The sequence below is a fragment of the Parasphingorhabdus sp. genome (genome assembly GCF_039939955.1).
Lineage (GTDB): Bacteria > Pseudomonadota > Alphaproteobacteria > Sphingomonadales > Sphingomonadaceae > Parasphingorhabdus.
Window position 1 is genome coordinate 518,409 of sequence record NZ_JBDVHS010000006.1, and the last position, 103,246, is coordinate 621,654.

General features: G+C 54.3%; 108 protein-coding genes, 2 tRNA genes and 3 pseudogenes (1 of these 113 running past the window's edge). 48 read left to right on the top strand and 65 right to left on the bottom strand.

Annotated features, from left to right (window positions below):
* On the top strand, nt 1-204 hold the end of the coding sequence (mgtE, locus tag ABJG22_RS13565; protein ID WP_348020799.1) for a magnesium transporter. It extends 1,206 nt beyond the left edge of the window; only the last 204 of its 1,410 coding nucleotides appear in the window; its start codon lies beyond the left edge, outside the window; the stop codon is at nt 202-204.
* Here mgtE and ABJG22_RS13570 read toward each other — a convergent pair.
* A complete protein-coding gene (locus tag ABJG22_RS13570) occupies nt 201-614 on the bottom strand; it encodes a hypothetical protein (RefSeq protein ID WP_348020800.1) in 414 nt (137 codons plus the stop codon). The two genes, mgtE and ABJG22_RS13570, sit on opposite strands and share 4 nt — an antisense overlap.
* 151 nt (nt 615-765) lie before the next feature.
* Between ABJG22_RS13570 and ABJG22_RS13575 the strand changes: the two genes are divergently transcribed.
* Nucleotides 766-1,179, top strand: a complete 414-nt coding sequence (locus ABJG22_RS13575) for a DUF1489 domain-containing protein (protein ID WP_348020801.1) — start codon at nt 766-768, stop codon at nt 1,177-1,179.
* Here ABJG22_RS13575 and ABJG22_RS13580 read toward each other — a convergent pair.
* From ABJG22_RS13580 to ABJG22_RS13595, 4 genes are all read right to left on the bottom strand, one after another.
* Complete coding sequence (locus tag ABJG22_RS13580; RefSeq protein ID WP_348020802.1) at nt 1,176-2,108, bottom strand: glutathione S-transferase C-terminal domain-containing protein; 933 nt, start codon at nt 2,106-2,108, stop codon at nt 1,176-1,178. The two genes, ABJG22_RS13575 and ABJG22_RS13580, sit on opposite strands and share 4 nt — an antisense overlap.
* 1 nt (nt 2,109) lies before the next feature.
* Complete coding sequence (nudC, locus tag ABJG22_RS13585) at nt 2,110-3,015, bottom strand: NAD(+) diphosphatase (protein ID WP_348020803.1); 906 nt, start codon at nt 3,013-3,015, stop codon at nt 2,110-2,112.
* Nucleotides 3,016-3,076: 61 nt separating this feature from the next.
* Nucleotides 3,077-4,420 carry a serine hydrolase domain-containing protein gene (locus tag ABJG22_RS13590; protein ID WP_348020804.1) on the bottom strand — a complete coding sequence of 448 codons (1,344 nt, stop codon included), beginning with the start codon at nt 4,418-4,420 and terminating at the stop codon, nt 3,077-3,079.
* The gene (locus ABJG22_RS13595) at nt 4,417-5,484 is read right to left on the bottom strand and encodes an A/G-specific adenine glycosylase (protein ID WP_348020805.1); all 1,068 of its coding nucleotides are present in this window, start codon (nt 5,482-5,484) and stop codon (nt 4,417-4,419) included. Before ABJG22_RS13595 ends, ABJG22_RS13590 begins: the two co-directional genes overlap by 4 nt.
* A 27-nt stretch (nt 5,485-5,511) precedes the next feature.
* Between ABJG22_RS13595 and ABJG22_RS13600 the strand changes: the two genes are divergently transcribed.
* From ABJG22_RS13600 to ABJG22_RS13620, 5 genes are all read left to right on the top strand, one after another.
* Nucleotides 5,512-6,195: a DUF721 domain-containing protein gene (locus tag ABJG22_RS13600; RefSeq protein WP_348020806.1), complete on the top strand. Its 684-nt coding sequence runs from the start codon at nt 5,512-5,514 to the stop codon at nt 6,193-6,195.
* Entirely contained in the window at nt 6,192-6,884 is a 693-nt protein-coding gene (locus ABJG22_RS13605; protein ID WP_348020807.1) for a thioredoxin domain-containing protein, read from the top strand. Before ABJG22_RS13600 ends, ABJG22_RS13605 begins: the two co-directional genes overlap by 4 nt.
* Nucleotides 6,885-6,916: 32 nt before the next feature.
* On the top strand, nt 6,917-7,660 hold the full coding sequence (locus tag ABJG22_RS13610; protein ID WP_348020808.1) for a thioredoxin domain-containing protein: 744 nt from the start codon (nt 6,917-6,919) through the stop codon (nt 7,658-7,660).
* Nucleotides 7,661-7,732: 72 nt separating this feature from the next.
* Complete coding sequence (locus ABJG22_RS13615; RefSeq protein ID WP_348020809.1) at nt 7,733-11,170, top strand: AAA family ATPase; 3,438 nt, start codon at nt 7,733-7,735, stop codon at nt 11,168-11,170.
* On the top strand, nt 11,167-11,679 hold the full coding sequence (locus ABJG22_RS13620; protein ID WP_348020810.1) for a hypothetical protein: 513 nt from the start codon (nt 11,167-11,169) through the stop codon (nt 11,677-11,679). Before ABJG22_RS13615 ends, ABJG22_RS13620 begins: the two co-directional genes overlap by 4 nt.
* Before the next feature lie 21 nt (nt 11,680-11,700).
* Here ABJG22_RS13620 and ABJG22_RS13625 read toward each other — a convergent pair whose 3' ends face one another.
* Nucleotides 11,701-12,240 (bottom strand): MarR family transcriptional regulator, encoded by a 540-nt coding sequence (locus ABJG22_RS13625; RefSeq protein WP_348020811.1) that lies wholly within the window; start codon nt 12,238-12,240, stop codon nt 11,701-11,703.
* Nucleotides 12,241-12,375: 135 nt separating this feature from the next.
* Here ABJG22_RS13625 and ABJG22_RS13630 point away from each other — a divergent pair, with 135 nt between their 5' ends.
* Nucleotides 12,376-13,890: a DUF2306 domain-containing protein gene (locus tag ABJG22_RS13630; protein ID WP_348020812.1), complete on the top strand. Its 1,515-nt coding sequence runs from the start codon at nt 12,376-12,378 to the stop codon at nt 13,888-13,890.
* 3 nt (nt 13,891-13,893) lie between these two features.
* Here ABJG22_RS13630 and soxR read toward each other — a convergent pair whose 3' ends face one another.
* Nucleotides 13,894-14,337, bottom strand: coding sequence for a redox-sensitive transcriptional activator SoxR (gene soxR, locus ABJG22_RS13635; protein WP_348020813.1), 444 nt, complete (start codon nt 14,335-14,337; stop codon nt 13,894-13,896).
* A gap of 195 nt (nt 14,338-14,532) precedes the next feature.
* Here soxR and ABJG22_RS13640 point away from each other — a divergent pair, with 195 nt between their 5' ends.
* The 3 genes from ABJG22_RS13640 to ABJG22_RS13650 are packed head-to-tail and all read left to right on the top strand — an operon-like array spanning nt 14,533 to nt 15,842.
* Entirely contained in the window at nt 14,533-14,934 is a 402-nt protein-coding gene (locus tag ABJG22_RS13640) for a VOC family protein (protein WP_348020814.1), read from the top strand.
* Entirely contained in the window at nt 14,931-15,311 is a 381-nt protein-coding gene (locus tag ABJG22_RS13645) for a VOC family protein (protein WP_348020815.1), read from the top strand. The genes ABJG22_RS13640 and ABJG22_RS13645 overlap by 4 nt, the downstream gene beginning before the upstream one ends.
* A gap of 30 nt (nt 15,312-15,341) precedes the next feature.
* Entirely contained in the window at nt 15,342-15,842 is a 501-nt protein-coding gene (locus ABJG22_RS13650) for a hypothetical protein (protein ID WP_348020816.1), read from the top strand.
* A 381-nt stretch (nt 15,843-16,223) separates the two neighbouring features.
* Here the strand turns inward: ABJG22_RS13650 and ABJG22_RS13655 are convergent, their stop codons facing one another.
* The 4 genes from ABJG22_RS13655 to ubiA form a co-directional block, all read right to left on the bottom strand.
* Nucleotides 16,224-17,357 (bottom strand): NADH oxidase, encoded by a 1,134-nt coding sequence (locus ABJG22_RS13655; protein ID WP_348020817.1) that lies wholly within the window; start codon nt 17,355-17,357, stop codon nt 16,224-16,226.
* A gap of 27 nt (nt 17,358-17,384) precedes the next feature.
* A complete protein-coding gene (locus tag ABJG22_RS13660; RefSeq protein ID WP_348020818.1) occupies nt 17,385-18,320 on the bottom strand; it encodes a nitronate monooxygenase family protein in 936 nt (311 codons plus the stop codon).
* Nucleotides 18,321-18,337: 17 nt separating this feature from the next.
* Entirely contained in the window at nt 18,338-19,354 is a 1,017-nt protein-coding gene (locus ABJG22_RS13665; RefSeq protein WP_348020819.1) for an aldo/keto reductase, read from the bottom strand.
* A gap of 112 nt (nt 19,355-19,466) precedes the next feature.
* Nucleotides 19,467-20,375, bottom strand: a complete 909-nt coding sequence (gene ubiA / locus ABJG22_RS13670; RefSeq protein ID WP_348020820.1) for a 4-hydroxybenzoate octaprenyltransferase — start codon at nt 20,373-20,375, stop codon at nt 19,467-19,469.
* Nucleotides 20,376-20,478: 103 nt separating this feature from the next.
* Here ubiA and ABJG22_RS13675 point away from each other — a divergent pair, with 103 nt between their 5' ends.
* Together ABJG22_RS13675 and ABJG22_RS13680 are read left to right on the top strand one after the other, a co-directional pair.
* Nucleotides 20,479-21,243, top strand: a complete 765-nt coding sequence (locus ABJG22_RS13675; protein WP_348020821.1) for a 16S rRNA (uracil(1498)-N(3))-methyltransferase — start codon at nt 20,479-20,481, stop codon at nt 21,241-21,243.
* A 124-nt stretch (nt 21,244-21,367) separates the two neighbouring features.
* Nucleotides 21,368-23,323, top strand: a complete 1,956-nt coding sequence (locus ABJG22_RS13680; protein WP_348020822.1) for a proprotein convertase P-domain-containing protein — start codon at nt 21,368-21,370, stop codon at nt 23,321-23,323.
* Here the strand turns inward: ABJG22_RS13680 and ABJG22_RS13685 are convergent.
* From ABJG22_RS13685 to ABJG22_RS13710, 6 genes are all read right to left on the bottom strand, one after another.
* On the bottom strand, nt 23,320-23,775 hold the full coding sequence (locus ABJG22_RS13685) for a YaiI/YqxD family protein (protein ID WP_348020930.1): 456 nt from the start codon (nt 23,773-23,775) through the stop codon (nt 23,320-23,322). The genes ABJG22_RS13680 and ABJG22_RS13685 overlap by 4 nt on opposite strands.
* A gap of 20 nt (nt 23,776-23,795) precedes the next feature.
* Nucleotides 23,796-25,769 carry a DEAD/DEAH box helicase gene (locus ABJG22_RS13690; RefSeq protein WP_348020823.1) on the bottom strand — a complete coding sequence of 658 codons (1,974 nt, stop codon included), beginning with the start codon at nt 25,767-25,769 and terminating at the stop codon, nt 23,796-23,798.
* A 99-nt stretch (nt 25,770-25,868) separates the two neighbouring features.
* Nucleotides 25,869-27,053 carry an NAD(P)/FAD-dependent oxidoreductase gene (locus ABJG22_RS13695; protein ID WP_348020824.1) on the bottom strand — a complete coding sequence of 395 codons (1,185 nt, stop codon included), beginning with the start codon at nt 27,051-27,053 and terminating at the stop codon, nt 25,869-25,871.
* Nucleotides 27,054-27,056: 3 nt separating this feature from the next.
* Nucleotides 27,057-27,299 carry a GIY-YIG nuclease family protein gene (locus tag ABJG22_RS13700; protein ID WP_348020825.1) on the bottom strand — a complete coding sequence of 81 codons (243 nt, stop codon included), beginning with the start codon at nt 27,297-27,299 and terminating at the stop codon, nt 27,057-27,059.
* Between the two features lie 89 nt (nt 27,300-27,388).
* A tRNA-Ala gene (locus ABJG22_RS13705) sits at nt 27,389-27,464 on the bottom strand.
* A 50-nt stretch (nt 27,465-27,514) separates the two neighbouring features.
* Nucleotides 27,515-27,841, bottom strand: a complete 327-nt coding sequence (locus tag ABJG22_RS13710; protein WP_348020826.1) for a TIGR02300 family protein — start codon at nt 27,839-27,841, stop codon at nt 27,515-27,517.
* Nucleotides 27,842-28,026: 185 nt separating this feature from the next.
* Between ABJG22_RS13710 and aroA the strand changes: the two genes are divergently transcribed.
* From aroA to ABJG22_RS13750, 8 genes are all read left to right on the top strand, one after another.
* On the top strand, nt 28,027-29,373 hold the full coding sequence (gene aroA / locus ABJG22_RS13715; RefSeq protein ID WP_348020827.1) for a 3-phosphoshikimate 1-carboxyvinyltransferase: 1,347 nt from the start codon (nt 28,027-28,029) through the stop codon (nt 29,371-29,373).
* Nucleotides 29,373-29,633, top strand: coding sequence for a hypothetical protein (locus ABJG22_RS13720; RefSeq protein ID WP_348020828.1), 261 nt, complete (start codon nt 29,373-29,375; stop codon nt 29,631-29,633). The genes aroA and ABJG22_RS13720 overlap by 1 nt, the downstream gene beginning before the upstream one ends.
* The gene (gene cmk / locus ABJG22_RS13725) at nt 29,630-30,265 is read left to right on the top strand and encodes a (d)CMP kinase (protein WP_348020829.1); all 636 of its coding nucleotides are present in this window, start codon (nt 29,630-29,632) and stop codon (nt 30,263-30,265) included. The genes ABJG22_RS13720 and cmk overlap by 4 nt, the downstream gene beginning before the upstream one ends.
* A gap of 220 nt (nt 30,266-30,485) precedes the next feature.
* Nucleotides 30,486-32,189 (top strand): 30S ribosomal protein S1, encoded by a 1,704-nt coding sequence (gene rpsA, locus ABJG22_RS13730; RefSeq protein WP_348020830.1) that lies wholly within the window; start codon nt 30,486-30,488, stop codon nt 32,187-32,189.
* A 231-nt stretch (nt 32,190-32,420) separates the two neighbouring features.
* On the top strand, nt 32,421-32,702 hold the full coding sequence (locus tag ABJG22_RS13735) for an integration host factor subunit beta (RefSeq protein WP_348020831.1): 282 nt from the start codon (nt 32,421-32,423) through the stop codon (nt 32,700-32,702).
* A gap of 96 nt (nt 32,703-32,798) precedes the next feature.
* Nucleotides 32,799-32,884: transfer RNA gene (locus ABJG22_RS13740), tRNA-Leu, on the top strand.
* Nucleotides 32,885-32,977: 93 nt separating this feature from the next.
* Nucleotides 32,978-34,639 carry an alpha/beta hydrolase gene (locus ABJG22_RS13745; protein WP_348020832.1) on the top strand — a complete coding sequence of 554 codons (1,662 nt, stop codon included), beginning with the start codon at nt 32,978-32,980 and terminating at the stop codon, nt 34,637-34,639.
* A gap of 115 nt (nt 34,640-34,754) precedes the next feature.
* Nucleotides 34,755-35,576: a hypothetical protein gene (locus tag ABJG22_RS13750; protein ID WP_348020833.1), complete on the top strand. Its 822-nt coding sequence runs from the start codon at nt 34,755-34,757 to the stop codon at nt 35,574-35,576.
* 51 nt (nt 35,577-35,627) lie between these two features.
* Here the strand turns inward: ABJG22_RS13750 and ABJG22_RS13755 are convergent, their stop codons facing one another.
* Nucleotides 35,628-35,792 (bottom strand): hypothetical protein, encoded by a 165-nt coding sequence (locus tag ABJG22_RS13755; protein ID WP_348020834.1) that lies wholly within the window; start codon nt 35,790-35,792, stop codon nt 35,628-35,630.
* 178 nt (nt 35,793-35,970) lie between these two features.
* Nucleotides 35,971-37,152 carry an acyl-CoA dehydrogenase family protein gene (locus tag ABJG22_RS13760; RefSeq protein ID WP_348020835.1) on the bottom strand — a complete coding sequence of 394 codons (1,182 nt, stop codon included), beginning with the start codon at nt 37,150-37,152 and terminating at the stop codon, nt 35,971-35,973.
* Between the two features lie 78 nt (nt 37,153-37,230).
* Here ABJG22_RS13760 and ABJG22_RS13765 point away from each other — a divergent pair, with 78 nt between their 5' ends.
* The 3 genes from ABJG22_RS13765 to ABJG22_RS13775 are packed head-to-tail and all read left to right on the top strand — an operon-like array spanning nt 37,231 to nt 40,712.
* Entirely contained in the window at nt 37,231-38,772 is a 1,542-nt protein-coding gene (locus ABJG22_RS13765) for a peptide ABC transporter substrate-binding protein (RefSeq protein ID WP_348020836.1), read from the top strand.
* On the top strand, nt 38,772-40,256 hold the full coding sequence (locus ABJG22_RS13770; protein ID WP_348020837.1) for an ABC transporter substrate-binding protein: 1,485 nt from the start codon (nt 38,772-38,774) through the stop codon (nt 40,254-40,256). Before ABJG22_RS13765 ends, ABJG22_RS13770 begins: the two co-directional genes overlap by 1 nt.
* 33 nt (nt 40,257-40,289) lie before the next feature.
* Nucleotides 40,290-40,712 carry a DUF4112 domain-containing protein gene (locus tag ABJG22_RS13775; RefSeq protein ID WP_348020838.1) on the top strand — a complete coding sequence of 141 codons (423 nt, stop codon included), beginning with the start codon at nt 40,290-40,292 and terminating at the stop codon, nt 40,710-40,712.
* On the opposite strand, the gene ABJG22_RS13780 is transcribed toward ABJG22_RS13775, so the two are convergent.
* Nucleotides 40,709-41,257 (bottom strand): carboxymuconolactone decarboxylase family protein, encoded by a 549-nt coding sequence (locus ABJG22_RS13780; protein ID WP_348020839.1) that lies wholly within the window; start codon nt 41,255-41,257, stop codon nt 40,709-40,711. The two genes, ABJG22_RS13775 and ABJG22_RS13780, sit on opposite strands and share 4 nt — an antisense overlap.
* Before the next feature lie 73 nt (nt 41,258-41,330).
* Between ABJG22_RS13780 and ABJG22_RS13785 the strand changes: the two genes are divergently transcribed.
* Nucleotides 41,331-41,636 (top strand): helix-turn-helix domain-containing protein, encoded by a 306-nt coding sequence (locus tag ABJG22_RS13785; RefSeq protein WP_348020840.1) that lies wholly within the window; start codon nt 41,331-41,333, stop codon nt 41,634-41,636.
* On the opposite strand, the gene ABJG22_RS13790 is transcribed toward ABJG22_RS13785, so the two are convergent.
* The 3 genes from ABJG22_RS13790 to ABJG22_RS13800 form a co-directional block, all read right to left on the bottom strand.
* Nucleotides 41,614-42,372 (bottom strand): ribonuclease T2, encoded by a 759-nt coding sequence (locus tag ABJG22_RS13790; RefSeq protein ID WP_348020841.1) that lies wholly within the window; start codon nt 42,370-42,372, stop codon nt 41,614-41,616. The genes ABJG22_RS13785 and ABJG22_RS13790 overlap by 23 nt on opposite strands.
* A gap of 11 nt (nt 42,373-42,383) precedes the next feature.
* On the bottom strand, nt 42,384-43,244 hold the full coding sequence (nadC, locus tag ABJG22_RS13795; protein ID WP_348020842.1) for a carboxylating nicotinate-nucleotide diphosphorylase: 861 nt from the start codon (nt 43,242-43,244) through the stop codon (nt 42,384-42,386).
* 86 nt (nt 43,245-43,330) lie between these two features.
* Nucleotides 43,331-44,344: a hypothetical protein gene (locus ABJG22_RS13800; protein ID WP_348020843.1), complete on the bottom strand. Its 1,014-nt coding sequence runs from the start codon at nt 44,342-44,344 to the stop codon at nt 43,331-43,333.
* A gap of 108 nt (nt 44,345-44,452) precedes the next feature.
* Here ABJG22_RS13800 and ABJG22_RS13805 point away from each other — a divergent pair.
* Nucleotides 44,453-45,136: pseudogene (locus ABJG22_RS13805) on the top strand (IS1595 family transposase).
* 34 nt (nt 45,137-45,170) lie between these two features.
* Here ABJG22_RS13805 and nadA read toward each other — a convergent pair.
* Nucleotides 45,171-46,166 carry a quinolinate synthase NadA gene (gene nadA / locus ABJG22_RS13810; RefSeq protein WP_348020844.1) on the bottom strand — a complete coding sequence of 332 codons (996 nt, stop codon included), beginning with the start codon at nt 46,164-46,166 and terminating at the stop codon, nt 45,171-45,173.
* Nucleotides 46,167-46,299: 133 nt separating this feature from the next.
* Between nadA and ABJG22_RS13815 the strand changes: the two genes are divergently transcribed.
* On the top strand, nt 46,300-47,916 hold the full coding sequence (locus ABJG22_RS13815; RefSeq protein ID WP_348020845.1) for an AMP-binding protein: 1,617 nt from the start codon (nt 46,300-46,302) through the stop codon (nt 47,914-47,916).
* Nucleotides 47,917-47,918: 2 nt separating this feature from the next.
* Here ABJG22_RS13815 and ABJG22_RS13820 read toward each other — a convergent pair whose 3' ends face one another.
* From ABJG22_RS13820 to leuC, 12 genes are all read right to left on the bottom strand, one after another.
* On the bottom strand, nt 47,919-49,001 hold the full coding sequence (locus ABJG22_RS13820; RefSeq protein WP_348020846.1) for a hypothetical protein: 1,083 nt from the start codon (nt 48,999-49,001) through the stop codon (nt 47,919-47,921).
* Nucleotides 48,998-49,711 (bottom strand): DUF4230 domain-containing protein, encoded by a 714-nt coding sequence (locus ABJG22_RS13825; protein WP_348020847.1) that lies wholly within the window; start codon nt 49,709-49,711, stop codon nt 48,998-49,000. Before ABJG22_RS13825 ends, ABJG22_RS13820 begins: the two co-directional genes overlap by 4 nt.
* Nucleotides 49,708-50,580 (bottom strand): MBL fold metallo-hydrolase, encoded by an 873-nt coding sequence (locus tag ABJG22_RS13830; protein WP_348020848.1) that lies wholly within the window; start codon nt 50,578-50,580, stop codon nt 49,708-49,710. Before ABJG22_RS13830 ends, ABJG22_RS13825 begins: the two co-directional genes overlap by 4 nt.
* Nucleotides 50,581-50,679: 99 nt before the next feature.
* On the bottom strand, nt 50,680-52,533 hold the full coding sequence (locus ABJG22_RS13835; RefSeq protein WP_348020849.1) for a M56 family metallopeptidase: 1,854 nt from the start codon (nt 52,531-52,533) through the stop codon (nt 50,680-50,682).
* Nucleotides 52,530-52,898 (bottom strand): BlaI/MecI/CopY family transcriptional regulator, encoded by a 369-nt coding sequence (locus tag ABJG22_RS13840; RefSeq protein WP_348020850.1) that lies wholly within the window; start codon nt 52,896-52,898, stop codon nt 52,530-52,532. Before ABJG22_RS13840 ends, ABJG22_RS13835 begins: the two co-directional genes overlap by 4 nt.
* A gap of 424 nt (nt 52,899-53,322) precedes the next feature.
* Nucleotides 53,323-53,655 (bottom strand): Grx4 family monothiol glutaredoxin, encoded by a 333-nt coding sequence (gene grxD / locus ABJG22_RS13845; protein ID WP_348020851.1) that lies wholly within the window; start codon nt 53,653-53,655, stop codon nt 53,323-53,325.
* 10 nt (nt 53,656-53,665) lie between these two features.
* Nucleotides 53,666-53,899, bottom strand: a complete 234-nt coding sequence (locus ABJG22_RS13850; RefSeq protein ID WP_348020852.1) for a BolA family transcriptional regulator — start codon at nt 53,897-53,899, stop codon at nt 53,666-53,668.
* Nucleotides 53,900-53,904: 5 nt separating this feature from the next.
* Nucleotides 53,905-54,231 (bottom strand): DUF1476 domain-containing protein, encoded by a 327-nt coding sequence (locus tag ABJG22_RS13855; protein ID WP_348020853.1) that lies wholly within the window; start codon nt 54,229-54,231, stop codon nt 53,905-53,907.
* A gap of 70 nt (nt 54,232-54,301) precedes the next feature.
* The gene (locus tag ABJG22_RS13860) at nt 54,302-55,303 is read right to left on the bottom strand and encodes an NADPH:quinone oxidoreductase family protein (protein ID WP_348020854.1); all 1,002 of its coding nucleotides are present in this window, start codon (nt 55,301-55,303) and stop codon (nt 54,302-54,304) included.
* A gap of 32 nt (nt 55,304-55,335) precedes the next feature.
* Nucleotides 55,336-55,929, bottom strand: coding sequence for a 3-isopropylmalate dehydratase small subunit (gene leuD, locus ABJG22_RS13865; RefSeq protein ID WP_348020855.1), 594 nt, complete (start codon nt 55,927-55,929; stop codon nt 55,336-55,338).
* Nucleotides 55,926-56,183, bottom strand: coding sequence for a hypothetical protein (locus ABJG22_RS13870; RefSeq protein WP_348020856.1), 258 nt, complete (start codon nt 56,181-56,183; stop codon nt 55,926-55,928). Before ABJG22_RS13870 ends, leuD begins: the two co-directional genes overlap by 4 nt.
* Before the next feature lie 9 nt (nt 56,184-56,192).
* The gene (gene leuC / locus ABJG22_RS13875; protein ID WP_348020857.1) at nt 56,193-57,623 is read right to left on the bottom strand and encodes a 3-isopropylmalate dehydratase large subunit; all 1,431 of its coding nucleotides are present in this window, start codon (nt 57,621-57,623) and stop codon (nt 56,193-56,195) included.
* Between the two features lie 102 nt (nt 57,624-57,725).
* Here leuC and ABJG22_RS13880 point away from each other — a divergent pair, with 102 nt between their 5' ends.
* Nucleotides 57,726-58,241, top strand: a complete 516-nt coding sequence (locus tag ABJG22_RS13880) for a sterol desaturase family protein (protein WP_348020858.1) — start codon at nt 57,726-57,728, stop codon at nt 58,239-58,241.
* An 8-nt stretch (nt 58,242-58,249) separates the two neighbouring features.
* Here the strand turns inward: ABJG22_RS13880 and ABJG22_RS13885 are convergent, their stop codons facing one another.
* The 3 genes from ABJG22_RS13885 to ABJG22_RS13895 form a co-directional block, all read right to left on the bottom strand.
* Nucleotides 58,250-58,882: a glutathione S-transferase family protein gene (locus ABJG22_RS13885; RefSeq protein ID WP_348020859.1), complete on the bottom strand. Its 633-nt coding sequence runs from the start codon at nt 58,880-58,882 to the stop codon at nt 58,250-58,252.
* A 143-nt stretch (nt 58,883-59,025) separates the two neighbouring features.
* A complete protein-coding gene (locus tag ABJG22_RS13890; protein ID WP_348020860.1) occupies nt 59,026-60,534 on the bottom strand; it encodes a SulP family inorganic anion transporter in 1,509 nt (502 codons plus the stop codon).
* A gap of 94 nt (nt 60,535-60,628) precedes the next feature.
* Nucleotides 60,629-61,315, bottom strand: a complete 687-nt coding sequence (locus ABJG22_RS13895; RefSeq protein ID WP_348020861.1) for a glutathione S-transferase family protein — start codon at nt 61,313-61,315, stop codon at nt 60,629-60,631.
* Between the two features lie 81 nt (nt 61,316-61,396).
* Between ABJG22_RS13895 and ABJG22_RS13900 the strand changes: the two genes are divergently transcribed.
* Nucleotides 61,397-62,806: an alkaline phosphatase PhoX gene (locus tag ABJG22_RS13900; RefSeq protein WP_348020862.1), complete on the top strand. Its 1,410-nt coding sequence runs from the start codon at nt 61,397-61,399 to the stop codon at nt 62,804-62,806.
* 29 nt (nt 62,807-62,835) lie between these two features.
* On the opposite strand, the gene ABJG22_RS13905 is transcribed toward ABJG22_RS13900, so the two are convergent.
* The gene (locus ABJG22_RS13905) at nt 62,836-63,678 is read right to left on the bottom strand and encodes a hypothetical protein (RefSeq protein ID WP_348020863.1); all 843 of its coding nucleotides are present in this window, start codon (nt 63,676-63,678) and stop codon (nt 62,836-62,838) included.
* Nucleotides 63,678-64,841, bottom strand: a complete 1,164-nt coding sequence (locus tag ABJG22_RS13910) for an isovaleryl-CoA dehydrogenase (RefSeq protein ID WP_348020864.1) — start codon at nt 64,839-64,841, stop codon at nt 63,678-63,680. Before ABJG22_RS13910 ends, ABJG22_RS13905 begins: the two co-directional genes overlap by 1 nt.
* Nucleotides 64,842-64,953: 112 nt before the next feature.
* On the opposite strand from ABJG22_RS13910, the gene ABJG22_RS13915 reads away from it, so the two are divergent.
* The 3 genes from ABJG22_RS13915 (at nt 64,954) to ABJG22_RS13925 (ending at nt 69,672) form a co-directional block, all read left to right on the top strand.
* Entirely contained in the window at nt 64,954-66,000 is a 1,047-nt protein-coding gene (locus ABJG22_RS13915) for a quinone-dependent dihydroorotate dehydrogenase (protein WP_348020865.1), read from the top strand.
* A gap of 37 nt (nt 66,001-66,037) precedes the next feature.
* Nucleotides 66,038-67,759: a gamma-glutamyltransferase gene (gene ggt / locus ABJG22_RS13920; protein ID WP_348020866.1), complete on the top strand. Its 1,722-nt coding sequence runs from the start codon at nt 66,038-66,040 to the stop codon at nt 67,757-67,759.
* 155 nt (nt 67,760-67,914) lie between these two features.
* The gene (locus tag ABJG22_RS13925) at nt 67,915-69,672 is read left to right on the top strand and encodes an AMP-dependent synthetase/ligase (RefSeq protein ID WP_348020931.1); all 1,758 of its coding nucleotides are present in this window, start codon (nt 67,915-67,917) and stop codon (nt 69,670-69,672) included.
* A gap of 35 nt (nt 69,673-69,707) precedes the next feature.
* Here ABJG22_RS13925 and ABJG22_RS13930 read toward each other — a convergent pair whose 3' ends face one another.
* Both ABJG22_RS13930 and gloB read right to left on the bottom strand, forming a co-directional pair.
* The gene (locus tag ABJG22_RS13930; protein ID WP_348020867.1) at nt 69,708-70,112 is read right to left on the bottom strand and encodes a hypothetical protein; all 405 of its coding nucleotides are present in this window, start codon (nt 70,110-70,112) and stop codon (nt 69,708-69,710) included.
* 80 nt (nt 70,113-70,192) lie between these two features.
* Nucleotides 70,193-70,915, bottom strand: a complete 723-nt coding sequence (gene gloB, locus ABJG22_RS13935) for a hydroxyacylglutathione hydrolase (RefSeq protein WP_348020868.1) — start codon at nt 70,913-70,915, stop codon at nt 70,193-70,195.
* 177 nt (nt 70,916-71,092) lie between these two features.
* Here gloB and ABJG22_RS13940 point away from each other — a divergent pair, with 177 nt between their 5' ends.
* Nucleotides 71,093-72,751 (top strand): diguanylate cyclase, encoded by a 1,659-nt coding sequence (locus tag ABJG22_RS13940; RefSeq protein WP_348020869.1) that lies wholly within the window; start codon nt 71,093-71,095, stop codon nt 72,749-72,751.
* 1 nt (nt 72,752) lies between these two features.
* Here ABJG22_RS13940 and ABJG22_RS13945 read toward each other — a convergent pair whose 3' ends face one another.
* Nucleotides 72,753-73,172, bottom strand: a complete 420-nt coding sequence (locus ABJG22_RS13945; protein WP_348020932.1) for a VOC family protein — start codon at nt 73,170-73,172, stop codon at nt 72,753-72,755.
* 442 nt (nt 73,173-73,614) lie between these two features.
* Here ABJG22_RS13945 and ABJG22_RS13950 point away from each other — a divergent pair, with 442 nt between their 5' ends.
* The 4 genes and pseudogenes from ABJG22_RS13950 to ABJG22_RS13965 all read left to right on the top strand — a co-directional run.
* On the top strand, nt 73,615-73,947 hold the full coding sequence (locus ABJG22_RS13950; RefSeq protein ID WP_348020870.1) for a hypothetical protein: 333 nt from the start codon (nt 73,615-73,617) through the stop codon (nt 73,945-73,947).
* 48 nt (nt 73,948-73,995) lie between these two features.
* On the top strand, nt 73,996-75,219 hold the full coding sequence (locus tag ABJG22_RS13955) for a FecR domain-containing protein (protein WP_348020871.1): 1,224 nt from the start codon (nt 73,996-73,998) through the stop codon (nt 75,217-75,219).
* A gap of 92 nt (nt 75,220-75,311) precedes the next feature.
* Nucleotides 75,312-75,863: a hypothetical protein gene (locus ABJG22_RS13960; protein WP_348020872.1), complete on the top strand. Its 552-nt coding sequence runs from the start codon at nt 75,312-75,314 to the stop codon at nt 75,861-75,863.
* A gap of 38 nt (nt 75,864-75,901) precedes the next feature.
* Nucleotides 75,902-76,027 (top strand): annotated as a pseudogene (locus ABJG22_RS13965) (SIMPL domain-containing protein); the annotation flags it as partial.
* On the opposite strand, the gene ABJG22_RS13970 reads toward ABJG22_RS13965, so the two are convergent.
* Entirely contained in the window at nt 75,999-76,895 is an 897-nt protein-coding gene (locus ABJG22_RS13970; RefSeq protein ID WP_348020873.1) for a LysR family transcriptional regulator, read from the bottom strand. The pseudogene ABJG22_RS13965 and the gene ABJG22_RS13970 sit on opposite strands and share 29 nt — an antisense overlap.
* A 150-nt stretch (nt 76,896-77,045) precedes the next feature.
* Here ABJG22_RS13970 and ABJG22_RS13975 point away from each other — a divergent pair, with 150 nt between their 5' ends.
* Entirely contained in the window at nt 77,046-77,783 is a 738-nt protein-coding gene (locus ABJG22_RS13975) for a DUF1330 domain-containing protein (RefSeq protein ID WP_348020874.1), read from the top strand.
* Between the two features lie 25 nt (nt 77,784-77,808).
* Here ABJG22_RS13975 and ABJG22_RS13980 read toward each other — a convergent pair whose 3' ends face one another.
* From ABJG22_RS13980 to ABJG22_RS14005, 6 genes are all read right to left on the bottom strand, one after another.
* Nucleotides 77,809-78,609, bottom strand: coding sequence for a hypothetical protein (locus ABJG22_RS13980; protein WP_348020875.1), 801 nt, complete (start codon nt 78,607-78,609; stop codon nt 77,809-77,811).
* Nucleotides 78,610-78,634: 25 nt separating this feature from the next.
* Nucleotides 78,635-79,381 (bottom strand): alpha/beta hydrolase, encoded by a 747-nt coding sequence (locus ABJG22_RS13985; RefSeq protein WP_348020876.1) that lies wholly within the window; start codon nt 79,379-79,381, stop codon nt 78,635-78,637.
* Nucleotides 79,382-79,390: 9 nt separating this feature from the next.
* A complete protein-coding gene (locus tag ABJG22_RS13990) occupies nt 79,391-79,741 on the bottom strand; it encodes a hypothetical protein (RefSeq protein WP_348020877.1) in 351 nt (116 codons plus the stop codon).
* A gap of 53 nt (nt 79,742-79,794) precedes the next feature.
* A complete protein-coding gene (locus ABJG22_RS13995) occupies nt 79,795-79,986 on the bottom strand; it encodes a helix-turn-helix transcriptional regulator (RefSeq protein WP_348020878.1) in 192 nt (63 codons plus the stop codon).
* Nucleotides 79,983-80,402, bottom strand: a complete 420-nt coding sequence (locus ABJG22_RS14000) for a hypothetical protein (protein WP_348020879.1) — start codon at nt 80,400-80,402, stop codon at nt 79,983-79,985. Before ABJG22_RS14000 ends, ABJG22_RS13995 begins: the two co-directional genes overlap by 4 nt.
* A 263-nt stretch (nt 80,403-80,665) precedes the next feature.
* Nucleotides 80,666-80,824 carry a hypothetical protein gene (locus tag ABJG22_RS14005; RefSeq protein ID WP_348020880.1) on the bottom strand — a complete coding sequence of 53 codons (159 nt, stop codon included), beginning with the start codon at nt 80,822-80,824 and terminating at the stop codon, nt 80,666-80,668.
* Nucleotides 80,825-80,882: 58 nt separating this feature from the next.
* On the opposite strand from ABJG22_RS14005, the gene thrS reads away from it, so the two are divergent.
* The 3 genes from thrS to infC all read left to right on the top strand — a co-directional run bounded on the left by thrS (nt 80,883) and on the right by infC (nt 83,936).
* Nucleotides 80,883-82,883, top strand: coding sequence for a threonine--tRNA ligase (gene thrS / locus ABJG22_RS14010; RefSeq protein WP_348020881.1), 2,001 nt, complete (start codon nt 80,883-80,885; stop codon nt 82,881-82,883).
* Nucleotides 82,880-83,308 (top strand): DUF305 domain-containing protein, encoded by a 429-nt coding sequence (locus tag ABJG22_RS14015; protein WP_348020882.1) that lies wholly within the window; start codon nt 82,880-82,882, stop codon nt 83,306-83,308. Before thrS ends, ABJG22_RS14015 begins: the two co-directional genes overlap by 4 nt.
* Before the next feature lie 88 nt (nt 83,309-83,396).
* Nucleotides 83,397-83,936 carry a translation initiation factor IF-3 gene (infC, locus tag ABJG22_RS14020; protein ID WP_348020933.1) on the top strand — a complete coding sequence of 180 codons (540 nt, stop codon included), beginning with the start codon at nt 83,397-83,399 and terminating at the stop codon, nt 83,934-83,936.
* Nucleotides 83,937-83,940: 4 nt separating this feature from the next.
* Here infC and ABJG22_RS14025 read toward each other — a convergent pair whose 3' ends face one another.
* Nucleotides 83,941-85,029 carry an alpha/beta hydrolase fold domain-containing protein gene (locus tag ABJG22_RS14025; RefSeq protein WP_348020883.1) on the bottom strand — a complete coding sequence of 363 codons (1,089 nt, stop codon included), beginning with the start codon at nt 85,027-85,029 and terminating at the stop codon, nt 83,941-83,943.
* Nucleotides 85,030-85,076: 47 nt separating this feature from the next.
* Between ABJG22_RS14025 and ABJG22_RS14030 the strand changes: the two genes are divergently transcribed.
* Together ABJG22_RS14030 and ABJG22_RS14035 are read left to right on the top strand one after the other, a co-directional pair.
* Nucleotides 85,077-85,493 (top strand): helix-turn-helix transcriptional regulator, encoded by a 417-nt coding sequence (locus ABJG22_RS14030; protein ID WP_348020884.1) that lies wholly within the window; start codon nt 85,077-85,079, stop codon nt 85,491-85,493.
* 101 nt (nt 85,494-85,594) lie between these two features.
* The gene (locus ABJG22_RS14035; protein ID WP_348020885.1) at nt 85,595-87,493 is read left to right on the top strand and encodes a hypothetical protein; all 1,899 of its coding nucleotides are present in this window, start codon (nt 85,595-85,597) and stop codon (nt 87,491-87,493) included.
* Between the two features lie 205 nt (nt 87,494-87,698).
* Here ABJG22_RS14035 and msrA read toward each other — a convergent pair whose 3' ends face one another.
* The 9 genes from msrA to pabB all read right to left on the bottom strand — a co-directional run bounded on the left by msrA (nt 87,699) and on the right by pabB (nt 95,084).
* Nucleotides 87,699-88,436 carry a peptide-methionine (S)-S-oxide reductase MsrA gene (gene msrA, locus ABJG22_RS14040; protein WP_348020886.1) on the bottom strand — a complete coding sequence of 246 codons (738 nt, stop codon included), beginning with the start codon at nt 88,434-88,436 and terminating at the stop codon, nt 87,699-87,701.
* Between the two features lie 6 nt (nt 88,437-88,442).
* A complete protein-coding gene (locus ABJG22_RS14045) occupies nt 88,443-88,595 on the bottom strand; it encodes a hypothetical protein (RefSeq protein ID WP_348020887.1) in 153 nt (50 codons plus the stop codon).
* Nucleotides 88,596-89,030: 435 nt separating this feature from the next.
* Nucleotides 89,031-90,233 carry a pyridoxal phosphate-dependent aminotransferase gene (locus tag ABJG22_RS14050; RefSeq protein ID WP_348020888.1) on the bottom strand — a complete coding sequence of 401 codons (1,203 nt, stop codon included), beginning with the start codon at nt 90,231-90,233 and terminating at the stop codon, nt 89,031-89,033.
* A 73-nt stretch (nt 90,234-90,306) separates the two neighbouring features.
* Nucleotides 90,307-90,609: an alkylphosphonate utilization protein gene (locus ABJG22_RS14055; protein ID WP_348020889.1), complete on the bottom strand. Its 303-nt coding sequence runs from the start codon at nt 90,607-90,609 to the stop codon at nt 90,307-90,309.
* Complete coding sequence (locus ABJG22_RS14060) at nt 90,609-91,913, bottom strand: O-acetylhomoserine aminocarboxypropyltransferase (protein ID WP_348020890.1); 1,305 nt, start codon at nt 91,911-91,913, stop codon at nt 90,609-90,611. The genes ABJG22_RS14055 and ABJG22_RS14060 overlap by 1 nt, the downstream gene beginning before the upstream one ends.
* 79 nt (nt 91,914-91,992) lie before the next feature.
* Nucleotides 91,993-92,145, bottom strand: a complete 153-nt coding sequence (locus tag ABJG22_RS14065) for a hypothetical protein (RefSeq protein ID WP_348020891.1) — start codon at nt 92,143-92,145, stop codon at nt 91,993-91,995.
* A 109-nt stretch (nt 92,146-92,254) separates the two neighbouring features.
* On the bottom strand, nt 92,255-92,845 hold the full coding sequence (locus ABJG22_RS14070; RefSeq protein WP_348020892.1) for a helix-turn-helix transcriptional regulator: 591 nt from the start codon (nt 92,843-92,845) through the stop codon (nt 92,255-92,257).
* Nucleotides 92,846-92,897: 52 nt separating this feature from the next.
* Nucleotides 92,898-93,170: a type II toxin-antitoxin system RelE/ParE family toxin gene (locus ABJG22_RS14075; RefSeq protein ID WP_348020893.1), complete on the bottom strand. Its 273-nt coding sequence runs from the start codon at nt 93,168-93,170 to the stop codon at nt 92,898-92,900.
* Between the two features lie 87 nt (nt 93,171-93,257).
* On the bottom strand, nt 93,258-95,084 hold the full coding sequence (pabB, locus tag ABJG22_RS14080; protein WP_348020894.1) for an aminodeoxychorismate synthase component I: 1,827 nt from the start codon (nt 95,082-95,084) through the stop codon (nt 93,258-93,260).
* A gap of 39 nt (nt 95,085-95,123) precedes the next feature.
* Between pabB and ABJG22_RS14085 the strand changes: the two genes are divergently transcribed.
* From ABJG22_RS14085 to ABJG22_RS14105, 5 genes are all read left to right on the top strand, one after another.
* Entirely contained in the window at nt 95,124-97,094 is a 1,971-nt protein-coding gene (locus ABJG22_RS14085; protein ID WP_348020895.1) for a prolyl oligopeptidase family serine peptidase, read from the top strand.
* A 104-nt stretch (nt 97,095-97,198) separates the two neighbouring features.
* A complete protein-coding gene (locus tag ABJG22_RS14090) occupies nt 97,199-98,614 on the top strand; it encodes a cytochrome ubiquinol oxidase subunit I (protein WP_348020896.1) in 1,416 nt (471 codons plus the stop codon).
* Between the two features lie 5 nt (nt 98,615-98,619).
* Nucleotides 98,620-99,615: a cytochrome d ubiquinol oxidase subunit II gene (gene cydB / locus ABJG22_RS14095; protein ID WP_348020897.1), complete on the top strand. Its 996-nt coding sequence runs from the start codon at nt 98,620-98,622 to the stop codon at nt 99,613-99,615.
* Nucleotides 99,615-99,734, top strand: coding sequence for a DUF2474 domain-containing protein (locus ABJG22_RS14100; RefSeq protein ID WP_348020898.1), 120 nt, complete (start codon nt 99,615-99,617; stop codon nt 99,732-99,734). Before cydB ends, ABJG22_RS14100 begins: the two co-directional genes overlap by 1 nt.
* 101 nt (nt 99,735-99,835) lie before the next feature.
* Nucleotides 99,836-100,204 carry a hypothetical protein gene (locus ABJG22_RS14105; protein WP_348020899.1) on the top strand — a complete coding sequence of 123 codons (369 nt, stop codon included), beginning with the start codon at nt 99,836-99,838 and terminating at the stop codon, nt 100,202-100,204.
* A gap of 4 nt (nt 100,205-100,208) precedes the next feature.
* Here ABJG22_RS14105 and ABJG22_RS14110 read toward each other — a convergent pair whose 3' ends face one another.
* The 4 genes and pseudogenes from ABJG22_RS14110 to ABJG22_RS14125 form a co-directional block, all read right to left on the bottom strand.
* Nucleotides 100,209-100,895, bottom strand: a complete 687-nt coding sequence (locus ABJG22_RS14110) for a crotonase/enoyl-CoA hydratase family protein (RefSeq protein ID WP_348020900.1) — start codon at nt 100,893-100,895, stop codon at nt 100,209-100,211.
* A 140-nt stretch (nt 100,896-101,035) separates the two neighbouring features.
* The gene (locus ABJG22_RS14115) at nt 101,036-102,157 is read right to left on the bottom strand and encodes a class V aminotransferase (RefSeq protein ID WP_348020901.1); all 1,122 of its coding nucleotides are present in this window, start codon (nt 102,155-102,157) and stop codon (nt 101,036-101,038) included.
* The gene (locus tag ABJG22_RS14120; protein WP_348020902.1) at nt 102,154-102,951 is read right to left on the bottom strand and encodes a tryptophan 2,3-dioxygenase; all 798 of its coding nucleotides are present in this window, start codon (nt 102,949-102,951) and stop codon (nt 102,154-102,156) included. The genes ABJG22_RS14115 and ABJG22_RS14120 overlap by 4 nt, the downstream gene beginning before the upstream one ends.
* A 42-nt stretch (nt 102,952-102,993) precedes the next feature.
* A pseudogene (locus tag ABJG22_RS14125) lies at nt 102,994-103,246 on the bottom strand (type II secretion system protein GspE); the annotation flags it as partial.

A 103,246-nucleotide genomic window follows, 5' to 3' on the forward strand; every position in this document is an offset into this window, starting at 1 on the left:
ATGCTCGGCGGGGTCATCGCGCTGGCTATGCTGATCAACATCGTGATCGCTGGCTTTGCGGGCATATTCGTGCCCGTCATGCTTGACCGGCTCCATCAGGATCCGGCCCTTGCCTCGTCGGTCTTTGTCACGATGATTACCGACACTATGGGCTTTCTGGCTTTCCTGAGCCTTGCCGTCGGCAGCGGGATGGTCAGCCTCTAGCCCGAAGCATAAGCCGCGACGAAATTACTCAGGTCATTGAATATCCGTTCCCGCTCGCCATCACCGATCATTTCACAGCTCAGCATATCGAAACCGGGACGATTGCCGCCGGCCGCCAAGCGAATGGCTGCCATCAGCCATATTTCATCGGGCGTGGTTTGTGAACAACAGGGTCGTCCGATCTGAAACGGTTCCGGCCAAGCGAAACCAATGGTCTCCGCCAATATCAAAATCCGATTGGCAGCAAGCTCCCCGCCCAGCCGGTCTGATAGATATTCCTTGCAGTCATATTCGCTCTTGGTCGCCACGACAGCCAATCGAAAGGCGATGATCAATCTTGCCTCGACCGATGGCAACGTCCTGATGTCCGGCAATGGCACCATCAGCTTTTCAAGAATCTCTCCCAACATATATCTCCTCTGTGATCGACCGCCCTACAATATGATATTGATAATCATTTGCAATTAAAACTTGCACAATGTTGAATTAAACTCGCGGATCGGGACAATTCCGGCGAGGAAGGCGCTTGACTAAATCGGTCCTGCCCCACAGATATTCCCTATGCCATTGAACATGACGAAGATCGCCTATCGAAGCGAAAGCCCTGCAACGCTGAGAAAGTGGCTCGAGTCGCATGTGGATAGTGCAGAGACCGGCGGCGAAGCTCGACTGACGACCCGCTATTTGCCCAAGCGCCACGAAGAAATGGTCGGTGGCTCGCTCTATTGGATTCACGCAAAGAAAATCGTCGGCCGGTCCCCGATCATCGGTTTCATGGACAATGGTCAGGGGCGGCAGTGGATCAGGTTGGAACCCCGGCTTATTGCGGTTCAGCCAATGCCCAAACGCGCCCATCAGGGCTGGCGTTATCTTGAAGAGAAAGATGCCCCCGCCGATCTCGGAGACGGCGCGGAGGGCGCAGAGGAGATGCCGGCGGAGATGCTCGGCGAACTGGCGAACCTAGGGCTCGTCTAAACGCCTGCGAACAGGGTTTCACAGCCTGTTCCTGCCAGCATCTTGTCGACCTCTATTTTCGCGTCACCGGATAGCGCCTGATAGGCATCGCGCAACGCGACCAGACATTTCGCTTGATAAGGGAAAGCCGGTTGCTGCCAGTTTCGTCCATCAATTTCGGCTTCAACATTCTCGGCACCGGACTGAATGGCGCGGGCGTTGGCGATCAGGAAAGGCGCATAGACCCGGCCAATTTCCGATAGTAGCCCTTGCAACGGGCCATATTGATCATCGGCGAGCCATTCACCATCCCGATGGCCGGACAGATCATCCATCCGATCAACCCATGCCCGTACCCTTTGTGCATATTGGTTGGTCAGCGCCATCGAACTTGGCTCCACTAGGGCAAGCTGTGTTAACTGGCCATAGAGGGCGAAATCACAGGCCGATGGGCGACTGCCTAATATGAAGCCTTCCTGTTGGATCAGCGTGTCGAGCAAGCCAAGCAACCGGACGTAGCTGTCCTCGATAGTTTTTGCGGTGACCTTGTTCGATCCCACCACATATAGCCGGTCAATTTGACGCTTCGAAAATTGCGCGGCCAAGACGGCGACCTGTTCATCCGGCAACTGGGGATTGGTCCATTGAACCAACAATGGTGCGACATGATCTGCATCTGCCTGAAATGCCCAGCGAAAATGAAACATAGCCTTGGTCAGCCATTCATCGGCATAATCCTCGATCAGCAGATCCAGAAAGCGCAGCACTTCATTTTCAGGGATGACCGAACGACCGGCATAGTCCGCTTCCAACCGCCGGATAATCGGCGTGCTGTCGACCATGGCTTCAAGATTATTCTCACCGTCGCGAAAGTAGAAAGTTGGCAGCAAGGCCACTTTTGGTTTCGGATAGCCCTCTGGCGCGCCCATCAGTTCGAGCCGGTCGGTCATATCATTCCTTTTCATCCAGCCAGTGGCGGAGAAGGTCATGGGCGATAGCAAAGGGTGGTGGCGCGATAAACGGGGCATCCGGATCACCGGCCATGGCCGCTTTAACCTCGTCCAGCGAAAACCACGCCGCTTCCTCAATCTCTTCCTCGTCGAGAGTCAGCGTCGGATCGTCGGTCACGCTGGTGCAGGCGATCATCAGCGACGAAGGGAAAGGCCAAGGCTGGCTTGCAACATAGCGCACATCGCGAACCTTGATTCCGGCTTCCTCGAACAATTCCCGTTTCACGCAACCCTCTATACTCTCGCCGGGTTCCAGAAATCCGGCCAGCGCCGAAAAGCGCTTGGGTGGAAATCGCGGTTGGCGGCCCAACAAGACCTTGCCTTCGCATTCCGACAGCATGATCGCGACCGGATCAGTGCGCGGAAAATGCTCCGCGCCGCATCCATTTTCTTCACGGCTACAAACCCGCGCCCAACCGCCTTTGCGGGACTGGGTCGGATTGCCGCATTGCGCACAAAATTGATGGCGCGCGTGCCAATCGACCAAACTCCGCGTTGTCGCATAAATTGCAGCTTGATCTGGGGACAATGAGCCCAGCGTCTGCCACAGCGCCGGATTGGCAGCCGGCCCGGCATCGCCCGCACCCGTTAGCTCGGCGAAAAAAGATGTGTCACCGTCAATGCCAAGCAACAGCAGATCATTGTCCGGCGATGCTTCATAGGCAGCGCCCCAGGCAAGATCACCAAAATCATCAAAAACCGGGTTCAGGCCATCCATCTTGAGCAGCTTCGCCCGCGGATTCATCATCGCTGCGCGCAGCTTCTCCGGATTGACCCGCACCTGATCGGCGCGATCCAGAACACCACCGGCAAAGGTAGGCACGATCGTTTCTTTGGCTATTGGCATCTTCTCTCCGTCACATTTCCGTTTCCGGCCATCTCCCGAATGGAGAAGGCCCGAACCCGGCTCACGGGCTGGTGTTGCCAGCGCCCACTTCCGCCTCTCCGGTCAAGTCTGCATAGACATATTTCGGAAAATCCGACTGGAAGGGATAGCGGTTCGACGGGAAATATTGCGTATAGCCGCCTGCACGGAAACCGCGCACGGTATCGACAAATGCCGATGTGCCTGCTGCGCCGCCCCAACCGAACGTACCGGTCGGGCTCGCCGCAGTACCAAGACCGGAACGTCCACCGGCGCCGAAACCGTGATTGGCGATCCAAGTGCCTTTGGTATTCGCAGTCTCGGGCAGCAAGTTGGACATGCCAAGCTTCGCGGTCTCCGGCTTCATCACCTGAACACCGTCAACCGTACCAAAGCCGAGCAACATTTGCAGGAACCTGTCATAGTCGCTGGCCGTTCCGACCAGTCCCGTAGCGCCAAAAGCAAAAGGTGGTTCATCAAGGAAAATGCTGGTCGCGCCAGGGTCAATCGGAATCAAAGATCCCGCAAATGGCGCATAATTATCGGCAAGATTATGCGCCTGATCAGCAGGTACATGATAGCCGATATTGCTCATGCCCAGCGGTCCGAACATCCGCGCCTGAAGGAACTCATCGAGAGGCTTCCCCGACACTTTCTCAATCACAGCGCTCAAAACGTCATGGCAAATGGAATAGCTCCACTGTGTGCCGGGTTGATAGACCAAAGGCAGTTCCGAGAGACGCTTCATGAAGGTCATGATGTCAGGAGTCGGCGTGCCCCGATCGAACCCGGGAAGCGGAGAACGGCTTGCACGACCAGTGGAAAGTCCAGCGGCCAAATAAGCCTTTTGGATCGGACCTTTTGATATGATCGTATAGCCCAGCCCTGCGGTATGGGTCAGCAACTGACGGATCGTGATAGGGAGTTTGGCTGGCTCGACATTGTCTATCGCGCCTTCCGGATCCAAGAGCACCTGCATATCCGCAAATTCTGGGAAAATATCCGACAGCGGCTGATCAAGCGAGATCAATCCGTCTTCGATCAACATCATCGTCGCCATGCCGGTGACTGGCTTGGTCTGCGAATACAAGCGCCATAGCGTATTGCTGTCCACCAGCTTATCGCCACCCAACGCTAGCGTGCCGGCGCTAATCACCTGCGGTGCTGCCTGACCAAAGCCGATCACCGCCTGCATGCCGGCGACTTTCTTTTCTGCGACATAGTCATTCATAATCTTGGTCAGTCCCGGAAAACTGGTGCCCATTTCCTTGGCCAAGGCAATGCCGGGCATGCCCGCAAGAAAAGCGCCGACACCGATACCGCCGAGCACCGAACGTCGTGAGAATGAAGGCTCAGGCATTGCTATTCCGCGTTTTTCGATAGTCATTTTTCTTCCTTCAGTTTCCATTTTACCGCTTTGACGAAAAGTGTCGGCAATCCAGCCTCTGCTATATCATCTAGCGCCCACCAGATATTATCATCCTTGTTAGTAACGATTTTTTGCTCTTGATAAACTGCCAAATCCACCTCGAGCGAAAAATGGGTGAAGCTGTGCTGAACAATATTGTCGTGCACCAGCCACTCGCCAGCGATCGGCGGCTTCATATGACCGTCATTGCCCGCCGCCCAGCCATCATCCGGCAAACCTCGCATTCCGGCGAGCATTCCTTTCGATGGCCGAGTTGATAACAATATTTTGCCCTGCTGCTCGATCCAAAAAAACCGGGCCCGGCGAACGGGCTTGGCCTTTTTCGGCGGCTTGACGGGATAATATTCCATATTACCAGCCGCATGAGCCGCGCATTGCTTTTGCACCGGACAGATGTCGCATTTCGGATTTTTGGATGTGCAAATAGTGGCACCCATATCCATGCAGGCCTGCGCAAAGTCGCCGGCACCGCGCCGCGGAGTGATAGCATCCATCGCCCTACGGATATCGGCCTTCCCCTTCGGAAGCGGGGTATCAATCACAAATAAACGCGCTACCAGCCGCTCGATATTGGCATCCACCACCACCGCCCGTTCACCAAAGGCAATCGCGGCAATGGCCGCCGCAGTATAGGCCCCCACGCCGGGAAGCTTCAGTAGTTCAGACTCTTTCTGAGGAAAGATTCCATCTAGTTTTTCAGTGACATAAACTGCACATTTATGGAGGTTTCGTGCCCGGGCATAATAGCCGAGCCCTGCCCATGCCGCGAGCACATCTGCTTCTTCGGCAGTCGCCAGATCCTGCACAGTCGGCCATCGATCAGTGAACTTCTCGAAATAGCTTTTAACCGCGCCAACCGTGGTCTGTTGCAGCATAATTTCGGATAGCCAAACGTGATAGGGATCCGGCAAATCGCCACCCGGCGGCGATCGCCACGGCAGTTTTCGCGCGTTATCCACATAATGTGCACCGATATTGGTAGAAATTTTACGTGCTTTGGCGGGGAAGCTATCGACGGCCATGGCCGCGCCATGCCATAAAAGACCATAATGGCGAAGAAAATTGGCAATATTGGAGACGAAAAGGCTAAAACAGCCGGAGTGGGCAAGGCTTTGTCCAAAAAATCTCCGAAAAAAGCCCCAAAGAAAGTCAGCGTCAAAAAATATCAGAAATATCAACGCCCCCGCGGCGGTCCGGCGAAAAGCATCTCGGATCTGGTCCCCGAAATCGGCCGCGCTGCCTTTCGCCGCTATGGCTTCATCCAAAGCTCTGTCGTCAGCCGGTGGCCCGAGATTGTCGGCGAACGCTATGCGGCGGTTTCACTACCCGAATCGATCCGCTTCCCGCGTGGTGAAAAAGAGGGTGGAACATTACATCTGATGGTTTCCGGCGCTTATGCGACGCTGATGCAGCATATCGCTCCGGATATAATCGAGAGGGTAAATCGCTTTTTTGGCTATGGTGCCATCAGTCATATCCGATTCAGGCAAGGCACTGTAACGCCTAAGAAAGATAAGGAAAAAAGGGTCGCCCTGCCCGCGTCACTCAAACCCGCGCCCATCGAACTGGGTGAGAATCTGCGCGATATCGGCGACGCGGAATTGAACCGGGTATTGGAATCACTCGCATCGGCAGTTGCAAAGGCGGAAGCGGACCCTAAAAACGATAGCCAATCGAGTATAAAGATCATCGGCAAGATCGGTGGCGGTGACAAGAAGAAGGATCAGGCATGAAATTTGGAAGCGCGTTTATTGCTTCGGCATTGGTGACAACGACCGTGATGTTCGCACCAGCCACCGCCCAAGAAACCGCCCAAGCGACGCGGGTAACCCATTCCGCCATGAGCGGCCATGTCATGGGCAACCCCCTCGCCACGCACAAGCTGGTCGAATATATGAGCTACACCTGCAGCCATTGCGCAGCGTTCGAAAAAGAATCACATGGCCCGCTCACCGCAAATTTTATCAACAAAGGCCATATCAGCTTCGAGGTCCGGAACCTTGTTCTCAACCCGATTGATCTGACGGCTGCGATGCTTGCTCGCTGTGGCGGACGCACGAAATTTTTTGGAAATCACCGGGCGATACTGTCGCAGCAACCGGAATGGCTCGCGACATTTCAAGCCACATCTCCGGAAGTGATGAAGACGCTGAACGAAGGCACCGTACCGCAGCGACTTAAGAAAATTGCCAAGGCCGCCGGCCTCGACACTTTGATGGAGAAACGAGGTTTCAACCCGACCCAGATCACCGCCTGCCTGTCCGATAAGAACGAACAGGACAAGATATTGGCGATGACAAAATATGCCGCTGAGACGCTCAAACTCACGGGCACGCCAAGCTTTACACTGGCCGACAAGCCGCTCGAACATGTCCATAACTGGACGGCGTTACAGCCCAAAATAACGGCATTGCCACAATAACATTCGAATATTTCAGGAAACAGGAACAGACTATGCGCACATTCAACTATATTGCTCCCTTGGCTTTTGCTCTGGCGTTGACCGCTTGTGGCGAAGCGTCAGAAGGCGAAGCCGGCGCAAGCGCCTCGGACACTGTCGAAGCCGTTGAAGCGCCTGCTGGACAAAAATGGTCCGATACCGTTTCCAAAACCGAAGCCGGTGGCATTGTGATGGGCAATCCCGATGCGCCACTCAAGCTGGTTGAATATATGTCGATCACTTGTTCCGTCTGTAAAGATTTCGGCGAGCAGGCCTTCGTGCCACTGCGCGACAATTATGTTAATAGCGGCCGGGTAAGTTTCGAAATCCGGAATTTCGTTCGCGATCCGCTCGACCTCTCGGCCGCTATTCTTTCTCGTTGCGGCGGCGAAGGTCCGTTCTTTCCACTGACCGAACAAGCTTTGAGCTACCAAGGCACGATGTTTGAAAAAGCGCAGGGCATGGGCGAAGCAACCTATAGCAACATATTGCAATCCAGTCCTGAAACCCGCTTTGTCCGCCTTGCCGAGCAGCTTGGGTTGATCAGCTTTTTCCAACAACGCGGTATTTCCGAAGATCAGGCCAAGGCTTGTCTTGCGGATACAAATGTTGCTGAAACGCTGATGAATGACACCCAAAAAGGCGCGGAAGAGTTCGACATCCAAGGAACGCCAACATTCCTGCTAAATGGGCAAAAGATTGACGGCACCAACTGGATGGCAATTGAAGCGAAGCTGAAGGCAGCTGGCGCAAGATAGGCGCTGGACCAATCGCAATGGGGGGAGCGATTTGAATTTGGTGACGAATATAAACCGCATGAATAGCATTTCATGCAAATAAAGAAGCTCAGACTTTCGGGCTTTAAAAGCTTTGTCGACCCGGCAGAGCTGCGCATCGAGAAAGGGCTGACCGGTGTGGTCGGCCCCAATGGGTGCGGAAAATCCAATCTGCTCGAAGCCATCCGCTGGGTGATGGGCGAAAACTCTCCCAAATCGATGCGTGGCGCTGGCATGGAAGATGTGATCTTCGCCGGCACTCAGGATCGGCCCGAGCGGCAGTTTGCCGAAGTCTCTCTGACCGCCGAGCGGGAAACCGACGACGTGTCTTCACTACATGTCGGCGACAATGACAGCGAACTGGAAATCGTCCGACGGATCGAACGCGGAGCCGGTTCCGCCTATCGCGCCAATGGCACCGATGTCCGGGCCAAGGATATTGCGCTCATCTTCGCCGATGCCGCCACCGGCGCGCACAGCCCTGCCCTAGTTAGCCAAGGCAAGATATCCAACATCATTTCCTCCAAGCCCGAAGCACGGCGAGAAATGCTGGAGGAAGCGGCAGGCATTTCCGGTCTCCACGTCCGACGTAAAGACGCCGAGCAGAAATTGCGCGCAGCAGAAAAGAATCTTGCCCGTCTCGACGACATATTGGGCGATATGGAACAGCGCGCCGCCAATTTAAGGCGGCAAGCCAAACAGGCGGAGCGCTATAAAAAACTAAGCGGGCAAATCACGCTTGTCGAAGGGCGGCTAATCTATGCGCGCTGGAAAGAAGCGGCGGCTGCATCCGATGCCGCCAAAGCCGAAGCGGAAGCCGCCGAAGCGAAAGTCAACGCCGCACAGAATGAACAGCAAGCCGCTGTAGCTGCGCAGAATGAAAGCGCCAAAGCACTTGGTGTCCTGCGCGCCGAAGTCCAGCGGGCGCGAGAAGAAGCCAGCGATTCCAGCCATCGTCTGCTGACCCTGACCAACGAACGCGACAATCTGAAATCCCGCTTGCTCGATCTGCAAGCACAGGCGCAGCGCATCCATGATGATAATGCGCGGGAAGACCAGCTGACCCGCGATGCCATGGAAGCGCTGGCACGTCTGGAGCAAGACGAACAGCGTCTCACCGACGAACTATCCGATCTGGCCAAGGAACGACCCGATCTTGAGCGCGCTGCGGAACAATCCGAACGCGCCGCTAGCGAAGCCGAAGTTGAACTGGCCAAAGCGGTGGCCGAAGAAGCGCGGATTCAAGCAGAGATAAAAGTCGCCAATGCCGCCGTTGATGCTGCGCAAGCGCGCCAGGACCGGTTGGCGGTCGAGCTCGACCGGCTCAATGCCGAACGCGCCGAAATGGGCGATGAAGCTGTGCTTCAAACAGCACTTGCCGATGCGGTAGCGACACGGGAAGCCGCCCAGGCAGCAGCCGATGGCAGCGGCGGAAAAATTGCCGCGCTAGAAGAACAGCGAATAGACGCCACTGCGGCCCGCGATGCGGCGCAGTCCGAACTCGCCGCACTAAAAGCGGAACTGGCGGGTCTCACATCCGAACATGATGCACTCGACCGCGAATTGTCCAAGGCCGAAAGTGCGCATAAGGCAATTGATCAGGTTAAACCGGCTGCAGGCTATGAACGCGCATTAGCGGCGGCACTAGGCGATGACCTGCTCGCCTCCATTGGCGAAGACGGTGATCGTTTCTGGGGTGGTGGCAACGGAAGCACTTCCGGTAAAGCACCGGCAGGAACCGAGATATTGCTCGATCAGGTTCACGCCCCCGCAGAATTGCACAATCGCCTGTCACAGATTTTTGTCGCCGATAGCGATGACGGACAAGCGCTAGCGCCCGGTCAGCGATTGGTCACCAAGTCAGGCGCGCTGCGCCGTTGGGACGGTTTTGTCGCCCGCGACGACGGCAATGCCAGTGCCGAACGACTGGTCCGGGCCAATCGACTGCACGAATTGCAGGATATGCTGGTCCCGGCCCAGAATAAGGTTGAGACAGCAGAATCTGCGCTGGTCAAACAGCGCGAAGACATCAATGCAATCGAGACGCAGCTTGGTGAGACGCGCAACGCGAGGCGCGAGGCCGAAGAAACATTACGGCACGCGCTGCGCGAAGCCGATCAGGCGGAAGAAGCGCTAGCCTGGTTACAGAAACGCACCGCCAGCCTGGCCGAACGGGACGCGGCATTGAAGGCAGAAAATGCGACGGCTCTTGCTGAATTGGAAGCAGCGCAAAAGGACCGCAGCAGCCAGCCCGACGGCGCAGAACAGGAACATGCGCGGGCCGCCCTACAGGATCAACGAGATGCGGCGCGCGGACAGGTCATGTCTTCGCAAGCAGCACTATCCTCGATTGATCAGAAGCTGGCGCAGGTGAAGGAACAGAAAGCTGTCGCCAGCGCACAAATCCGTTCATGGCAGGATCGATCAGGCGAAGCCGAGGCCCGCATGAAGGAAATGGCCAAACGCGGCGCATTGATCGAAGCGGAAGTTGAGAAACTGGCAGATCGTCCACGGGTGATCGAAGTGGAAGTCACCAAGCTGACGGAACAGCAGGACGCGCTAAACGCCAATGTCGCCAAGAAAGATGCCGCACTGCAGACTGCCGAGCTGGCCCAACGCGATCATGAGGATCGCTTGAATCAAGCAAGTGAAATGCTCAGCCAAGCGCGGGAATTGCGCGCAGGGGCCAAGGCCCGCGCCGAGAATCAGGATTTGCGCCGGATGGAAATGGGCCGGATTTCCGCGGAAAAATTTGAATGTCCCGCACCCGTATTGCCGAAGAAACTGGAGTTTGATGAAGATACGGTCGGTGATGCCGCGCTAGAGTCCACTGAACTGGAACGCCTCTCGCTTAGCCGCGAACGCATCGGGCCGGTCAATCTGGTGGCTGCGGACGAGCTGGAAGAGCTCGAGAGCGAGTGGGAAACATCGACCAAGGAGAGTCAGGATCTAAACGAGGCAATCCATCAATTGCGTGGTTCGATCGGAAGCCTCAACCGCGAAGGCCGTCAGCGCCTGCTGGCCGCGTTCGAAGAAGTTGACCAACATTTCCAACGGCTTTTCTCAACCCTGTTCGACGGCGGTAAAGCCCATCTGGAAATGATCAACAGCGACGATCCACTGGAAGCGGGCCTCGAGATCATGGCACAACCGCCGGGCAAGAAGCTGACCTCGCTCACCCTGCTATCGGGCGGCGAGCAAGCTTTAACCGCTGTGGCACTTATTTTTGGTCTATTTTTAACCAATCCGGCGCCAATTTGTGTACTCGATGAAGTCGACGCACCGCTGGATGACGCCAATATTGAACGTTTCTGCGACCTGCTCGACAAGATGGTCGCCGAAACCAACACCCGCTATCTGATCGTGACTCATAATGCTGTGACGATGAGCCGGATGCACCGCCTGTTCGGTGTGACGATGATCGAGCGGGGCATCAGCCAATTGGTATCGGTTGACCTCGATGCTGCCGAAGAATTGCTGGCGGCCGAATGACCAAAAAGCTTAGCCCCAAACAACGTATCGTCGAACGTTTAGCTTCTTATTGGAAAATGGAAGCTGGCACCGCCGTCATGATTCCTGTGGTCATGTTCTATTTGAGCGAAGGTCAGCTTGGCCCGGCCAGCTATGCGACAATGGTTCCGATGATCATGCTGCTGGTAATTGGCGCCTCTTATTGGCGCTCCAAATATCTGCAACTGACAAAACCTCGTCATGATCCATTGCCATTGCTAAAAACCATTCGGCGGTTGCGCCCCTTTGCATTGGCACTAACCATAGCGGCGCTCGTCTATACGATCATGCTGTGGATCAAACCCGACTTAAGCGCCGGATTGAACGACCGGATCACCGCAACCGTGGCATCCACTTTGGCATTGGCCGAATATATAAATTATTATCATCGCCAGCTGCAGCATTTTGACAATCTCGCCGACTTCAAGCGCCTGCTGACCGGCAAAGGATTTCGGCGCTCGCAAATGGCGGTTGATCTGGATGGCCTGTAGCAACGCCCCAGACTTTGAAAATCAGAACCCGTCGTCCGGCTCGGATTCAACCGCTTCGAGATTTTCCAAGAAGCGCTGAATAAGCGTGCACAGCTGATCGACCTCTGCCGGTGCAAATCCCTGCAACAGCTGCTGCTGCTTTTCCAGAGCGACATGCAATATCTTGTCGTGCATTTTGCGACCGGAATCGGTCAGATACCATCCCCGGCTTCGCCCGTTGGCGTGCAATTCGCCCGCATAGGCCAGATCATTCTTGGCAAGCCTGTGCAAGCAGCGGCTGACCGAGCCTTTGTCTACAACGATGGTCTCGGACGCGCGCGCCGCCGTGATACCGGGCTGTTGGGCGAGCATGAACAGCATGCGCCAATCCACGGACCCAAGATCATTCTGCTCCTGAAAATAGGCAGAGGCGGCGCCGGTGAAACGGTTTGCTGCAAAGGACAGCAAGGCCAAGGGACTGCGCGAAAGGCTGATCGTCTGCATCAGCTCACCCGTTTTCTCGTCTTCAACGTCCGACAGGAACATCGTCGAGGGCAATATATCTTCCGGTGGAGACGCCATGATTTTTGCTATCCGCTTTGGTCGGAGGAAACAAGAGACTAGCCGATAATGTTGCAGTTACAACTTAATGTTGTTTTTGCAACATCAAGCCTATATACGAGAATGGAAGTGGGGCAAACCAATCCGGAGTAAGCGATGAAAATACAATCACAGCCGTCGGCTCTGGGCTTGAACCTGATCTGGATCGTCTTCGCTCTCGGCATCGCATTTTACGCGTTCATGGCAATGGAAGCTGGCAAACACACGCTGCCATCAAGCTATGACGAGAGCTATGTCGCCATATATGACAATGTAGAGGCCAAGGGGAACGCGGGCGTCCCCTATGCGGACATCGCGGAAGAGGCTCAACAGGCCTATCCCTATTGGAACAACTTCATGGCCGGCATAACCGGCACCTATTTCGGCTTTGGTTCCAACGGGACAACCGACCCGACCCGCTATTATGCATCGATGACCGATCCGCAGAAATCCGTCCTGAGCCTGCATATGTTTCTGGGCGGGGCCTGTATCATCCTAGGGATATTCCAGTTCTGGCCCGGCTTCCGCAAGAGCTATCGCAAAGCCCATCGCGCCATTGGCGGAACCTATATATTGGCGACTTATACGATGATCTTCGCCAGCATCTATCATCTGCTGCATACGGGCGTTGAAAATACGTTTCAGGGCTTCACATTCTACATTCAGCTGTGGTTCCTGGTGGTCAGCACCCTGGTCACGCAGACACTAGCGATCTACTTCATCAAGAAACGCAATTTTGCGCTCCATTTCGGCTTTCAACTCTACACATTTGTCGCATTTATCAATGCGCCGATACAGCGTTTGGACTGGATCATATTCGGATCGATCTACCCGCACCTGACCCACGGAGAGGTCAACAATCTGGTCAATATCCTGACCTTTTGGCAAAGCCTGCTGGTTGGATATCTGATTTTCGCGTGGAACCGGGCCGCATCACCGGTCAGATCCAAGCCTATAGCAATCAAGCCGCCCAGCCGCCCGCTTGCCACCGCCGTCACGGTCTTGACGGCAATGGGCGTGATCACCGCGGTGGCACAATATCTGATCTTTCCGGGACTGGGCAGCTGGTCGGTAGCCAGCAGCATCGTGCCTGCCAGTACATTGGCCGCCGACTTGGCACTATTTGATGGCAAAACCTTGCAAAACATCATCTTCACCGCCGCGCTCTGCACAGCAATGATATCCGGTGTTTGGCTGATGATCCGCGATGAGAAATCGGCACGCGCGCGCAAAGCTTTTTATAACAGCTCGATATTGGCAGGTGTTTTCCAAATCTATTGGGGACTGCAGCTGGGCGAACCAAGCATGGCGGTAACGTCGGGCGGCGGATTTTATTTGGTGTCCGGCATATCCATGATCGCCTTTCCCCTGATCGCTCTTCTGTTCCAACATCGGGGACGAGAGCATCTATGGCACGAAGTGATGGTCTTTGCCGCCAACTTCGCCTTCGCTCCGGTCATGCTCCTGTGGATGCATGCGCTTTGGTATGCTCTGGACGTTATTCCGCCGCAATATCTTGATGTCGGTCACGGCTATATATTGGCAGCGGGTGGCGCGATTCTGGGCCCCACGTTCACCGGCTTTTTCCTGTTGTTCAACAGCCGAGAGACTCGCTCCCGTCAGATCAGCTGAAGCTCAATCCTCCAGGACCAGCCTTGGCCCCGGCCCCTTCAATCCGGCCCGGTCCTCTGGATTATAGAGCGCGCATTTCTTCAGGCTAAGACAGCCGCAACCGATACAGCCGTCCAACCGGTCTCGTGTGCGTTCCAACTCCGCGATCCGGGCGTCGATCACTTTGCGCATTGCTTTGCTGATCCGGGTCCAGTCGGCCTGTGTCGGGGTTCGGCCATGGGGTAGCCTGACAAGCAGGCCTTCAATCTCGCCGATGCTCAACCCCAGCTGCTGCGCGATCAGGACGAAGCTCAGACGACGAATATCCGACCGTAGGAATCGCCGCTGACCACCAGCAGAGCGGAAGGGTTCGACCAACCCCTTTTCTTCATAGAAGCGAATGGCAGAGACCGAGAGTCCGGTACGACTGGCAAGCGCGCCGATGGTCAGTGCTTTGGTTTCGGGCATATTCATCTCCAACATCTCACCCCTCCATTGCTGCGCAACGGGTAAAGAAAATTATAGCTTGATCTCAACTTAACTTGAGGTTGTACGAATCGCAAGCATGGAGATTTGGCAGGCTCCGGGAGCCGATCGCGAGACGGCAAACATGCTTCCAATCCTTCCAATGAACCGAAGTCAATATTGTAAGGAACACAAAGAATGAAACTCAATCAAGTCACCGTGGGATGTGTCGATTATAACCAATCGGTGGCCTTTTACCGCCAGTTCGGTCTGACCCAGATCGTCGACTCCCCTCCCCATTATGCACGTTTCGAGACGCCAACAGGCGAGACATTTTCTCTAGACTTAATGGACAAGATCGGAACGCAAACGACCATGATCTACTTCGAATGCGACGATCTCGACGCAACCGTCGCGCGACTGAAAAACGAGGGCATCACCTTCGAGACAGAGCCGACAGACCAAAGCTGGGGCTGGCGCGAGGCGCGGCTTCGCGACCCGGCGGGCAATCCCCTCTGCTTGTTTTACGGCGGCAACAATCGCCGCTTCCCGCCGTGGCGGATCGACCAATCAACTACGGAGAAAGGACATGAAAAATGAACAACGCAAAACTGGAACACGTCAACATAACGGTCAGCGACCCGCAAAGGAGCGCCGCTCTGCTGCGCGATCTTTTTGGCTGGCATATCCGGTGGGAGGGGCCATCAATATTGGGTGGCCACACGATCCACATCGGGACGGATGATTGCTATATCGCACTCTACACCAACCCGGATGTCCGTACCGCTGATCCCACGTTCAACAAGGGTGAACCCTTGAACCATATCGGCATAACGGTCGATGATCTGGATGCGGTGGAGGCGAAAGTCATCGCAGCAGGACTCGAGCCCTTCAATCATGGCGACTATGAACCAGGCCGACGCTTCTATTTCTTCGACTGGAACGGAATAGAGTGGGAGGTGGTGAGCTATGGGTGACACCAACCCGTTTGCGCGCTAGAAAATGCTATGGCCGATGATATCCTGATCTCCACCTGCCAATGCGGCAAAGTGCGCTGTCAGGGCATCGGCCAGCCGATCCTGAGCGGTGTCTGTTACTGTGATGACTGTCAGGCGGGAGCTAAGCTGCTGGAGGCGCTGGATAGCGCGCCAAAGGTCACCGAAAAAGACGGCGGCACTCACTATCTAACCTATCGAGACGATCGGTTTCGCTGCATCGAAGGCGGCGATCTGCTGCAAGCGTACCAACATTCACCCGACGCGCCGACCCGGCGCATGGTAGCATCCTGCTGCAACACGGCGATGTTTCTGAAATTTTCGAAAGGGCATTGGACGTCATCTTATGCCAGGCGTTTTACCGGAGATATTCCCACGGTTGAAATGCGGACCCAGACACAATTTCGGAATTCGGACCTGCCCCTGCCCGATGATGCGCCAAGCTATCGCACATTTGGTTTACGGCTGTTTTTGAGGCTGATCACATCACGCATTGCGATGCTATTTGGATGATGCCCCCTTCTCCCTTGATAAAGAGAGGGGTGTAACGTCACATTATCTTTTGCAGGACTGTGGGTATAATCTTACTGCTCGCCCATTAGTTTCGGCGTCTAAAGTGTCACCAACACGACAATCACGTATCAACGACATTTGGACATTTGCTCGCGTTATTACACCATCGACTGTCTTCACGTTTACGGTGATTCTATCAGCATTTGATATACTGCGAGCGGCGGGCCCAAAACTAATGATTGTAACTTCAGTTGGAGCAAAGGATCCTAAGGCCCCCTGTTCTCGCAGTATATATCCATAGGTGATGAATGCCACGAAAATGGATACTGCAGCTAGTGCCTTCCATTCTCGTGACAACCATGTTCGGAACATAAACCCGCCTTACATCGAAGGATTAACCAACACTTTTTCGCCCGTGGCTTTCTTGTCATAGCCTTTGGCGATGTCCGGATTGATCATGTCCAGCAAGCTGATCTCGCTGCTATATTCGCTGTTAAATATGCCGTTGCGCTCTGCGACGGTGTACATGCGCATTTCGATCATCCGCTCCATGCCGACTTTCTCAAGATGCGGGGTCAGCAACCAGCCGCCAACGCCCCAATAGAGGCCGAGACCGCCACCAAGGATGGTTTCAGCGGTGTCGAGACGACCATAGATATAGACCTGTTTGTTGACGGTCGAGCCATAGACGCTGAATTCAGCGCCGCGCACTGCTGCGGCTTTTTCCATTGCGGTCAAGATATAGCTGGCCATCTTGCCGCCGCCAATGGCGTCAAAGCCCAATGTCGCGCCAGTTTCTGCCAGAGCCGCGATCAGCTGCTCCATGAAATCATTTTTGCTGCTGTCAATCACATGGGTCAGACCGATGTCGGTGAGGATTTTCTTCTGCGCGTCATTCCGCACGATGGCGACCAATGGCACGCCTTCCTTAAGGCAAAGCTTGGCTAGCATTTGACCAAGATTCGATGCCGCAGCGGTGTGGACCAGACCTTCGTGACCTTCGGCCCGCATAGTGTTGAGAAAGCCCTGTGCGGTCATTGGATTGACGAACAACGAAGCACCTTCCTTGGCCGCAGCGCCTTCAGGAAGCGGTACACACATGGCCGCAGGCATCACCCGATGGGTACGGTACATCTCGCCACCAACGATGGTGACGGTCTTGCCCATCAAGGCTTGTGCTGCGTCGGAAGAACCGGCTGCGACCACCGTACCGGCGCCTTCATTACCAGCCGCCAGCTTCTTGCCGGCACGCCCTTTGAAGAACGGCTGCATCGCAGGTTCAACATCCGCAACCAGCGCAGGATGACCATCAACCGTTTCGCTGCGCACGCTGTCCATATTGGCGGCGGCGGTCAGTAGTCCGAGATCGGATGGATTGATCGGCACGGCTTCCATTTGCACGACGACTTCATGCTCTTTCAGGTCCGGAACGGCATAGGGTTCAATCGATAATATCGATTTTCCGTCTTCGGTAACAGTCGTGAACAATTGCTTTGCATCGGGAAATTGACTCATAGGAATATCCTCTTTCTTGGTGTGTTTTTAGAAACTCTTTGCGGCATTTAGCGCGCCCATTCGTTCGGTGATTTCGAAAAATTCATTCACCGTTTCATCGATAATCTGTTTGGCAGTTTTCACCTCGTCAATCAAACCGGAAGATTGCCCGGCCAGGCCAACGGATGCCTCCATATCGCCGCCGAAATAGACGTCCATGATGCCTTTGAACGTATCCGCCGGCATCAAACCGTCTTCGTGGATTTTCGTCGTCCGTTCGGTCTTCAGCGCGCGGATGCAGGGCGAGGCTTTCTTGTTCAGCACATAGGTGCCGGTTTCCTTGGCATCCAGTATCGCCTGCTTGTAATTATGATGCACGGGGCTTTCCGCGCTCGACACGAAGCGGGTGCCCATCTGGACCGCCTCCGCGCCCAGCGCGAAAGCCGCAGCCATGCCCTTGCCGTCGGCGATGCCGCCAGCTGCAACCATCGGGATATTGGTCTGTCGCCGGATTGCCTGCAACAGCACCAGTGTCGACACTTCCTCTGGATTTTTGAAACCACCGCCTTCGGCGCCCTCGACGACCAAACCATCAACACCCGCTTCGACACAACCCATTGCCGCCGCGACGGTCGGTACCGCGTGGTAGACGACAATGCCCGCCTCTTGCAGCGGCCCGACAAATTTGCGCGGGCTGCCCGCCGAAGTAGTGACGAATTTCACACCGGATTCGCATACGCGGGTCAGGATCGCGGGGTCTTTCAGGAACATGATCGGCAGATTGACGCCAAAGGGCGCATCGGTCAGATCTTTCATCTTCTGGATCTCGGCCATGCAATTTTCGGTCTCGCCCGAGCTTGTCTCGATGATGCCAAGCCCGCCAGCGTTACAGACCGCAGAAGCGAGCTGTGACCGCGCAATCCAGCCCATCGGGGCCTGCACGATCGGATATTTCGCACCCGTATGTTGCAGAAATCTGTTCATCTGTACTTCCTCTTCGATCAACCCATCGGGTACATGATTTCCCGGCTGATCTTGTAAATCCGCTTCATCATCTCGGGGCTCAGCTCCAGATCGGCGGCGGCAAATATTTCCGGCAGTTGGTCTGTGTGCGTGGCGCCAACAATGGTGGAAGCGACAAAATCATGCTGTTTCGACCAGGCAGTCGCTAGCGTCACCGGCGCAACGCCGAGTTCTTCGGCAATAGCCATATAGCGTTTGGTCGATTCCTCCGACTTGGGATTGACGAACCGCTCCGCCATTTTCTTCTGCCGTCCACCAAGGCCCAGATAAGCAGAGAAACGGGCGCCTTTTGGCGTCGCACCATCATTATATTTGCCCGACAGCGCCCCGCCGGCAAGCGGTGAATAGGGAATCAGGCTGACCCCTTCTTCGCGGCATACTTGCGCCAGTTCATCCTCGAACCGGCGGTTGTTCATGCTGAAATTATTCTGGATGGTGCAATAGCGGGTCACACCCAGCCGCTCCGAAGCTTCGAGCGATTTCATCAGGCCCCAGCTGGTTTCGTTGGAACAACCAATGGTGCGGATTTTGCCCTTGCGAATTTCCTCGTCGAGCACTTCCATCGTCTCGTCATAGGCGGTGCCATGATCAGGCCAATGGGTCTGATAAAGATCGATATAATCGGTCTGCAGACGCTTCAGACTGTCGTCCAGTGCCTTCACAATGTTGTGGCGGTCCATTGCGGTCATGCCCGCCCGCTGCGCCGAGGCAATCCAACCGTGGCTGGGGCCGGAAACCTTGGTGGCGATGATCAGGCTGTCGCGATCCTTGCCCTTCATCCAGCGACCGACAATCTTCTCGGTCTCCCCTGCCCATTCCGGCTTGGGTGGTACGGGGTAGTTTTCCGCGGTGTCGAAGAAATTAATTCCGGCCTCTACCGATTCATCCATGATCCGATGCGACATGGCTTCATCAGCGCTGCTGCCAAAGGTCATCGTTCCCATGCAAATTTCGGACACATAGATAGGGCTTTTACCCAGGCGGCGTTTTTTCATGAACATGTCTCCGGGAGATATCAATTGGAATTAACTGTGCAGTTAAGTTCCATAACCCGCAAGGGTTGCAAAGCGCAATGCAATTTCTCTCGCTGCTATATTTCTCTTTGAACTATGCCGTTTGTCCGACAACCAAGCAGGCAAGAAACATCAGGAAACCAGCAAAGCGGTTCGAACGAAACTTGTTCAGCGCATCATCGCCATCACCGCTTTTCAACGTGGTCATCTGCCACAACAGATGCAGTCCGACCGGAACAAGCGCGACCAGAGCCAGCCATTGGGGGCGTAGCATCCAGAATGCCCCTGCCCAGCTGGCAAGCGCGACCAGATAAAAGACCAAGACACCAAAGCGCACATTCGTGCCCAGGCGCAACGCGCTGGAGCGTATTCCGACCAAGGCGTCATCTTCCCGATCCTGCAGCGCATAGATCGTGTCATATCCGATCACCCAGAAGATCGAGCCGAGGTAGAGCAGCCCCATAGCCCAATGGAATTGCGGTTCAATCGCCAACCATCCGACCAGCGCGCCCCAGCTGAATACCAATCCCAGCCACGCTTGCGGCCACCAGGTGATACGTTTCATGAAGGGATAGGCCGCAACCAAGGCGAGGCTACCCAGCGCCACCAGCTTGGCAGTGCCGTTAATCTGGAACCAGACCAGCAGACCGATCAGGCACAATAGCGCCAGCCATATCCACGCCGCTTTCAACGACGTGACGCCGCTAGCCAAAGGTCGAGAGCGAGTCCGCTCCACCTGACGATCGAGGTCGCGGTCGACGATATCATTATAAACGCACCCTGCCCCGCGCATCGCGATCGAACCGAGCAAGAGCCAGATTATCAGGTCCCAGCGCTGAACAGCACCGCCTGCAAGCGCAACACCCCAAGCGCAGGGCCAAAATAGCAACCACCAGCCAATCGGCCGATCAAAGCGAGCCAGCAAGGCATAGGGCCGGGCTGCGGATGGTAGCAGGCCGATGATGCCTTTATGTTCGGAATCGGGGACGATTTGTTCGGTCATGAAATCACTATATCCGTTCGGGCAGAGCCTGTCGAAGCCCATGTGACAATATGCGAAAATCGCCCTTCGACAAGCTCAGGACGAACGGTTATATCCGTATCTTATGCCAGCCACACCCGCCTATCCGCCACACAGCGCCCCGCGTCTTTTTGTTGATGCAGAACTTTCTGACGGCGCAGAAATCCGGTTGGATGGAAGCCATGCCCATTATCTGCTCAAAGTCATGCGGATCAAGCAGGGGGACCCAATAAAACTATTTGATGATCGCACCGGCGAATATCTTGCCCATGTCACCGCACAAGGCAAACGTGATTTGCTATTGATAGTGGACGGAAAAACAAAGGATCGGGAAACCGTGCCTGACCTCTGGCTTTGCGCGGCACCGATCAAGAAGGACCGCTTCAACTGGATCGCCGAAAAATCCACCGAGCTGGGCATCGCCAAGATCGTTCCGGTGCAAACCGAACGCACGCAAGGTCAAGGTATCAAAACAGAGAAACTGCGCGCCCATATGATCGAGGCGGCAGAGCAATGCGAACGCACCGCTCTGCCGACGCTGGACCCTCTGATAAAATTGGCGGAAATGCTGGAACAATGGCCCGCCGACCGGCATCTTTTCTTTGCCGATGAGCGCATATATGAAAGCGGTGAAGGCAGCTTCCGCAAAGCGCTGGTCGCGCACGACGGCCCGGCCGCGATCCTGATCGGCCCAGAAGGCGGCTTTTCGGACAGCGAAAATGAGATGATCCGCGCTCTGCCTCAATCCGTCGCGGTATCGCTGGGACCACGGATCTTGCGCGCTGAAACAGCAGCCATCGCGGCTATCAGCTTGTGGATGGCGGGTCGCGGTGACTGGAATCCCGCTTAAATATTTAGTTCAACCTTCGTTTTTTCCGTTGGGCGCAACGCAAAACGGCCAGAAACCTTGTAAAATCAGGTCAATCATCCAATTTTGTTAACAGTTGGCAACCCTTTTTCGATAAAGAAAATCGATGACTTTTGGGAAATCTATCGGGGGCCAGGGCCGATTGACGTTCCACACGTTCGTGTGGGCGCTGCTGTGCCTGTGCTCGATTGCCCTGTTTCCTGCCGGAAAAGCTGAGGCGCAGACGGTCACAAATTATAGCTATACCGGAGCGACTCCGGTCGCAATTCCCGACAATCAATGCCCAACTACGATGGATTTCAACATCACGGTTGGCGGTCCGAGCTATGTTGTGGGAGATGTCGATCTCGGCATATTGATGGATCACACCTACCGCCGCGATTTGGAAATCACACTGAGGTCGCCCACAGGCACCACAGTCACACTGATGGATTTTGTGGGCGGCGGCGCGAATAATCTCAACGTCCGATTTGACGATGAAGCGACCGGCGGAAACATTACCACTCACACAGCTTTCGACCCGTTGACACCCGTTTATAACAGCACAAAAATACCACAAAACAGCCTGTCTGCCTTTGATGGAGAGCAATCGGCAGGAATTTGGACGCTTAGTATTTGCGACCAACAAGGCATTGATACCGGGTCCTTCCGTGGTGCAGATCTATATATCACAGAGCCGCAGCCATTTGCCGATTTGTCGCTGACCAAGACCTTCGGCGTAGATTCGTCAAACACGGCGATATACACAATATCCGTAACCAATGCGGCATCCTCCCCGCTGACGGCTTCGGGTGTACAGATCAGCGACTCATTGCCTGCCGGTCTTCTCTTCCAGTCCGCGGCCGGTGACGGTACCTATGACTCGGGCACGGGAATCTGGACTGTCGGGACCGCGATTGCGCCAGGACAAACCTATACGCTCGAGATATCGGTCATCGTTACCGCTACATTTGGTACGATAACCAACGTTGCGGAAATCATCAGTTCATCCGCATTTGATTTTGATTCAACGCCCAATAACGGGAACACAAACGAAGATGACTATGCGGCGGTCAGCTTTAACGCCGCGTTGCGTCTACCGGGCTATGCACCACCTCTAACGTCAATCTGCCCCATCGGGAATCAGGTAAAACATAGCTGGGCAGCACCAACCTCCTGGCCTAGCGGGTCGCTTGACGAAGACTATACCGTCACCGGTCTCGGCACCATAGAATTTGATGTCACGGCACCAGCAAACGGATTCTTAAATGGCACGCCACAAATCTCGACAGCTGTGACCGGCGGCGAACCGGCGGGCACACGCTCACTCAACTTATTCATGAACAATAGCAGTGCAGCCGAATTTTCTGAAACGGTTTTGACATTACCAACGGCGGTCCCCGGACTTCAGTTTACGATATTTGACATTGATTTCACCAATAATCGATTCACCGATCAGGTTACCATTACCGGCGAATTTAACAACACAACGGTGTTCCCGACATTGTCCAACAATGTCGCCAACTATGTCAGCGGCAATAGCATAATAGGCGATGGTGCATCCATTAATAGCGCAGCATTTGGCAATGCGATCGTCACCTTCACTTCACCTGTGGATACGATCACCATCAGGCACGACAACTACGATCCAACGACTCCTAACAATCCACGCGAACAGACGATATCGATCCACGACATCACGTTCTGCCAACCCTCAACAGAATTGAGCGTCACCAAAATCAGCACGATCGTCAGCGATCCCATCAACGGCACCACCAACGCCAAACGCATCCCCGGTGGCATCGTGCAATATTGCATCCTGATCAGCAATAGTGCTGGTGCAAGCGCGGATTCAATCGTCGCAACCGACAATCTTGTCGGGCCTTTCACCTATAATCCCGGGACGATGAGAACCGGTAACAACTGCGGAACCGCGACCACAGTCGAAGATGATAATGCCGCAGGAGGCGATGAGAGCGACCCTTATGGCGCTTCATTTGCTGGTTCAACGATAACGGTGACAGCGGATACATTGGCGCCATCGACGGCCTTTGCGCTTACATTTCAGGTAACAATAGACTAGCCGCGGCGTTTCAGTCGCACCAAGGTTTCATCCAGTGAAGACAAAAACCGGGAGCGATCCGCTTTGCCGAACGGCGGTGGCCCGCCGATATTTTCGCTGCCCATACCAGCGCGTAAATCTGCCATGATCGCCCGCGTCGCTACAGCAGCACCGATAGAATCTGCGGTAAAAGGCTTGCCATTAGACGCGAGCACCGCCGCCCCTGCCTTCACACATCGATCCGCCAGCAATATGTCCGAAGTAACCACAACCGTATGCGGACCGGTGCGCTCTGCGATATAATCATCGGCAGCATCAAAGGCATCGCTAACCACCACCCGTGTGACAAGAGGATGGACCGGCACGCGAAAGGGGCTGTTGCTGACGATCACCACGGCAACCGCATGGCGATCGGCAACCCGATAGATTTCATCCTTCACCGGGCAGGCATCTGCATCCACCAGGATTTGAATGGCGTCTGTCATCGATCAGATCAGTCGGATTTCGGCCCGCTGGACTTCGGCCCATCAAACGGGCGTTTTCCGCGATGCGGCTTTTTATTGCCGCCTGAAAACTTGTCTTTGGAGCCAGATTTGCGATCGCCTTTATAGTCAGACTTCTTTTTGAAGCCACCGCCATCGCGCTTTGGTCCGCCGCCTTCAGAACCGCCGGATCCTTCCGTCTTGCGTTTCTGATATGGCTTGCCGCCGCCTGATTTGTCACCAAACTTCTTGTCGCCAAATTTCTTATTCTTGCCAAATTTCTTGCCGCCATATTTTTTGCTGGCGTTGCTATAATCACGCTGGCCACCGGCATTATCACCGCGACCGGCTTTGCGGTTGCGCTTGGCGGCGTCGCGTGGTTTGCCCTCAAAGCGGGTGATCAGGATATCATCCGTATCGTCCCCGCCGGTTTCCCGCTTCTCGGCGACGGCAGCAGTGAACTTATCGACAACCCGGCGCGGGATTTCGAACAATGTATCGTCACCGTTGATCCGGATCGCACCAATCTCGTTCTTGGTAATGTGGCCGCGGCGACACAGTACAGGCAACAGCCAGCGCGCATCGGCCCGCTGATTGTGGCCGACATTCATCTTGAACCAGACCGTATCTTCAAAGCCCGGACGCGGCCCTCCCTGCGCGGGTCGGGATTGCGCGCCGCGATCCAGCATCTGCTCCGGCGCCGGCATTTTGGCCCGGTGCGATTGCACCAACATTGCTGCAATTTCTTCTGGCGTTTTCTCCGCCATCAGGCGTTTTGCCAGTTCCAGATCATCATCATCAATTTCGACCGGTTTCAACAATGTCTCGATCAAGCGCTCCGCATCATTCTTGCGAATATCGGCGCGCGTCGGTGCGTCTTTCCATTCTGCGTTGATCTTCGCGCCACGCAGCATCGATTCGACCCGTTTGCGCCGCTGATAAGGCACGATGATTACCGCTGTACCCTTTTTGCCGGCACGACCGGTCCGGCCAGAGCGGTGCTGCAATGTCTCTGCATCACGCGGTATTTCGACATGAACGACCAGACTCAGCGTCGGCAAGTCCAGACCACGGGCCGCGACATCGGTCGCAACACAAACGCGGGCGCGTTTGCTGCGTAGCGCCTGCATCGCCTGGTTCCGTTCGCTCTGGGTATGTTCGCCGGAAAGCGCCACGGCGCTGAATCCGCGATCGACGAGGCTGGTGTGCAACCGACGGACAGCTTCGCGCGTGCCACAGAAGAGCATCGCTGATTCTGCTTCATGGAAGCGCAGCAGATTGACCACCGCGTTTTCGGTGTCCGCAGGCGCGACCGTAATGGCTTGATAGGCGATATCGCCATGTCCGCGATCTTCCCCGACCGTCGAAATGCGCAGTGCGTCATTCTGATAGCGTTTGGCCAGCGCGACGATCGATTTCGGCATGGTCGCCGAGAACAACAGAGTTCTCCGTTCTTCGCCGGTGGCGTCAAGAATTTCCTCCAGATCTTCGCGAAAGCCCATATCGAGCATTTCATCTGCTTCATCCAAAACCACAGCGCGCAGTTTTTTCAGGTCGAGCGCTCCGCGTTCGAGATGATCCCGCAGACGGCCCGGCGTGCCGACAATGACATGTGCGCCGCGCCGCAGAGTGCGTCGCTCTTTCGATGCATCCATACCACCAACACAGGTCGCGATCTGCGCACCAGCAGGCTGATAGAGCCAGGTCAGCTCACGACTAACCTGAAGGGCGAGTTCGCGCGTTGGCGCGATCACCAAGGCCAGCGGCTCGACGAGAAACGGGAAACGCCCGTTATCGTCCAGCAATTGCGGTGCCATCGCCAGACCAAAGGCGACGGTCTTGCCGGAACCGGTCTGGGCAGACACGATAAGATCACGGTCTTCCGCTTCCGGCTCAAGCACGGCGGCCTGTACCGGCGTCGGTTTTTCATATTCGCGCGCCGTAAGCGCTTCTGCGAGAAGCGGGGAGATTTTGGAGAAAGGCATAATATTTGAATTCCGTGGCAAAAGTGAAAGCCGCGCGGAAATGCCAATCGCCTGCGGTTTATAAAGATTATGTTGTAGTTAAAGGGTCCGCACTGGGGATCATATTGCCTTACCGGCAGCATGGCCACTCGCCCAAGCCCATTGAAAATTATACCCACCGAGCCAGCCGGTGACGTCAACAGCTTCGCCAATAGCATAAAAACCCGGCACTTGCCTAGCTTCCATATTTTTGGAGGAAAGATCGGCGGTACTGATCCCGCCCGCCGTGACTTCCGCCTTGGCAAAACCTTCTGTCCCGTTGGGCATGAAGCGCCAGTTTGAAAGCCTGCGCGCCGCTTCGCTCAGTTTCTTGTCGGTCAGGTTGCCCAATTCCCCTTCCAGAGCAATCCGCTCGATAAGCGTCTCGGTCAACCGCGCAGGCAAATGGGCATGGATCGCTTTTTTCAGGGATAGTCGCGGCAATGATTTCTTCGCCTGAACCAGCCAGTCTTCCGCCAGATCGGGCAGAAAATCAATGTCCACCGATTGCCCATGTTGCCAATAGGATGAAATCTGCAGAATGGCCGGACCCGACAAGCCTTTGTGGGTGAACAGCGCCGCCTCGCGAAAGGCCGTTTTCCCGCATCGTGCGGTCACCGGTGCGGACACGCCAGAGAGCTCACGGAACAAAGTCTCTTCGCCGCCCAGCGTCAGTGGCACCAGCGCAGGGCGTGGCTCAACGATTTTGAGCCCGAACTGCCGGGCGAGATCATAAGCGAATCCCGTCGCCCCCATTTTCGGGATGGACGGACCACCTGTGGCGACCACCAGAGAGGGCGCAAAGGCAGTTTGTCCGCCATATTCGACCCGATAGCGACCATCACTATGGCTAACGTCTGTAATCGCCTTGCCGAGCGACAGGCTGACGGTGTCATCCGGACATTCCGCCAGCAACAGCTCGACAATCTGCTTGGCAGAGCCATCACAAAACAGCTGCCCCAATGTCTTTTCATGCCAGTCGATGCCGTAGCGGTCGACCAGCGCTATAAAGTCATTGGCCGAATAGCGGCTCAGGGCCGATTTCGCGAAATGCTTATTTTGCGAAAGATAGCGATCCGGCACCGTACCGATATTGGTGAAATTGCAGCGCCCGCCGCCAGAGATCAGGATTTTCTTGCCCGGTTCCTCGGCATGATCGATAAGCAATATCTTCCGCCCGCGCTGCCCGGCAATGGCAGCACACATCAAACCTGCGCCGCCAGCGCCCAGGATGATTGCGTCATAATGGGTTGGGAGATTGGGCATGAATTATCGGAAACGCTTATTGGCAAAGGCCCGGCCTGAACCGGTTTTTAGATATTTTTCAAAAGCCAAGGCTGTATTTTCATTTTTGAAAAAATGATATGATACGATCTGCCGAGGCTTGAATTTGGCGGTATGCTTCGATTTCCCACTATTATGGTCTTTCAGGCGCTTCTCAACATCATCGGTAACACCCGAATAATATTGATTGGGATGATCTATGCTCTGAAGGATATAAACAAAGTGCATCGACAAGTCCTCCTGCGCTCTTCGAGCTTCGGCGGACAGCCTACGCTAAAGCTACGAGCTGGCCTGCCAGCCGTAGCTTTAGCGGAGGCTGGTGGAGCCTAGGAGGATCGAACTCCTGACCTCTTCGCTGCCAGCGAAGCGCTCTCCCAGCTGAGCTAAGGCCCCACAAGAGGAGCGCGTTTAATCCAGACGCGCTCCAAAATGCAAATCAAAAATTAGGTCTCGTCAGGCTCGTCGTCACCTTTGCCTTTGCTGACGCCCAAATCATCGTCGCCACCCAGATCAACTTCATTGTCTGGTGACGGTTCATCATCATCAATGTTGACGTCCAAATCGTCATCATCAACGGTATCTGCTTCTTTCTTGGCGTCTTTCTTAGGCGCTGCTTCAAACGGCAGAGGCTGCTTCGATTTCAAAACAGCTTCCGGCACGAAGCTTTCCCCGCATTCAACGCAGGTCGCTGGGTCTTCTTTGCCCAGATCGTAAAAGCGTGTTCCACATTTCGGGCATATACGTTTTGTGCCCCATTCCGGTTTAACCATGGCTGGTGTCCAAATCCTGTCTAAATCAAGTCATTGATTGGTTAAGTCTGCAAATGCGGCAATTCAAGCTTTAGCTAAATCAGCCGCGAAATCCGGCGCGCCTTGCCATAGCTTTGCCACGCTGTCAAAAGCCGTTTGATATTCCTGCACGAATCATTTGTGCGTTCCGCTAATAAAGCTCTGCCATGACCAGTAAAACTCAACAGCCAGCAACGTTCAAACCGTCTGGCCCGCTCTCCGGGAAAATTTCTGTTCCCGGCGACAAGTCCATTTCGCATCGGGCCTTGATCTTATCAGCGCTCGCCGTCGGCAAAAGCCAGATTACCGGGCTCCTCGAAGGTGAAGACGTCCTTGCCACTGCCGCTGCGCTGCGTGCGATGGGTGCCAAAATTGAGAAAAAAGGTGACGTCTGGACGGTCCATGGCGTCGGTGTCGGTGGCCTGATGCAGCCCGAAAACGCCATTGATATGGGCAACAGTGGAACCTCAACGCGCTTGCTGATGGGTTTGGTCGCGTCTCATGGAATCAGCACTACATTCATCGGCGATGCGAGTCTTTCAAAACGCCCCATGGGCCGAGTCATTGATCCACTGTCACAAATGGGCGCAGATATTCAGGCGCGCGAGACGGCGGATCACAAAGCCTGCCTGCCTCTATCGGTAAGAGGCATCTGCCCTGCTATCCCCCTTGAATATCGCTTGCCGGTCGCCTCTGCGCAGGTCAAATCAGCCATTTTGCTGGCTGGCCTCAACACACCAGGAATCACCCGGATTATCGAACCGGTCCTTACACGGGATCATAGCGAGACGATGCTCAAAGGATTTGGCGCAGAAATTTCGGTAGAAACAGATGCCGACGGGTGCCGGATCATATCACTGACCGGCGAGGCGGAACTCAAACCGCAAAAGATCAAAGTACCGGGCGACCCGTCCTCGGCCGCTTTTCTGGTGGTTGCCGGCCTGATCATCCCCGGATCCGATATCATCATCGAGAATGTCGGCATCAATCCCACCCGCGCTGGGCTGTTTGACATTTTGCAAGAAATGGGCGGCGATATCAGCCTGACGAAAAAGCGAACGGTTGGCGGCGAAACCGTGGCGGACATACATGTCAAATATAGCGCCCTGACCGGTATCGACGTGCCTGCCAATATTGCCCCCAGCATGATTGATGAATTCCCCATATTGTTTGTCGCGGCGGCCATAGCCGAAGGACAAACAACAACCACAGGCCTATCCGAACTTCGGGTCAAAGAATCTGATCGCTTATCACAAATGGCAAAAGGCCTCAGTCTCTTGGGCGTCACGCTCACTGAAAAAGATGATGGTCTGATCATCGAAGGCAGTGGCGGCAAACCATTATCGGGTGGGCGCGCAAAGCCTGTGATTGAAACCGCACTGGATCACCGTATTGCGATGAGCTTTGCGGTCGCTGGCCTAGTGACAAAATCCGGCCTCGCTCTTGATGATATCACGCCGGTTGAGACAAGCTTTCCGGGCTTTAAAAACCTTCTAATGACACTGGCATCCTGATGATCGACGGATTTTCCGCCAACGTAATAGGCATATTGGGCAGCGCTTTGATCGTCTTCGCTTATGGATATAACGTCTACAGCAAACAGGTGAATCCGTTTGTATATAATGGCACAAATCTAGTTGGTGCGCTCTTGCTAGCGCTCTCTCTCATGGTCCACTTCAATCTGGCATCATTGCTGCTCGAAATTGTCTGGATCATGATCGCGGTGGGCGGCCTTTGGAAGGCCTATCAGGACCATATGAGGCAGCAACCATGATTATCGCCGTCGATGGCCCTACTGCTTCTGGCAAAGGCACGATCTCCAAGGAACTGGCGAAACATTTTGCCCTGCCCTTCCTCGACACCGGCCTGCTCTACCGCGCCGTCGGATGGACGCTAAGGGAGCAAGGCGGCGATGCCGACAATAGTGCGGATGCTCTTGCAGCATCTATGTTTGATGGTGCTTTACTCGACAATCCCGCCCTACGCAGCGAAGTGGTAGGCGGCCTGGCCAGTCGGGTTTCCGTGCATCCGGAAGTCCGGCGAGCGCTGGACAAACGGCAAAAAGACTTTGCCTATCAGCCCGCCGGAGCGGTTCTGGATGGCCGTGATATCGGAACAGTCATCGCGCCCGATGCAGACGTTAAACTGTTTGTGACCGCCTCTTCCGAAGCCCGAGCGGTTCGGCGCTTTGAAGAAATGAAGCGACGGGGTGATCCTGCCAATTTCGATGATATATTGGCTGATATTTTGAAGCGTGACGAACGCGATAAGAATCGCGCTGCTGCGCCACTCAAGCCCGCCAAAGATGCGGACTTGCTAGACACCACTGATTTGACTATAGACGCCGCCATTCAGCAGGCGATTGCCTTGGTGAATGCAAAGATAAGCGGCCGGCGCACTATATAAGGTCCGGCATAGCAGACAAATGATGCGCAAGACGGGTTGGTGAAAAACTGGCCCGGCTTTGGCGCAGCTTTTGGCGTTTGTGCTTAGCATTGCATACACCAATATTCGGTAGTTTTCTGATGGATGCGGCGGTCACATGGGGTGGCTGTTGCAAATTTGGTCCAAGACCGGCGGAACCAACCGCCTGGCCAGAAAAATTGACTATCAAGGATTAAACCATATGGCCTCAACGGCATTTCCAAGCCGCGACGATTTCGCGGCAATGTTAAACGAATCACTCGGTGGCGAAGACCAAGGCTTTGAAGGCCGCGTCGTCAAAGGCACCGTAACCGGCATCGAAAACGACATGGCTGTCATCGATGTAGGATTGAAATCAGAAGGCCGTGTAGCGCTGCGCGAATTCGCCGCTCCCGGTCAAAAAGCCGACATTTCTGTTGGTGACGAAGTCGAAGTCTATGTCGACCGCATCGAAAATGTAAACGGTGAAGCCATGCTGTCCCGCGATCGCGCACGCCGCGAAGCAAGCTGGGACAAGCTTGAAAAAGAATATGACGAAGGCAATCGCGTCGAAGGCGTTATCTTCGGCCGCGTCAAAGGCGGCTTCACGGTTGACCTCGACGGCGCCGTAGCCTTCCTGCCCGGCAGTCAGGTCGACGTCCGTCCAGTACGCGACGTAACCCCGCTGATGGACATCGCTCAGCCTTTCCAGATCCTCAAGATGGATCGCAAGCGCGGCAATATCGTTGTCTCGCGTCGCGCCATCCTCGAGGAAACCCGCGCTGAACAACGTAGCGGCCTTATCGAGTCCTTGGCTGAAGGTCAGGTTACCGAAGGCGTCGTCAAGAACATCACCGATTATGGTGCGTTCGTTGATCTCGGCGGCATCGATGGCCTGCTCCACGTTACCGACCTCAGCTACAAGCGCGTCAATCACCCGAATGAGATGATCAACATCGGCGACACGCTGAAAGTCCAGATCATCAAGATCAACAAAGACACGCAGCGTATCTCGCTTGGAATGAAACAGCTGGAAAGCGATCCATGGGATAGCGCCACCGAGAAATATTCTGTTGGCACGAAGCTCAGCGGCTCCGTCACCAATATCACCGAATATGGCGCATTTGTCGAACTGGAAGCCGGTATCGAAGGTCTTGTCCATGTCTCCGAAATGAGCTGGACCAAGAAAAACGTCCATCCTGGTAAGATTGTTTCAACCTCGCAAGAAGTTGAAGTCATCGTTCTGGAAGTCGACACCGAGAAGCGTCGCATCTCCTTGGGTCTGAAACAGGCTCAATCCAACCCATGGACCGATTTCGCTGATACGCATCCAGTCGGTGCTACGGTCGAAGGCGAAGTGAAGAACGCTACCGAATTCGGTCTGTTCATCGGTCTTGAAGGCGACGTTGACGGCATGGTTCACATGTCTGACATCGCTTGGGGCATTTCAGGTGAAGACGCTCTGAACCTCCACCATAAGGGTGAACAGGTTAAAGCAATCGTTCTCGACATTGACGTTGAAAAAGAACGCATTTCGCTTGGCATGAAGCAGCTTGAGAAAGGCGCACCTGCTATGGGTGGTGCCGATACCGGCGGCCTCAAAAAAGGTGCTGTGGCAACCGTCACCGTGCTCGAAGTTCGCGATGGCGGTCTAGAAGTCCAGATGGGCGACGATGGCGCAACCGGCTTCATCAAGCGCAGCGATCTGGGCCGCGACCGCGACGAACAGCGTCCGGACCGTTTCCAAGTTGGTCAGAAGATCGACGCCATGATCACCGGCTTCGATCGTTCGAAGAAACCCAACTTCTCGATCAAGGCCCATCAGCTGGCTGAAGAGAAGCAGGCTGTCGAACAATTTGGTTCAACCGATTCCGGTGCGAGCCTTGGCGACATCTTGGGCGCAGCGTTGAAGAAGAAAGAAGAATAGTCCTTCAATCACAAAACCATACCACGAAAAAGCCCGCCTCTGAATAGAGGTGGGCTTTTTCTTTGAAGTGTCCCATTTCACACCAGTTTACCACTAAACTGCCAAGCCCATTGAAAACAGACAGAATTTCTGGCATCAATGAGTTGTTAAAAAAATGGGAAACTTCAAGATTCATAGAGCCGCGGCCAAAATGCGTCCACTGGATCGCTCTAGAATCGGAAAGGCGCACCGATGATACGTTCTGAACTATTAGAAAAACTGGCTGAAGAAAATCCGGAATTGAAACCGGACGAAATTGAAAAAATCGTCGACCTGTTTTTCAACCAGATCAGCCAGAAATTGGCCGAAGGTGGCCGCATAGAGCTCCGTGGCTTTGGAGCTTTCTCTACCCGTCAGCGGAAACCGCGCGTCGGTCGCAACCCACGTACAGGTGAAGCTGTAGAGGTGCCGGCCAAAAGAGTGCCCTATTTCAAACCTGGCAAAGAAATTCGCGAACGGCTAAACAAAGGCTAATCGACCAAGTTTTCGAATTTTATTTACCTACCCACTTGACCGCAGGCTCGCAATAATGCTTGTCGCTAGGCTCCAACAGAAGTTGGATCTACCGGTGCGGACGTGGCGAAATGGTAGACGCAGCAGACTTAAAATCTGCTATCCGAATGGGTGTGCGGGTTCGAGTCCCGCCGTCCGCACCAGTTTTATCCATATGCCCCCTTCACCCACGAAGAAATGGATTACGCCCCACGGATATACTTTCCGGTGATGGTAACATTCTATAGTCTCATGATATGAAGAACGATTCCCTCGATCCGCTGATCCGCGACGCTTATGCGATCGCGGCTCAGCCGGAACGATTGATGAAATTATTGACGGTCTTGCAAAAACCAGGGGCTGAAAACGAAGATGCTCTTCAGTCCCATTTTGCCAATGTCACCCAATTGCTGACCGAGATTGACCCCAGCGTTGGTGATGATTTTTCTACCTATGCTCCGGATACGGAGGGCGCCAACGACGGCCTAACGCCAGTAGATCTCTCGCTCAGTCGCTCGATGACGATATTGCGCATCGATAAACAAATATTCAAAGCTTCCGATCTCGATCAAGAACAAGCGATACCCGACTGGCTATTGGGCGTTGATGGCGAGACCCAGGCACAAATTGACAAGCTCATCGAAGGCAAGAATCCCAGTCCGGCTATTGTTCGCCTATATATGGATCAGGATGACGATCGCGGGATATTGTTCGCAGCACAGATATCGGGTGGCGACCAAAAAAATCTGGATTTCCGAACCATAAGACTGCGTTGGGATACTCTCATCGGCAGCGCGTTTGCTCAATCACTAGAGCTGACTGCAACCGAAGAGCAATTGGCAGAACATCTGGTGAATGGCTTATCTGTTATAGAGTTTGCAGCTCTTCGGGGACGTGCTTTGGGGACCGCTAGAAATCAACTGAAGGCGCTTTTACGCAAACTTGGCATTGGTTCGCAGACCGATCTCATTGCCCTTTATGCCGGTTTCAGCAATGCATTCGCCGCAGCGGAATCGCGGGACCAAGACCCCGCGTTTATCGGTTCCAGCCATAAATTGACTTTGGCGGACGGCAGCGATCTACCCTTTGAAATCTATGGCGATGCCAATGCCAGGCCGGTTCTTTATCTACATGCTACCATCGACGGTGCCTATCTAACCGCAAGGCAACAGGATGCGGCCGCTGCACAAAATTTGCGGATCATTGCCCCCTGGCTGCCATTTTATGCGGGTAGCAAAATGTCGAACACCGGATTGGCAGTTGTTGATGAATTTGTTGAACGACTCATCTACCTGCTGGATCAGCTGGGGATCAAGCAATGCTCCATCATTTCGGCGAGGGTCGCTGCGCCTTATGGTATGGCAGCCATCCAGAGCCACCCCGACCGGTTTTGTGGATTGGTCATGGCCGGCACGATCTTGCCAGCCGATGATGCCAATGATTTCTCCCATCTCGCCATGGGCTATCGCGCGCCTCTTCGCCTTGCACGCATTGCCCCATCCTTCGTACGGCTATATTTTGCGGCCGCCGCAACGATGGTCCGCCGCGGCAAGAGCATGGCTTATTTTAAGAGCATTTACGGGGAAAGCGCTGCCGATATGGTTACGCTCAACCGCCCTGATGTCGCGGAACTTATGCAGCGATCGATGCAGCGCACATTTGAAGATGGCTATGAATCGACCGCCCAGCAAGCGATCTTGACGGCAAGCGACTGGTCAAAATGGTGCCATGATCTAAAAGTACCAGTGACCGTTATTTGCGGCGCTGAAGACCGCCTCGCACCACCTGCTATGGTCGAGAAATTTTGCGATCGGCACGGCTTCCATTTGATCGGGCCGTTGGAGAATGTTGGCAGTCTAGCCATCCAACAGGTCCCTCAAAAGATATTCGAGGAAGCCGCAAAAATTCGCCCGAATTAAATTCACTTTTAATCAGTTCGCCTCAGGAGCAGAGAATATACTGATATGTACCATATGGTATATTCTAAAGACGGCATGGCTCCACTAGTTCGCCTGATGAACGCAATGGAGGCCCATGATGAAATTTTCGAAACCAGCTGTCGCGGCGTTATTCGCCGTTTCTCTGCTCAGCAGCGGAGCAGCTCAGGCCCAATTTGGTGGCTTGAAAAATGCCGTTAAAAAAGAAGCTAGAAAGGCGAAGCGCGATGCCGAGAACAAGGCAGTCGAAGAAGCCGAAAAAGCAATTGACGATGCGCTGCGCGGGAAAAGAAGCAAAGGCGGACGAAGCAATAGAGGCGGTGGTTCTATCGCTCTCGGAACGCCATCTTCAAGCCTTACTTCGCTAACGCAATGCACCGGTCTTACCTTGTCCAATGTGACCGTCGGCAATTTGGGCAGCTACACATTCCAGCAAGGATTCAGCAAAGAAGAACGGACCGGTTTTATCAACCGCAAGCCGGGCAAAGTGACCGGGTCCTGCATTGCCCCCTCGTTGCAGCCGCAAGAGATTCTTTATTTTGAGGTTGATGAGAAAAAATACAAAGCACTGGACCGGGGTAATGATTGGACTTGGCAATGCGTTCAATCCGACAATCCCGGCGCTGGAACGGTCGATTACTGGACATGGCATAGCGATCAATATCTTGGTGATTCCCACATGAAATTGCATTGCGGCAATGATCAGGGTGTCAGCGATTGCGCGACCGGTAGCAACTCGTCGCGCGCATCCGCCTATTCCGCCGACCGGAAGAAGCGCGGAAAATATGGGGTCAGCTTTCTGGCGCGTCTCAACGAACACAGCGATGCGAGAACGGAAAAGCTATATTGCCAATATTATAACAAGAGGTCCGGCAAAAGCCTGGTCGCCTTTGAATATCTGAGTGCGCCCGCTCGATGATTTCGAGCGCGATAGACTTCATCAAATTCCTAGAAGGAACTTCAATATGCGTTACGCCATCGCACTATCATCACTAATCATCTCCAGCTTGGCCGTTCCGGCAGCTTTTGCCCAATCAAGCAATACAACCGTCGCCAAGGATGGCAGTTGCCCGACTGGCTTCAAATCGTCAGGAAGCTCTTGCAAATCCAGTTCCGGCAAGGTTGCAATAACCAAAATTGGTTCCTGCCCTTCTGGTTTCAAATCCTCCGCCAACTACTGCGTGGGCGATAAAGGCGATTATGCCGAGATTAAAAGCGGCAGCTGTTCCAGCGGTTTGAAAACTTCCGGCAAATATTGCGTCAAATAATAGGTTTACCGAAGCGATTGCGCGCGATGCGCCGCGCGCAATCGTTTACAACATAGCCATATCGACTGGCTGATCCAGCAATACCCGGCCGGCCAATTCGAACACCGCCGGTGCAGTGGCGATATGCTGCGTAGCGACATGTGCATCGCGGAAACGGCGTTGTAGGTTGTTGCTCGAATAGACTGCACCGCCACCGCCGAGTGTATAGGCAGTTTTGCAGACTTCTGCTGCCGTTTCCGTGGCGTGACTACAGGCAAGGCGCAGATTCGCACGACCTTTGGCGGAAATTTCTTCCGAACCTTGCGCTTCTGCCCAAGATTCGTTGATTGCATTTTCCAGATAGCTAAACGCCCCGGCCAATTGGGCCGTCGCCCGCGCCAATTCAACCTGAACGGTCGCACGCTGCGCCATCGATCGACCGCCACCGGGCGTCTTTTTATTGATCGCAATATTCTTGATTTCTTCCAGCGCCGCTCGCGCATTGCCCAAGGCCACCGAAGAAACCCCAAGCGCGAGCAGGCCAAAGAGCGGGAATTTATAAAGAGCGCCAGCATCGCGTGGCTGATCACCGACAAAGGATATGCTGCGACCCTTGGGAACTTTCAATTCCTTAACTGAGAAATCCCCAGACCCCGTGCCTTTCAATCCCGCGACATGCCAGCTGTCGATGAAGGACGCCTCTTTCGCCGGGAAGAACAGCATCCGGTGATAAGGCGCGCCATTGTCGAACTTCTGCAACTCCCCATCCTTGAAAATCATCGCGCCGCCACCGAGCCAGGAACAATTGGCAGAGCCCGATCCCCATTGCCATTGTCCGCTGAGCACATAATGATCGCCCATGTCCTCTGCCTTACCCATTGGCGCAAAAACGCCGCCAGTAATGACATCCTCTGCGCCGAAGATTTCACGGGCCGTGGGTTCCGGCATATAGGCCGCCCCCAAAGTTGAGGTCACGGCAATCATCACGCACCAGCCTGCACTGGCATCCGCCTCGGAAACCGTCGCCACAATTTTCATGAAATCCAATGGCGTCAGTTCCAACCCGCCAAGCGCTGCAGGCTTGGACAGATTAAACGCGCCTGCATCGGCCAGCTTTGCAGCAAGGTCTGCTGGCAGCCGCCGCGCGCTTTCAGTTTCCTCTGCTCTTGCGGCAATTTCGGGCATCAACGCCAGGATATTGGAACCCACTGAACCGATCCCAGAAATATCATATTGTAAGCCGACCATGCCGAAATTCTCCTCAACAAAAGAAACAGCATAAGACTTACCCTTTGTCGAGCTAACAAAAACATCTAGACAAGAGAAATGCGCTATCTCGCTCTCCTTTCTACAATTCTGTTGCTCATATCCTGCGATAGCGATCCAACCGTCGACATCGCACCCGGCCCAGATCGGATCGTTCGTCTATCCGATTCGGAGATCAAAGGACTCGACCCCCAGAAAATCTCTGATCTGTCATCGCTCCGTGTCGCGGCAGATCAATTTGAGGGGCTTACTCGTCTCGGATCCGATGGAGAAGCGGAGCCGGGACTAGCGCAAGATTGGCAAATCTCTCCTGATGGCCTCACATGGACTTTCCCTTTGCGACAGAATCTACAATTTTCTGATGGCATAGGATTTGATGCGTCCCTCTTTCCAGTACTGTTCCGCCGCTTACAGGCTTCAGAAACAACAGCTCCGGCAAAGGCCCTGTTCGGCAATATCCTAGCCGTAGAAGCGTTCAATGAGCATAGCGTAGCGGTTACCCTCTCCTCTCCCGATCCATCCTTACCGGCCTTGCTTGCTCATCCAGCAATGGCTGCCCTGCCCCTCCACCGGATCAGTGAGGCCGCCGACAAATGGACGTCCGAACGGCCAATGGTCACCAGCGGCCCTTATCGGTTGACCGAATGGAAATTGAACGATCACGCGCGGCTGGAACGCAATCCAAAATGGCATGACAAAAAGGCACCCACCGCGACGATCATCTGGAGACCGATGGATGACAGTCTGTCTGCGATGCGCCTGTTCCTCTCCGGCGGTGCGGACATTGCTGCGGATTATCCAGCAAGCCGCCATCAATGGTTGAAAGAAAACCATCCCAACGCTGCCCACAGCGTGCCCTACCTCGGAAGCTACTATTTTGCCTTTAACACCCGCACACCGCCCTTTGATGACCGTAGGGTTCGTATTGCCCTGTCGATGGCTGTCGAACGGGAATGGATCACCGACAAGGTGATTGCGATCGGCAATATTCCTGCATGGGGATTGCTTCCACCGGGCCTGGCTGGTTCGACACCGACAAAGCCCATATGGGCAGACTGGCCGCGGGAAAAGCGCCTGCAAGCCGCGCGCGCACTACTCGATGCAGCGGGCTTTAACCGCCAAAAACCTCTAAAATTTGAAATCCGGTTCAACAGTTCGGCCGAACATCGCAGGGTTGCCGTTGCAATGGCGGCCATGTGGAAACCGCTGGGAGTCCAGGCCAGCTTGTTCAACAGCGAAGCCGCATTGCATTTTGCCGCGCTGCGCCGGCATGAATTCGCGCTGTCCCGATCCGGCTGGATTGCCGATCTGCCGACACCGGAAAATTTCTTGCTCGTTCATCAACAAGCCAATGGGGCGGGCAATTACTCCGGCTATGATAACCCCGACTATGACCAGATTTTAGCACGCGCTATCGCAGAGCCGAATCCGGCAACGCGACAAACCCTAATGCGGCAAGCGGAGACGCTCTTGGTCGCGGACATGCCTGTCCTACCGCTATATTTCTACGTAACCCGCAGCTTGGTGACGAACCGCATTGCTGGATGGGAAGATAATATTTCCAATGTGCATCCCAGCCGTACTTTGCGTATAAGGCACTGATGGTTCTCCGTTCCAAACTCTGGCTGAATAGCATCTGGGCTGCTGTTGCAGTGACAATGCTGCCTGCTTGTAGCTTCGCGGAAGACGAAGACCAGATAAGAGTCGCCGTCGTGGAAGATGGAGAAGCCCGGATTAATCCAGTTGGCACGCGATTAAACTACGCATCATCAACCATGCGCGCTTCGATGGCCAAAGGTCTTGTCGGATTGGATGAAGAAGGCCGGGTCGTGCCCGCCCTCGCCGCCCGCTGGATCGTTTCAGACGATGGCCTCAGCTATATTTTTCGCCTGTTCGATGCGAAATGGGACGACGGAAGACAAATTGCCGCGGAACGCGTAGCTCGCCTGCTGCGCGAACGCGTTTCCGAACTGCGCGATAGCCGCCTGCGATATGATATCTCAGCGGTTGATGAAGTGGTTTCAATGACTGGCAGGGTGATCGAGATCAGACTGGACTCGCCCCATCCGAATTTTCTTCAACTGCTCGCCCAGCCCGAACTGGGTCTGTTCCGCGCGGGCCACGGCGCCGGTCCCATGCGCTTGCTAAGCGAAACCAATGGCATCAAACTAACCCGATTTGATGAGCCTTCCCAGGAAGAAACGGACGCGGAAGAGGAAGATGATCGCTGGGTCTCTCTGCGCAGCGAACCAGCCGCCACCGCTATCGCCCGCTACCGCGCCGATAGTGCGCAAGTCGTCCTGAACGGCAAATATCATCATCTGCCGCTTATCGAGGCAGCTGGCATCAGCAGCGGAGACCTGCGACTAGATCCCGTCGCCGGGCTTTTTGGATTACGCTTCATGCGGGCAGAGGGCTTCTGGGCCGTTCCGGGCAATCGGGAAGTTTTAGCAATGGCAATCAATCGTCCTGCGCTCCTAACATCTTTTCCGGGCGTCAGCGCGTGGAAAGCCCGACTCAAAATCATCCCCGAAGCACTCGATGTGGAAGGGATTAACGCCTATCCCGATTGGGCCAGCATGACCATGGAGGACCGGATTGCCTTTACCAGAGACCATGTGAACGGATGGAAAGCTTCGGAAGGCCCCATCGTTCCATTGGCCATCGCGCTACCAGATGTGGCTGGTGCCGACATCCTGTTCAAACGCATCCAGTCTGATCTTAGGCGAGTAGGACTGGACGCCAGAAATGTCGGCATCGATGGGGATGCAGATGTTCAACTTATCGATAAAATTGCGCCTTATGATAGCCCGCAATGGTTTTTGAAGCAGTTCACCTGCCCGATGACTCCCATCTGCCTGAACGATGCCGATTCAAAAATCTCCGAAGCCGATGCGGCGACCAATTTGGAGATCAAGGCCCGTCTTTATGCACAGGTGGAGGAGATGCTGGTCGATCATTATAACTTCATTCCGCTCGCGGTTCCGATCCGCTGGTCGATCGCTCCGCAGGGCCAGCGCGGCTTTGCGGTCAACCCACGCGGTTGGCATCCATTGAATAATCTGGTCGGAATACCCATATCCTAACTGTATGAGTATTATAAGACAGGGAGGCTCAAAATGGCCATTTCCGAAGAACAGTTAAAACGTCTGGCAGAACAATTGCCCGACGTCAGCCGCGATCCGCAGGCGGTACGCAACCGCGTGGAAGCAATGGAGAAAGTGCTCGAACGCGCCTTTGTCATTCCCGGCATAAATCGGCCGATTGGCGTGGATTCGCTCGTTGGCCTGATCCCCGTAGTCGGTGATATCGTCACCGCGCTGATGGGCGCCTATATTGTATGGGAGGCCCGCAATTTGGGCATGTCCAAGCTGCAATTGACCCGTATGGCGGCAAATGTCGGTATAGATACCGCATTGGGTGCTATTCCACTGGCTGGCGACCTGTTTGACTTTCTCTGGCGCTCAAACAGCAAGAATTTGAAGATTATCACCAAGCATCTCGACAAACATCACCCAGGAACGCGGACGCTGAACGGTTAGACTTCGGGAAAGCGGACCGCAAAGTTCTCCAAAGCGACTCTCGCGCCGTTAGCCACAAAACTAACCGTGTGATATGTTCCGCAAAGCGCAAATATCTCCAGTTGCTCGTCCTTTTTCCAATACTGCTGAAAGCCAGCCAGCTTGTCATCGTAGATCGTTCCCGAATGGCTGAGGTCGTCGATAACCGCCAGCAGGATCTGCTCCTTTTCATTCCAGACCGGGGCGTTGGCATTTGAATTTTTGGTCGCCGCAATCTGCTCTTTGGTAAATCCCGCAGCGGATGCAAACACCGCGACATGGACGCCCCATTCATATTCACATTCATTATTGGCCGTTGTCCGCAAGATGACAATCTCCCGCTCCCTCAGGGATAACGGGCTGTCCTTATCGAGTAGATTAGGAACACCTTTTTTTGCGAACCGGGCGCTGTTGGCAAAAACACGAAACAATTTCAGCAGATAGCCGTCCTGTTCCGGATATTTTTTCATCACCGCCGACAATGCAGGGGAATATGGTGGCATAAAAGGGGTAAGAATATTGCTCATAGGACGATTCCTTGCTATTAATACTGTAGCAAAAGTATGCTACATTTTTAGTAGCGTCAAGAAGGAATCTACTGTGAGCGAAAATAAGAGCGCCCGGCCGATCATGGTCCTACTCGATATTTTGGGAAAAAGATGGACGCTGCGGATCATGTGGGAGCTTAGAAACGGGCCGTTTACCTTTCGCGCACTACAGGAATCCTGCGACATGCTATCACCCACCACCCTTAACAATCGCCTGAACGATCTCAAAAAACTTGAGATTATCGACCATCAACCTGATGGCTATCAATTGACTGTCAAAGGACTGGAACTAGCCAAAATCATGATCGGATTGACCAAATGGGCAGATAAGGAAGCTACGCTCCTCGCCAGATCTTGATCGCGTTTTCCGGTTTTGTCGCCTTCATGAATGCCGGGCAGCGTTGCGGACGAAAGCTCTTCCCAAGGCATAGTTTGACCTCCTGAAGCCAGCCTCGCTTATTCACTTTCAGACGTATCATATTCGGCTGAACACCGTCGTTAGCCGCAGCGAACGCGTTCCGGAATTGCCCCGCCGTCAGAGGCTTGCGTGATAGACGGTCCATATTGGGGAAACGCACCGCATCGAACATGATCCGCGATACCCGAAAATAGGTTTCCGGCCGCTTGGTCATACAGGTACCATGCTTGGCCCACTCGCGCGCCATCAGGTTGGCCGATGGCATCATACAGAAATTGCGCTTCACCACGGCGGGTGGCAATGGCTTGGTCGACGCACAATATTGCGGATAGGCGGGACCACGTGCGTCAGGCCACAGGCCATGGAGAATGAATCCGAAACTGCCGTCATCGCCGCTGCACTGGGTTTTATCGCGGCGACTATCCTGCCGCATGCGACAAAATTCGGGGGACCAACTGAGGGCCAGTGTATAACCGGCGACGGGTTTGATGCGGCGCGGTTCCGAGGCCGGTTTGCGTTCAGCAGGGGCGCTTAAGCCAGTTGGCGCGCCGCATTGGTAGGATTGGGCTTGGGCGGGGGCAATCACCAACGATGAGGCCAACGCTAGGAATGCGGCGAATATACCCGTGCGCCGCACTGGATGCGGATTTCCGGATTTGATAGACCATTTACGCATCTCTATCGGTTTCAAACCTGCTCAAAATCCAACCCAATATCCGCAGCGGGCGCGCTCTGTGTGAGTCTTCCCACCGAAATATAATCAACACCAGTCTTCGCCTTGTCGCGGATGGTTCCCAGCGTCACGCCGCCGCTTGCTTCAGTCGCCACGCGACCGCCGATTAACGTCACCGCACCGCGCAGGGTCGCTGGCTCCATATTGTCGAGCAACAAGTGGGTCGCACCTGCCGCGAGAGCCGGTTCGATCTGATCGACGCGATCCACTTCGCAGATGATTTTTTCAACACCGGCATCCTTGGCGCGCCGCACCGCTTCGCCAACCGAGCCCGCAACGGCAACATGATTGTCCTTGATCATCGCTGCGTCCCACAAGCCCATGCGGTGGTTCTGCGCGCCGCCCATCCGCGTCGCATATTTCTCCAGCACCCGCAGTCCAGGAATGGTCTTACGCGTGTCGAGCAATGTGCAACCGGTTCCGACAATCTGCCGGACATATTCATTGGCCATACTAGCGATACCGGTCAGATGCTGCACTGTGTTCAGCGCACTGCGTTCAGCCGTTAGCATCGCCCGCCCCTTGCCTTTGAGGCGCATGATATCGGTGCCAGCCGAAACCGCCTGGCCCTCGGCAACGAGGGTTTCAATCTCCACATCCGGATCAAGATGTCGGAAAAAGGCCTCGGCAATCGGTAGCCCGGCAATCACCGCATCATGGCGGCTATCCATCACACCGGAAAAGATCGCATCTTCCGGAATAACCGCCTCAGAGGTCACATCACGGCCCCCTGCCCCATATGGCGCGCCGAGGTCTTCGGTAAGCGTGGAAGAGACGAAAGCGTCGAGATCGAAACGGTCGAGGGTGAAGGTCATTTATTTTTCTTAATTACCTTCAAGCTATGTTCAAGCAAAATTGACAGACTTGCCAAAGAATTTGGTCTTGGCAAGACCAACATGAGTCAAGTTGCTCTATTTGTACTCAAGAAACTTGCCTTATCAGACAACCAATCAGCGGCTCGGTTTGAAAACATTCCCGAGAATAGGCCAATTGAAGAGAAAGTCAGATATTTATCTGGCTCACCCATCCCTTGCCCAGAGAAACCTATAACTGAATTCCCTGCAACTAAGACAACAAAAATAGCAGTAGCGATTAGGGCACCCAGGCCAACATACTGAAACATATGTCTACTTTGCTTTATAGAATATTCGTTATCCGGATAGCAAAGCAAGATTAGGTGAATAAGTACCGCTCCAAACGCACCGGAAATTAGTGTCAAAATTATCGGCATAACGGTTGGTGGAATCAAGTGTAATTTGCTCCAACTGACTATCTCTGTCGTTCGTTGTTCTGCGACGAAGTATGGTGCTACGGCTGCGGCACGAGATTGCAATTCGCGTAGTTGAACTGTTGCGTTGCCTTCTTGGTCGACGACCTGATCAATCGCCGCCTGATTTTCTCTAGCTGATTTTAAACGATCAGTAGCACCTCGCATCCCTCCGTAACTGGTCACTATCTCTTCGTAATTGACTAAATCATCTTTGCTTTCTCCATCAGAAATACACTCATTGATTTTATCCATCACAATTCGACCGGTCAACGCTTCTCCTCTAACTTCAAAGCGTTTGGGACACCACTCTGTTAACTTAGCATCACCTATCGCCCTTTGCATACGCTCTCGAAATTCTTCCCGACTATCGAGCTCGCTTTCAATTTTCATTTCCAAAACTTTTGCTTGTTTTGACGTGGAACTCAAGTTTTTGTTGGCTTTCTGAATTTCGGAATTTAGGTTTTTTGACTGATTATAGAGGTTGAACGCTTCGGTATAAGTAAGTTGGTGCTCCGAATCTTTTAATAGTGAGGAAATTTTCTGCTGGGAAACAGCAGTCATCAAGGATGCAAGAAAAAGTACGAATACAACCAATCCACCCAACGCCGTTAAGAAAGTCTGAAAGTTAAAACTAATATATTTCATACCAAATCCCCTTTTATAAGGGGAATGCAATTTATCTTACTTGTCAATACTTTTTGTATAATTATTATTGGGACCGACCTATGAGATCTAGAGAAATAGACTATTCACATGCGTCTAAAGCGCTCCAAACTCACACATTTTCAGACCAATCGGTTGAATGAGCAGTTTGTTGCAAGAACGCCCGCCCGCACGGCTGCTGCGCTTGTTGGTGTAAACAAGATTTCAGCGGCTAACTTTTACCACCGGATACGCCAGATCACATGTAAACGGCTGGCCGAAGAAGCCGGAGAACTGGCAAACGAGGTTGAAGTGGACGAAAGCTAATTCGGCGGCATAGGTATAGGCGAACCAGGTCGAAGCGCGGCAGGTAAAACGCCGGTGTTTAACTTACTGAAACGTGGGAACATCGTGTTCACGATGGCGGTCGAAGATACCAGATCCGATGCGCTGATCCCTGTAATTGCTTGCAAAGTCCAGCCTGACGGCATCGTCTATGCCGAAAGCTACCGTAGTTATGATGTGCTCGACATCACCGACTTCCACCATTTTCGGATCAACCATTCCAAGCTGTTTGCCGACAAGCACAACCACATCAATGGCATCGAGAATTTCATAAACCAGGCGAAACGGCGCCTACGAGAATACCACGGAATCTAGAAACGAAACTTCGATCTCTTCCCCAAAGAGTGCGAATGGAGGTTGAATTACGGCTCGCACGATCAGCTTTTGAAAACACTGCGAAAATGGCCAAAATTATATTCTCAAAATCAATCTCATAGCTCGGCCCCTTAATCTTAGATCAGCGAAAACACCCACTAAGATATTCCTAGTTTGGTCCCAAGTCCCCCTGCCCGACCGTTGCGCTGGCCATTTCCATCATCTTGTCGATCGACTTGCGCGCTTGCAGGCGCAATTCCTCGTCCATCTCGATGCGGGGTTCCAGGTCGCGCAGAGCGATGTAAAGCTTCTCCATTGTGTTGAGCGCCATATAGGGACAGATATTGCAGTTGCAGTTGCCGTCCGCGCCGGGCGCACCGATGAAATTCTTTTCGGGTACCGCTTTTTCCATCTGGTGGATGATATGCGGTTCGGTGGCGATGATGATCGTGTCGCCTTCAAATTCCTTCGCATATTTCAGGATTGCGCTGGTCGAACCGACCATGTCCGCGTGATCCAGAATATAGGCGGGGCATTCGGGGTGGGCGGCGACCGGTGCATCAGGATGCTTAGCCTGCAGTTTCAGCAATTCGGTTTCGCTAAACGCTTCATGGACGATACAGACACCGGGCCAGAGCAGCATGTCGCGGCCGGTTTTCTTAGCAATATAACCGCCGAGATGCTTGTCGGGGCCAAAGATGATTTTTTGGTCGAGCGGAATCTGCGAGAGGATATGTTCCGCCGATGAACTGGTGACGATGATGTCGCTAAGCGCCTTCACCTCGGCCGAGCAGTTGATATAGGTCAGCGCGATATGGTCAGGATGCTCGTCGCGGAACGCCTTGAATTTATCGGGCGGGCAGCTGTCTTCGAGTGAACAGCCCGCATCCATATCCGGCAACACGACAATTTTTTCGGGCGACAGGATTTTCGCGGTTTCGGCCATGAATTTCACGCCGCAAAATGCGATGACGTCCGCATCGGTTTCCGCCGCCTTGCGGGAAAGCTCGAGACTGTCACCGACAAAATCGGCAATGTCCTGAATTTCCGGTTTCTGGTAATAATGGGCGAGGATGATCGCATTGCGCTCCTTGCGTAGCCGGTAAATCTCCTCGATCACGTCTACTCCGGCCAAGCTGCCCCCAATTCCACCACGTGCGTCCATTTGTCGTCTCCTTTGCCGAAAGTCGGCCTTTCCAACACCATATAGGAAAGGAAACGCCATTTGTCTTGTCCAGAACATGCCAATATGCGTAAAACCCTGTCTACGGTCATTTAGAGCCGCAGGAGAGATGTCGATGTACAAGGTCCAGCTTACTGAATCCTATTTTCCAGTACAGACGAACACGCCCTATCGCGAAATGACCATCGCGCAGGTGCTGCGCGACCAGGCCGAAAGACTGGGCGACCAAAAGGCTCTACGCGAATTGCTGGACGATGGCGAGATCGGCCGCGAATGGACCTTTGCCCAACTCTTGGCCGATGCCGAAAAAATGGGCCGCGCCCTCGCCTCCCGGCACGCTGCTGGCGCGCGCATCGGAATTTTCGCAAGCAATTGTCCGGAATGGGTGCTGATCGAATATGGCGCAGCGCTGGCCGGGATAACATTGGTGACGATCAATCCGTCCTTCACCCCGCGCGAAGTAAAATATGTACTGGAACAATCCGGAGCCGAAGCAATCTACTATCTGCCCTTTGTTCGGGGGTCGGAATTGAAACCGATTGTCGATGCCGCCTGTGACGAGCTTCCCGCCATCAAAACCCGTATCGCCATTTCCGATCATGCGGTCTTGTTTGATGGTTGCGATAGCGGTGAGCTGCGCGAAACCAAGCCGTTTGATATTGTTCAAATCCAATATACCTCGGGCACAACCGGATTTCCCAAGGGCGTACTGCTCCACCAACAGGGGCTGCTACAAAGCAATTTCGATGTGTTCCAGCGAATGGGGGTCCAAGAGGGGGAAACCTACGTCTGTCCCTTCCCGCTTTTTCATACCGCTGGCGGTGCCGTCAGCGTATTGGGCAGCCTAACGACGGGCGTCACCTTGATCCTCGTTTCGAATTTCGATCCTGCCGCTATCGTCAAAGCCATTGAACGCGAACGCCCCGACGTTCTGGGCGGCGTTGCAACCATGTATGTTGCAATAATCGAAGCAGCCCGTGCCATGGGAGCCGATTGCAAGTCTGTGCGGTGCAACGTCAGTGGCGGTGCTCTGGTCGCTCCGGAACTGGTGCGCGCTGGCCGGGAAGTTTTCGGGTCACCGATCCTGATCGTTTATGGCCAGACAGAATCGTCTCCAGGTATCACCCACACATGGCCGACGGACAGCGAAGAAGATCTGACCCAGACCATTGGTCAACCGTTGCCACATATGGAAGTATCGATCCGCGACACCAATGATAACTCCGTCTGCCCGATTGACGCGCAAGGCGAGATCTGCGTCCGCGGCTATCATGTGATGAACGGCTATAACAACAATCCCGAAGCCACCGCAGAAGCGGTTGATAGCGATGGCTGGCTCCACACTGGCGATCTCGGAAAAATGGACGCACGCGGCTATTGCCGGATAACCGGCCGGGTCAAAGAGATGATCATTCGCGGCGGAGAAAATCTATTTCCTGCCGAAATTGAAGCGGCGATGCTTGAACATCCGATGGTCGCTGAAGTAGCAGTCGCCGGCGTTGCCGATGAGAAATGGGGTGAATTAGTCGCCTGTTTCATGCGTGCAGCAGACGGTGAGAAGCCGACGGTTAGCGAATTGCGATCATTCATCCGCGAGCGCCTATCTCCGCAAAAAACCCCCGCTTATTGGATATGGGTCAACGAATGGCCGATGACGGGGTCTGGGAAAATCCAGAAATTCGAACTGGCGAAAGCTTTTGAACGCGGTGAATTTGAAGACCAGATGGCCTAGTTTCACTTTCCGATGCGGAATTTGACAATCCGGTTGGTCACCTTCTGCTCAGCATCCATGCCGCCCAAGATATAATAATCCTCTTCGACCTTCGCGAGCGCACGATGATCCATGCTGGGTTCGACCAGTCGTCCAAGCTCCTGCCAACTATCGCTTTTCAGATCATAAGCAAAAAAGCGGTCTGATGGTTTGGCCGGAACATCGTCATAGCCAATGCCATTATAATTATAAGGATTGTCGCCACCGCCGGCAAAAATGATCCGCTGGCCCGCTTCGTCACCAATTGCGGCCATCCTATATAGCGCCAAACCAGCATGGGCATCGACCCCGCGCCAGGCAATTTGTGTAGGATTTTTCGGGTCAATATCGCCGCGCCAAGTGAGTTTGGCTGCTACGAACTTGCGTCTACCATCGGCAAAAACCGACGCGACGCCGTCGGAGACAATGATACTATCCCCCGCGATCCCGCCTGCATGGCCAAATACCGGCGTACCGGGAAATTCTGTGGCTTCTGTCCAAGCACCGGTTTGAGTATCAAACATCTGCACGACGCTGACATTGCCTTCGTCATGCCAACCAGAGATCAGATAGATGAAGCGATCCTGATATGGCACGGCCAGCGCGTCATCAACGGGAGTGGGAATATCCTCTCGCTGTTGATAGCTGCCGGTTTCGGGGTCAAAGACGAACACTTCCGGCGTAGAACGCTCATCGCCATTGGGAGCAACCGTATAACCGCCGAGAATATAGATTTTGCCAGCGACTGTCGCCGCCACACTGGCTAACCGTCCTTCCGGCACCGGCACAGGCGCGATAGTCTCACACGATTCCGTCGCGATCACACAGGCGTAAGCGGCGTTGCTAGTATCATTCCATGTCTTGCCGGCTTTCAGACCATTGAAACTGTATAAGGTGAGCCCATCCGGACCATCGGCAACGGCCACTGCATTATTGGCAATCGGCTCCGGCAAAGTGAAATTTGCGGTCTCAGAGAGTGGTTCCGGTTGATCGCGCCGTTCGCAACCAGTCACAGACAATCCGGTCAGCAGCAAGATTGCTGCAGCTGTGATCTGCAATTTCATCATGCCCCTTCCCTCTTTTTCTGCTGTTCCGCCAGTACATCTTTGATCGGCCGCGAATAATCCCATCGTTCCTTATAGCGGCTGCGTTCATATGGGAAAAAGGCATCAACCTTGGCTTCCACCCCGGCAGCCTGCAGCGGGACAGCGAAATTATGACGCACTGCGCGGCGCGCCGCCTCCCGCGCCAACCGGATCTGCACAGGGTTTTGAGCCTGCTGCACCAGTTCCTGAACACCCTTTTTGCGGTTGGCTTGATCCAGAACATTGGCGGCATCGGTCAGCGCGATCAACAGACCGCCATCATCATAGGTCTGTATCTGCTCCATATGCACTTCGGGTCGGGCCGTTTCGATCGCAGGGATCTCGACATAGAGCGTGTTATCACGCGCATCCCATCGAACGTCTTCCGCACCGAGCTTGGTGAGATCCAATTCATAACGGACAGTGCCGGGCATGATCAGGGTCTTGCGCGCCGACAGGCCGAGCTTGGTCAGCGTGGTGGTGACCGTTGCATTATAGCTGGCAGAAAAGACCGTCAGCCGGTTCTGTTCCTGCATATTGGTCAGGCTGGCATTGGCAATCGTCACCGGGTCGGGATTGATGCTGCTTTCAACGCGGGAAAATAGCAGCCATGCTAGCGTGCCGAGCAGGATCAAGCATCCACTGATGATGACAACAGGGACCCACAGGCGACGGGACGACTGCTGGTTCATCCGGCCACGGCCCAGACCTCACCCGATTGCGTGACCCGACCGCGATCTTTTAGGTCGAGCAGATGGGCACGAACCGATTGGCCGGCTGCGCCCTTCAACCTTGGATCGAGTCGCTTGTACATTTGCGGGACCATGTCCACGATAGCCGCGGAACCTTCTTCCAGCAGCTTCAAAATCTGCCGCTCGCGCTGTTTGCGATGGCCCATCATACCGCGCACCAGCTGACGCGTATTCGTCACTTTCTTGCCATGGGCGGGATAATAGACATTGTCATCACGCTCATAGAGCTTTTGCAAACTGGCCATATAGTCGGACATATTGCCGTCGGGCGGCACGATCACGCTGGTCGACCATGCCATCACATGGTCCCCGGTAAACAGCGCACCGGATTCCTGCACGGCGAGGCAAAGATGGTTGGATGTATGGCCGGGCGTAGCCACCGCTTCGATTGTCCAGCCGTCACCCGACACCGTCTCGCCATCCGCCAACACCTGATCCGGTGCATAATGTTTGTCAAAACTCTCATCCGAACGTGGCCCATCATCGGCCAGCACTAGAGGGGCACAGCCAATGATCGGTGCACCGGTGCGTTCGGACAGAGGCGCCGCTGCTGGACTATGATCGCGATGGGTATGGGTGCACATGATCGCGCGGATCTTCGCATCCCCCACAGAAGCCAAAATGGCATCGATATGGTCATCAATCACTGGCCCGGGATCGATAACAGCCCGGTCGCGGCCATTGCCAACGACATAGGTTTGTGTGCCGGTATATGTGTAGGGGCTCGGGTTTCCGGCGAGCACGCGCGCGACCAATGGCTCCATCTGTTCAGAAAGCCCGGTCGGAAATTTGGATGGGTCATAGTCCATGCATTTGATGTGGCATGTTTCGTCCAGAAAACAACCATGAAAAAAGGCGGTCCGCAAAACGAACCGCCCTTATCCCCCGCCTAAATTCTATCGCTAGGCTCAGGTCATCGAAAGCTGGGCTCTCACTTGCTTGATGTTGCGATCAATTTTCTTCAGCTTTTTGGCACGATCCACTTTGCTGTCATCGCATTTGACGGCCTCGGCGCGTTCTTTCCGAAGTTCCGCCAATGCTGCCTTTAGCGCAGCAGTCTTATCAACTTTGACTTCAAACCCACCACAGCCGGCCACCACGGCCCAAGCCGGGTCGGAAAGACCCTTTTTTCCGCCCATTGCGATATCCCGGTTCATGGCAACACAATCGGGACCTTCGGCCTTGAGGCTGGTGGCAGAGGCAATCGAATTTCGGCTGGTATAAAATATGGACGTTAGACTTGCTACGGGCTCAATGTCTCCAAGGGCTTCACGCCGGGCTTCCGAGGCTTCCTGCAGGGCCTCCCGCTGCGCCTCCCGGGCTTCTTGCATTGCCTCGCGCTGGGCTTCTTTGGCTTCACGCAAAGCTGCACGAACTTCTTTTTCCGCTTCCCGAAGCTCCCACTTCATTTCTTTGTGGGCCGCAGCCAGTTCCCGTTCAACCTCACGCATGGTTGAACGCATAAGTTTGTGTTCTATTTCGGTTTCACGCAGTGCTTTTTCCGCCTCGAGCCGAGATTTTTCGGCCTTTTCGACCATTTTTTTTATTTCTTTTTCGCTCAACTTCTTGTCCGTGCGCAGGACGATGGTTCGGCCATTATGCTTTATCTTGTGCACATGATCTTGAGACAGATCGGCATTTTTGCGCCCGTTAAGCATCGTGATGTTGATCTCGCCACCATCAGCCTCAACAACAGCTGGAACCGACGGTGCTGCCGGGGCAGCTGGAGCCTTCGGTGCGACCGGAACGGCAGGAGCCAATGGCGCGAGCGGTGCTATTGGAGCAACAGACGCTAACGGTGAGGCTTCTTCCAATATATCATTGGAATCGACCGCTTCTGCATAGGTAACCGTCGCTGTCAGCGGCAAAGCGACAACGGTGCCGACGGCAACCAAACCAGCCCCCAAACGGCGACGTAGAGATGATTTCTCTGACCGACCCAGCATTTTAAGCCGTCCTTTGATCTTGTCTTTCTGGTTCAGAGGACTAGCAAGCCCCAGACGGTGGCCCGATGCCGACTTGGCGATTGTCCGACCATAGACAGCGCGAACTTCGTGGCCGCTTTGTGCCAATATTCGGGCATCACAAGCGGTTTCTTGATCCTGCCGAAACGCAATCCAGGCAAACCAGGCAACGGGGTTGAACCAATGTAGCGACAATAAGGTCAGTCCCACGAAATTGGCGGCCAAATCTCCCGATTCATGATGGGCAATTTCATGTTCTAATGCCAGCTCCCGTTCACGCGGAGCATAGTCGCGGAAGAAATTCGTCGGCACGGCTATATATTTTTCAAACAATCCAAAGGCGAGAGGGCCACCAACCGCAGCAGTTTCCAAAATTTTGATATTTCCATGACGACCAATCAATTGGCCATCGGCGACAATATCTTCCCGAAATTGCATATAGGAGGCAAGCTTGCTGATAAACAGCAACCCAGCTCCACCGATCCAGAGAATCGTTGCGATCATCAGCCAGTCCAGTGACGCTAGCGCGCCAAAAGCGGTTGTTTGGGCTGGCACTGCGGCAGCCAGATCTGATCCAACAGCCATAGGGATAAAGGTGGCTGCAGGTTCAATCTCTGCGGGCGCTTCGAGGGTGAGCGTTGGCATGAACAGGCGCGCCAGCGGCAAAATCCAGAGAAGATAGGCAATGCGCGCTCCGAAGAAGTGGCTTACCGGCTTACGGATCGCCAGCACCAGCAGCATCAACAGGGTCATCGAAAGCATCGTGTCCCAAATCCATTGGTTCAATTCGCCGCTCATTTTTTCAACTCCCTCAAAAGCTCTTCGATTTCCCGGATGTCATCGGCGCTTAGTTTGTCGGCCTCAGCCAGATGCGCGACCAATGGCGTGACTTTCCCCCCGAAAAGACGATCGACAAAATTGCGTGACACGCCGGTGAGATAGTCATCCCGTTCCACCAGCGGAGAATAAAGAAAACGACGACCATCGCGCTCTGTCCCGACAACGGCTTTCGCTGCCAACCGCGACAATAATGTTTTAACGGTCTGGAGTGACCAGTCTTTATGATGAACCACTTGATCTGCCACTTCGGTGGCGGTCATCGGCGCGCGTTGCCACAGGACTTCCATGACGGCATGTTCAGCATCACTAATGCGTTCGGTCATGATAATTGTCCCCACAGCAAGAATCGTTAGTGACTACGGATGTAGTTTCATTGTCTACAAATGTAAACAGTCATTTGAGCCGCCGATGTCGTTGGTGGATAAGCAACGGCCGTTTGTCGAAAACCGCTGATTGTCGGATAATTTTACAGAATTGGCAGAATGAAAGACAAGTTAACTATTCAATATATTGAAAAATAGTGATTTTAGTAAAATGGCATACCCGATGCATCACTATGGATGTCTAAAATAATTCATACCCAATCCTCCCTTACCGGAGGCATGAATTGAGATGAGCGACTTTCTGGTCTCTGTTGCTCAGCCTCACCAATAGGTTCCTAGAAACCTTACCCATATAAAAACGGCCCGGTCCTCCTAGACCGAGCCGTTTTTTATATCTTCACCTGATCGAATAGCAGGACGGCGTTCACGCCTGTGCGGGCGCGACCTTTTTCTCGGCCATCAATTCGCCAAGTTCGCCAGCCTCGTACATTTCCATCATAATATCACTGCCACCGACAAATTCGCCTTTGACATAAAGTTGCGGAATGGTCGGCCAATCGGAATAATCCTTAATTCCCTGCCGGACTTCCATGTCCTGCAGGACATCAAACGATTCAAAACCAACTCCCAGACGTTCAAGAATGGCAATAGCCCGGCTTGAAAACCCACATTGCGGAAAAAGCGGCGTGCCTTTCATGAACAGCACGACATCATTGCTGTTCACGACCGTTTCGATTTTTGCGTTTACATCGCTCATATATATTCTCCTAGTCGGGAAGCGCCGTGGTGAGTTGCAGCGCGTGCAGTTCACCACCCATTTTTCCCTTCAGCGCAGCGTAGACCGCCTGATGCTGTTTCACACGGTTCATCCCCGCAAATGCGGCAGATGTAACCTTTGCAGCATAATGATCACCATCACCGGCCAGATCGGTTATCTCAACCAAGGCATCCGGAAAGGCAGCCAGAATCATTGCCTCAATATCTGCGCTTTCCATTGGCATCTGGCTTAGCTGGCCTCTTCAATAAACTGACGCCGGGCTTCCACCATTTTGTCGGTTAGAGCCGTGCGGATACCAGCATCGTCAATTTCAACGCCAGCCGAGGTCAAATCACCCAGCAGCTTGCGAATGACATCTTCATCACCGGCTTCTTCGAAATCAGCAGCGACAACTTCTTTGGCATAGGCATCGGTTTCTTCCGAAGTCAGTCCCATTTTCTCTGCCGCCCATTGACCGAGCAGGCGATTGCGCCGTGCGGTGACCCTGAACTGCATCTCTTCATCGCGTGCAAACTTCGCTTCAAATGCATTTTCGCGATCTTTAAAATCTGTCATGAACTTCCCTTAGTCTGTGTTGACATAAAAATAGGCATCACCGGAGCGTCCTGCAAGTGGCAGTGACCAATCAATCGGCGACTTTAACGACCAATTTGCCGATAGCACCACGATCCGACATTTTTTGAATGGCTTGGCCGGCATCTTCAAAAGCAAAAACCTCAGATACGCGAGGCTGGATAAGCCCCTGATCCCACAGTTTGAACAACCGGTCGATATGAGCGCGGTTCCCTTTCGGATCGCGCATCGCATAAGCGCCCCAGAAAACGCCACAAACATCACAGGATTTAAGCAGGGTCAGATTGAGCGGCAGTTTCGCAATACCGGCCGGGAAGCCAACCACCAGAAAGCGACCTTCCCAAGCGATAGAACGCACAGCTGGTTCGCTATAATCGCCGCCAACAGCATCATAAATGATATCGGCACCATTCGGGCCAACGGCTGCCTTAAACGCCTTTGCCAACGCCTTGGATTGATCTTTGTCAAACGGCGCCCGGTCATAGATCACGGTTTCATCAGCACCAGCCGCCTTCGCAAATTCCGCTTTTTCTTCAGAAGACACCGCGGCAACAACCCGGGCGCCAAAAGCTTTGCCCAATTCAACCGCCGCAATACCAACACCGCCAGATGCTCCAAGCACCAACAGCGTTTCGCCTTCTTTGATATGGCCGCGATCAACCAAGGCATGGATCGACGTGCCATAGGTCAACAGCAGGGCCGAGGCATCTTCGAAGCTGACGCTATCAGGAATTTTAAACACGCTTTTCTGGTCGACCGCAATCTGTTCAACCAGACCGCCATGGCCGGTGGTCGAAGCCACCCGATCGCCAACTTTCAGGTCGGTCACGCCTTCACCAACAGCGGCAATGATGCCCGAGACTTCTCCGCCGGGCGCAAAGGGCCGCTGCGGTTTAAACTGGTAAAGATCCTGGATAATCAGAACATCGGGATAGTTGATCGAGCAAGCTTTAACATCGATAAGCACCTGTCCGTTGCCTGCAGCCGGACTATCCGCGTCCAGCATCTCAAGCGTATCAGGTCCGCCCACTTTGGTTGACATCAAAGCCTTCATATCATTCCCTTCCCTGGAATTATTTTTAGATCCTATGCCGCGACCGGTTTAAGCCATGGCTTTGAAGAATCATTGTTTTTCTCATGCTGTTCTATGGCATCCGATTTCGCCATTGTCAGGTCTATTTCGTCCAGCCCCTGGATCAGACATTCGTGCCGGAAGGGGTCCATCTCGAAAGCAAAGCGATCCTGAAAAGGTGTCGTCACGGTCATGGTTTCCATGTCGACGGCGATCGGATCGGTTTTGGCGACTTCCATCAATCGGTCGATGGCTTCCTGTGGCAACGCAATCGCGAGCAAACCATTTTTGAAAGCATTGCCGGAGAATATGTCGGAAAAGCTCGGCGCGATAACAGCTGTAATTCCCATATCAGCAAGTGCCCAAGCCGCATGTTCGCGGCTCGATCCGCAACCGAAATTATCACCGGCAATGAGAATATTGGCGCCGGCATATTCCGGGTCATCGAAAATATTGCCATCTTCTGCGCGGATCGCTTCAAATGCGCCTTTGGCTAAGCCATCGCGCGAAATCGTTTTGAGCCATTTCGCTGGAATGATGACATCCGTATCGACGTTTTTCTGGCCGAAAGGGATGGCGCGACCTTCAACATGATTGATAGGCTTCATTGAGCGCCGTCCAAATCTTCATCCTCGTCATAATCGGGTTCATTCTCATATTTTGGCTGAGGCTTATCCTTGGCTGGCTTGAATTCATTATGTTTTTTGATCTTGTGACGGCCAGCATAGATGAGCGCTGCGGCGACTGCAGCTGATCCGATGGCCGCGCCGACTTTCGCGCCGGTCGACCACTTTCCGGATTCACCATCCTTGGAAGTCTCGTTCGTAGCGGACTGTTTATCAGTTTTTTTGTCATCGCTCATATCAACACCTCATCTTGTTAGCTCACGCACATCGGTGAGCTTACCTTTCACTGCCGCAGCAGCAGCCATGGCAGGTGACATAAGATGCGTTCTAGCACCCGGCCCCTGCCGTCCAACAAAATTGCGATTGGACGTCGATGCACAGCGTTCACCCGCTGGCACTTTGTCCGGATTCATGCCGAGGCAGGCAGAACAGCCCGGCTCGCGCCATTCAAAGCCCGCGTCGGTAAATATCCGGTCGAGCCCTTCTGCTTCGGCCTGAGCCTTCACCAGTCCCGAACCTGGCACGACAATCGCCCATTTGACATTGTCGGCTTTCTTGCGGCCTTCCAAAACCGAAGCCGCCGCCCGCAGATCCTCGATCCGGCTATTGGTGCAGCTGCCGATAAAGATATTTTGAACCGTTACATCCCGCAACGCCTGACCGGTCTCGAGGCCCATATAATCCAGCGATTTCTGAGCCGCATCCTGCTTCGACGGATCGGCAAAACTATCTGGTGCCGGTACCACGCCATTGACCGGCACGACATCCTCAGGGCTGGTGCCCCATGTCACGGTCGGCGCGACATCGGCCGCATTGATCGTCACACTCTTGTCAAAGACCGCATCGTCATCGGTCCGCAGCGTTTTCCAATAGTCCACCGCCGCATCCCAATCTGCGCCCTGCGGCGACATTGGGCGGCCTTTCAAATAAGCGAATGTTTTGTCATCCGGTGCGATCAGACCCGCGCGTGCACCCGCCTCGATCGACATGTTGGAAACGGTCAGACGACCCTCAATCGACATTTGTTCAAACACGGGGCCGCGATATTCGATCACATGGCCGGTGCCGCCAGCAGTGCCGAGCACGCCGATGATATGGAGGATCAGATCTTTCGGACTGATGCCAGGACCAAGAAGGCCATCGACCCGGATTTCCATCGACTTGGATCGAGTCAGTTGCAGCGTCTGCGTCGCCAGCACATGTTCGACCTCGCTGGTACCGATACCAAAGGCCAGAGCGCCCAAGGCGCCATGCGCAGCTGTATGGCTATCGCCACAGACCAGGGTCGTGCCCGGCAGGGTAAAGCCTTGTTCCGGACCAATGACGTGAACAATGCCCTGATTAACATCACTGGCACCGATATATTTAATCCCGAAAGCCGGTGCATTTGCTTCCAATGCTTCCAACTGCGCCGCGCTTTGCGGATCGGCAATCGGAATTTTCTGCCCTTTGGCATCGAGACGCGCCGTCGTCGGCAGATTATGATCGGGAACCGCCAATGTCAGATCCGGCCGCCGGACCTTGCGGCCCGCCTTGCGCAGACCTTCAAAAGCCTGTGGGCTAGTGACTTCATGCACCAAATGGCGATCGATATAGATCAGCGCGGTGCCATCATCTCTCTGGTCCACAACATGGGCGTCCCAGATTTTCTCGTAGAGGGTTCTCGGTTCGGTCATAAGCTCCTGACATCCAATATGGGATTTCGTTTAGCCAGATCAATCATTGGCGCAAGTTAGAATTGCCTTCAAAAGCCTATCCAATACGCCTATCTTCGTTCTGTGAGCATTTTTGCTATCCTCGCTACCATCCTTGCATCCGTCATCACGATGGAGTGTATTGCTTGGGCGAGCCATAAATATATCATGCACGGCTTCGGCTGGGCATGGCACCGCGACCATCATGAACCGCATGATAACAAGCTGGAGAAAAACGATCTCTACGGTATCGCCGGTGCGGTGATGAGCATTTCGATGTTCGCCATCGGCAGTCCGCTGATTATGGGCCCAAATGCATGGGAACCCGGCACATGGATTGGCCTCGGCATCCTGTTTTACGGGATCATCTATACATTGGTCCACGACGGTCTGGTGCATCAACGCTATTTTAAATATGTCCCCAAGCGCGGCTATGCCAAGCGGCTGGTGCAGGCGCACAAGCTGCACCACGCGACCATTGGCAAGGAAGGCGGGGTCAGCTTTGGCTTTGTTTTTGCCCGCGATCCGGCGAAGCTAAAGGCAGAGTTGAAGGTGCAGCGGGAAACCGGCCTGGCAGTTGTTAGAGATGCGGTCGGCTAAACGCCAGTTTAGCTAGGCTTCGGCAACAAAACAGGTCCGCCCAGTTCCACCGTCTTCTGATAGCCCGGCCGCGCGACCAGCGCGTCGAAATAGCGTTTGCAATTTGGGCGACTTTCTAGCTCGCCGAGCGCCGAACGACCTTCCAGCATATAGTGGAGGTTGATATCCGCGCCGGTGAACTTGTCCGCGACAAGAAAATCTTTGCCTTCCAGTTCAATCTCCAGATGGTCGAGAATCTTGTCGACTTCGGCCTGCAAAAATCCGCCGATCACATCCGGCAATCCGCCGAGCATCGGCGCGATTCCAGTCAAGATGAAGCTCATGCCCATCGTGCCTTCGGCAAAATGCAGCCATTCGAGATATTTCGCGCGCTCTGGATGGTCAGGCGCCACACCCAAGGCACCATCGCTATGCTTTTCTACCAGATATTCGATGATCGCGGAAGATTCGACCATGACATGGCCATCCACTTCCACGGTCGGAGCCTTTGCCAGTCGATGTACTTCGCCGAGTTCAGGAGGCGAACGGCGAGTGACCGGATCGCGATCATAGCTGATCATCTCGTAAGGAATTCCGCCCTCTTCGCAGAGCCAGATGATGCGGGACGAACGGGAAAATTGCAGATGGTGTAGCTTGATCATGTCGGGCTCCTATTTTGGGAGCCCTTATACCGTTCGCCCTGAGCTTGTCGAAGAGCATTTTCGATAGCCAGCTGTGCTTCGACAAACCCAGCACGAACGGAGATAATATTTGCAAAGGCGCGCGTGTGACGCGCGTCCAAAATTCAGTGACCAACCATCCCGAGGCTCTCAAATGGCTTGTCATTGTCGCTATATTTTTCGACGAGCGTGGCGCTCGCTTCATTCATACCGATCAATTCGACTGTCTTGCCCTCATTTTTGAGCCGTTCTACAATCTTGTCGAGCATACCGGTCGCGCTAATGTCCCAAAAATGGGCGTCATGCACATCGATCACAACCTTATCGATACCCTCTTCGTTAAACTCCATCGCTTCATAAAGCATATCAACGGAGCCGAAGAAAATCTGGCCACCGAATACATAGCGGTGTGTCGTTATCTCGACAAAATCCTGAATGGTGACCAGTTGCCGGACTTTCCAGGCAAAGAAGATACCGGAAAGCAGCACACCGGTCAGCACGCCGATGGACAGATCATGGGTTGCAACCACCATCACAACCGTTGCGATCATCACGAAATTGGATGGCCACGGATGGTGGGTAATCTCGGTAAAGCTTTTCCAGCGGAAGGTGCTGATCGAGACAAAGATCATGACAGCCACCAGCGCTGGCATCGGTATCTGCGCCACCAACGGCCCCAGTCCGACGATCAGCACCAGCAGCATCACACCGGCAACAAAGGTCGAGAGCCGCCGACGGCCACCCGATTTGATATTGATCACCGATTGCCCGATCATCGCGCAGCCGCCCATGCCACCGATCCAGCCGGTGACGAAATTGGCAATGCCCTGCCCATAGGTTTCGCGCTTCTTGTCGCTGCGGGTTTCGGTCATATCGTCGACAATAGAAGCGGTGAGCAGGGATTCCAGCAGGCCGACAGCGGCCATGGCCAGCGAATAAGGCGCGATGATCCGGAGCGTTTCCCAGGTAATCGGGATTTGCGGAATGTGAAACCAGGGCAGACTGTCGGGCAATTCACCCATATCGCCTACGGTTGTGACTTTTGCTCCGAAAAATACGCTTGCTGCTGCTAGAATTACAATCGCGGCCAGGGGCGAAGGGACAAGCGTTGTAATCCGCGGCAGGCCATAAATAATGACTAGTCCCACAGCGACCATTGCATAGGTCTGCATCACAAAATCTCTATTGGCCCATGTAAAGGCTTCGCCAGTCAGTTGCGGCAATTGCGCTATGAAAATCAAAATCGCCAAGGCGTTCACAAAGCCGGTAATCACCGAACGCGAGACAAAGCGCATCAGCAAGTCGAGCCGTAACAAGGCAGCAATCGCCTGAAAAACACCCATTAATATGGTCGCGGCGAATAGATATTCGACGCCATGATCGCGCACCAGCGGAACCACAAGCACCGCCACTGCAGCGGTTGCCGCACTGATCATGCCCGGACGTCCACCGATCATCGAAATGATCACGGCAATGGAGAAGCTGGCGTATAATCCGACCCGCGGATCGACACCGGCAATGATTGCAAAGCCAATGGCCTCAGGAATCAGCGCCAGTGCAACCACCAGTCCGGCAAGAAATTCGGTTCTGGGGTTCGACAGCCAGTCGCGCCGAAAATCACTGTGAATCGCCATGAAACATCCTTTGTCTGAAACTGGTAATGCTGCAATGCAGCATAGGCGGCCCGGCCAATGGACTATTGACCCCGAACCGTCAAGCTTGTGACCATTAGTTCGTAGCCCGGAAATCCACCGTTACGGTTGCTACTGCCAAAACCTCTTCTTCATGCCCCGTTTCACGTTGTGTTTCGGCAAGCGCTTCACGCTCCCACGCCTGCATCGCGGGATGCGCGATGATATGATCGACCCATGCACGGCCCTTGGCACCGATATCCAGATCGAAGCTGCGCACCCGATAGGCAACCGGCGCATAAAAGGCGTCAACGATAGTGGGGCTTGCACCAGCAAGCCAAGGCCCCCCGAAATCATCCAAGCCTTGCGCAAACAGCTCACCAATCCGGTCGATATTGCGCTGCAGGCCCGACTCGGCCTCGTACAACTGCGCCCGCACACCGACATTCATCGGACAAATATTCCGCAGTGGCGCAAATCCGCCATGCATCTCGGCCGTTGCACAGCGCGCCCATGTCCGCGCAGCCTCATCTTCCGGCCAGCATCCGGCATGCCGCTCTGCGAGATATTCCATAATCGCCAGACTATCCCAGATCGTTCGGCCATCGTCTTTCAGGCAGGGAACCTGTCCATTGGGCGCAAATTCCCGAAACCGATCATAGTTTTCTGCTTCGAAATATATAATCTGGTCGGTGAAAGATATATCCAGCGCCTTCATCAGCATCCACGGGCGCAGCGACCAACTGGAATAGTTGCGATTGGCAGTGATCAGGGTGTAAGTCATATTTCTGTTTTCTTTAGCTGGTACATTTTGACTTCATTAAAACGGGTCTATCGCAACCCCGAATAGCAGAAAGTTTGATCAATGACATTATCCCGAAGAGACTTTATTCGGTCGGCTCAGGCCGTTGGCTTATTCTACGCATCAGTCTCCATCGCCGGATGCGCCCGGGCGCATAGCGCGAATAAAGCGATCGAACTGAAACCGGATCCCGCCAAACGCCTCGATCTGCCGGAAGGCTTTTCCTACACGTTGATCAGCGAATCCGGCGGCATCATGTCGGACGGCTTTTTCCGGCCAGGCCGCCCCGACGGCATGGCCTGCTTCGCCCATCCGGAATCTGCAGACAAATGCATATTGATGCGCAACCATGAAAACTGGAACAGCATCCCGCACGGCAGCCCCTTCGGCAAAGGCAATGAACTGCTCGACCGGGTTTCCGAAAGTCAGCTCTATGATCGCAAAGAAGACGGCTCGCCCTTTTTCGGCGGCGTGACCAAGCTCGTCTATGATCTGAAGAGCAAAAGCATCGAGAAAGATTTTCTAGTTCTGACCGGAACTGCCGCGAACTGTGCCGGCGGCCCTACCCCATGGGGTAGCTGGCTCAGCTGTGAAGAAGAAATGCTCAAACCGGAAGAAGGGCCGGGGAAATATCACGGCTTTGTGTTCGAAACCCCGTCGAACGCAACCGGGCTGATCGACGCGATACCGTTGAAAGCCATGGGGCGTTTCGCCCATGAAGCCGCATCCGTCGATCCGAAAACCGGCATTGTCTATATGACCGAAGATTCTCGCGATGGTTTATTCTACCGGTTCATCCCCAATGTGCGCGGACAATTGCAGGAAGGCGGACGCCTGCAGGCGCTTGTTTTGACCAATCGCAAAGCCGCCATCACCTCCAATTGGCCAAAAGACTGGGGTGGCAGCGGACCCGACACATTTGCCGTCGGACAAGATTATCGAGCCGAATGGATTGATCTAGACGATGTCGAAGCGCCCGAAGGCGATCTCGCCGATCGCGGACATGCTGCAGGGGCCGCCCAATTCATGCGGGGCGAAGGCCTCGACTATGCTGTGCGCACCGATGGCACGACGGGTGACTTCTATTTCACCTGTACCGAAGGTGGGGCGCAACGGGTCGGTCAGATCTGGCGCTACACGCCGGACCAGGGCGCGGATAGTGGGTCAGAATCAGGTGGATATCTGCAGCTATTCTACGAATCCACCAATGCCGATTCCCTCGACATGTGCGACAATCTGGTGGTCGCGCCGTGGAATGACATCATTCTGTGCGAAGACGGGCGCGGAGATGAATATCTGCGCGGCTTAACACCCGACGGCAAAATCTACGACATCGCCCGCAACGCGCATAAAGACAGAAGCGAATTCTGCGGCGCCTGCTTCTCTCCCGATGGCACAACGCTGTTCGTCAATGTGCAGGAACCGGGTTTCACCTATGCGATCACCGGTCCCTGGGAGACGTTGCGGGTCTGATGGTCGACAGAGGGACAGCAATCGAGCTTCTAGCGGATCAAACTGCGTTGCAACGTTTCTGTGCGCTTCTGGATCGTTTTGTCGCCGTCGACATCAATTGTCGTCAAATGGCTTACCCGAACACGTTTTGGATGATTGTCTTCCGCAGCAGGGAAATAAGTCTCGGTAATTGTTCCTGCTAGATCATCCCTGCACCGCCTCTCGGTTGCATCAGCCAAAGTCACCTCTTCGCCCATGATCTGGCCAACCACCACATCGCTCTCGGCTTGCTTCCGACAAACATAATCGGGGTCGATAGGAAGACGCGCCGTCAAGACCGCCTCGCCTGCTTCCGACATCGCAGTTTCCAGATTCGCTGAACCAGATGCGCCTTCAACCATGAACTCCGCACCTTCAAAATATTTTGAAGATTCGAGACTATGATCTTCAAAAATGCTGATAGCGGACTGGGGATCGCAATCGATGAAAAAGGCATTCCAAGTAAAAATCCATTGACCGCATATTTCTCGTGTCCAATCAGCCTTCTTTAGCCACGCCTCCAATCGCTCTTCTAGCTCTGGTTCGTTCAGCAGGCGAAGCGGGCCATTTTTCGGCTTGAATATGCGGGCTGGAAATTTCCATTCCCGGGCTCGGGCCTCATCGGTCGGAAGATCAATTTCCAATTCAACCCCCTCCGGTGTAACAGCGATAACGCGCTCAATCATGGTTTGATGACCCGATGAACTACCGGTTTGTCGGCCCTCGCTGTTCAGACTACTGGTTTTATATGATAGCCGAAGTTCATAAACATTACCGGCCTGCCGTTCAGATGCTTTTAACGGCAACAAAGGCGACAAACCAAGCAGCAAAAATGCACCAAGCCATCTGAACATCAACCCGCTCCAATCAATTCCCGGCCGATCAGCATCCGGCGGATTTCATTGGTGCCGGCGCCGATGTCGAGCAGCTTGCTGTCCCGCCAGTAACGCTCGACCGGCCAGTCGGTGGTGTATCCCGCACCGCCCAGCGCCTGCACCGATTCCTCGGCCACCCGCACGCTGTTTTCGCTCGCCAGCATCACCGCCCCGGCGGCATCGAAGCGGGTGGTCTGTCCCGCGTCGCAGGCTTTGTTGACATTATAGACATAGCTGCGCGCGCTGTTCAGGCGGACATACATGTCGGCGATCTTGCCCTGCATCAGCTGAAAACTACCGATCGGTTTGCCGAACTGCTTGCGTTCACGGACATAGGGAATGACCGTGTCGAGACAGGCCTGCATCAGGCCAAGCGGGATGGCAGATAGCACCGCACGCTCGTAATCGAGGCCGGACATCAAAACCCCGACACCACCGTTGAGCGGCCCCATGACATTTTCTTCCGGTACTTCGCAATCGTCGAACACCAGTTCCGCGGTCGGGCTGCCCTTCATGCCGACTTTTTCGATCTTCTGACCGATGGAGAAACCCTTCATACCCTTTTCGATCAGGAAGGCGGTGATTCCGCCCGATCCGGCATCGGGGCGGGTTTTGGCGTAGACGACCAAAGTATCGGCATCGGTGCTGTTGGTGATCCAGAATTTGGTGCCATTGAGTATATAGCCGCCCTGCACCGCATCGGCCTTGAGCTTCATCGAGACGACATCGCTGCCCGCGCCCGCTTCGGACATCGCCAGCGATCCGACATGTTCGCCGGAGATCAGCTTGGGCAGATATTTGGCTTTCTGTTCCGGCGAGGCCCAGCGGCGAATTTGGTTCACGCAGAGATTGCTGTGTGCGCCATAGCTGAGGCCGAGAGCCGCGCTGCCGCGACTGACTTCTTCCACCGCGATCGCATGTTCCAGATAGCCGAGGCCCAGACCACCGTCTGCCTCATCAACCGTAATACCGTGCAGGCCAAGATCACCCATTTGCTCCCAAAGCTCACGCGGGAACCAGTCTTCCCGATCCATTTTCTGGGCCAATGGTGAGATTTTCTCGTCAGCAAAGCGCCGCGTGGTGTCGCGAATCTGGTCCGCCATTTCACCGAGCTGGAAATCAAATTGTGGAGTGGCAATCATTTTTCGGATCCTCTGAATATTTTTCCCTGCTGTAGCAGATTGCAAAGCCGTTTCCAGTGCTTGTACTCGGAGCACCATTGCGCAGCTGTTTATCCAATGCCATAGCGCGGCCATGCTCTACAACCTCGCCAAACCCTTCATCTTCGCACTCGAAGCCGAACGTGCCCATGGCTTGACCATCGCCGGTCTGAAAACCATCCCGATGGGCCCAGCGCCAAAATCCGATCCGGTGCTCGCGACCACGGTTGCAGGCCTCGATTTTCCCAATCCGATTGGCATGGCCCCGGGCTTCGACAAGAATGGCGAAGTGCCCGATGCGCTGATCCGCATGGGTTTCGGTTTTGCCGAGGTTGGCACGCTGACCCCGCTACCACAGGCGGGCAATCTCAAGCCGCGCATTTTCCGACTGGTCGAAGACAAAGCGGTGATCAACCGGCTCGGCTTCAACAATCGGGGCCAGCAAGAGGCCCTGCCCCGCCTCGAACGAATGAGTGGCCGGATGGGCAAAGGCGTGCTCGGCATCAATATCGGCGCGAACAAGGATAGCGATGACCGGATCGCCGACTATGTCACCGGCGCGAAAAATATGGCGCCGCTGGCGGACTATCTGACCGTCAATATCAGCTCCCCCAACACGCCCGGCCTGCGTGCATTGCAAGACAAAGGCGCGCTGGCGGAACTGCTGGCTGCTGTGATGAATGCGATGGGCAAATCCAGAACCCCGGTCTTTCTAAAAGTTGCCCCCGATCTGGAACCGGCCGATATTGACGATATTGTCGAAGTCGCAACGGACCAGAAAATCGCGGCATTGATCATTTCAAACACCACCATCACGCGGCCCGACCTCCGTTCCGCCAACCAAAGCGAAACCGGTGGGCTTTCCGGTGCGCCGCTAAAAGATCTCGCACTTCAGAGGCTCAAAGATTTCCGCACAGCCAGCGGTGGAAAAATCCCGTTGATCGGCGTGGGCGGCATAGCCAATGCGGAAGACGCCTTTGAACGCATTTGCGCCGGCGCATCGCTGGTACAGCTATACACGTCCATGATCTATGAAGGCCCGACTATCGCGGCATCCATGGCCTGCCAGCTCGCTGAATTGCTCAAAACAAGAGGTTTTGCATCGATTGCAGAGGCCGTCGGAACATCAACTGACAAATGATTTGCCAAAATCCGGGGGCATCCATAAAACCCGGTCTATGAAAAAACTTCTCAACATTTTCGCTGTTTTCCTCGGTCTTGCAGTCGCTGTTCCCGCGCAGGCGGAGCATCATCAGGCCAAGAATATAGGCACTGTGGCCTCGGCCCATCATGAAGCCACCAAGGCCGGGTTTGAAATGTTGCAGGCGGGCGGTTCCGCCACCGATGCCGCTATGGCGATGATGCTCGCGCTGACCGTGGTCGAACCGCAATCCAGTGGCATTGGCGGCGGCGGTTTCTTCCTGCACCATGATGCGAAACGGGGATGGATGGAGACGGTCGACGGCCGCGAAATGGCGCCGGCTGCTACGGGTTTGACGCGCTTTCTAGACGACGAAGGCAAACCTCTGCCGTTCATGCAAGCGATGCCCGGCGGTAAATCTGTCGGCGTACCCGGCAATATGCGACTGATGGAAATGACGCATAAGAAATGGGGCAAATTGCCTTGGGCGAAGATTTTTGAACCAGCGATCCGGCTGGCAGAAGATGGCTATGCCGTCAGCCCGCCGCTGGCAGGCTGGCTCAAGCGCTTGGAAAAGCTCTGGGTCGATTTCCCGGAAGCGCGGGCGATATACTGGAAGAATGGTGCACCGGCCAGAACCGGAGCGATCATCAAAAATCCCTCGCTGGGTGCCTTGTTGAGAGAATTGCAAGCGGATGGTCCGGATGCCTTTTACACCGGCGAAACAGCGGCGGCGATTTCCGAAACTGTCGCCAATGCTCCGCGCAGCCCGGCAACCATAACGGCCGATGATTTCGCCAATTATCGTGCCATTCTTCGCCAGCCCGTATGCACCAGCTACCGAGCCTATAAGATTTGCGGCATGGGACCACCATCATCTGGCGCCACCACCGTGCTCGGCATTTTGGGCTCCATCGAGCGGTTCGATATGGCCACGCTATATGCCGAAAATCCGGCACAAGCCTGGCATGTCATCGCTGAGGCCATGCGATTGGCTTATGCCGACCGCGAAAAATATCTAGCGGATAGAGATTTTGTAGCCGTCCCGGTCGATGGCCTGATCGACAAGAATTATCTCGCCAGTCGGTCACAGATGATCGCCCTGAAGCGCGCTCGGTCGCAAGTGCCCGGCGTTGCGACCTATCCTGCCGGTACGCCGCCGGGAAGCGTCGCGCGGACCGCAGCCATTTCGTCTGAAGTCTCAGGCACCACCCACTTCACTGCGGTTGATGGCGAAGGCAATATTGCTAATATGACCTCTACGGTTGAAGGACCATTTGGCAGCCAGTTGATTGCCCGCGGGATGGTTTTGAACAATGAGCTGACCGATTTCACCTTCGCGCCTGAAAGAAACGGCGCACCGGTCGCCAATCGGGTTGAGGCCGGCAAACGCCCGCTCTCCTCCATGTCGCCAACCATCGTCTATGACGCGGATGGCAAGCCAATATTGGCCTTGGGCTCCGCTGGCGGAAAACGGATCATCATGCATGTGACAAAAACCCTGATCGGCGTGCTCGACTATGGACTGTCGCTGGAAGACGCGATGGCGCTGCCGAATATATATTTTGGTGGGTCGGGCGTTTTGATCGAAAAAGGTAGCAATCTGGAAGCCTTGCAAGTGGACCTGTCGCGCTTTGGTCATATCGTTGTGACCTCTGGCTTGCCGTCGAAACTCGCTGGCGCACAGAAGACCGATAAGGGATGGGTTGGCGCCGTTGATCCGCGTAGCACTGGTCAAGCGGTCAGCGAGCTGCCGTAAGCAATATATTGCCGAGCGGTTTCAACCGCGCTAGTCCATTCCCAATGATCCAAGCCCGGCACGAGTCCGGCGCATGAGAGAGGAAGAACTGCGTGGCCCGAAAAAAGGCGAAAAACCGTTATCTTGAAATCGATCAATATCAAAATCTAGTATCGATGTTTTTCGATCGCGCCCAGCAAGGCGGCGACAAACCGTTCCTCAGCGCGAAAATCGACGGCGAATGGCAGGCGATCAGCTGGACCGAGGCGGCCCGGCAAGTCGCCGCGCTAGCGAAATCCTTAAAACGTATCGGCTTGAAAAAGGGCGACCGGGTGATGCTGGTCTCGGAAAACCGGCCCGAATGGTGCATCGCCGATCTGGGAATCATGGCAGCAGGCTGTATCACTGTTCCCACCTACACCACCAATACCCCGCCCGATCATCAGCATATATTGGACAATAGCGGCGCCCATGCGGTGATCGTGTCCGACGGCAAGCTGGCGCAAAATCTGCTCCCGTCGGTCATTAGCTCTTCGGATGCCAATATCATCATCGGCATATCCGACCTCCGCATCGGTCAGTCGGGTGATTTCGACCTATATCAATGGGATGATCTGGTCCAGGGCAGCGACGAGGATGTTGCCGAAGTCACGGAACAAGTCGCCAAGATCACCCGCGACGTTACCGCCTGTATCATCTACACCAGCGGCACCGGCGGCAAGCCAAGAGGCGTGATGCAACATCATGGCGCGATCCTGCACAATACCAAGGGCCCTGCCGAAGTTATCGAGGCAGACTTTGGCTGGGATGACGAGATATTCCTGTCTTTTCTGCCGCTCAGCCACGCCTATGAACATAGCGCCGGACAGTTTTTTCCGATCGGTCTCGGCGCACAAATTTTCTATTCCGAAGGCTTGGAGAAGCTGGCGTCCAACATCGAAGAAGTGCGCCCGACGATCATGGTCGTCGTTCCACGGCTGTTCGAAGTCCTGCGCACGAAGCTGATGAAAACCGTCGAAAAGCAGGGGAAAATGCCCAATTATCTGCTGGGTAAAGCGCTTGCTATTGGCGACCGCGAAGCCAGCGGAGCAGGCCGCAAGCGCGACAAGCTGATGGACATGTTCCTCAACAAGACCTTGCGACCCAAAGTACAGAAACGTTTTGGTGGCCGAATGAAGGCGATGGTCTCCGGTGGCGCGCCGCTGAATCCCCAAATTGGCACCTTCTTTCAATCGCTCGGCCTCACGGTCTTGCAGGGTTATGGCCAGACCGAATCCGGCCCGATTATCGCCTGCAACCGGCCGCGCACCGGCCTGAAAATGGATACCGTTGGACCACCGATGATCGACACAGAGGTCAAGATTGCCGAAGATGGCGAAATTCTGGTTCGCGGTGAATTGGTGATGAGTGGCTATTGGCGCAACCAGGAAGAGACCGACAAAGTCTTGAAAGACGGCTGGCTTCACACCGGCGATATCGGCCATATCGACGAAGCCGGACGGGTTGCCATTACCGATCGTAAAAAAGATCTGATCGTCAACGACAAGGGCGACAATATCGCGCCACAAAAGGTCGAGGGCATGCTGACCCTGCAGCCAGAAATTCTCCAGGCAATGATTTGTGGCGACAAGAAACCCTATATGGTCGGTCTGGTCGTGCCGGACCCCGAATGGGCACTCGATTGGTCGCGCGAACAAGGCATGAAATATGATTTCATCAAATTGCAGGGCAATCCGGCGTTTAAATCAGCCGTGCGAGAAGCGGTAGACCGGGTCAACGAGAGCCTGTCGGTCATCGAAAAGGTCCGCCGCTTTGAATTTGCCGCCGAACCCTTTGCGATCGAGAATGAAGAACTGACCCCGAGCATGAAGATACGCCGCCATGTGATCCGCGAGCGCTATCAAGAGCGGCTGGATAAGCTCTATAAAAAGTGAGGAACTAGCGACAAACGTCGCCGGTCCTTCTGTGTCTAGTTTTTGGTGTAAGGCACAAATTCGCCAAAGGTACAGCTGCCCATCGACATTCCGGTCATATTGTCAACAAGGTCAACAATTTCACCCCGACAGAGCGACGATGTCGAACGGCTGTAAGACAAGATATTGCGGTCCGCATTGGGGCAGCCGCGATAGGGTTTGTTGACGTAGATTGTCTTGGCGTTGCGGCGCGATCCGAAAATCAGGATGTCGTCGCTGATCACCGTCATTTGGCGTTGATCATGGGCGCTTATGCAGGATTTGGCTTTGCCAGCGGTCCGGCCATCCAAGCGCTTATCAAGCTTGGTCTGCTCTTTTTCGGTGAGTTGAATCTTCTCCCCGCTCATCGCTGGTGAAGCCAGCAGTATCGCCGCAGGAATCGCAAAAAGCAGCTTTTTCATCGTCTCTCTCCTATGGTCCGCCCCATCGACCATCTTCATAGCATGATATAGGCTGAACCAGGGATGAAACGGCCCGGCGTTCAGAAATTGTCTTTCGCGACCCGCCGCTCGCTCAATTCTTCCGCCGAGGACGCCCGCATGAACGGGTTGGTGGCGCGCTCCAATTCAATCGTTGTCGGAACGGTGGCCTCCCCGCGCTCCCGCATGGCCAGAACCTCGGTCATCCGTTCTTTCAAGGCCAGATTGTCCGGCTCTGCGACCAGCGCATATTCACCGTTGCTCTGGGTATATTCATGAGCGCAATAGACTTGCGTGCTGTCCGGCAGGGCCTCCAGCTTGCGCATATTGTCATACATCTGCTCGGCCGTGCCTTCGAAAAGCCGCCCGCACCCCATGGCGAACAGGGTGTCGCCGACAAAAGCGGCCTGCTCCGACGGGATATGGAAAGCGATATGCCCGGCGGTGTGGGCTGGCACATCAATCACCTCGGCAACCACTTCGCCGAGCCTCGCCGTATCGCCTTGCTTCACCAAGGTGTCGAGCGTGGGAATCCGTTCGCGTTCTGCTTCCGGACCAGTGATATGGCAACCGGTCGCCGCCTTGATCTCGGCATTGCCGCCGGTGTGATCGGGGTGCCAATGGGTGTTCCATATCTGGGTGATGGTCCAGCCGCGTTTCTCGGCCTCCGCCAATACCGGTTCTGCGACAGCCGGATCGACCACCATTGTCTCACCTGATCGGGATTCATGGACGAGCCAGACATAATTGTCGGACAATACGGGAATTCGGATGATTTCAAGCATAGTCGTCAAATTACCCTGCAAAATTAAAGCTGTCGATATTTAACCGCAAAATAACGATTTTACACTAGTTGACAGATCGTCGCATGAATATTTCACGGAAAGGTGCATAATTTGCGATTATTTCTGACGTTTCTAGCTTGTTTCTGCTTCTGCGCCCCGGCTCTAGCCGAGGTTCGTATGGCAGATCGGCTGTGCACGCAAAGCAGCTCAAAAAGCCTCACGATGCCGGCATTGCTGCAGGCCGGCGAAGCTTTTGACTGTTCTGAAAACAAATATGCGGTGACAGGTCCAAGAGTCTGGGTCAAAATTCCCTTTCTGGACGACACATTGGCGGCCGGTGCGGTCGAAGTTCAGGGCGACAATAATGGCCTGACCACAATGCAGATCCACGCCGTTCTGGACGACGGGAGCATCTACTCATCACATTTTTCGGAGAAAGAACTGGCGGCCAACTGGCGGCCCAAAGGCCAATATGGACTGGTCGTTCCCGGCAGCCAGGATCCTGAAATACGAAACCGCATCAAACAGGTCTATATCGCGATTGATGATCCCAAAGTAGCCAGTTCCATGTCTCTGATCCAGCTGGCGTCTGTAGAGAAATGGGATGCACTTCAGCTCCCACTCTCAGTCATGTTTGCAGTATTGTGCGGTATGGCGATCATGCCGCTAATCTATAACGCATTTTTCTATGGCGCACTGCGCTACCGATTCATGCTTTGGCATTGCGTGATGATTGGTGCGATTGTCGCTTATACCTTCGGTTCTTCGGGGTTGATTTTCGTTATCTTTCCCGAAATCAGTCTGACCACCAAAATGCTGATCAACTATTGGTCACTTGCTATCGGGGTTGCCGCTAGCGCCATTTTCCTGATCCACTTTATCGAAAAAGGGAAGATTGAACGCTGGCTTCAGGCCCTGATGTTCCTGACCGCCATGCTGCCGTTAGCGGTTACAGCAATCGTCCTGCCGGTCGATGGCAATTATGATATGGAAGCCCGAAACTATTATCACGCGTCATTTCTGCCTGCCTTTTTCACCGTCCTCTATACTATGGGCCACGCGCTCCGCCGGGGCAGCAAAGCCATCTGGTTCCAGATCGCTGGCTGGACGCCCATTGTTATGTTCAGCCTCGACCGGGTCGCACGAGGCTTGGACCTGTATATCGGTTGGCCGGTGCTCGACTATGGCCTCTATTTCACACTGGTAATCGAGACCATCATCCTAGCACTCGGCGTTGCCAATCGGATTTTCCATATGCGTCAACAGCATGAAAATACGCTGCTTCAGCAAGTGGAACTGACCTTGCTCGCGGACACAGACGGTTTGACGACGATGAACAACCGCCGTTCCTTCGAAAAAGAGTTTCGACGCAACCAGCGCACGCATAGCTATGGTCACCTTGCCATTCTCGACATTGATTATTTCAAGCGCGTCAATGACCGATACGGCCATGAGGTTGGGGACGAGGTGTTACGGGTTGTTGGTCGCCAGCTTAACGCAACACCGCATTTCGCATCGCGTATTGGCGGCGAAGAATTCACGCTGCTGATGCCGCAGGACAATCGAGAGAACCGCAAAAAATATCCGGTGAACGCGCTAACCGAAATTTGTGAAACGCTGATCAAAGCGGTGTCTGATCAAGTGCCGCAGATTCTCGAACCGGTAACATTTTCGGTCGGAGTCGCAGCGATATCCAAACACGCCTCGCTGCGCAGCATCATGGCGACCGCTGACCGGCGCCTATATGATGCCAAGAATAATGGCCGCAATCAGATTGTCTGGCTCGATATATCAGACGCAAACCCGACCAAACCAGCCGGAAGCATCTCGGCATAGGCTACCACTCGCCGATATTTTCCATGCTCGCCCACGGTTCCTGAACCGGCAGGTTCTCCCCTTTTTGCAGCAGTTCTATAGAAATATTGTCGGGTGTTCGCACAAAAGCCATATGACCATCGCGCGGCGGGCGGTTGATCGTCACTCCCGCATCCATCAGCGTCTGGCACAGGGCGTAGATATCATCGACCGCATAAGCGAGATGCCCAAAGTTGCGCCCGCCATCATATTGCTCGGCAGCGCTGCCGTCTTCCGGTGGCCAATTGTAGGTAAGCTCGACTTCGGCGACACCCTTCTGTCCGGGACCCGCCAGAAAGATCAGGGTGAAACGTCCCTTTTCACTTTCGTAACGGCGGACCTCTTCCAAACCGAGGAGCTTGAAAAAGGTCACGGTTGCTTCCGGATCACTGACCCTCAACATGCTGTGCAGATATTTTATGGTCAAAGATAATCTCCGTTCATCGCAGCTGTCCCACATCCGAATCGGGTCGTTCGAAACAGCCTATGCGGTGTAGCGGAACAAAAGTTTCTAGAGTGGGGGACAAAAGGTTTTAGAGCACGGGAAATCATCATGTCCATCCTAGTTAGCAAAAATTGGCGCAGTGTTAGTGGTGAAATCTGACACTTGTCATCCAGATAGCATACGACCGCTTCCGCCTCAATCGCCGACGTTTCTTCAATCGTGCGCCAATGTCCGCTTTGGGCGCAAAAGCCCACACGATAGCGGATTATTCCACCTCGAATTTTTCCAAAGAAACCTAGCACAGCGATATAGGCACAAGTGCGTATTCTACTTCCCGAAGGATGCGGATATTAGAATTTTTGTGAATTTATCTTCGACTTATCTCAAAGGAACCTGATTGATGAAATTATCGATGACTTTGGCAACCCTTATCATTGGAGCGACCCTTCCAATTGGATACGTAGCCGTAGCACAGAGCGGCGGTATCGTCTTGGCGGACAGTGTTGAAATTGACGATATTGGCGATCTTGAACGCGCGAATCCCGAAGCGTTGCGCGCCCAGAGGGCACGAGAAACCAGAACCTGCACATGCCCGGTTGGAACATTTGAATATTTTGGGATGGATTGTAGATCTTCCAAAACATATGAAATCGTTACCACCAGAATGGGCGGATACGCTAAGCACAAAAATTGCGGTGCAACATACAGCTCTCCCCTAGGCGATGGACTATAGTCCGGTTGTAAATAGGAGATAATCCTCGTGACAATTTGCTCTAGCGGCATGGGTGTATTCAAAACAATATGCGGTATTGTTCTTTTAACGATCTTGCCATTATCGCCAGCCCACGCCCAATATTCCTTCGACGGCTATTCTCTCGATCAGCTAAAAGCAGAGCTTTCTGAAGCGCAAGTTTATCAGGCGTTAGCGCAAGCCAAGGCTGCGGCTGATGGCCCGCGTGGCTGCTATCAATATAATGACGAGATGTTCGGACAACGCCAAGTTCTGCTTGATCTCAATGTTGAATATGCTGACAGAGCCGATACGGTCTATGAACAGAAGAGAACGCAGGCGCAGGAGCAGTTTAGACTTGCAGAGAGACTTTATGCGGATTGTTACACGTCCACACTCGCCGACTATCCGGTCTTGTCTGCTGCAAATGTTCGTGGGTTAACCGATTTTAGAACGAAGGTCGCAGCACTAAACCCAAAATATTCCACGAAGGGCGATATCGTTGGCTATATCGCTGCGATTGAGGACGCTATCGAAAATATCGGCAATCAGCGCGGCAAACGGGTGGGCGTGATCGAGTCAATTTTCAAGCAGGTCGACGTTTTACGCGGGGGCGAAAAGCAATGGACACCTCTAAGTAAGGGCGCTCCCATTTTTATCCTTGACGAGTTGAAGACGGGTCCGCGCGGTCGTCTCCGTATTAAGTTTGACGACCGCTTTTCTGAAGGAAATGCCGGACCGACTGTGGTCAATATTGGCTCAAGCTCTCATATCAAAATTGAAAGATTCCTTGTTTCATTCGACAACCCGAAAAAGCGCGAAGGTGTTATCGGACTCCTTCGAGGAAGCATTCGAGCATTCACAAAGAATTGGGGGTCACGGAGTCAGTTTGCTATCCGGGCCGGTGCAACTGTCTGCGGAATACGCGGTACAGAAGTAGCGATCAGTTATGACCCTGCAACGGGCGAGGCCGTGCATACGCTCGACCACGGTGATGCCTTTGTCGAAGCGGACGGTCAGCGGATCACGCTCAAACCGCGCACATCCCTATCGGTCAGAGGTTCTGAGATTGGTGCGTTGCGCGATATCTCCGACGCCACCTGGAGCGGCCTTGTTGATTCCACGAGTGCGAATGGAGATACCGATGAAGGTGCGGATGAAGATCAGGGACTGTGGAAGTCGACAAGCCTTTTCTCAATTCTGATTGCACTTGGTGCTGCATTGGCTGCGCTGTGCTTTATAATCTTTATCATTTACCGCTCTAGAAGCCGCTAGAAAATCCTTTTTTTTCAACTGAAGCTAGCCATTTGAAACTCGCGCTGAAGCTAGACAGCAGATCGAAATTAGCGACAAGTCTGGACATATAAATGATAATTCCAAAACGATCAGTATTTGTGGTGCTAGCGGTGTCACTGGCGTTGGCTTCTTGTCAAACTGTCCAAGTGACCGAAACCGGGGCCCCAGCGATTGGAAAGATTTTATCGGCGAATTCCGACGCCAAAATATGCAGAAAAGGCGATTGCGTCGCCGCTAAAGGAAAAAGCATAAATACCGATGATGTTTTGAAGTCCGGTTCATTGAACATGGATTTCCAATTGTTCGGCGTGAATGGCGTCACAACATCCCACAAACTATTGGGAACTGCGGAATCCTGGGTGCGCGAAGGTAAAGCCTTAAAAACACAACATGTTGATGGAACCTTGTCTGGCGAAGTAGTTGATCAACCCATGCATATCCAGTTTGGCCCCTCTCATAATAAACCAAACAGAATAGCATATTGTGACTTCTCTACCGGTCAATACGAAGCGATAAACTATATCATATTCAGGTTTAAAATTCAGCATGGGACAGCGGTTTGTACCGATACAAATGGAAAGAAGCATAAAATAACTGACGGGGTATTTGAAGAAACACCCTAGCGGCTTTTTTGTCGTGAACGTTGTGAACAACTTTCGATAAATCCGCCACGCAAGGCTATTTCAGCATCAACAGCCGCGACGGCGATGGTTGCGGCTATGGCGTGACCGATACGCCCTATAAGAAAGTCCGCGTGGTCACGACGGTGAACTTCTATCTGGATTGAGCCGGCCTTCGACCAAGTCTCTCCGCGATTTCAGGGCAGACACCAGAAAACGCATCAGCAATTTGATCCGGGGTGTTTCCCGCAGGTCCGGATGCGTTAATACCCAGAGGTCTGCTGCTGGAATAGGGGGTGGCGCATGGGGCACCCGAATGAGCCGGGGATCCGGATCACAGATATAGCAGGCGGTTCGGATCATTCCATGCCCTGCCAGCGCTGCCTGATAGTGAAAGCTGATGTCGTCGCTCATCAGCCCGACCGGCGCATCCGGATAGGGACTGTCTGCGATCCAGTTTTCCGGCCGCGCGGCGGGCAATCCGGTTATCCATTGATGCCCTCCGTCAGCCGTCTGCTCGAAATAGTCAGCCTTGCAATAATGGCTGAGCGCATAAGGAAATAAACGGCGCCCGACGAAATGCTCTGGCGGCTTGTTGGTCCCGCGCACGACGACATCCGCTTCGGAACGATCAAGATCGGCAAATTGGTAGCTGCTTTGAATCGACAGCTGGATATCGGGATATGCCGCACAAAATTCAGCGAGATCGTCCAGCAGCAAATATTGCCCCAGGACATCGGGGATCGAAAGCGTGATCGGTCCAGCCAATTCGGTTTCAGCGGCCCTGTGCTGCCGATCCGCGGAAAAGTTGATCGCTTCCATTTTTTCAGCCGCATCGATCAGCCGCTTGCCGAAGTCGGTTTTGCGATATCCACCGGCGATGCGTTCCATGACCGGCTTCGCATAGCGCCTGTTGATAACCGCGAGCCGTCGCGAAACGGTCGAATGGGTCACGCCCAGTTGCAAGGCAGCACCACGCACGGTCCCGGCGCGGTCGAGAGCCAATATGAAGCGATAGTCATCCCAATTGTCCATTGGTGCATTATTGCACCAAATAGTGCCAACTTCTATCCACAATTTTCATTTTTAAGCGAGTAAGATGGTGCAATAACCTGTCAAAAGACGCAATTAGAAAGATATTCCTCCATGTCCATCCCCTCCTCAGTCCTCAGAATTTCCGCGATAATGGCTATCGCCTGGTCTGCTGCCGGTTGCGCAACCGGCGAACAAAGTACCGGTCTGGCGCAGGCATCAACAACCGGCGCAACGCAGCTCAACTTGAAAAAGGGGCAATATCTGTCGGTCACAATATCCGAAGCAAAAACCTCGGAAGAAGCCACAAAAGCGCGCCTGAACTATTATAAAACCGGCTATCCCCTGGGAGCAGAATATGGTCTGAGGCGGGAAGCTGCGCTCACCGTCGATAACGCGATCATCAGCGACTATAAGCCGACCGGCGTGCTATTCTTTTCCTATCCGGACAAGCAGTCCGCAGACGGTTTAGCGGCAAATCCCGACTGGGCCGCAGTCAAAGCTACCCGGCCAGATATCTGGAACGAGTTGAAGATTTTCAGCGCCGAGACGACAGAAGACATGGCCATCACCTTTGATCCCGACAAGAGCTACACTCTGGTTGTTGCCTGGAAAAAAGACGGCGGTGCGGATGGATATGAGAAATATCTGAGCGGCATCGAACCGGCCGTGGCACGCGCCGGGGGGCGGTTCATCTACAAAATGTACAACCCGCAGCTCGAATCCAACAAAGCCTCAGAACCAGCGCCTTCCCAACTGACCTTCGTCGAATGGGATAGCCTCGACGGATTTACAAAGGTTCGGGCGAGTGCAGAATATCAAGCCAGCGTCTCGTTTTTCCAGTCCGGCGTGAGCAAAATCGAATTCTATCGAATGTCGGCCCGGAAATAGGAATCCGGGAATATATCAGGCATTTTCAGTCTTCGACGCTGGTCACCAGCTGTGCGAGATATCCAGCGGCAACTTGAGCGGGATAGCTGTCCGGATCAAATTTCACCGCCTGCTCCCAATTGCTCTTTGCGTTCGCCATGTCGCCCGCTTCATAAGCAATATTGCCGGCTTCCAAAGCGACAGCCGGGTCGGCGCGCACCAGTTTCGCGGCTATCGCCACATCCGATTTGGCGCGGTCAAGATCGCCTGTACGCCGCGCCAATGTCGCCGATAGCAACCAGCCCAGCGGGTCTTGGGGGGCCAATTTGTGCACCAAGTTAAATTCCGTTTGGGCTGCATCATATTGCTCCAGCGCGACATAGGCGCGAGCGCGGTCAAGATGCACTTCACCCTTTTCCATCCCCACCAACATGCCCTGCACCAACGAAGCATTTAGATATTCCAATGCCTTGCTCGGTTGTTGATTGGCCAGTGCCGCATTGCCCGCCTGCGCCCAGAAATTGGCTGTCCGCGGATATTGCACCAGTTCCGCTTCACGCGCTGCTTCAACAAAGGCTTTTGCTGCCATTTCCCAATTATATTGCTCGGCATAGGCAAAACCCAGACAATGGCGCGCCAGATATTTTCCGCCTTCTATCCGCCAGGCGTTCGCCTCGGCAATGCCGCTGGCCGGATCATCAATCGCCAGATCCACACATTCATTGAAACGCACTTCATCGAGCGTCATCGGCGCCGTCGAAACGGGTGGAGGTGGCGCTATGGTGGGTTCCACCGGCGATCCGAAGGGAGTGACCGACTGTAGAAGCAGGATTAGCGGTGTAAGCATATAGTCTTTCCGGTTCGGTGAAATCTCAACCCAATCGCGAAACCACGTCAATCAACAAGGCAATATCCTGATCGCGAGACAGGCGATGATCACCGTCCTTTACCAAATGGACCTGCACATCGTCTGAACGCATTTTCTTCGCCGTCTCCAAGCTATATTCCCACGGCACATCGGCATCTTTTTGTCCGTGCAGCAAACGCACCGCGCCATCAAAGGCAATTTCCTTGTGGAGCAGACGATTGCCATCACCCGACTGCCAGAAGGTCCGGGTCGTGACATAGGGATCGTCAGAATATTCGCTTTCTTCCTCCAGCTTGCCGTCGCGCAAGATGGTCATTTTCTGGTCCTGGCTGAAGCCCCAATCGGTGAAGTCCGGCGCAGCGGCTATGCCAACGAGGTTTTTCACCCGCATAGGCCGCGACAGTGCCACCAACAGCATGAGCCAGCCGCCCATGGAGGAACCAATCAATGTCACCGAACCGGAGGTCACCTTGTCGATCAGAAACAGCACATCCTCACGCCAGTCGATCAGGCTTTGATCTTCAAAATCCCCGCCACTCGCGCCGCAACCGGCATAGTCGAGCCGCAACATGGCCCGCCCCTGTTCCTTTGCCCAGGCATCGACAGCCAGCGCCTTGCCACCTTCCATATCCGACATATAGCCGGGCAGAAACACCAGTGTTGTCCCTTGCACGCCTGCCTTGGGCGGCGTGTAGCAATAAGCGAGCGACACGCCGCCAGGACGGTCGAGATATAAAATTTCATCTTCCATATTTGCGCTTTATGCCGCCGCCGCGAAATAGACAATTGCCAAACAAAGAAACGCTATGATCAACATGCCGATATTGGATAGCAGAGGCTGTTTGGCTTGGGGCAGAAGCGTGACCAGTTCAGAGGGCAGATCACCCTTGAAGCCAAGCTTCCATTTCGGACGGGATTTGATGCCATCCTCCAGACCAAAGACATGGGAGTCCCCCTCCCTGCCGCGGTACACCAGATCTCCGAAAAAATAAGCCTCGCTGCGCCATTGCTTTTCATAGAGTATGAAGCTCTTGCCGATCACCTCCAACCGCACCCTGCGTTTCAGGGCGCTGTCGCTGTCAATAAGCCAGACATTCGCGTGATCAGACATAGGGACAGCCTAGAACAAGCCGCGCCTAGGCGCATCATATATTTTCCAGCCCATTAATCGCGTTGGAATATATCCTCAATCGGCATATCGAATAGATCCGCAATGCGGAATGCAAGGGGTAAGGATGGATCATATTTGCCGGTTTCGATTGCATTGACCGACTGGCGCGACACCTTGAGATGCTCAGCGAGATCAGCTTGCGACCAGTTACGCTCGGCGCGCAGCACTTTGAGGCGATTCTTCATGAATTTAACCCACGAATGCGATAGAAAAAATATCCGAGGCTCCAGCCAGCCATCATGATCGCCATCAAACCATCGCCACGAAGCGGGCCGTAGACAAAGTCCCAGATGATATGAACAAACATCGTGGTCACGATGCCGACGATGGCACTGCTCGCCATCAGTTGGAAAAAATAATCCTCTGCATGCCGCCGATCCAGAGCCGAGAAAAACGTCACGATCAATGCGACCAATAGGGTAAGCCCCGCCAGAATGGCTATTTTAAGCATAGGCTCAACCGCAATCATCGGTTCCGGATCAAAATTTTCGTGCACCAGAGTGATACCGCTGATGATCAGCAGAGCTCCAAAAACCCAATCGAGCTTGAAAACCCGATAGAGTACTCGCCCGATGCCCCGCGAAGGCTTTTCGCTGTTCATAGCGCACCCAAAAACAATATGGCGAGCGCCGCCCACATGGCGATATTCTCATTGGGGGTCATGGTCCGGCCCGAACATTTCTTCAATTTCATGATAGTCTCCATCAAGTTCCATAGACATTATGTCATGCTTCCTTGACTTATTTGATCGATTCGTTCCGAAATGTCAAATTTCCCATACATTTTGTATATGGTAGTTGATATTCGGGCCGGAGCCCCATGGGCCGCCCTCCCGATGATTGTTGCTTTTCCGGCCTGCCGGCTCTAGATTGCCTCCATGGCTCCGATGACGATCACAACCACCAACACTATCACCTCCCATTTCGGGGGACGGATGGTCGCGGCCTGATCGCATCCACCGCCACCCGGTTTCGGGTGGACGGTGTCTCTTCCTGAAATCGCGGATAAAACAACAGACACCATCTTTCGGCGCGGCGTTTTCTATGCCATGGCGCTCCACGATGAATATTGAGAAAATGCGATGACCGACCAGATTACAATCACCCTTCCCGACGGCAGTGCGCGCGAAGTGGCCAAGGGCACGACCCCCGCACAGATTGCCGCCGATATCGGGCCGGGCCTTGCGAAAGCCGCACTAGCGGCGCGGATCGAAGGCGAAATGCGTGATATCATGCGGCCGCTGGAGCAAGATACCGAACTCGCGCTGATCACCTCTCGTGACGAAGAAGAGGCGCTGGAACTGGCGCGGCATGACTATGCCCATGTGCTGGCAGAGGCGGTGCAGAACCTGTTCCCGGGCACGCAAATCACCTTTGGCCCGTCGACCGACGATGGCTTCTATTATGACTTCGCGCCCGCTGGCGACCCGTTCACCGACGAGGACCTGCCAAAAATCGAAGAGGAAATGAAGCGGATCATTGCCGCCGACAAACCTCTGCGCCGGGAAGTCTGGGAGCGCGACGACTTGATCGCCCGCTGGCAGAAAGACGGCGAGGCTTTCAAAGCGGAATGGGCGGCAGAGCTACCCGAAGGCGATGAAATCACCGTCTACTGGTCCGGCGACGACTGGATGGACATGTGCCGCGGGCCGCATCTGGCCTCGACCGGGAAGCTTGATCCCAAGGCGTTTAAATTGATGCGCGTATCGGGCGCTTACTGGCGTGGCGATCAACGCAATCCACAGCTTTCGCGCATCTACGGCACCGGCTGGCTCAACAAGAAACAGCTGAACGCCCATCTGGTGCGGCTGGAAGAAGCCGCCAAACGCGACCACCGCAAGCTCGCTCAGGAAATGGACCTATATCATATCCAGTCCGAAGCGCAGGGCAGCATCTTCTGGCATGCCAAAGGCTTCGTTATCTGGCGCGAGCTGGAAGCCTATATGCGCCGCGCCATTGATGGCGCGGGCTATGACGAGATCAAAACGCCGCAGTTGATGGATGTCCACCAATGGGAACAATCCGGCCACTGGGGAAAATATAGCGAGAATATGTTCGCTGTGCCCGATGAGGTGCCGGATGCCGAAAGCGATGGCCCGGTCGTCACCGGCACCGAGGGTATGATGGCGATAAAGCCAATGAACTGCCCCGCCCATGTGTTGGTTTTCCGGCAAGGCATCAAAAGCTACCGCGACTTGCCGCTGCGCCTGTTCGAACATGGCTGCTGCCATCGCAACGAGCCCCATGGCGCGCTGCACGGCCTGATGCGCGTGCGTCAGTTCACGCAGGATGATGCCCATATTTTCTGCCGCGAAGACCAGATTGTGGAGGAAGTACAGGCATTCTGCGCGCTGGCTGACCGCGTCTATAAGGAAATGGGCTTCGAAGGCTTTTCTATCAAACTGGCCCTGCGCCCCGAAAATCGGTTCGGTTCGGGTGCGGACTGGGACAAAGCCGAGGAAGAGTTACGCCAGGCCGTGATCGATGCGGGCATGGCCACCGAAGAATATGGCTGGGAAGAATTGCCCGGTGAAGGCGCGTTCTACGCTCCAAAACTCGAATGGCATCTGACCGACGCGATCGGCCGGACCTGGCAAGTTGGCACGATCCAGTCGGATCGCGTGCTGCCAGAGCGTCTGGATGCGAGCTATGTCGGTGAAGATGGCGAGCGCCACCGGCCGGTCATGCTGCACCGGGCGATTTTTGGCAGCTATGAAAGGTTCATCGGCATATTGATCGAACATTTCGCCGGCAAGATGCCGCTCTGGCTAGCGCCGACACAGGCCGTTGTCGCGACCATCGTCACCGATGCCAATCCCTATGCGGAGCAAGTGGTCGAAAAACTGAAAGCCGCTGGCATTCGGGTCGAGGCCGATCTGCGCAACGAGAAGATCAACTATAAGGTGCGCGAGCATAGCGTCGGCAAAGTGCCGAACATATTGGTCGTCGGTATGCGCGAAGCGGAGGAAGGCAAGGTTGCCCTGCGCCGCCTCGGCCAGAAGGAACAGGAATTTCTGACGCTGGACGAGGTGGTCTCCAAGTTGAAGGAAGAGGCGTTGGCGCCGGATTTGAAAGGATCATGATGACCATATCAAAAGCTGCTATTATGATGGTACCGGCCTTGCTGCTGGCCGGTTGTGTCGTCGTCAACGACAATGCCGATGAAGCAGAAACCGGCATCGCCGCCGATGAGACCGCCGAGATGGAGCAAAACGAAGCCCAGAAAGCCTATGAAAAGGCCAATGCGAAAATGCATGTCGGCATGGGCGTAATCGATGCCGACCCCGACATTGCCTTCATGCAAGGCATGGTCCCGCATCATCAAGGCGCCGTCGACATGGCAGAGATTGTCTTGAAACACGGCAAGGACCCGGAAACCCGGGCCCTGGCAGAATCGGTGATCGCGAGCCAGACGCGGGAAATCGCCCAAATGAATGCATGGCTTGAAAAGCGCGGTATCGAGACCGCTGCGCCGGAAATGGTTGATCATCAGGCCATGGGCCATTAATTAGACGGATTAAGGCTTGTTAAAAATTTGCGGCGCTTAAGCTTTGTCGCTAATGAGCCATCACGACCAATAATCAGGAGTAATTCAAATAGCTGCACCACCTCGCCGTCCCACACCGCCCGTCAAAGGCGGCCCGCGATTCAACGATCTGATCAATTCCGACACCGTAAGGGTCATCGACGACAAGGGCGAGAACCTTGGCGTGATGAATACGCGCGAAGCGATCGAACGTGCAGCAGAAGTTGGACTCGACCTCGTCGAAGTCTCTCCAAACGCGCAACCACCGGTTGCAAAGTTCCTCGACGTCGGCAAATTCAAATATGAGGCCCAGAAAAAGGCCAATGCCGCGCGAAAAACGCAAAAGGTTCAAGACGTCAAAGAAATCAAGATGCGTCCGAATATCGACAATCATGATTATGACGTCAAAATGCGCAACGTGAACAAGTTCATCGACAATGGTGACAAGGTGAAGGTAACCCTTCGCTTCCGTGGTCGCGAAATGTCGCACCAGCAACTCGGCATGCAATTGCTTGTACGGGTACAGGAAGACATGAAGGAAACCGCGAAGGTCGAGGCTTATCCTAAGCTGGAAGGCCGTCAGATGTTGATGGTACTCAGCCCGAAATAACGGTTCAACCGGTGCGGTTCACCCGCGCATTGATAAATTCGGCGACCAGATCAAAGCTTTTCTTGGCATCTTTGGAACCAAAGCGTTCCAGATGATGTCGTGGGCTGTCCCAATAGTTCATGCGTATCGATACATTGGCATCATCCGCTTTTTCGGCCAGCTGCACGGCATCATCAAAATGCATGTCATGCCGGCTGCAATGGATGGCAAGCGGCGGGAAATCGCGTAAATCGGCATAGACGGGCGACGCGCGCGGATCGGTTGGCAAAGTATCGCCGAGATAGAGTTTTGCGCTGAAAGCCGCCGCTTCCATACGGAAAGGGCTGCTGCCGCTCATGCTTTTGGAAATATAGGACCATCCGCGCATCGCCAGATCGCCCCATGGCGAGAATAGAATTGCGCCGCATGGCATAGGCAGTCCGCGCTTACGCAGCTCCAGGAGCATTGCCATGATCAGAGTTGCCCCGGCACTATCACCGGACAGGATGATCTGACTGGCAGAAACCCCCGACTCCAGCATCGCCGCATATTGATCGGCGAGATCATTGGCGGGAATAGGAAATGGATATTCCGGCGCCAAACGATGTTTGCCGATCACCGCCTCGCAACCGCAATGTTCCGCCAAACGGAAAGCCAATGCGACCTGCTTGGGTGACGGCGGCAGGATGAAGCCACCGCCGGGCACGTAGAATAATATCGGCTCGTCGGCTTCGCCTTCTGGCCAGTCAGCATAGGCGTAGTCATCAGCGACCGGCGAAGCAGCATCAAACAACAGCTGCGTGTCGGGCGGTGACTGCATCACGGGGTTGAACACTCCATATCGCCCCTGCGCCGTCGCGGTTCGATAAGCCGACAATAAGCGGGCGACTTTCGATGGGTCATAGGCATTTTCAAATGCCGGTTTCATTGCCCGCAAAAGCGCTGCCTTGATGATCCGGTTTTCAACCCGTGCACCAAAATCAGAAATCGATTTCGTTAAAGGCGCTATTTGCGAGCCAATGGCTTGAGCAATTTTCTTAGCTTCCAGCTCCAACAACCGGATATCAATATCGCTGTCTACAATCGCGGGATATTTTGTTACGGCGACGTCCATAACCGTCCTTCTATGATGTTTAGGGCAATAATGATAGAGCATCGATCATGGCAGAAGAGGATGAAAGTTCAAAGGAACGGGCAAAGCAGCTCGATTTCATTCGTCCATTCCTCAACCAGTTTCGCGGAGACGGCGTAAAAATTAGCTCCGAACCCGTCTGGGCGGAACGGATCGAAGAAATATTAGCGAACCTTGAACCGGACATACTCGACGATATTACAGGCCGCATACGCCAGTCGAGCGAGAACCAGCTCATCGACTTTGAAGCGTTTGGAAAAACCCACAAGCTTACGCCAGCAGAAATCAAGATGGTCGATAGTGTTGTTGGGGGTCTCTCTGTGCCCGAACATGCCGCAGCACATAATATTTCGGTAAACACCGCCCGCGTCCACATGCAGCGCGTGTTGGAGAAAACAGGTTCCAATCGCCAGACCGATCTTTTGCGCAAGGTCTTCGGTCGCTAGCCCCCAATAGCCGAGTGTAATACAAATGCATGATGTGCCGCATTTGCTCGGCCCATATCCCGATTTCCAAGGGTCATATTTGGAATATCAGGGAGTGAATCATGAAACGCATTCAATTAGCTATATCGATATTATTGGCGGGGACCGCGATACCGGCACAGGCACGGGAAACCGCAATCAAGCAAACTGCCGGTCCAATTTCAGCTCTTGATGAAGAGAATTTTGAGGCAAATTTAAAACGGATCGAGGATATCAACAGTCTTTGTGTGATCAACAAAGGTGACCCTGCATTTGGTCGAAACGCGACGCCCGGCGTCATCAGCCCGATGAATGTGCGGGGACTGAAAGATGAATATCGAGGCAGATTCGATCAAATACCGCAGCATTTTGCCGACGGCATTCCATGGATCACTCCCAATGGAGGCAGATTGACAGCATCCGATCTGCAACGGATCGAGATTCTTCAAGCGCCAGATGCGCTGAGCTGCAGCGCCGACGCCAGCATCGGAATACCCGACCCTGATCTCGCCGTCCAGGCACTGCCCGATCAGGTCTATAATGCCCGCCGCTTGCCCCGGGCATCCGACGTGCGTGCCGATCTGGAGTCTTTGGTAGAGGCATGCAGAACCGCAACAAGTGAAGAAGCTGCCGATTACCAGCAACGCTACGAACATCATTTCGCGCGATTGCGTGAACTCGACGCGATCCGCAAAGATTTGCGCGAACGTTTGCTCACCAACGATCCTGACCTGGATCAAGCGGATGCTATCAACCAGCTAGAAAAACTGGACCCGGCAATCGACGGGGCAATCTTTCCGTCCCAGCTCAAATGCCCTCCAACGGCAAGTGAATTGGCGATGATCGAGAGGGAACCCAAGCCGGGAAGCAATGAATATTCGATAAAAGACGCGACCACATATAGGGATAAACTTGCTCTTGATGATAGCGGCCAGCCCGTAAATACCTCTGCCGAATACGAAGTTAGCGGGCCCTTTAGAAGCGATCACACCGCGAAAATTCCCGGGACAGGGACATCTGCCCCGAACCCTGACTTGGTCGTAGAATCCAATATGGGAGCATATGTCTCAGCTGGCTTTGGGTCTCTGACATTCGGTGATGCTACGGTGGGTACGGGCTTTCAATCCACCGGGCCCGGCACGGAAACCTTCGCCGATACAGCGCCGACACAATTCGACAGCTCCGGCATATCTGCCGGAGTCCATTTTGAACTGACAGACTCCCTTACCGGCGGATTTCACTACGGTTATAGTGAAGGGGACGCGCGCAAAGACTTTGATATACCGGCAGGCGGCGCGATTGATGTCGGCAATGTCTATGGTGCACTATCGCCTAGCGGTTCGACGGGGCTCAATATCGGCAATCGGGGCTTGAGTGGCTTTAACGAAGCCGATTTCAATCTACATGAGGTAAAATTCTCGGTCACAACACCGATCGCTACCGAAGGAGCATTTGCCTCCACCGCCACATTATTCATCAACGCGCTGTTCATGGACCGTAGTTTCAGAGGCGAGACCAATGCCAATGTATTCGGTACGCCGATAACACAGGGTAGAGATCAAACCGTCCAGGACAGATTATTCGGGCTGGGTGGCATATTGAACGGCCGCCTTCCCGTCGCCGAAGGCGTGTCCGCCACAGGGTCAGTAGCTGGTGGTCTCTATTATCGTGAAACCGACATGGATGCGACAGAGTGGAATATGTGCGCGCTATGTCCTCCTGCGGACCAAAATTTCACTCTGACATTTGCGGAAGATGATTCGGGTACCAGCTTTGCCGGAACGGTAGCCGCTGGTCTGGAGTTCGACGTATCTCGAAACCTGAAATTCACCATTGGCGCTGATGCTAGCTATGTTTCGGATATCGGGCAGATCATCAACCCCAGTTCGGGTGATCAAGTATTGGATGGGGAAACCACGAGACTCGGCACCACCGATGCATGGCGGTGGCAGGCCAGAGCCGGTTTCAAACTAAGGTTCTAATGCGGATCGGCAGCAGTCAGTCCGTTCAATCGGGCTGGCTGCGTGCCATCCAAAACATTCCGATACCTACGACAATAGCCGCAAAAGCGATCAGAATTTCAAATTCCTGGTTTACCATCCTCGCCTCTTATTTTTTAGGGCTTGGCGGCAGAATAACAGTGGAAAGCTAACGTCCGGTTAAACGGCTCGGCGCATAGCAGGTGGCTCAGGAAACGGGGCGGCCGCGATACAGCTTTGGAAAATACCGTTTCAGATTGGCGACCTTTGGCTTGTCCCAGCGCACGATATAGCCCTGCCGCGGATTCTTCTGCATGAAATTCTGATGATAGGTCTCCGCCTGATAAAAGGCTTTATAGGCTTCTATCTTCGTCACAATCGGCCGCCGCCAATAGCGGCCTTTTTCCAGCTGGGCGATATAGGCACGAGCAGCCTTCGCTTGACCCGCATTCATTGGCACCAGCGCGCTACGATAATGTTTGCCGCGATCCGGCCCTTGCGCGTTGAGCATCGTCGGGTCGGCAATCACCGAAAAGAAAATCTGCATCAACCGACCATAGCTGACCTGGCTGGGATCATAGACCACCCGCACCGCTTCGGCATGATTGGTCAGACCTGCGCTTACAAGCTTGTAGGAAGCGCTGCGCTTGCTGCCGCCATGATAGCCGGACGATGCGCTGATAACGCCCTTGGTATGCTCAAATACACCTTCGACACCCCAGAAGCAGCCACCGGCAAAAATTGCGACGGCCCGTTTGCCTTTCTCATCTGCCCTGACGCGTGGCATCGGGATGATCGTCGCTTTCTCAGCCGCATGCGCTTCACTGATCAAAGGGACCGCAGAAAGCTGATCATCGGGTAACGCGCTCTGCACGCCAGCCCACATCGCACCAAAGCAGGCCAAGACGCCGCCGAATATGATGCTTCGGGAGAGGAGCGGTCCCATCTGCGTTTAACCGAATGTCTGTGCAGCGGCACTAACGGTGGACGGCGGATTTGGGTCGGAGCGTTGTTCTTCTGGCTGCATGAAACACAGCATCAACGCACCCGCGATAAACCCACCACCGAGGCTGTAGGTTAAATCGGATTTGAAGAAATTCATCATGGTCGGTTCCTTGGGGCTACTATCTGTTCGAAACATCCCACCTGTTGGTTACAGCTTCTAATATAGCCTTCCTGTCGCCTCTGTGAACCTGATCACAAGATCATATTCAGTTTGCCCGCGTTTAGATTTTCTATCGGAGTGGGAGGGGTGTCGGGTGGAAGCATATCCTTTCTCTCGCGGCAGTTCGCTGCGCGTTGGTTATATTTTAACCTCAAGCGCCGGGCGCGGACATCCGTCCGCTTGGCTTTCGCGCCATAAGGCGCGGCGGCCGGTCGGCCTTGCCTCGGCTGCGCCTCGGTTAGGAACTAACCAAGATTGGAAGCATCAAACCGAGCATCACGAGGCAAGCGCGACCGCGCGTCGGGCGCTAGCCCGCCCCGTCGGAGGCGTTCGCGTAGCGAACTGCCGCGAGACACGACAAAGCCGACTGAGGTTTTATGTCAACGCCGCGCAGGCCCGCTGGATCCGGGTACAGGCCTCGGTCAGAAGTTCTTCCGACGTCGCATAGCTGATCCGAAATGCTGGCGAGAGGCCAAAGGCCGCGCCGTGGACCGCAGCAACCTGTGCTTCATCGAGAAAATAGCCGATCAGGTCTTCGTCTGTTTCGATCACCGCGCCTTTGGGCGTCGTCTTGCCCATCAACTCGCTGGCATCGGGATAGACGTAGAAGGCGCCTTCCGGTGTCGGGCAGCTTAGCCCCGGCGTATCGTTGATCATGGACACGACAAGATCGCGGCGCTTCTCGAAAGCGGCGTTACGATCGGCCAGAAAATCCTGCGGACCGTTAAGCGCGGCAACCGCAGCAGCCTGCGAGATGGAACAGGGATTGGATGTCGATTGCGACTGCAGCTTGCGCATTGCGCCGATCAGCCATTCCGGGCCGCCAGCATAGCCAATGCGCCAGCCGGTCATCGCATAAGCCTTGGAACAGCCATTCACCGTCAGCGTCCGGTCATATAGTTCCGGACAGACCTGAGCGATGGTCGTGAACGGAAAATCGGCATACCAGATATGTTCATACATATCGTCGGTCATCACCATCATGTCCTGATGCGGCAATATCACCGCCGCCAGCGCCTTGAGCTCGTCCGGACTATAGGCAGCGCCCGACGGGTTGGAGGGAGAGTTCAGGATCAACCATTTGGTCTTCGGCGTGATCGCCGCTTCCAGCTGTTCCGGCGTGATCTTGTAATTTTGTTCGGCACCGGCGCTGATCGCTACCGGCGTGCCGCCTGCGAAATTGACGATATCGGGATAGCTGACCCAATATGGTGCGGGGATGATCACTTCGTCACCCGGATCAAGCGTTGCCACCAGCGCATTGAACAGCGACTGTTTGCCACCGCTGTTCACCGAAATCTGCTTGGGCGTGTAGGTCAGGTCGTTGTCGCGCGCGAACTTGGCGACGATCGCTTCCTTCAGCGCCATCGTGCCATCGACCGGCGTATAATTGGTCTCGCCGTCCCGGATCGCCTTGATCGCGGCATCCTTAACGAAATCCGGCGTGTCAAAATCGGGTTCCCCGGCAGACAGGCCAATCACGTCAATGCCCTGCGCTTTCAGCTCGGTCACCCGGCCCGACATGGCCATGGTAGCGGAAGGTTGGATACGGCCGATTGCGGCGGAAAGTTTTGTCATGGGGAGTCCTGTCTCAAGGAATTAGCGTGACTGCCTAATATCATTGCTGCTGCACTGCAACAGGGAGAATCGGTCAGCTGCGCTTTTTCACAAACTCTGCGCGCAGGACGAGACCCTTGATCCCGTCATGCTTGCAATCAATCTCCTGCGCGTCCCCCGTCAGGCGGATAGATTTGATCAGCGTGCCGCGTTTCAGCGTCTGCCCCGCGCCCTTGACCTTGAGATCCTTGATCAGGGTCACCGCATCGCCATCGGCCAGCAGATTGCCAACCGCATCAACGACGTCCGGTCCCGCCGCTTTGGCCGCAGCTTCTTCGGGGCTCAGCCACTCACCGCTGTCTTCATCATAGACATAATCGCCTGCCCCGTCCGCCATCAGAGGGACTCGAGCGCCTGCTGCATGTCCGCGATGATATCGTCGATATGCTCGATCCCGACGGAGATGCGCACGACATCCGGTCCGGCGCCCGCGGCCACCAGCTCGTCTCCCGACAATTGGCTATGCGTGGTCGAGGCGGGGTGGATGATCAGCGATCTTGTGTCGCCGATATTCGCCAGATGGCTGAACAGCTTCACCGCCGACACCAGCTTGGTGCCCGCATCATAGCCATCCTTCAGACCAAAGGTGAACACCGCGCCGCCCTTGCCGCCCAGATATTTCTGCGCCAGCGCGTGATAGTCGCTGTCGGGCAATCCGGCATAGGACACCCAGCTGACCTCATCGCGGCTCTGCAGCCATTTCGCCAAGGCCAAAGCATTGTCACAATGGCGCTCCATGCGCAGCGCCAGCGTTTCCATGCCGGTCAAAATATAGAAGGCATTTTGCGGCGCCAGCGCTGGCCCCAGATCGCGCAGTGACAAGGCGCGTGCCGCCAGGATGAAGGCTAGCTCACCAAAAGCGTCGGTAAAGACCTTGCCATGATAGGAGGGGTTGGGCTGGTTGAGAAACGCGTATTTCTCGCTCTTGGTCCAGTCGAACTTGCCGCTGTCGATGATTAGGCCGGCAATGCTGTTACCATGGCCGCCCAGGAATTTGGTGCCGCTTTCCACGACAATATCCGCGCCATGTTCAATCGGACGGCAGAGCATCGGCGAGGCCATCGTATTGTCAACGACCAGCGGGATGCCAGCCGCATGGGCGATATCGGCAATGGCAGAAATATCCTGCACCACGCCGCCGGGATTGGCGAGGCTCTCGATAAACACGCAGCGCGTATCATCGGTGATCGCGCCCTTGACCTCGTCCATATTGTCCGCATCGACAAAGGTGACGTTCCAGCCGAATTTCTTGACCGAATGGGCAAGCTGGTTGAGCGAACCGCCATAGAGTTTCTTCGCGGCAACAATATGCGCGCCGGGGTCCATCAGCACATGAAAGACGATCAGCTGCGCCGCATGACCGGAAGACACCGCCAGCGCCGCCATGCCGCCCTCCATCGCCGCGATCTTGCCTTCCAGCGCGCCGTTGGTCGGGTTCATGATGCGGGTATAGATATTCCCGAACGTATCAAGATTGAACAGATCGGCGGCATGATCAACATCATCGAAAACATAAGAGGCTGTCTGATAAATCGGTGTGATCCGCGCGTTGGTCGTCGGATCGGGCTCGGTACCGGCATGGACGGCCATGGTTTCAAGACGGGGGGTGTCAAGACGAGCGGTTTCGGGCTGATCGGTCATTCATATCTCCACGGGATCGGATTCGGAATTTACAGATCGCTTAATGGAGTTGCACGCGCCCGCCGTCTACTCGCAAATATCACGGGGATTGAAATTGTGCGGGTATCTCTGGATCACTGGTATCGAGCCAGGGGATCATATTTTCCGGCAGATCGGCATAGGCATAGGCATAGGCATAGGCATAAGCATAAGCATAAGCATAAGCATAGGCGTCGGGCCAACGTTTGAGCATCCGATGCTGGATGGGGAGAAACGACAGACAAGCCGGTAAGATGCTAGTCTTCGGGCACCAGCAACACAGAAAATTCTTCGCCATCCAGGGTGCCGCGCAATTCAGCCTTTTATGCGCGTTTACTTTTTTTTGCCTCGTTGCGCTTCCGTGTGGTTTTCCCGGGTCGTTCAGTGATAAACTTGCCCGATTCACTCTCCCTTACCATGGAAGAACCCACGCCGGTATTTTTATCAGGCGCAGCACGCAATATTCTACCCGTAACGGGGTTAGCGTTGTCATTGAATATTTTCCGGCTCAGCTTCTCCTTCGGATTTTCCTCGATGCGCGGTTCAAATAACCAGCGGGGCAAGGCCAGCACCTCGGTGACGGAATTGATGGTTTCCGTGCGACCGGTACCGGGAGCGGACGCCTCAAGACGAGCGATAGCAGGCTGAGTCATACCAATCGCTTCCGCTAGATCTGTCTGGGTCATCTTGCGATAGGCCCGTGCAGCTGCGATGGGGTGCTTACCATCGCGAACAGCGCGCGCCACCTCAGCCGGAATGGCTCCGTCGTCTTTCAGGGATTTAAGACCTTCATAAGCAGCTGCAAGATCGGCCGCATCTTCTGCCTGCTCAACCAACCAATCGAATTCGGCACGGGTCAGCGTCACAGTTTCTATACCATTCCCGCCATTTTCAAATTGGGGCTTCAGTTCCATTTTCAGTTTCCATTCTACCTGTCATGCATTTGCAATTTGTCTTCCGCGGAATTTATATTCCCGGTCCCTGAAATCCTCTATAAATGGCCTTCCGGTGGCCGATGTCGAGAACGTTCAACACAACCAGTTCCTCGTTAAATATGACCCGGTAATTGCCGATACGGAGTCGCAATGCATCCGTGCCTTGAAGCGATTTGACCTTTCCCGAGAGGCTTTCTGGATCTCGGGCATATTGTTCGATTTTGGCTTCTACAGCTTCCGCTTGTTTCCGAGGCATTTTGACCAATGCACGATCCGCTTGAGCTGTATAGCTAATCGTCTTCATTGCCGAAATATAACAAATTATAACAATCTGGCAAGACAAATATAATGAATTATAACAGCGTCTTGTTCATTTCTGATGTCGCCTGATTTAGCAGGCTGCCGCAACCAACCCCCGAACACTATTCCCCACAAAAAACCCGCCCGCCAGATCCGCCGCGCGCAAGTCCGCCTCGACCGCCTGCCCGCTCTCCAGCAGCTCCGCGCGCAGCACGCCCGGCAATACGCCTCTTACCAATGGCGGCGTCAGCAGCTTGCCGTCGCGCTCGACAAAGACATTCCAGATTGCGCCTTCAGTGATGAAGCCCTCCCCGTCGACAAAGATCGGGTGGGCGCCATCTTCTTTGGCGACCTCATAGACCCGCCGGTCGCTGGTCTTGTGGTGCAGACGGAAATCCGCCTTGTCGGCCTGCATCGGCACCAGCCGGCATGGGACCGGGCCGTCCTGCGGTTCCGGCATCGGCTTTAGCTCAATCGCCAGCGCGCCCGATTGGCCGAGGTGGAGGCGGACCATCGCCGGGCTTTCCTGATGAAAGGTAATCGCCTGGATCGCGTTGCGGGCGGCGTGGCGGTCGAATTCGAAATCCAGGATGTTGGCGCTGGTCTTCATCCGCTCCAGATGCGGTTCCAGCCGCTTGATGCCGCTGGCCGGATCAAAGGCCATGGTTTCGATCAGGTCGACCTTATGGCCTCCTTCCGCATTGGCATCCACTTTCGCAAATCTCCCCTTGGCGAGACATTCCCGCCACTCGTCATCCCCGTCCGAGTCCGCCACTATGCCAGAGCCGAGGCCGATGGAAAGCGTTTCTTTGCCCTCCCCCTTTTGCGGGGGGATGAAGAATGTGCGGATCGCGACGTTGAAGGCAGCGTCGGAGCGGCCCTTTTCATCCGGCGCGTCAATCCGGCCGATGGAGCCGCAATAGATGCCCCGTGGCCCGCTGGCATTTTTGCTGCCTTCGGGGGCTTGTTCCAGTTCGTCGATAATCTCCATCGCCCGGATTTTCGGGGCACCGGTGATCGAGCCGCAGGGGAATATCTGGCGGATGATGTCGACCGCGTCGAGGCCATCTTGCAGTTGCGCGGTGACGGTGGAGGTCATCTGGTGAATGGTCGGATAGCTTTCGATATGGAACAGCTCTGGCACTTTCACGCTGCCTTGCTTCGCCACCCGCGACAGGTCGTTGCGCAACAGGTCGACGATCATCAGATTTTCCGCGCGCTGTTTTGGGTCGCTGTGCAATTGCGCCTGTACATTGGCGTCGGCTTGCGGATCGGTGACGCGCGCGGCGGTGCCCTTCATCGGCTTGGCAGTGATCCGGCCGTCTTTCAGCGCGAAGAATAGTTCCGGCGAGAAGGACAGCATCCAGTTCTCACCATCGAACACCACGCCGCCATAGCCGGCCTGCGCCCTGCCCCGGATCGCGGCATAAAGGGCCAAAGGATGGCCAGAAAAGTCCATTTCCGCCCGAAAAGTGAGATTGGCCTGGTAGATATCGCCAGCCTGGATGTAGTTTTGGACAGATTGGAAAGCGGCGTCATATGCCGCGCGCGAAACCAACGGTTTGATCCGGCCAAGCCAGGCTCCATCACGGTCCGGCAGGCCCGCCTCCACGCCGCCTTCTTCTATCTCTTTATAATCATTGAATATTCCGAACCATGCCAGCGGCGCAGGCCTATCGCTGGCGATGCGATCGCGTAACCGCTCCTCCAGCCCAAGCCCCGCTTCATAGGCGAGATAGCCCGCAACATGCTTTCCGGCCGATCTTGCCCGGCTCAGAGAGTCAAAACATGCTTCCAACTCTTCCAATTGATCCACCCGAATGATCTCAACCGGGTCCCGATACAGCCGGGCTAGCGCGGCTCCAGCAGCACGCACATCATCGAGTAGGACAAAGGGAGCATTTCCATCAAACATCATCCTCCCCCTAATTGCTTTTCACACCATTCGTCCATAAGCATGGCGAAAGAATTGAAGGAAGAATTTCATATGCGGTTTGTGCAGGTCGGCCAAATGGTCATGGCATTTCTTATATTTGCGGGCGTTGCAGAGGCTGCGACGGATGACACCGCTCCGCGACCAGTAGCCCTGATCGCCGACCAAATCCCCGATATCCCGCAGGCTATTGTTGATCAGACCCGGCCCTATATGGAATATCGCACCGCCAGCTTTGTCGATTGGGATCCCAAGAGCAGAGCCATGCTGATCTCCACCCGCTTCGCCGACACCCGTCAGTTGCACCGCGTCTCCACGCCCCTAGGACAACGGCAGCAATTGACCTTTGCCAGCGAACCTGTGCACCGCGCGCATTTTGCCCCCGATGGTTCGGCTCTCCTGTTTCAAAAAGACAATGGCGGGAATGAGGTGAACCAGATTTTCGCGCTGGAAAACGGTCAGCCGAAAATACTCACGGACGGCGAAAGCCGCAACAGTCTGGGCCCCTGGTCGAGCAGCGGCAGAATGCTGGCCTTTGGTTCGAACAAGCGCACCGGATTATATAATGACATCTACCTGATGGACCCCGCCAATCCCGAAGGCGCCGCGATGTTGGTTGCGTCAACCGGCGGTGGTTGGTTTGCGATCGACTTCTCTCCCGATGACAAGCAGTTGCTGGTGTTCAACTATGTATCGGTAACCGACAATCAACTTTACCTGATCGACATTGCACAAGGCAGCTTGCGCAAATTGACCGACAGCACAAAGCCTGTCGCCTATGAAGGACTACAATTCGCCCCGGACGGCAGACTCTGGGCCGCATCGGACGATGGAAGCGATGTGAAAAGATTGGGCATTTTGAACATAGAAACGTCGCAATTCGAACCAATTGTCGATGAGAAAATCTGGGACATTACCGACTTTGACATCAGCCAGGACGGGCGCTGGATCGCCTTTGAAGTCAATCAGGCGGGGCGTTCGCTGCTCAAATTTTATGACATAGAAACTGGCAAAATTCGTACCGTAGATTCGCTACCTGCTGGCGTGATCAGCGGAGCCAAATTTGCGCCTTGGGGGGAGCTTGGCTTCACTTTGAACAGCAATCAAACCGGTACCGATGCCTATAGTATCAACCCGAAAACCCTTGCCATCACGCGCTGGACGAAAAGCGAAACAGGCGGACTGGATGCGGCCAATAATGTTGCCCCCGAACTGGTCGAGATCAGCAGCTTCGATGGTGAGAAAATGTCCGGTTTTCTCTATCGCCCCGACCCCGCAAAACATGGCGGAAAACGGCCGCTGATCATCAACATTCACGGTGGTCCAGAGGGACAGGCAACGCCTCGTTTTCTGGGCCGCAACAACTATTTGATCAACGAGCTGGGCATCGCGATATTCTATCCCAATGTCCGCGGATCAACCGGCTTTGGCAAAAGATTCGTTTCGCTCGACAACGGCCCGTGGCAGCGGGAGAATAGCGTGCTTGATGTCGGTGCCTTCCTTAACCATCTGCGCAAGGATCGACGGATTGATAGGAAACGTATCGCAGTGACCGGGGGCAGCTACGGCGGCTATATGACGCTGGCTTCAATGCTGCGCTATGATGATAAGCTGAAAGCAGGATTGGAAGTGGTGGGCATATCCAGCTTCGTCACGTTCCTGGAAAACACCCAGGCCTATCGCCGCGATCTGAGGCGGGTGGAATATGGCGACGAACGCGTCCCGGAACAACGCGCCAAATTGGAAGAGATTAGCCCATTGAGGCGCGCTAACGAGATCAAAACCCCACTCATGGTCGTCACCGGCGCCAATGACCCGCGTGTCCCAGCAAGCGAGGCAGACCAAATTGTTGAAGCGGTCCGTAGCAATGGCAATCCCGCCTGGCATTTGCTGGCCCAAAATGAAGGCCATGGCTTCCGAAAGAAAGCCAATGCCGACTATCAATTCTGGGCGAGTCTGGTTTTCTGGCAAGAATATCTACTGACAGAGGAGTAGCTTCAGTAGAGCCAGTTGCATATTCCGAAACAAGCACGAAGGCATTCGCATTCCGCTCAGACCAAAATTGGTCTATAATGTTCTGAACAGCGGAGAAATGACGCATGTTTGAACAATTTGACGCCCTTTTACTGGCCCGGATTCAGTTTGCCTTCACGGTCAGTTTTCATTTTATTTTCCCGGCCTTTTCGATCGGCTTGGCTAGCTATCTTGCGGTGCTCGAAGGTCTGTGGCTGAAAACAGGCAAACAGATTTATATGGATCTGTTCAAATATTGGCTCAAAATATTTGCCGTCGTTTTCGCGATGGGCGTCGTGTCTGGCATCGTCATGTCCTATCAATTTGGCACAAATTGGTCGGTGTTTTCGGACAAAGCCGGACCGGTCATCGGTCCTTTAATGGCTTATGAAGTGCTGACCGCCTTCTTTCTCGAAGCCGGTTTTCTGGGCGTCATGCTGTTCGGCATGCAAAAAGTCGGTAAGAAGCTTCACTTCACGGCAACGTTGATGGTAGCTGTTGGCACCTTCATCTCAGCCTTCTGGATTCTAAGCGTCAATAGCTGGATGCAGACTCCAACTGGCCACGAGATCGCCGCCAATGGACAATTTGTTCCGGGCGAAAGCTGGATGGCAATCATCTTCAACCCAAGCTTTCCATATCGACTCATCCATACCGTCATAGCCGCCTATCTGACGACCGCTTTGGTCGTGGGCGCGGTGGGTGCGTGGCATCTGCTGAAAGACAAAACCAATGCCCACGCGCGGAAGATGTTCTCGATGGCGATGTGGATGGCTGCGCTGGTCGCCCCGGTTCAAATTTTTGCTGGTGATATGCACGGGCTCAATACGCTTGAGCATCAGCCCGCCAAGGTGATGGCAATGGAAGGCCATTATGAAAGCCACCCCGACGGTGCACCCCTGATCCTGTTTGGCATTCCCAACAGCGCAGAAAACCGCGTTGACTATGCAGTGGAGATCCCCAAGTTATCGTCGCTGATCCTTAAACACGATCTAAATGCGCCACTTGCTGGCCTGGACACTGTGCCGATAGACGAGCGACCTCCCGTCGGAATTGTATTCTGGTCCTTCCGGATCATGGTCGCCATCGGATTTGCGATGCTCGGGCTAGGATTGTGGAGCTTGTTCGCCCGCGCAAGAAAATCACTTTATGACTGGCCTTGGCTCCACCGCACAGCCATTCTTATGGGACCAAGCGGATTTGTAGCAGTAATCGCGGGATGGATTACGACCGAAGTGGGGCGGCAGCCCTATACCATATACGGATTGCTCCGAACGTCTGAAAGCGCATCACCACTGGCTGCACCGGCCGTGGCAACTTCGTTAATCGCTTTTGTCATCGTCTATTTTGCCGTCTTCGGTATCGGGACCTGGTATGTCTTACGTTTGATGAACCACGCACCACATTCCGACGAGAAAGGGGTCAAATCGATCGAAACCGGCCCAGTCCGCACGGGCGGCATCACGCCGGCCATTCAACATAGCCCCGAGCCAACGGAGTAAAGGTAATGGATCTAACTATCATCTTTGCCTTCATCATCGCTTTTGCGGTTTTCGCTTATGTCGTGATGGACGGGTTTGACCTCGGGATTGGTATATTATTCCCCGCCTTTGATGTCGGTGAAGAGCGTGATCAAGCGATGAACAGCATCGCCCCGGTCTGGGACGGCAATGAAACGTGGCTCGTGCTTGGCGGTGGCGGACTGCTTGCCGCCTTCCCTCTTGCATATGCCATCATCCTACCGGCCACCTATCCGCTCATCATCGTCATGCTGCTTGGCTTGGTTTTTCGTGGGGTGGCCTTCGAATTCCGGTGGCGCGATCCGGCGCATCGGCGATTTTGGGATTTTACCTTCACGGGTGGCTCTCTCGCGGCGGCCTTTTCACAAGGCATGATTTTGGGTGCCCTGCTGCAGGGGGTAACAGTCGTCGACCGCGCCTATGCGGGCAGCTGGTTTGATTGGCTGACACCTTATAGCATCCTAACCGGCCTAGGTACGGTTGCTGGCTATGCGCTGCTCGGTTCAACATGGCTGATCTGGAAAACCGAAGGTAGAACACAAGACCAAGCCTATCGGCTCGCGAAAGTGGCTACAGTTGCAACGCTTGCACTAATGGCGGCGGTCAGTCTCTATACGCCATTTCTCGAAGGCCAATATTGGCAACGCTGGTTCACTATGCCGAATATTCTGTTTGCCAGTCAGGTGCCCTTGCTGGTCATCATCTTGAGTTTTTTCCTCTTCCGCGGCCTGTTCAAGCGGCGCGAAGCATCACCATTCTTACTTTCGCTTGGACTGTTTGCGCTGGGTATGGCTGGCCTCGGCATCAGCATGTTTCCTTATATTGTACCCAACCAGATCACCATCTGGGACGCCGCAGTTCCCGAACGCAGCCAGATTTTCATGCTGGTCGGAGTCGGCCTGACATTGCCTCTCATCCTTGGCTATACGGCTTGGGCTTATTGGGTTTTCCGTGGGAAGGTTGGGACCGGCGGATATCACTAATGGTCACAACCAACCCAAGTCCGTTCTGGAAACGCCTGGCCTGGATGGCCGGCATCTGGTTGTGCAGCGTTACCATATTGGGGATTGTTGCCTATATTTTGCGACTATGGATAACCTAAATATCTGCTAGGCTTGATTATTGCGATCCATCGACTGCGATCGCACGAGACCCTAAGGTTTCTTAAGGTTCGACAAATCAACCTGCCCAGGGAGAATGAAGATGAAACTCGGCGCCTTTTCCATCAGTCTTTCGGTCAAGGACATCACCCTTTCCAAAGCCTTTTATGAAAAGCTCGGCTTTTCCAAATTTGGCGGTGATGAAGACCAGAAATGGTTGATCCTGAAAAATGACGAAACATTGATTGGCCTGTTTGAAGGCATGTTCCCCAAGAATATGCTCACTTTCAATCCAGGATGGGATCAGGATGCACAGGATATAGATGATTTTGACGATGTCCGGGCCATCGAGAAATCCCTGCTCGCAGCAGGCGTGCAGCTAGACAGCAAAGCCGAAGGTAGCAAGGGACCTGCTAACATCATGCTGACCGATCCCGATGGCAACCCCATCCTGATCGACCAGCATCGATAGCGGACTAATTTCGTAAATTGGGGTGGTTGCCAATGCTCGCTCGAATTGCATCCAGCGCCGGTTTGCGCATGGCGGATTTCTGATAGGCATAAGCATGACCGGGAAGCTGGGCGAGTTTACCAGCAATAGCGACTGCCTGGTCAATTACTTTGTCCGGATCGACCAACATATCGAGATATCCTGCCTCAACCGCGCCTTTGGGGTCATAGATAAACGCCTGAATCATCGCTCGCGTTTGATGGCGCGGGCTAAGCCGATCACGCGCCAGTTCAACAGCAAAAACCGGCAGCGTCATCCCTGTGATCGATTCATTCGCTCCCAATTTGAAATCGCCGGCAGCGCCAATCCGCGTATCACAGGCCATCAGAAGAAATACACCCATGGCAATCGCATGACCATTGCACGCGCCGACTACAGGAAGCGGACCGCCATATAGGCGAAACACCAACTCCGATGCGCGGTCCAATAATCGTACGGAATCGTCTCGGGTAAAGCTACCCATCATTCCAAGATCAAAGCCACCAGAAAAGCGACCGGGACGACCTGTCAGAACAATGGCCTTGGCATCCGCTTCAGCCTTGTCCAGCGCTTCATTCATGGCAGTCATCAGATCGAAATTAACGGCATTGGCCTTGCCATCGTCCAAGGTGATCAGGGCTACATCATTCTGAATATCGACGGAAACGCTCATGGTCTTTCCTTTTGAGTCGCAATTAATTGATCAGCTAAGCCTATGGCTGAAAACACTCAGGTCAATGGAAAAATCCGTCAAGAAAGCTACTAAAACTGCCAGAAACAGCTCTAGGCCGACTTGCCGTAGCGGCAAATCGTTCAGATCAATTTGCCTATTATTTTTGTCAAACGCTTCACGTCTGCATGATCATGGTAAAGCGCAAAGCCAATCCGCAGGACGTCGCCGCGCACATCGGTTACAATATTTTGATTCGCTAGCATTTCATGAAGCCATGGTGCCGTTTCCCCACGGAAAGCCAGAAAACGCGCATGCTGGCCATCGCCAAGCGGGTTGAGCAGTTCAAAACCCGTAAGCAGTCCAGATTCCAGAAACTGCGCTTGCAGAACCGCAACATGTTCGGAAATCGCAGCTGTTGCCAATCCTTCACTTTTTAGCATTTCTTGCACAGCATTGAAGCGGTAGAGGCCAGAAGGGTCGAATGTGCTACCGAGAAACCGACGTCCATCCGGTGCATAGCCAACATCCCCGGGCGCCAGAGCGAGATCGTCAAATGCCGCATACCAACCGGTTACGGCTGGGCGCTCGGCAAAACCGTGAGGCGCGTGCAGGAAGCAAGCCCCCTCTCCCGCCATTGCATATTTATATCCACCCGCGAGGTAGAATACTCTATCGGCGATGGGAGACAGATCAGTCTCAATCGCCATAAAACCATGATAGCCATCAATCACAACCCAAGGCCCTTCGGGCTGAGAGAGAGCCGCAAGCTGATCAAGTTCCGAAACGATCATGCCACTATTGAACAAAACATGGCTGGCAAAAATCAGATCATAATCACCGGATCGAGCAGTCTCCAGCAGGTTCCCCGCTGGCACTGCTTCTAAAACGACATCACCCGATTCAACCCAGCGCGTCATCTGCCGGCGAAAACTGTGGAACTCGCCATCGGTCGCTAGCACCTTGGCTGGCCGTTCCGGAATGGCTGACAATAATCTGACAATGAAATCATGGGTATTCGGAGCGAAACAAAGCGTCGCAGGGTCAGGTAGGTTCAGTTCATCAGCAACATGTTGCTGCGCTTCGGACCAGACAGGTCCCATGACCTTGTCCCACTTGTGATCCGCAAGTACCGCCGCGTCCTGCCACGCAGCCATGTGGCCATCATGACTTGCATCCGGCCAGAGGTGATGGCTGTGCGCGGCAAAATGCAGACGATCCGGGTCCGCTGCCAAGGATTTGGAAAATAGGTGTCTCCAACTCATAATTGGGTACGCAGTGACCATAGCTCAGGAAAAGCCCGCTTGCCGACTGTCGTCTGCAAATAGGCAACACCCGCTGTGCCGCCGGTGCCCATTTTCCCACCAATGATGCGCTCGACTGTCAGCACATGCTTGTGCCGCCAAGTCGCCATCGCATCATCAAGATCGACCAACTTTTCCGCCAATTGATAGAGTTCCCAATATTTTTCCGGATTGCGGTACACTTGCAGAAAAGCCTCTTCGACCTGCTCTGACGGTTGATGGGATTGCGCAAAATCACGATCCAGCAGTTCCGGAGCGATATCAAAGCCAGCCCGCGCCAAGGCTGCGATGGCATCATCCCAGATACTTGGTTGATCGAGTGCCGTCTGCATCGCTGCCTGCGCCTCGGGGCGATCTTCCTGATATTGAAGGAAGGCCTTGTCCTTAAGGCCAAGCATATATTCAACCGTCCGGAACTGGTCTGATTGGAAGCCGGAACTGGGTCCAAGCACATGACGAAAACGCGTATAATCGCTAGGCGTCATCGTCGACAAAACATCCCAGCTTAACGTCATCACGGCCTGAATCCGACTAACCCGCGCCAGCGCCTTATAAGCGGGTACGAGTGCGTCAGCATTAATCTGCTGCTTGGCGAAACGCATCTCGCGGATAATCTGTTTGAGCCAAAGCTCTTTGGTCTGGTGGATGATAATGAACAACATCTCGTCATCCAAGTCTGATCGAGGATGCTGCGCATCCAGCAAAGTGTCGAGCGCCAGATAACGCGCATAGGTCATGGTTGATTGATCGGTCATGCGAGATTGTAACGCCGCTATGGCCTTATGGGAAGAGCCAGCCTAACCAGCCACATCGCTCTCGCGCCTCGAAATCCGGATACCCTCTTCAGCAGTGGTCAATCCTTCGCGGACCAAGCTTCGGGCGGCAGACCCGAGATTGGGTTGTTTGAGGAACGCATGGGCAGCAATGCGGGCTTCATCGCCGCCATCATTGATCAGCTTTCTGAGCGTGTCGTCAATGCGCACCGCCTCGAACACACCAATGCGGCCCTGGAACCCGGTGTGGTTGCAATGCTCGCAGCCCGTCTCGCGG

Bases quoted from the DNA above. Each gene is read 5' to 3' on its own strand.
- ABJG22_RS14045 (WP_348020887.1), bottom strand. From the start codon at position 88,595: ATGATGAATTTCTTCAAATCCGATTTAACCTACAGCCTCGGTGGTGGG.
- ABJG22_RS13655 (WP_348020817.1), bottom strand. From the start codon at position 17,357: ATGAGTCAATTTCCCGATGCAAAGCAATTGTTCACGACTGTTACCGAA.
- ubiA (WP_348020820.1), bottom strand. From the start codon at position 20,375: ATGACCGAACAAATCGTCCCCGATTCCGAACATAAAGGCATCATCGGC.
- grxD (WP_348020851.1), bottom strand. From the start codon at position 53,655: ATGAGCGATGTAAACGCAAAAATCGAAACGGTCGTGAACAGCAATGAT.
- ABJG22_RS14065 (WP_348020891.1), bottom strand. From the start codon at position 92,145: ATGCTCAAACGTTGGCCCGACGCCTATGCTTATGCTTATGCTTATGCT.
- ABJG22_RS13775 (WP_348020838.1), top strand. From the start codon at position 40,290: ATGGCCATTTCCGAAGAACAGTTAAAACGTCTGGCAGAACAATTGCCC.
- ABJG22_RS13990 (WP_348020877.1), bottom strand. From the start codon at position 79,741: ATGTCTGATCACGCGAATGTCTGGCTTATTGACAGCGACAGCGCCCTG.
- ABJG22_RS13955 (WP_348020871.1), top strand. From the start codon at position 73,996: ATGGGTGTATTCAAAACAATATGCGGTATTGTTCTTTTAACGATCTTG.
- ABJG22_RS13890 (WP_348020860.1), bottom strand. From the start codon at position 60,534: ATGGCGATTCACAGTGATTTTCGGCGCGACTGGCTGTCGAACCCCAGA.
- cydB (WP_348020897.1), top strand. From the start codon at position 98,620: ATGGATCTAACTATCATCTTTGCCTTCATCATCGCTTTTGCGGTTTTC.
- ABJG22_RS13940 (WP_348020869.1), top strand. From the start codon at position 71,093: ATGGCAGATCGGCTGTGCACGCAAAGCAGCTCAAAAAGCCTCACGATG.
- ABJG22_RS13630 (WP_348020812.1), top strand. From the start codon at position 12,376: ATGAAAATACAATCACAGCCGTCGGCTCTGGGCTTGAACCTGATCTGG.
- ABJG22_RS13855 (WP_348020853.1), bottom strand. From the start codon at position 54,231: ATGACAGATTTTAAAGATCGCGAAAATGCATTTGAAGCGAAGTTTGCA.
- ABJG22_RS14015 (WP_348020882.1), top strand. From the start codon at position 82,880: ATGATGACCATATCAAAAGCTGCTATTATGATGGTACCGGCCTTGCTG.
- ABJG22_RS13750 (WP_348020833.1), top strand. From the start codon at position 34,755: ATGATGAAATTTTCGAAACCAGCTGTCGCGGCGTTATTCGCCGTTTCT.
- ABJG22_RS13700 (WP_348020825.1), bottom strand. From the start codon at position 27,299: ATGCACTTTGTTTATATCCTTCAGAGCATAGATCATCCCAATCAATAT.
- ABJG22_RS13915 (WP_348020865.1), top strand. From the start codon at position 64,954: ATGCTCTACAACCTCGCCAAACCCTTCATCTTCGCACTCGAAGCCGAA.
- soxR (WP_348020813.1), bottom strand. From the start codon at position 14,337: ATGCCCGAAACCAAAGCACTGACCATCGGCGCGCTTGCCAGTCGTACC.
- ABJG22_RS13675 (WP_348020821.1), top strand. From the start codon at position 20,479: ATGCCAGCCACACCCGCCTATCCGCCACACAGCGCCCCGCGTCTTTTT.
- ABJG22_RS14085 (WP_348020895.1), top strand. From the start codon at position 95,124: ATGGCGAAAGAATTGAAGGAAGAATTTCATATGCGGTTTGTGCAGGTC.
- ABJG22_RS14025 (WP_348020883.1), bottom strand. From the start codon at position 85,029: ATGGACGTCGCCGTAACAAAATATCCCGCGATTGTAGACAGCGATATT.
- ABJG22_RS14060 (WP_348020890.1), bottom strand. From the start codon at position 91,913: ATGACCGATCAGCCCGAAACCGCTCGTCTTGACACCCCCCGTCTTGAA.
- ABJG22_RS13905 (WP_348020863.1), bottom strand. From the start codon at position 63,678: ATGTTCAGATGGCTTGGTGCATTTTTGCTGCTTGGTTTGTCGCCTTTG.
- ABJG22_RS13980 (WP_348020875.1), bottom strand. From the start codon at position 78,609: ATGCTTACACCGCTAATCCTGCTTCTACAGTCGGTCACTCCCTTCGGA.
- ABJG22_RS13945 (WP_348020932.1), bottom strand. From the start codon at position 73,172: ATGTTGAGGGTCAGTGATCCGGAAGCAACCGTGACCTTTTTCAAGCTC.
- ABJG22_RS14075 (WP_348020893.1), bottom strand. From the start codon at position 93,170: ATGAAGACGATTAGCTATACAGCTCAAGCGGATCGTGCATTGGTCAAA.
- ABJG22_RS13895 (WP_348020861.1), bottom strand. From the start codon at position 61,315: ATGACTTACACCCTGATCACTGCCAATCGCAACTATTCCAGTTGGTCG.
- ABJG22_RS14070 (WP_348020892.1), bottom strand. From the start codon at position 92,845: ATGGAACTGAAGCCCCAATTTGAAAATGGCGGGAATGGTATAGAAACT.
- ABJG22_RS14050 (WP_348020888.1), bottom strand. From the start codon at position 90,233: ATGACAAAACTTTCCGCCGCAATCGGCCGTATCCAACCTTCCGCTACC.
- ABJG22_RS13695 (WP_348020824.1), bottom strand. From the start codon at position 27,053: ATGCCCAATCTCCCAACCCATTATGACGCAATCATCCTGGGCGCTGGC.
- ABJG22_RS13900 (WP_348020862.1), top strand. From the start codon at position 61,397: ATGACATTATCCCGAAGAGACTTTATTCGGTCGGCTCAGGCCGTTGGC.
- ABJG22_RS14105 (WP_348020899.1), top strand. From the start codon at position 99,836: ATGAAACTCGGCGCCTTTTCCATCAGTCTTTCGGTCAAGGACATCACC.
- ABJG22_RS14055 (WP_348020889.1), bottom strand. From the start codon at position 90,609: ATGGCGGACGGGGCAGGCGATTATGTCTATGATGAAGACAGCGGTGAG.
- nadC (WP_348020842.1), bottom strand. From the start codon at position 43,244: ATGACCTTCACCCTCGACCGTTTCGATCTCGACGCTTTCGTCTCTTCC.
- nudC (WP_348020803.1), bottom strand. From the start codon at position 3,015: ATGCCAATAGCCAAAGAAACGATCGTGCCTACCTTTGCCGGTGGTGTT.
- ABJG22_RS13620 (WP_348020810.1), top strand. From the start codon at position 11,167: ATGACCAAAAAGCTTAGCCCCAAACAACGTATCGTCGAACGTTTAGCT.
- ABJG22_RS13690 (WP_348020823.1), bottom strand. From the start codon at position 25,769: ATGCCTTTCTCCAAAATCTCCCCGCTTCTCGCAGAAGCGCTTACGGCG.
- ABJG22_RS13760 (WP_348020835.1), bottom strand. From the start codon at position 37,152: ATGGTCGGCTTACAATATGATATTTCTGGGATCGGTTCAGTGGGTTCC.
- msrA (WP_348020886.1), bottom strand. From the start codon at position 88,436: ATGGGACCGCTCCTCTCCCGAAGCATCATATTCGGCGGCGTCTTGGCC.
- ABJG22_RS13605 (WP_348020807.1), top strand. From the start codon at position 6,192: ATGAAATTTGGAAGCGCGTTTATTGCTTCGGCATTGGTGACAACGACC.
- ABJG22_RS14005 (WP_348020880.1), bottom strand. From the start codon at position 80,824: ATGGTGTCTGTTGTTTTATCCGCGATTTCAGGAAGAGACACCGTCCAC.
- ABJG22_RS13765 (WP_348020836.1), top strand. From the start codon at position 37,231: ATGCGCTATCTCGCTCTCCTTTCTACAATTCTGTTGCTCATATCCTGC.
- ABJG22_RS13930 (WP_348020867.1), bottom strand. From the start codon at position 70,112: ATGAAAAAGCTGCTTTTTGCGATTCCTGCGGCGATACTGCTGGCTTCA.
- cmk (WP_348020829.1), top strand. From the start codon at position 29,630: ATGATTATCGCCGTCGATGGCCCTACTGCTTCTGGCAAAGGCACGATC.
- ABJG22_RS14000 (WP_348020879.1), bottom strand. From the start codon at position 80,402: ATGAACAGCGAAAAGCCTTCGCGGGGCATCGGGCGAGTACTCTATCGG.
- ABJG22_RS13660 (WP_348020818.1), bottom strand. From the start codon at position 18,320: ATGAACAGATTTCTGCAACATACGGGTGCGAAATATCCGATCGTGCAG.
- ABJG22_RS13770 (WP_348020837.1), top strand. From the start codon at position 38,772: ATGGTTCTCCGTTCCAAACTCTGGCTGAATAGCATCTGGGCTGCTGTT.
- ABJG22_RS13680 (WP_348020822.1), top strand. From the start codon at position 21,368: ATGACTTTTGGGAAATCTATCGGGGGCCAGGGCCGATTGACGTTCCAC.
- ABJG22_RS13975 (WP_348020874.1), top strand. From the start codon at position 77,046: ATGGCTATCGCCTGGTCTGCTGCCGGTTGCGCAACCGGCGAACAAAGT.
- ABJG22_RS13710 (WP_348020826.1), bottom strand. From the start codon at position 27,841: ATGGTTAAACCGGAATGGGGCACAAAACGTATATGCCCGAAATGTGGA.
- aroA (WP_348020827.1), top strand. From the start codon at position 28,027: ATGACCAGTAAAACTCAACAGCCAGCAACGTTCAAACCGTCTGGCCCG.
- ABJG22_RS13995 (WP_348020878.1), bottom strand. From the start codon at position 79,986: ATGAAGAATCGCCTCAAAGTGCTGCGCGCCGAGCGTAACTGGTCGCAA.
- ABJG22_RS14110 (WP_348020900.1), bottom strand. From the start codon at position 100,895: ATGAGCGTTTCCGTCGATATTCAGAATGATGTAGCCCTGATCACCTTG.
- leuD (WP_348020855.1), bottom strand. From the start codon at position 55,929: ATGAAGCCTATCAATCATGTTGAAGGTCGCGCCATCCCTTTCGGCCAG.
- ABJG22_RS13910 (WP_348020864.1), bottom strand. From the start codon at position 64,841: ATGATTGCCACTCCACAATTTGATTTCCAGCTCGGTGAAATGGCGGAC.
- ABJG22_RS13615 (WP_348020809.1), top strand. From the start codon at position 7,733: ATGCAAATAAAGAAGCTCAGACTTTCGGGCTTTAAAAGCTTTGTCGAC.
- ABJG22_RS13870 (WP_348020856.1), bottom strand. From the start codon at position 56,183: ATGAGCGATGACAAAAAAACTGATAAACAGTCCGCTACGAACGAGACT.
- ABJG22_RS13850 (WP_348020852.1), bottom strand. From the start codon at position 53,899: ATGCCAATGGAAAGCGCAGATATTGAGGCAATGATTCTGGCTGCCTTT.
- ABJG22_RS14090 (WP_348020896.1), top strand. From the start codon at position 97,199: ATGTTTGAACAATTTGACGCCCTTTTACTGGCCCGGATTCAGTTTGCC.
- thrS (WP_348020881.1), top strand. From the start codon at position 80,883: ATGACCGACCAGATTACAATCACCCTTCCCGACGGCAGTGCGCGCGAA.
- ABJG22_RS13575 (WP_348020801.1), top strand. From the start codon at position 766: ATGCCATTGAACATGACGAAGATCGCCTATCGAAGCGAAAGCCCTGCA.
- ABJG22_RS13985 (WP_348020876.1), bottom strand. From the start codon at position 79,381: ATGGAAGATGAAATTTTATATCTCGACCGTCCTGGCGGCGTGTCGCTC.
- ABJG22_RS13735 (WP_348020831.1), top strand. From the start codon at position 32,421: ATGATACGTTCTGAACTATTAGAAAAACTGGCTGAAGAAAATCCGGAA.
- ABJG22_RS13950 (WP_348020870.1), top strand. From the start codon at position 73,615: ATGAAATTATCGATGACTTTGGCAACCCTTATCATTGGAGCGACCCTT.
- gloB (WP_348020868.1), bottom strand. From the start codon at position 70,915: ATGCTTGAAATCATCCGAATTCCCGTATTGTCCGACAATTATGTCTGG.
- ABJG22_RS13625 (WP_348020811.1), bottom strand. From the start codon at position 12,240: ATGGCGTCTCCACCGGAAGATATATTGCCCTCGACGATGTTCCTGTCG.
- ABJG22_RS13720 (WP_348020828.1), top strand. From the start codon at position 29,373: ATGATCGACGGATTTTCCGCCAACGTAATAGGCATATTGGGCAGCGCT.
- ABJG22_RS13960 (WP_348020872.1), top strand. From the start codon at position 75,312: ATGATAATTCCAAAACGATCAGTATTTGTGGTGCTAGCGGTGTCACTG.
- ABJG22_RS13595 (WP_348020805.1), bottom strand. From the start codon at position 5,484: ATGGCCGTCGATAGCTTCCCCGCCAAAGCACGTAAAATTTCTACCAAT.
- ABJG22_RS14035 (WP_348020885.1), top strand. From the start codon at position 85,595: ATGAAACGCATTCAATTAGCTATATCGATATTATTGGCGGGGACCGCG.
- ABJG22_RS13835 (WP_348020849.1), bottom strand. From the start codon at position 52,533: ATGAGCGGCGAATTGAACCAATGGATTTGGGACACGATGCTTTCGATG.
- ABJG22_RS14120 (WP_348020902.1), bottom strand. From the start codon at position 102,951: ATGACCGATCAATCAACCATGACCTATGCGCGTTATCTGGCGCTCGAC.
- ABJG22_RS13640 (WP_348020814.1), top strand. From the start codon at position 14,533: ATGAAACTCAATCAAGTCACCGTGGGATGTGTCGATTATAACCAATCG.
- ABJG22_RS13925 (WP_348020931.1), top strand. From the start codon at position 67,915: ATGTTTTTCGATCGCGCCCAGCAAGGCGGCGACAAACCGTTCCTCAGC.
- ABJG22_RS13800 (WP_348020843.1), bottom strand. From the start codon at position 44,344: ATGAAATATATTAGTTTTAACTTTCAGACTTTCTTAACGGCGTTGGGT.
- ABJG22_RS13580 (WP_348020802.1), bottom strand. From the start codon at position 2,108: ATGACCGACCGGCTCGAACTGATGGGCGCGCCAGAGGGCTATCCGAAA.
- ABJG22_RS13815 (WP_348020845.1), top strand. From the start codon at position 46,300: ATGTACAAGGTCCAGCTTACTGAATCCTATTTTCCAGTACAGACGAAC.
- ABJG22_RS14115 (WP_348020901.1), bottom strand. From the start codon at position 102,157: ATGAGTTGGAGACACCTATTTTCCAAATCCTTGGCAGCGGACCCGGAT.
- nadA (WP_348020844.1), bottom strand. From the start codon at position 46,166: ATGGACGCACGTGGTGGAATTGGGGGCAGCTTGGCCGGAGTAGACGTG.
- ABJG22_RS13820 (WP_348020846.1), bottom strand. From the start codon at position 49,001: ATGATGAAATTGCAGATCACAGCTGCAGCAATCTTGCTGCTGACCGGA.
- ABJG22_RS13570 (WP_348020800.1), bottom strand. From the start codon at position 614: ATGTTGGGAGAGATTCTTGAAAAGCTGATGGTGCCATTGCCGGACATC.
- ABJG22_RS13885 (WP_348020859.1), bottom strand. From the start codon at position 58,882: ATGATCAAGCTACACCATCTGCAATTTTCCCGTTCGTCCCGCATCATC.
- ABJG22_RS13970 (WP_348020873.1), bottom strand. From the start codon at position 76,895: ATGGACAATTGGGATGACTATCGCTTCATATTGGCTCTCGACCGCGCC.
- ABJG22_RS13860 (WP_348020854.1), bottom strand. From the start codon at position 55,303: ATGAAGGCTTTGATGTCAACCAAAGTGGGCGGACCTGATACGCTTGAG.
- ABJG22_RS13665 (WP_348020819.1), bottom strand. From the start codon at position 19,354: ATGAAAAAACGCCGCCTGGGTAAAAGCCCTATCTATGTGTCCGAAATT.
- ABJG22_RS13650 (WP_348020816.1), top strand. From the start codon at position 15,342: ATGGCCGATGATATCCTGATCTCCACCTGCCAATGCGGCAAAGTGCGC.
- ABJG22_RS13825 (WP_348020847.1), bottom strand. From the start codon at position 49,711: ATGAACCAGCAGTCGTCCCGTCGCCTGTGGGTCCCTGTTGTCATCATC.
- ABJG22_RS13780 (WP_348020839.1), bottom strand. From the start codon at position 41,257: ATGAGCAATATTCTTACCCCTTTTATGCCACCATATTCCCCTGCATTG.
- ABJG22_RS13600 (WP_348020806.1), top strand. From the start codon at position 5,512: ATGGCGAAGAAAATTGGCAATATTGGAGACGAAAAGGCTAAAACAGCC.
- ABJG22_RS14030 (WP_348020884.1), top strand. From the start codon at position 85,077: ATGGCAGAAGAGGATGAAAGTTCAAAGGAACGGGCAAAGCAGCTCGAT.
- pabB (WP_348020894.1), bottom strand. From the start codon at position 95,084: ATGATGTTTGATGGAAATGCTCCCTTTGTCCTACTCGATGATGTGCGT.
- ggt (WP_348020866.1), top strand. From the start codon at position 66,038: ATGAAAAAACTTCTCAACATTTTCGCTGTTTTCCTCGGTCTTGCAGTC.
- ABJG22_RS13790 (WP_348020841.1), bottom strand. From the start codon at position 42,372: ATGCGTAAATGGTCTATCAAATCCGGAAATCCGCATCCAGTGCGGCGC.
- ABJG22_RS13745 (WP_348020832.1), top strand. From the start codon at position 32,978: ATGAAGAACGATTCCCTCGATCCGCTGATCCGCGACGCTTATGCGATC.
- ABJG22_RS13840 (WP_348020850.1), bottom strand. From the start codon at position 52,898: ATGACCGAACGCATTAGTGATGCTGAACATGCCGTCATGGAAGTCCTG.
- ABJG22_RS13830 (WP_348020848.1), bottom strand. From the start codon at position 50,580: ATGGACTATGACCCATCCAAATTTCCGACCGGGCTTTCTGAACAGATG.
- ABJG22_RS13610 (WP_348020808.1), top strand. From the start codon at position 6,917: ATGCGCACATTCAACTATATTGCTCCCTTGGCTTTTGCTCTGGCGTTG.
- leuC (WP_348020857.1), bottom strand. From the start codon at position 57,623: ATGACCGAACCGAGAACCCTCTACGAGAAAATCTGGGACGCCCATGTT.
- ABJG22_RS14100 (WP_348020898.1), top strand. From the start codon at position 99,615: ATGGTCACAACCAACCCAAGTCCGTTCTGGAAACGCCTGGCCTGGATG.
- rpsA (WP_348020830.1), top strand. From the start codon at position 30,486: ATGGCCTCAACGGCATTTCCAAGCCGCGACGATTTCGCGGCAATGTTA.
- ABJG22_RS13590 (WP_348020804.1), bottom strand. From the start codon at position 4,420: ATGACTATCGAAAAACGCGGAATAGCAATGCCTGAGCCTTCATTCTCA.
- ABJG22_RS13645 (WP_348020815.1), top strand. From the start codon at position 14,931: ATGAACAACGCAAAACTGGAACACGTCAACATAACGGTCAGCGACCCG.